The sequence below is a fragment of the Paenibacillus albidus genome, assembly GCF_014644435.1.
Taxonomy (GTDB): Bacteria; Bacillota; Bacilli; order Paenibacillales; family Paenibacillaceae; genus Paenibacillus_AQ; species Paenibacillus_AQ albidus.
In genome coordinates this window covers 57,672-173,014 of record NZ_BMKR01000002.1, presented here as the reverse complement: position 1 = coordinate 173,014, position 115,343 = coordinate 57,672, and the positions used below count along the sequence as shown (strand labels likewise).

Below are 115,343 nucleotides of genomic sequence, written 5' to 3'. Positions count from 1 at the left end.
TGGAGAATATATCATCCTGGAAGCCCGCTTTTCCTTAACTGCCGGGGACCCGGCAGCGATCAAAGCTTCGATGGATGAGCTGACTTTTCTGCGTGAGTCGAAGCAGCCGCTGGAATATCCTTCCTGCGGGAGTGTGTTCAAACGGCCGCCGGGGCGTTATGCAGGGCAGCTGATCCAGGAGAGCGGTCTGCAAGGCACACGGATTGGCGGAGCAGAGGTCTCCAGAAAACATGCCGGGTTCATCGTGAATGCGGACCACGCCACAGCCAGTGATTATATCGGTCTGATTCATCACGTGAGAGCGGCGGTCAAGGATAAATTCGGCATTGAGCTGGAGACGGAAGTTGAGATTATTGGTGAGGAGTAAACAAAGGGGCTGCTGCATTAACGATACGAACGAGATGATTAGGAGGAATATCTTCTTCTTAATCCAATGGCAAGCAAAGTTGGTCCAATGGTTCATTGAATGTACAAAGAAATCGCTCCTTTTGAAATGGGTGGGTGTTATCTCCATTTTACCAAAAGAGCGATTTCTTTTTTTTGCGTCAGCGTAGAGGACGGAACAACCCGCGGAAAAGCGTTAGCGGTCGCCTTTGTATCCGGATTTTGCCGCAAAAGCAAATAAATAAAATCTGGATACAACAGCGGTTGGAACAACGGTCCGTTCGCGTAGCGTCCTCACCAAACACTCACGTATATCCTACTCAAAAATAAGGCTCGTCATACTAATATGGATAGAACATAGGTTGCGCGATCTGTCTTGATCTCAAGCTTGTTGTCATTCTTAGCGTTTAACTCAAGCCCGCTGACGGCAATCTCATAGCTCGCTTGCGGCAGGGGGACAGACTCACCCCCATCATTCATTGTGCTGCCGCTGCCCCTTAGGATCAGTGCACTATCCAGATAATCGTCCAGAACATCCTCCGCATCCCGGTAATCTACAGCTTCCAGCTGGAAATGTACTTTGTCCACATCATCAAGCTCCTGCTTCTCAATCGCTATTGTGGCATTTACGTGGGTGTTAAGCCACTCGGAAAGCTCCTGTACCTTTTGTTTCATAGCAGATCCCATCCTTGTTTGCAGATTATAGCATTTAAGTTACCCTGTTCACTAAATTTGAATCCATTATATTAATTCATTCAGTTAATTATTAATGTTGTTTAACAATCCGAAAAGCTTGTCAGCATCCTCCTGCTCATGGTATAGTTCAATTCGCACGATAAGTAAGAAGAAGTCTGCACTTAAGCGGGTGCAGGAGAGGTTCGCAAACTCCCTCTATAAAAAACTAAGACCGCTTTTGAACACAGGATGTAGGAACTTTCGCGAAGGTAAACTTCCCGGACCTATTTTGCCTGTGCTGCGACAGACGGACACCGCCTTCACGAGGATGGTACGGCCGTTTTTCTTAGTAGAGCCCGGTTTTCGAAATCTCGTTCTTCTTTCCAGTTCCGACGGATGCCGAGGGAAAAGAGAGGGGTTTTTTGTCATGTCAGAAGGAAGATTGCCGGAGGAAATGCAAGCAGTGACGCTGCTGGGCAACCAAGGCACGAAGTACACGTTCAGTTATGATCCGGGAGTGCTGGAGGTATTCGACAACAAACATCCCGGCCGCGATTATTTTGTAAAATTCAATTGCCCGGAGTTCACCAGCCTGTGCCCGGTAACCGGACAACCGGATTTTGCCACATTGTACATTTCGTACATTCCGGAGCAGCGCATGGTGGAATCCAAGTCACTGAAGCTTTATCTGTTCAGCTTCCGCAATCATGGTGATTTCCACGAAGACTGTGTCAACATTATAATGAATGATCTGATCGCGCTGATGGACCCGCGTTACATTGAAGTCTGGGGCAAATTTACGCCGCGGGGCGGGATTTCGATTGATCCTTACTGCAACTGGGGGCGTCCGGGCACTAAATATGAGGCGATGGCCGAGCATAGGCTATTGAACCATGATCTGTATCCGGAGAAAGTAGACAACCGCTAACCTAATGGAGCAGAAGGAGAGAACAACCATGAACAAAAAAGCACTCGTCGTTTTCAGCGGCGGACAAGACAGCACAACCTGTCTCATCTGGGCGCTTCAGCAGTATGAAGAAGTTCAAGTGGTTACTTTTAACTATAACCAGCGACATGAAGCCGAGATCGAGGTGGCAACAGCAATAGCCAGGAAGTTTAATGTGAAGCAGCATATCCTGGACCTGGCTCTCTTGAATCAGCTGGCGCCCAATGCGTTGACGCGTGAGGAGATTGAGATTGCTTCCGGCGAGGGTGAGGAACTGCCCAGTACCTTTGTGGATGGCCGGAATCTGCTTTTTCTGTCCTTTGCCGCAATACTAGCCAAGCAGTTGGGGTATCACCATATCGTTACCGGTGTGTGCCAGACCGATTTCAGCGGGTATCCGGATTGCCGGGATGTATTCGTAAAATCCTTGAATGTCACACTGAACCTGTCCATGGATTACGAATTTGCGATTCACACTCCACTGATGTGGCTGGATAAAAAGGAAACCTGGAAAATGGCCGATGAGCTTGGCTATTTCGAGTATATCCGTGAGCATACCCTCACCTGCTATAACGGAATTATAGGCAGCGGCTGCGGTACCTGTCCGGCATGCGAGCTGCGCAGCAGAGGGCTGAAGCAATATGAGGCGGAGCGGAAGAAGGCAGAGTCGCTATGATGAATGAAGTTTCTGTATGCAAAATATTCACCTTTGATGCCGCACATCAGCTGATCGGGCACAAGGGCAAATGCAGTAATCTGCATGGACATACCTACAAGCTGGAGGTCGTGCTGAAGGGCAAACCCCTGGTTGCGGAAGGTCACTCCGACGAAGGATTTGTCATTGATTTCAGCGATATCAAAAGCAGTGTGCAGCAGAGCCTGATCGACCGTCTGGATCATGCTTTTCTGGCCATGGGCAATGAGCCTGTACTGGAGACTTTACGGAGTACGGGTTCCAAAGTCGCACTTTTGTCTTTCCGGACTACTGCCGAGAACCTGTCTTCTTATATCGCCCATGAGCTGAAATTGATGGGTCTGCCGCTGCATTCGGTCAAACTCTGGGAGACGCCAACCTCCTGGGCGGAGGTGCTGGCAGCAGAAGTTCCCGGGGAAGGTCCGGCTTACCGGCTGCATGGGGGTTGTGATTGTGAGTAAGATTCCAGTAATCGAAATGTTCGGTCCAACCATACAAGGCGAGGGCGCAGTCATTGGCGTCAAAACGATGTTCGTCCGTACCTACGGCTGTGATTACCGCTGCTCCTGGTGCGATTCCGCGTTTACCTGGGACGGCACAGCCAAAGACAAGGTTACGCTGCTGGAACCGGAAGCAATCCTGAACGGACTGCTGGAACTGGCCGGGAATAACTTCGACAATGTGACGATTTCCGGCGGGAATCCGGCTTTGATTGGCGAAGGCATGGCCGAACTGATAAATCTGCTTCATGCAAGGGGCATCCGGGCGGCGATTGAGACACAAGGCAGCCGGTGGCAGGACTGGTTCTGTGATGTGGATGTGCTGACGATCAGCCCCAAACCGCCAAGCTCGGGGATGGTGACGGATTGGGATATGCTGGATAACATCATAGATAGAATGCGGGACTCCGGGAGAGAGACCTGCAGCTTAAAAGTGGTGGTCTTCGACACTGTTGATTATCAATATGCGAAGCAGGTCCATCAAAGATATCCCTGGGTGCCGCTGTATCTCCAGCCGGGCAATGAGGACGTGACTGAAGAAGGAGATATTTCCGCGCGTCTGCTGGCACGGCTGGAATGGCTGTTCAACCTGGTGATCGCTGATCCTGGCATGAACCAGGTAAAGGTGCTGCCACAACTGCATGCCCTGATCTGGCACAATAAACGCGGCAAGTAAGTTTTTCGGATTGTATAGCAAGCTTCCAGATCAGGGAAGCTTGCTATTTGTGCGCCGCCATCTTCTGGTATAATTTGTATTATGGATACAAAGTTGAAACCAGGGGAGGGAAACATCTGATGTATATGGCAAAGGCTGCAATGAAACCCGTTAAGCGGTCACGTCTCCGGCTGTTTGCAGGCAAACGGTATTTCATCTGGAGAAGATATTTGAAATGGGTTGTGCAGCCGGGCAAAAGGGCGCTCACCCGGAAGACTGCAGATTTGCCGCATGTAGCGATGAACCATGCTACTCCGCTGCTGCGCAGTCTTCGCAATGTCGATATGGAACTACAGTATAACAAAATCGTCAATTTAAAGCTGGCGGTGGCCAAGCTGAACGGTTTGCTTATCAGGCCCGGTGAGACGTTCTCTTATTGGCGTATGATCGGGAAGCCGACCCGGCGCAAGGGATATTTGGACGGCATGGTGCTGCATTACGGCGGTTTCCACTCCGGTGTTGGCGGGGGGTTATGCCAGCTCTCCAATTTGATCTACTGGATGACACTGCATACACCGCTTACGGTCACAGAACGGCATCGCCACAGCTACGATGTTTTTCCCGATGAACAGCGGACCCAGCCTTTTGGCAGCGGAGCAACCTGCTCTTATAACTATTTGGATCTTCAGCTTTGCAATGAAACGGAGAACACCTACCAGCTGAAGCTGTGGCTGGATGACACCCATTTGCGTGGAGAGTGGAGGTGCGGGGAAGAGCAGCTCTACACGTATGAAGTTTACGAAAGCGATCATGTCATCAGTCTGGAGCCCTGGGGCGGTTATATCCGCAGCAACCAGATCAGCCGCAGAATCTTCTCGCGTACCGGTGAGCTTGCTGGAAATGAGTGGATCACAGGCAATCATGCATTGATGATGTATTCACCACTGTTGCATGAGTCTGCTCCGCAGGAGATCCCGGGGAATTGATCATGTAAGGCCTACGACACTCTTTTCAAGCGGAGAATGGATAATTGGAAAGGCATTAGGGTTATAACATAGTAAGGCGAGGTACCGCGAACCCTCTCCATCACTATTCTTCCAAAGGAGTGTTCTCATCATGAAAGCCGTAACCTATCAGGGAAAAAAGAAAGTGGAAGTCAAGGAAGTCGCCGATGCCAAGCTGCAAAAAAAAGATGATATTGTAGTCCGGATTACCTCAACGGCAATATGCGGCTCGGACCTGCATCTATTCAATGGCGAGGTTCCCGGAATGCACGACGATTACATTATTGGCCATGAACCCATGGGGATTGTCGAGGATGTCGGACCGGAAGTCACGAAGGTTAAGAAGGGGGACCGCGTGATTATCCCTTTTAATGTGGCCTGTGGCCAATGCTTTTTCTGCCAGCACGAGATGGAGAGTCAATGTGACCATGCCAATGATGCCAAAGACACCGGAGGCCTTTTGGGGTATTCCGACAGTTATGGAGGTTTTGCCGGAGGTCAAGCGGAGCTGCTGAGAGTGCCTTACGGTAATTTTGGACCTTTCGTAGTTCCGGAGGACGCGGAGATGGAGGATGAGAAGCTGCTCTTTTTGTCCGACATAGTGCCTACTGCCTGGTGGGGTGTGGAAAGCGGAGGCGTGAAAAAGGGAGATACCGTAATTGTGCTCGGCTGTGGTCCGGTTGGCCTGCTGACCCAGAAATTCGCCTGGATGAAAGGCGCTGCCCGGGTCATCGCTGTAGATCACGTTCCCTACCGGCTGGAGCATGCGAAGCAGACTAACAATGTCGAGATTTTTAATTTCGAGGAATATAATGAACTGGAGAAACACCTGAAGGAAATTACCCGCGGTGGAGCAGACGTAGTTATAGACTGTGTAGGACTCGATGCCAAAATGTCGGTAGTGGAAAAGGTGGAAACTACACTGAAGCTGCAGGGAGGTTCCCTCAGCGCCTTCAGAATTGCTTCCGAGGTTGTGCGCAAGTTCGGAACAATCCAGTTGGTAGGAGTCTATGGCCTAACCTATAATATGTTTCCTCTGGGCCATTTGTTTGAACGGAATGTCAGCTTGAAGATGGGACAGGCTCCAGTGATTCATTATATGCCTCAGTTGTACAAGATGATTAAAGAGAACCAATTCGATCCAACGGACATCATCACCCATCGTCTCCCCATCAGCAGAGCTGAGCATGGCTATAAAGTGTTTGGAGATAAAGAGGAAGGCTGTATTAAGGTTGTACTGAAGCCATAAGGTATGAAATTTTATGAAAAGAGCTGCAATTTTTCGTGGTCTGCGTTACATTAGCATAAGTGACTTTACCAGTGCTTGAAAGGATGCTTATGCAATGAATCGGAACAATCCACCCATACCGGTCCCGCTCCTGATGCTGGTCGGTATTGTGGCCATATCTTTTTCCTCCATCTTCATTAAATGGTCTGTTGCCCCGGTTTCTGTTCAAGGGATGTACCGTCTGCTGTTCACCTTTTTGCTGATGCTGCCGTTCGCACGCCCTTACAGCGGAGCAGCGGCAGCTCTGCGCCTGAGGGACTGGCTGCTGCTTTTTGCCTCGGGGACGATGCTTGCGCTTCATTTCCTGCTGTGGATGGGCTCGCTTACGTTTACTTCGGTAGCCAGCTCGACGATGATTATGGCCTTGCAGCCAGTGTTTATTATGGTGGGCGCCTATATCTGGTATAAGGAAAAGACCGCGGGGTCCGCCATTCTGGGCATGGGGATTGCTATATTGGGAGTGGTCTTTATTGGCTGGGGAGATGTAGGCCTCTCTGCCGATCATCTAAAAGGGGACCTGCTCTCCATAGGAGGCACAGTTGCAGTTGCCATACATATGCTGATTGGTCAAAAGCTGGTCGTGCGTATGCCTTCCTTCCTATACAGCCTGATGGTATTCTTTTCAGCGGTGATTGTTTTTGCTGTCTACAATCTGGCTGCGGGCATTCCGTTTTTTAATTATCCGGCAAGGGAGTGGGGGATATTCGTTCTGCTGGCGGTGGTCCCGACAGTGTTTGGACACATTCTCTTTAACTGGCTGCTGCAGTATGTGTCGGCGACAACGGTATCCATGAACATTCTGGGAGAGCCGGTGGGCGCCAGCCTGCTGGCCTTTCTGCTGCTTGGTGAGCAATTAAAAGCCTTGCAGTGGGCAGGAGGTCTCCTAGTGCTCTTTGGACTGGCCGTTTATGTATTTGCAGGGCGCAGGATTCACAATGATTTCATAGACAAAGGGGTAACAATTAATGAATGAACAACATCAGGCAGAGGACTCAGGTACCAGCGCGGGGCGAAGCGCAGAAGTGTTATGGAATGAGGATACCTACAGCGCCTGGACCGAAAGATTCGGAACACCCGCTGAGGCAGCAGCCAAGCTGATCAAAGATCCGGAAGCCAAGCTCTATCCGCTGATTTCTTATTTTGGGGATGTGAAGGATAAAAAAATCATGAACCTTATGGGCTCGAACGGGATGAAGGCCGTTGCCCTGGGGCTCTTGGGTGCAAGGGTTGCCGTAGCCGATTTCTCCGAGGCCAATGCCCGTTATGCAGCGGAGCTGGCGCAGGCGGCCGGCGTAAAGCTTACCTATATCGTTTCCGATGTGCTGCATCTGCCGGAAGCAACCGTTGACGGCTCCTACGACATTGTTTTTGCGGAGCTTGGCATTGTACATTATTTTACCGATCTTGCTCCGTTTATGGATACCGTATACAGGCTGCTGGCCCCCGGGGGGCAATTCGTGCTTCGTGATTTTCATCCGGTGACCACCAAGCTGATTACCTCGAAGGGGTCTACAGCCAAGGTGCGCAAGCACAAGGTGACCGGTGATTATTTCGACACATCACTGGAAGAAAAGCGGATTTCCTACTCCAAATACCTGCCGTCCGGCGCTGAACCGGCTGAGGCCAGCCAAAATGTTGTGTTCTGGCGCCGCTGGACATTAGGTGAAATCGTTACGGCAGCAGCTGCCAGCGGACTGGTCATTGGCAAGCTGGCCGAAGAACCTAATCTGTCTTCGGATGTGTATGACAAAGGTATACCGAAGACCTTCACTTTAACTGCGGCCAAAAAATAATACATACAAAACCGGCAGGTCCAAAGTATTTCTCATGGACCTGCCGGTTTTGTATAATTGCCGGATTATACCCGGCGCCTGTGAGGTTATAAATAAGCGGATTCAGTGAGGAGTTCGGCAAATGATTCCTGAACCGGGGAGAGTGTGTAATCTTTTCTCCAGGCCAGCACAAACCCGCTCCGTTCCGGAAGATGCCCCGGCAGTGAAGCGTAACACAATAGCCCTTGAATGACTTCCTGCTCTATTCCTGCCTTCGAAAATAACCCCACATAACCCCCTTCGCCGATCATTCTCTTGACAGCTTCAGGCGAGCTCAGCTCCGCCCGGTTCCACAGCCGGACATGGTTAAGCTGCGCCCAGGAATCGGCGGCTCCCCGCAAGCTTGAACCGGCACTGTGCTGAATCCACGGCTCACGGGCGAGCTGCTCGGGCGTTAAGCCCCGGACCCCTTCAAAATGGTGGCCCGGTGCAAAGATCAGGACCATCTCATCTTCCCCAATCTGCTGATAGGTAAAAGATTCGTCGGTCCCATCTATGTTGTGCAGCACCGCCAGCTGTGATTCCCGGGAGCGGAGCCGCTCACGCAGGACGGCGTCGGGCTGAACGCTCAGTTGTACATCAATGCCCGGATGCAGCTTCATGAATAAAGAGAGTATCTTTGGCAGAAAATAAGTTCCCGGCACGAACCCGGCTTCGAGCTCCAATTGTCCCTGTGCCGGGGAGGACAGCTGTTTCACACTGCGTTCTGCCTCGGCGGCAAGAGCGACGATTTTGACAGCGTATTGATGTAGCGCCCTGCCTGCATCCGTTAAGAGCACCCGGCCGCTCCGGTATTGAAATAAAGAGGTGCCGAGCTCATTCTCCAGGTTCTTCATGTGGAAAGAGACGGTAGGTTGTTTTACACCGAGTTCAGCGGCTACATCGGTTACTTTTTTATATTTTTCAATCAATACTACAATTTGCAGTTTCATAATATTCATGACGTTCCCCCACCGGAATTCTTAATTGTTTGTATTATTGTTTCTCTATTATAGATTATATCTATATTGATATACATTTTCTATTCATATTTTTATCTTTCTTTTTACATAAGTAGGGCGTTTATCTAACGAACGAGCCCTAGAATAGGAAGAGTCAGAGGGGCCAAAGCTCCACAAGGCAAGCACATGCGAAAGCTGAGGCTTGTAAAACATTTAGGAGGAGACAAACTATAATGCAATTTAGAAAATCCTGGATCATGACTTTGGCGTTAACAAGTGTACTCGCACTATCGGCTTGCGGAAGCAACAACGGGGGAAATAACGCACCGGCCAACGCTGGTGGCAATAATGCTGCTGCAACAAATGCACCTACAGAGACAAGCAGCGGTTCAGATTTGAGCGGTTCGATTCTGGCTTCGGGCTCCACGGCATTGCAGCCGCTGGTAGAGCAGGTAGCTGAGAAATTCATGGATAAGAATGCCGGTGTAGATATCCAGGTACAAGGCGGAGGAAGCGGAACGGGACTTACCCAGGTTGCTGAGAAGCAAGTGGATATCGGTAACTCCGACGTATTTGCCGAAGAGAAGCTGAAGGGTGACGATGCAGAAAAAGCCGCAGCACTGGTAGACCATCAAGTGGCAGTTGTGGCGATTGCAGCAGTAGCACATAAAGATGCTGGTGTAGACGGTCTGACCAAGCAGCAGCTCGTTGACATTTTCTCAGGTAAAGTAACCAACTGGAAAGAAGTTGGCGGTGCTGACCAAAAAATCCAAATTATCAACCGTCCGGGCAGCTCCGGCACACGCGCAACCTTTGAGAATTTCGCACTTGGCACCAAAACTGAAGACCTTCAAGGTTCGATTCAAGAAGACTCTTCCGGTACTGTAAAGAAAATGATCGGCGAAACTCCGGGAGCTATTGGTTACCTGGCGCTGTCTTACCTGGATGATTCGGTAAAAACACTGAGCTATGACGGCGTAGAGCCATCTGTAGACAATGTAATTTCCGGTAAATATCCGGTATGGGCTTATCAGCACATGTACACTAACGGCGAACCGAATGAAACGGTAAAAGCATTCCTTGATTACATCATGACAGAAGAAGTGCAAACCGCCGACGTTGTCGAACTGGGCTACATTCCAGCGCTCAACATGCAGGTTGCACGCGATGTAGAAGGAAATGTAACAAAGAAATAAATACCATTCCTATCCGGATATATTTCATTAGATTATCAAGTGATTAGAGGCGGAGACCATCTGCCTCTCTTTTCACTTTAGAAAGAGGGAGCAGCTTGAGGGTGAAATCAAAGAAATCACGTCTTGAAAAACATCATATTGAGGATTTGGTCGGACGTTCCTATATGGCTTTTTGTGTACTGCTATTGATCGTAATCATCATCTCAATGGTCTATTTTGTAGCGTCCAAAGGTCTGTCTACGTTTATTACCGGCGGGGTCAGTGTGGGCGAATTTTTCTTCGGCACGAAGTGGGCACCTGAAGCGGATACACCTTCCTTTGGGGCATTTCCGTTTATTTCCGGTTCCTTTCTGGTGACGCTGCTTGCTGCCTTGATCGCCAGTCCGCTCAGCATTTGTGCGGCACTGTTTATGACCGAAATCGTTCCCGGTTGGGGTAAAAAGCTGCTGCAGCCGGTAATAGAGCTGCTCGCAGGGATTCCATCGGTTGTGTATGGTTTTATCGGACTCAGTGTCATTGTTCCGTTTCTGCGTGACACATTTCCGGGCCAAGGCATCGGGGTAGCTGCAGGCGCGCTTGTGCTGTCGGTGATGATTCTTCCGACGATAACAAGCGTGGCTGCAGACGCGCTGGCTGCCTTGCCGCAAAACTTGAAAGAATCCTCCTTTGCGCTTGGCGCCACACGGTGGCAGACGATTTCGCGTGTCATCCTCCCGACAACCATGCCCTCCATCATGACAGGGGTCGTGCTGGGGATGGCCCGCGCCTTTGGTGAAGCACTTGCCGTACAGATGGTCATCGGAAATGCACCGTTTGTACCCAAATCCCTGTTTGAATCGGCTTCAACCCTGACGAGTGTAATTACGCTCAGCATGGGGAACACGACGATGGGCTCATCTTATAACAATGCGCTGTGGAGCATGGCCCTGGTTCTTATGCTGATGACCTTCGCATTCGTTGGGCTCGTAAGATTGCTTGAAAGGAGAAATAAAATTTGAAGCCGAGAACCGTTGACAAAATTGCCACCAGCCTTATCGTGTTTTTCGCCTTATTCATAGTAGCCATTCTTGTCGGCCTGCTTGGATATATCCTGTTCCGGGGGTTAAGCCATATCAGCTGGGATTTCCTGACCTCGGCGCCCCAAAAAATCCGCGCAGGCGGAGGGGTTGGACCCCAATTGTTCAACTCGCTGTTCCTGCTGGTGCTTACATTGATTATTACTGTGCCACTCGGCCTGGGTGCCGGTATCTTTATGGCTGAGTATGCCCGTCCCGGCAAGCTTACCGGATTCATTCGCCTAATCGTTGAGGTATTGTCGTCTTTTCCTTCGATTGTTGTCGGGTTGTTCGGCCTCTTGCTGATCGTTAACTATTTTGACCTTGGGTTCTCCATGATATCAGGTGCGCTCGCACTGACAGTCTTCAACCTGCCGCTGATGGTGCGGATTACGGAGCAGGCGTTCCGCTCTGTGCCCAAGCAGCAGAAGGAGGCAGGGTTCGCTCTGGGACTTTCCAAGTGGAAAATCGTGACCACCGTCCTGTTCCCTGTGGCGCTGCCGACGATCATTACCGGAACGATTCTCTCTGCCGGCCGGGTCTTCGGGGAAGCAGCGGCCCTGATGTTCACAGCGGGCATGAGCAGCCCGCGTCTGGATTTCACGAACTGGAATCCGCTTAGCCCTTCTTCTCCGCTTAACCCGTTCCGCCCGGCCGAGACGCTCGCTGTGCATATCTGGAAGGTGAACAGTGAAGGGCTTGCTCCCGATGCCGTAGAAATTGCTGCCGGTGCTTCAGCGGTGCTCGTGATCACAGTGCTGCTCTTTAACCTCGGTGCACGGTTCTTCGGCAGATTCATTTACCGTAAGCTGACCGCATCCAAAAGAATGAACTAATCAATAAAACGTAAAGAAACAGAACAATAGGAGGTTAAAGTGATGGGAGCGATAGCACCGGTACGCGAATCTTTTCAGACCGAGGACTTGAGCATTTTTTACGGAACGTATGAAGCGGTGAAAGGGATCAGCCTTCCTTTTGCCCAGAATACAGTGACGGCATTGATTGGCCCTTCGGGCTGCGGTAAATCCACCTTTCTGCGGTCCCTTAACCGGATGAATGATGAAATTTCCGGATCCACCACCAAAGGCAACATCTGGATCGACGGCATTGATATTAACGCACCGGGTACGGATGTCATCAAGCTGCGGCAAAAAATTGGCATGGTGTGGCAAAAGCCCAACCCGTTCTATAAATCCATCTACGACAATATTGCCTTCGGTCCCAAATATCACGGAATTAAGGGCAAAAAGGCGCTCGACGAGATCGTAGAGAGCAGCTTGCGCCGCGCAGCATTGTGGGACGAGGTGAAGGATCGTCTGAAGGATTCGGCGCTGGCCCTCTCCGGCGGACAACAGCAGCGGCTCTGCATCGCGCGGGCGCTGTCCGTCAATCCGCAGATTCTGCTGCTGGATGAGCCGGCTTCGGCGCTGGACCCCGTTTCTACAGGTAAAGTAGAAGAGCTCATCAAAGAGCTGAAGGAAGAACTGCGGATTGTCATTGTAACGCATAACATGCAGCAGGCGGCACGGATCTCCGACTATACGGCGTACTTTTATCTCGGAACACTTGTTGAATATGACAAGACCGAAAAAGTCTTCAGCAATCCCGAGAATCAGATGACACAAGAATATATAATGGGCCGGTTCGGCTGAAAGAAATGTCCCGGAAGTCTGAAAAAAGGCTGCCGGGACATTTTTTATGGAAGAGCTCTGCTGTGGACGGGTGAGGAGTTGAGAGGGTAGCGGAACTTTTGCAAAAAGAGAGCCCATACTGTACAATGAGTGATAATTATTCTCATTTATATACTAAAAACTCGTTGGAGGGATTTCTCATGAACCAGAATCAGATTCATTCTCCATCTGCCGGCATTTCCGCCGCCATTAAGGAACGGCGTTCCGTTAAGCTTTTTAGACAAGAACCACTGCCCAAAGGGTTGCTGGAAGAGCTGTTGAATGTGGCCGTGTGGGCACCGAACCATGGCCTGCGGGAGCCCTGGCGTTTTATCGCTTTTGAAGGCGAGGGGGCTAAATTTCTCGGCGAAGCGGCTTTTTCTTTTGTAAAACGTGCTGCAGCTGATCCCGACTTTGCTGTGAAACGCAAAGAGTACATCTCGAACATTCCCTTGACACTGATCGTGGTCATGCCGGAGGACCCTCGCCAGCGGGAATGGGATGAGGATTATGCCGCCGTATCAGCACTTGTCCAGAACTTCCAGCTTGCTGCATGGGAGAAAGGTGTCGGGACGATCTGGAAGACCGATCCTTACATCTATGCTCCGGAATTCCGGAGCAGGATAGGGGTTAAGCCGGGGGAGAAAATCGTAGCCATGGTCCATGCCGGGTATCCGGAGGCCATCCCTGCCAGCCGTCCGCGCACAGAGGCGTCCCGGCTGCTGACGGTCGTTGACCATTATCCGGAGAGCGGTACGCTGGAGTAACGGCCTGTCAGTCCGGAGTGAACGCTACGAGAGAGCCAGAAGCCGTTAGATCTATACTGGGCTTCTGGCTTTTTATCATGAATAATGAAATTACCTCTTGTTAAACTAATTGCATTAGTTTATATTATAACTAATAACATTAGTTTATGGGGGTTTACCTATGAGAGTAACACAAGAGGGATATTTAACGCAGCTAACCTGGATGCCGCGGCTGTTTCCTGTGAACTGCTATTTAGTGGAAGAAGAGAATGGGTTGACTCTAATCGATGCTGCCTTGCCCTTTTGTGTACAGGGAATTATGAAAGCAGCGGCTGATTTGGATAAGAACATTACCCGGATTGTATTGACGCATGCCCATGACGATCATGTGGGAGCACTGGACAGACTGCACAAGCTGCACCCTGAGGCGCAGGTATTCATCTCCAAGAGGGACGCAGCACTGCTTAAGGGAGACCGTTCCCTTCTACCCGGGGAGCCAGAGACCCCTATCAAAGGAGGTGTACCCTCCAAGATAACTACAAGGCCGGACATTCTGCTGCAGGAAGGGGATTACATAGGGTCATTGACGGCCCTGTATACGCCTGGGCATACGCCGGGCTCGATGTCTTTTATAGACCGGCGTACGGGGGCTGCCATAGTGGGGGATGCCTTTCAGACCTTTCGGGAGGTTGCCGTCGCGGGTACCCGGGTCAAGTGGTTTCCTTTTCCGGCCATGGCAACCTGGAACAAAGAATATGCGCTTCGCAGTGCCGGCAAGCTGCTGGATAGTGGACCGACTATACTTGCGGCCGGTCACGGTAACATGATCAAGGACCCGGTGAAGGTTATGCAAGAAGCCATTCGCAAGGCACAGATAACACTAGGACAGGAGAGATAAGATGTCACCAAGAGCCGGACTGGATACACAGACCCTGGTTATCGCCGCAGCGGAGCTGGCCGATGAACAAGGGATGGAAGAAGTGACTTTGGCCGCGCTGGCTGCGAAACTGGGCGTTAGGTCCCCGTCATTGTATAATCATATTAACGGGCTGCAGGGCCTTCGCACGCTCCTTGCCGTACATGGCCTGGAACAGCTGTATGCCACTATGTCTCTCGCCGCTGATGGTCTGAACGGTGATGAGGCTGTACAAGCCATGGGACAGGCTTATGTTGATTTTGCCAGGAAACGCCCAGGCTTATATGAGACTACGCTGCGGGCACCGGAACAGGAGCATACGGCGCTGGAAAGGGCAGGCGAACGTATACTGAAGCTAATCATTGATGTACTTGGCAGCTATAACCTGGGGGAAGAGGCGGAACTCCATGCCGTCCGTGGACTGCGGAGTATTTTGCATGGCTTTGCATCCCTGGAGCATAAAGGGGGCTTCGGGATGCCACTCGATGCAAACATCAGTTTGTCCCGCCTTATCCAGACTTATATTGCCGGAATCGAGAAGATGAAGGGAGCGGATTACACTGAATAACCAGCTTGAAGCAGGAAGCATCACTACGTATGAAGAAATGAAGGAAGTCTTAAAGCAATACGGTATCCTGCCGCTCGCCCCGCTTATTCCCGGGCATCCCGCTGTAAACGCGCTAACCAAAGCCGAGAACTGGCATACGGATACGGAGCTGGACCCTTGGGGCTGGCGGGTTAGATTTCCGGGGGAAGGCTTGGCTGGATACGGGAAGTTCATTAAGAAAAAAGCTGTGCTGGTATCCCGGGAGTGGCTCCCTGAGTTCGCAGCGGCAGCGGGAAGCCCTCGAAGTCTGGAGGAACGGTATAACGACGGTCTTTGCAGCCCGGAAGCATTGAAGCTGCTGCAGATTATCCGTGCGGATCAAGGGATTGAGACCCGTCAGCTGCGCACAGAGGCCGATATGAGGGCCAAGGAGCTAAAGGCGGTCTTTGATCGAGCCGTCACGGAGCTGCAGGGGACACTGGATATCGTCATATCGGGTGTAAAGGAACGGCATAACGCTGAGGGGGAAAAGAATGGCTGGAACAGCACTTCTTATGAGACCTTGGAGCATTGGCTTGGGGAGAATGGGATTGCTGCGTACAGCGGAAGCAGGGAGAAAGCCGTTGAAGGACTCAGATCCAGGATGGACGGGGTGTGGACCCCTGAGGCCATTGCCTGGATAACCAAAACCATGTCCTGGTAACAAGCATAGAACACACAAATAACGGCTAATCAATACCCGGAAGGCGGGTTTGGTTAGCCGTAAGCGTTTTCTATAAAGGTGATATACATGTTATACCTTATAACATCGGGCCCAGGTAAGCAGCCAGGAAGTACAGGAATCCGAACAACAGCATCACATAGGCAGTGTATTTAATGGCATTGGAGGCGACGATACTTTTGTCCGTAGGGCCCGCAGTATCAATCTGCTCTGCTTCCATTTGGTCAAAGTCTTTAGCTAATGGATCTCTCATCATGGTGGATCTCCTCCTTGTAAATACTTTTCTTAATTCTATTGTGACATAATTGTGAACTAAATTCAACAATATTGTGAAAATTAATTGAACAAAAATTGAACAAAATTTCAAATTTGGACTATTTGCCGTCCTAAAGCGCTATTGCAAACACAAAAAGAACCCGTCTCCCCCAGAATATACAGGAGAAACGGGTTGTTTGATTTATCTGCGGTGTAGTGCTGGCAGGATACTTAAGCCCAGTTTCCACCCCGGAAAATGGGTTCTGCCGTACCGTCGTCAGTAATGCCGTCGATATTCATCTCGGACGAGCCCATCATAAAATCAACATGGGTAAGGCTCTGGTTCATCCCGCGCTCCGCGAGCTGTTCTTTGGTCATCGTAATGCCCTCTTCCAAAGTAAAGGCATAGGCTGCGCCCAGTGCCAGATGGCACGAAGCATTCTCGTCATACAATGTCGTGAAATAGAGGATGCCGCTTTCCGAGATCGGGGACTGGTAAGGCACCAAAGCAACTTCGCCTATATAGGCAGAGCCTTCGTCCATCGCCAGGAGGGAGGCTAATGTTTCCTGTCCCTGCTCGGCGGTGAAGCCGGTCACTTTGCCGTTCTCAAGCGTAAGAGTGAAGCCATCAATGATATTTCCCCCATAGCTGAGCGGTTTTGTACTGCGGACTGTGCCGTTCACCCCTGTTTTGAGCGGGGCAGTAAAGACCTCTTCTGTCGGAATATTGGCCAGGAAAGGGATGCCGCGGCTGTTCACGGCACCTGCCTGGCACCAAATATGCCCTTCCGGCAATTCAATGGTCAGGTCGGTCCCCGGTGCGGTATAGTGCAGCTTGCGGTACCTTCTCTCGTTGAGCACAGCGCAGCGGGCTTTTAAGCCGTCCAGGTGCCGGTGCCAAGCTTCAATCGGGTCTTCCAGGTCAGCACGCACAGCCTTAAATATGGCATCCCACAACAGGTCAACCTGTTGTTCCTGCGGAGCCTCGGGGAAGACTTTGGCGGCCCAGGCCGGAGACGGGAAAGCAATGCCGCTCCAGCTGGCGTGGTTGCCCATGAGCAGCTCCCGGTAAGGGGCTAGTGTCTGCCCTGTGATGCGCTGGTTGTCGGTAATCCGTGCCGGCTCCACGCCGTTTAGCAAATCCGGGTTAGCGGAGATAATAGTCAGCACAGCGGCGCCATTCCGGGCCAAATCCTCCAGTTCATCCGCCTGCCATTTGGGCGGCATTAGAAATGAATCGGAGGGAGCCAAATCGTAGCGTGTCCGGGTTACGATCTCGTCCGTATAATTCACCTTGACCCATTTGGCGCCTTCCTCGTAGGCTTTGCGCACCACCAGGCGCACCAATTCTGCGGCCGCGATGTCCGCGTTCAGCACAAGCGTCTGGCCGGGCTGAATATTGACACCAATCTTTACCGCCAGCAATGCATAATTCTCCAGCTTTTGCTTGAAATCCAGCATAATTCTGCTCCTCCTGTTACAGCAAATTCAATGGTAATTCGGTTTAAAATGCCCAATTGCCATTGCGGAATACGGGCTCTACATTTCCATCTTCCGTAATTCCGTCAATATCCATGGCTGAAGAGCCGATCATGAAGTCCACATGGGTTACGCTGGAATTCAGACCATGCGCAATCTGCTGCTCCGCATTCATTTCTTTGCCGCCTTCCAGACAGAAGGCATAGGCCATGCCGATCGCCAGATGGTTGGAGGCATTCTCATCAAACAAGGTATTGTAATAGAGAATATTGGATTCGGAAATAGGGGATTGATGAGGAACCAGCGCTACCTCTCCCAGATATCTGGCGCCTTCATCCATGTTGATCAAATGCTCCAGCGCTTCCTGGCCTTTTTCGGCTTCAACCTTGATAATTCGTCCGTTCTCAAAGGTCAAAGTGAACCCGTCAATGATATTGCCGCCATGGCTAAGCGGTTTCGTACTGCGGACGGTACCATTGACACCGGTCTTAAGCGGGGCCGTGAATACTTCTTCGGTAGGCATATTGGCTACAAAAGAATGGCCTTTGGCGTTAATGCTGTCGCCTTGCGCCCATAAATGACCTTTGGGCAGCTCGATGGTCAGATCGGTTCCGGGAGCTATGTAATGCAGCTTCTTATATTTCTTGGCATTCAGCACATTTGCTTTGCTGTCCAGGTTGTTCAGATGCTCCTGCCAGGCGGCTACCGGATCTTCATGATCCAGGCGGACCGTATGGAAAATAGCTTCCCAAAGCTTGCCCATGCGTTCTTCTGCCGGGACGTCAGGAAACACTTTGTCTGCCCAAGGCTGGGAAGGGACGGCAACAATGCACCAGCTGAATTTGTCGGACATTTGATACTCCCGGTATTTGGTGAGTGCTGCCCCGCGTGTTTTCTGAAAATTAGAGATACGCTGCGGATCAATCCCCTTGAGGGCATCCGGATTGTCGGCAATCACGTGCAGGACCGCAGCACCGTTCTCGGCGAACTCGGTCATTTCCCCGGCGTACCAGGTAGGCGCCTTGGTGAATACCTCATCTGCGGCATGCTCAAATTGCTGGCGCGTAATAAACTCGTCACTCCAGTTGACCTTAACCAGACTTGCTCCGATTGCGTAGGCTTTTGCTGTAATCATGCGTACAAAGTCAGCCGCCAGAATCGGGGCATGAACCACCAGGATTTGTCCAGGCTGAACGTTAACGCCAATCTGTACGGCCAAATCGGCATATTTGCTTAAGGTTGCTTCAAAATCTGTCATTGTTTGTCCTCCATCTGCGATTTAATCTGAGACTTTCCAAGCGTTGTATTAAATTATTAACCGCCGGATGAAAAAAGTCAATTACAGGTACAAGGAGAGGAATTGGCAGCCCTATCAATGGTATACTGAGAAAGGCAGATGTTGAGATGAAAGGATGGAAAGGGCATGAAGATTGAAATTCAAAGCGCGGAAATGAAACGCCAGGAGGATCGAAGCTATATAGGCAGAACCGTATTCACACTGGAGAATCATAAATTCCCGTATGAGATTACCTTTTTCAGTAAAAGAGGTACGGAATGGGATTACAGTCTGAGTTTTGCCGGGGAGCCCGGGAGCGAGGAGCAGTTTCTTGAAACCGATGCTTTATTGGAGAATGATGATGAGATCTTCAATCAATTGCTGGATGCTTCACTGGATACCCAGGAAGAGCAGGAAGAATAGAGAACAAATACAACCGGCGGAGCAGGCTCCGCCGGTTGTTCATCTTGGCTGGCTGCAAGGCCAGATGTTTCAGGATGGAATCTGTTACTGCACTTTGTACATCAGCAAGCACGAATTTCTGACTGATGCGGTCTTATCCTATGGTAATGTTGCCCTCGGGATAACGGTACAATTCTTTGCTTTTCTTAGGTTTCAACGCGTAGGCTAGCGTGAGCGGACCTGTCCGGCCTACAAACATCAGGATGATGACCAGAACCTTGCCGATGGTCGTCAGCTCAGGGGTCAGGCCCATGGTAATGCCGGAAGTGCCGAAGGCCGATACGGACTCAAAAAGCACCGTCAGAAACTCTGCGCTTTCTGTGACAGAGAGAAGCATTGTAGCACCGACTATCAGCATCAGGGACAGCAAGGTCATTGTAATGGCCCTGTAGACGTTCTCTTTGGCGATCCGGTTGCGGAACAATACGGTCTCTTCCTTACCGCGCAATCTCCCGTACACGGCGGTTAACAGAAGGGCGAAGGTTGTGACCTTTATCCCTCCGCCCGTAGACCCCGGGGCTGCACCGATGAACATCAGCAGGATCATCAGGAATTGCGTGGATTCACGCAGCAAGGGGATCTCAATGGTAGTAATCCCTCCGGAACGCGGCGTAACTGCCTGGAGGAAGGACGCCAATATTTTCCCGCCTGGGGGCAAAGACTTGAGTGTGTGATTCAGCTCCAGCCAGAAAAAAACGACAGCTCCAAGCAGGATCAGCAATGTAGAAGTCCACAAGACCACCTTGGAGTGGAGGGTAAGCCGTTTGCGTCTGCGAAAATCCAGAACATCCGACAAGACAATAAACCCGATTCCGCCAAGGAATATAAGCAGGATTGAGGTGATGTTAACAATGGGATCGTTCACATAACGTGTTAAACCGCTGAACGGGCCATGGACATCGCCGAACAGATCAAACCCGGCATTGTTGAAGATGGAGATACTGTGAAAGACCCCGTAGTATATTGCTTGTCCAAGGGGCATGTCCTCTATAAACCGGAGGGCCAGCAGTACAGCGCCGCTAAGCTGGATAACCAGCGAATAGATCAGTACCCTGCGAATCAGCCGGACGATGCCCTGCATAGAACTCTGGTTCATGGATTCCTGCATGAGCAGCCGTTCTTTGAGGGAGATGCGTTTGTTCAGTACCAGTGTAATCAAGGTGGCCATAGTCACAAAGCCCAGTCCGCCGAACTGGAACAGCACAAGCAGCACGATTTGTCCAAAGGTGCTTAACCCGGTTCCGGTGTCAATAACCGCGAGTCCTGTAACACAGGTGGCCGAGGTTGCCATAAATAAAGCATCAATAAAGTCCAGTCTCTCGCCGGTCGATGCGGCTGGCAGACATAAGAGCAGGGTCCCGGCGAATATCAGCAGTACGAAACCGAGCGATAGAATTTTGGGCGGTGTCAGTTTTAGTCCGCCAAAGGATAGATTGGCCAATTGTGATTCTCCTGACGTCTGTTGTTGAATGCTGACAAGATTATAGCATAACTTCCTCAGGCTTCCCTAACTCTGGGGAGGAGATTGACATATTTTATCGAATTGGTACAGAGTAAGGCGTATTGACTTATCAGAGCAACTTCAAAGAGGAGGCTACTTACTGTGACAAGTCCGATTCTGAACCAGATTGGCGCCGTCTTCATCCCGGTGAGTGACATTGAACGTTCCAAGGAGTGGTATTGCCGCCTGCTCGGACTGCCGCTCGACGGCGAAGTACTGTTCGGGCATCTATATGTTGTACCGATGAAGGGACCGGGAATCGTACTGGACAGCAAGATTTTCACGGCGGAGTCTGTGCTGAAAATACCTGCTTTTCACCTGAATACCGAGGACATCGATGCTGCATATGATTTTGTGAAAGCAAGCGGGGCCGAGCTTCTGACCGATATCGAAAACGATCATTGGTTCAATTTCAAGGATCCGGACGGGAACGTTATTATGGTCTGCCGATCTTGAATTTGTATATACGAGGGGCAGGCTACCGAGCGGCACTAATGGATCATGCGGAGAAACAGGCTGCCGCCCGGGGAGTGCTCAAGGTAATGCTGTCAAGTGCGGCCGGGAGAGCGGAGGCCCAAGTCTTTTATGAGCGGCTGGATATGACGGAAATAGCAGTAAACTGTTTAAGAAGTATTTGTAATCAAGGGGATACAGGATAATGGTTAAATTAAGGAAGCTGGTCCCAGAGGACGCGGCTAAACTACTTGAACTGCAGCACCGTCTCGACAGAGAGTCAAAGTTCATGCTGCTTGAGCCGGATGAAAGGCACACGCAAGTTCGGCAGGTCGAAGAGATGATTCGTAGTTTCGCACATGCCGATACTTCCTTGTTAATCTGTGCAGAAGCGGAAGGGCAATTGGCAGGCTACTTGTCTGTACGAGGTGAAGATACTCGCCGCAACCGGCACAGTGCTTATATCGTGATAGGCATCTTGTCTGCTTATCAGGGGATGGGCATCGGGACAAGGCTGTTCCGGGAGATGGAGATATGGGCTGCGGAGAGCGGGATTGTGCGCCTGGAGCTGACAGTTATGACTCATAATGAGCAGGCAATTGCGCTCTATACCAAGAGCGGTTTTGAGATTGAAGGGACGAAGCGATGTTCACTTCTTATCGATGGACAGTGGGTGGATGAGTATTATATGAGCAAAATTATCCCTGATCCCTTTGCTGCCCCGTAATCGCTTAATCCAGAACCTTCGAAGCGCACACAAAGAAACGGCTGAACCGTCCCTGAGGACGCCAGCCGTCTTTGTGTCGTATATAAACTTATGATTCCGTCATTTCTGCCGAGTCCGCGATATCCGGCTGGTCGATCACAAGCTCAACCTTGCGGATCCGGTGCCTGTTCATTTCACGGATCGTAAGGGTCACGTGATTGAGAACCGTGCTTTTGCCGACCGCAGGCTCGTCCAGATGGCTGTATAACCAGCCGCCCACAGTTGTGACCTCCGCATCGTCGAAATCCAGACCTGTCAGCTGCTTGATCTCGAGAAGAGAGACCTTGCCGTCGAACAAATAATGGGTGTCACTTAGTTTTTCCACATTTTTGCGTTCGTCCGCATCGAATTCATCACGGATTTCACCAACGATTTCTTCCAGAATATCTTCAATGGTAATGAGACCGGAGGTCCCGCCGTATTCATCCAGCAGCAGGGCGATATGCACACGCTCCAACTGCATACGGGTAAGAAGTGTCTTTACCGGTGTGACTTCGGAAACGGTCAGTACAGGCTGAATCAAGCTTTTGAAATCAAAGTCAGGATTGTTGTCATACTTGAGAAAAAGCTGCTTTGTATTGATCATGCCGATAATGTTGTCTTTATTGCCTTCCGCTACAGGGAAACGTGTATATTGTTCCTTACGGATAATGCTGAGATTCTCCTGCAGGCTCATGTTGGTGAACAGACACACCATGTCTGTACGCGGAACCATGATCTCGCGTGCCAGCATTTCATCAAAGGCAAAGATCCGGTTCACGTAACCATACTCCGCTTTGTTGATTTTACCGCTCTCATAGCTCTCGGACAAAATCAGGCGAATTTCATCCTCACTGTGCGCATCTCCATGTTCGCTGGCGGGTTTCATGCCAAACATGCGTACCAGGAGATTGGCGGAACCGTTCATGATCCAAATCAAAGGGTACAAAATTCTGTAGAACCAAATAATCAGCGGTGACGTAATCTGACCGATTTTTTCCGGAATGTTTATAGCGGCCGTCTTTGGTGCAAGTTCACCGACAACGACGTGCAGGAATGTGGCAATGATAAATGCCAGTGCAAAAGCAAGAGGGTGAGTGATGCTTGGGCTGAGACTGGTCATATCGAACAACGGCAGCAGCATCTGCTCAAAAGCAGGTTCTGCCAAGGCCCCGATACCCAGAGCGGTGATTGTAATCCCAAGCTGGCAAGCGGACAAATAACCGTCAAGATTGGCGGCAACCCGCTGCACAGCCAAAGCATTTTTTTTCCCCTCAAGAACCATTTGGCTGATCTGACTTCCTCTCAATCTTACCAATGCAAATTCCGTAGCTACAAAAAAAGCGGTTAAAACAATCAAAATGGCCACCAACGTCAGACTAAGTCCTATACCCATATAATCTTTACCATCCCTTTCGTTCCTAAAATAGGTTATACTCATATTATGAGTTCTTAAGAACTTATTTTACGAACTTTTCACTTAAAAATCAAATGGTGGAGGTATACCAGACATGGAAGCTTTTTCACTAAGCCGAATTGAAATGTCCTGCCTTCTGCTTTCACTGACTGGACATTCGGACCGCAAACCGCTGCATATCCTGCAGGGAGCCTGGTCGAAGTACCATCAAATGGAGGTACAGGAGGGCAAGTCGCTACCGGCCTTTCTTTCAACTGATATCCCACCCATCCTGCAAAAAATAATCAAAGGCGGCAGCGTCAAAGGTTTATCACTCGGAGAAATTGCCTCGCTTGGCCAATTGATAGAGTATTCCACACTTTCCGTTACCGCTATGCAGAACTGGGTCAAACGCGATTTCAAAGAATACCTGGGTTCGCCCCGGGAAGGAAAGAAATATTCAATGAATCAGGCGGCGCTGCTGTTTATCATTGATGATCTTAAGGCGTCACTGGATTTCGAAAGCATCCGGCAGCTGTTTCATCTAATGTTCCTGAAGCCCGAACGCGACGACGACGACTTGATTGAGCCGGCCACGCTGTATTATGAATATGCCAGTTTATTTGAAGAGATTAAGCGTAATCCAGCTATGCAAGCCCGTGGCATGGAAGCTGTGGACCTCTCCAATGCAGCTTCCTGGAAGAACAGCCCGTTAATCGCATCTACGGAGAGAATTATCAACCGGCTGGCCCATCTCACAAGGACACAGCAGGAAGCTGTACGCAACATGCTGCTTATAGCGGCCATATCGGTGCAGACCAGTTATTTTCAGTCTCTCGCCAGACAATATTTTAATGCGGCGTTATTCCTTGATTTTTGACTCCTTCAATCTTAAAATGTGTAAGTAAAACCAGGCATTTGGACAAGATTAGACAATGAAAAGCGGAAGAGGGGTCCTTACAAGTGAATCAAATGACGCTCCTGCGTAATCCGAAAGAGCGCAAGCTGCTCTTCAGCGCAGGTCTAAGCTGGATGTTCGACGCAATGGACGTCGGGATGATTTCTTTTGTGGTTGCAGCTTTGGCCAAGGATTGGATGCTCGGGCCGGAGCAAATCGGCCTGTTGACCAGCATCAACTCGGTAGGCATGGCCGTTGGTGCCGCTGCCGCCGGCATACTGGCAGACCGGTTCGGACGCAAATCGGTGCTGCTGTGGACGCTGCTGATTTTTTCCGCGGCCAGCGGGCTGTCGGCGTTTGCGACCGGGTTTGCAGTCTTGTGTGTGCTGCGGTTCGTTGCCGGCTTCGGGCTGGGAGGCGAACTGCCTGTAGCTTCAACACTGGTGGCCGAAAGCATGCCTGCAAGTCAGCGTGGACGGGCAGTTGTATTGCTCGAGAGCTTCTGGGCGGTCGGCTGGATCCTGTCGGCTCTGATCGCCTTTTTTGTGATCCCGGATTACGGCTGGCGGATCGCCTTCGGGTTAGGCGCCGTACCTGCCCTGTATGCTCTTTACCTGCGCAGGGCCATTGACGACTCCCCGCGATTCGCGGAGATCAAACGGGCACCTGTCTCGTTAAGCAAGCGGATCGCGACGGTCTGGTCCTCCGAATACCGCCGGTCCACAATTATGCTGTGGATCTTGTGGTTTACGGTAGTTTTCTCCTATTATGGAATGTTTCTGTGGCTGCCAACGGTCATGGTGCTGAAGGGCTTCAGTCTGGTCAAAAGCTTCGAATATGTATTGATCATGACGCTGGCCCAGCTCCCCGGGTATTTCACAGCCGCTTATTTCATCGAGAAATTCGGCCGGAAGTTCGTACTGGTGATCTATCTGCTGCTGACTGCGGTCAGCGCGGCCTGGTTCGGTAATTCGACCACGGAAGGGATGCTGATGGCAGCGGGAATCTGCCTATCCTTCTTCAATCTTGGCGCTTGGGGCGGAATGTACGCCTATACACCTGAGCTGTATCCGACCTCAATCCGCTCTACCGGAGCGGGGCTTGCGACCTCTTTTGGACGGATTGGCGGTATTATTGCTCCCCTGCTGGTGGGTGTGCTTGTAGGACGTTCGGTTGGCATCGGCTCGATCTTTATGCTGTTTTTTGCAACGATTGTGGTCGGAGCACTGGCGGTGCTGTTTCTGGGCAAAGAAACCAAGGGGACTGAGCTGCTCTAAATCGTGAATCTGTTGCATTGACGTACTTGATGTTAATCTAGTAACAATGATAATATTATAGATACGAGACAGGCGGCTGGGCAGCACAATCAAGCAGGCAGACAAAACACCAAACGGTTCTTTCACGCATGTGAACAGGGCCGTTTCTTTTTGCTAAATAAGGAATGAACAGGTGTTCGGGGAGAGATGGCAGATGAGCAAGGAAGGGCGGCAGCCGCATTTCACGGAATTAATCTTTGAGAGCACGGAACAGAATGTAGCCATTCCTCCACGCGGGTCACAGGAGCAGCCGAAGCTCCCGGCGCCGGGGCAAACGCAGAGTGCGAAGCCGCCAAAAGCGGCGGGGGCAGCCCCGCAAGCCAATGTACAGCTGTCACTCTGGGACAGTGAGGAGCAGGAGCATGAGCCGGTGACCACCACCGAGGCGCAGTTCACCAAGCGGGCCAGGGAATTGGAAGACCGGAAAGAACCGGCTTCCTTATTTGTTCCTTTCAAAAGCTATTGGCCAAACTATGGACATATGACAGGTGTGCAGAGCAGGTGGTATTTCTATTGGCGGAATGAGGTGCGGCAGGGCAGATATCCGAAGACGGATCTGTCTTACATATTCCTGCATGTCTATGAATTGATTAATGGGGTCGGCTGGAAGGAACCGCTGGACGGTTATGGCCAGTTGAACCGCATATGGGAAGCTTACCGGGCCCAGTATAAACGTCTGGATCAATATTTGGGCGGCTGGATTGCGGATTTTTCTTTTGTGCACCACCTGGATATTCCGTTATCGGTCATTGTGGCCCGTTCGCGCGGCCTGGCCGGAGACTTGGCGGAGCTGGAGCTTATGCGCTGTCTGTCCTCCTGTCCTGAGGAGCTGACTTTTCCCGTGCTTACAGCGCTTTCCGATTATGATATCAGCAAGTCCAAATTCTATACAGGTGACGGAAAAGAGGCCTGCGAGCAGTATATTCCGCAGGTAGTGGCCCTTATTGACGCCTATGTCGCCCGCAAGCAAGGCTCTAAGCTGGTGGAGATGTTCCCTCCGGGACCTCCGGTGATGCGGGAACGGTATTTGTTCCGCAGCGCCGTCTATGACATCTCCCTGTACGGATATTCTGTTCTTGTACCGGTCGTGCGGATCAGCAAGTCCCAGCCGCTGCGCAGCCTCGTTACCCGTTTGTTCCGGTTGACCGAGAATAAGCTGCGTGAGCTGATGGGCTTCCGGGGCCGGCTTAAGGGAGTGAATGTGGATGCGGATATGGAAACACTGGTTACCCGTTTCCTGCAACGGGAATTCCGGAAGGCCGAGCAGGAGCAGAACGGGCCGGCAGTTGTTATCGACCAGGAGAAGCTTACCCGTCTGGAGCAGGATTCGGAGATTGTGCGCAGCATGCTTACGATAGACGATACACTCTTTTCTGACTCTGCGGACAACGGAGCGGAGCTGGAGATATCGGACTTGCCGGTGATAAAGAGGCAGAACCCTGATCAAAGCGAACCCGCAGTTAGACGGATGTCCGATGTTGCTGATGTTGGAGAGGTTCCCAGGGACATTGCGCCGGCGGCCCGATCTGCGGAGCCTTCGGGGCCTGTGCCGCCAGCCCTGTCTGCGGATCCAGGTACAGAATGGGAGCAGTTCATGAGCGGGCTTACTCCTCTGCAGAGGGAAGTTGTGTCTGCCCTGGCCCAGGGAGACGGGCTGGAGGGTATGGACAGATTGGCTGCGGCACACGGAACGATGCCGGAGCTGCTGATGGATGAGATTAATGAACTTGCTATGGACATACTCGGAGACCTTTTGATTGACGGGGAAGAGATCACCGAGGAATTTGTGCCTATGCTGTCAACTTTGAAGAGGTGAACGACGGAATGAGTGAACTAAGAATACCCAAACGAATGACAACGGCGCTGGTCAACTCGCTGACTGCGGGAGTGGTTCCGCGGATCGGGCTGGAGCATATTGCGGTGGGACGGCGGCCGGAAGTCGAAGCGATCCTGAGAGATATGGAGAACATCGCCGAAGGCGGAGCTGCTTTTAAGCTGATTACGGGTAAATTCGGCAGCGGCAAAAGCTTCCTGCTGCAAATCATCCGCAACTATGCGATGGACCGGGAATTCGTCGTGGCAGATGCCGATCTTTCGCCGGAGCGGAGGCTGGTCGGAACCAAAGGGCAAGGCCTGTCCACCTACCGTGAGCTGATGAGCCATCTCTCGACCCGGACGCGGCCGGATGGCGGCGCTCTGGAAGTGATTTTACAGAAATGGATCTTTACGCTGCAGCAGACGGTTATGCAGGAGAAGAATTATACCCCTGACCATCCGCAGCTGGGGGAAGAGGTGGAGAAACGGATCTATGCCGTGGCTTCGGAGATGCGGGGACTTGTGCATGGCTTTGATTTCGCCAAAGTGCTGGCCTCTTACTGGAATGGGCATAAGCTGGCCGAAGATGACTTGAAGCAAGATGCGCTGCGCTGGCTGCGCGGTGAATTTGCGACCCGTACAGAAGCGCGGAAGGCGCTTGGTGTAGGCGTCATTATCGACGACGATAACTGGTATGACTATATGAAGTTATGGGCGGAGTTCACTGCAGCGATCGGCTACAAAGGTCTGCTGCTGTTCATCGACGAAGGTGTGAATCTATATAAAATCACAAACAGCATCTCCCGGCAGAGCAACTATGAGAAGCTGCTGACGATGTTCAACGATACGATGCAGGGCAAAGCTGAACATCTGGGGATCTTTCTGGGGGGGACCCCGCAATTCGTGGAGGACGGACGCCGCGGGCTGTTCAGCTATGAAGCGCTCCGTTCCCGGCTGGTGGCCGGACGGTACGGCGCCGCGGGCGTGAACAACTATACCGGACCGATCATCGCACTGGACATGCTCTCCCACGAGGAAATTCTGGTGCTGCTCCAGAAGCTGCGGGACATTCATGCTTTGCACTATGGTTATACGGCGGCCTTGACACAGGAGCAGCTGGTGCATTTCATGGAGGAGGCCGTCGGCCGTCTGGGGGCGGATGAGCTGCTGACTGCGCGTGAAGTGGTACGTGACTTCATGGATCTGCTGCACACCTTGCATCAGCACCCGGAGATGTCGTTCGAGAAGCTGGTGGGGGAACGCACGACAACCAAAAACGAGGATAGCGGGGACAATGAATTGGACGGCTTCCTGGCGGAGTTTGAGCTATGAGCGACAATCCATTCTACCGGCTGGCACCGTTCATCAAGGAGTTCATCTATAAGAACCGCTGGGAGACGCTCCGCGAGGCCCAAGTGGATGCCTGCCGCATCCTGTTCGATACGCCGCATCATCTGTTGATAGCTTCCGGGACGGCTTCGGGCAAGACGGAGGCGGCTTTTTTTCCCGCGCTGACGGAGCTGTATGAACGTCCTTCCGGTTCTGTAGGCATTCTGTATATAGCTCCGCTGAAGGCACTGATTAACGACCAGTTTACGCGTCTGAACGATCTGCTGCGGGAAGGGCACATTCCGGTCTGGCATTGGCATGGTGATGTACCCCAGGCGGACAAGACCAGGCTGGTGCAGAATCCTTCCGGTGTTCTGCAGATTACTCCGGAATCTCTTGAAGGCCTGCTCATGAACCGCCCGAATGCCATTCCGGCGCTATTCCATGATCTGCGCTTCATCGTGGTCGATGAAGTGCATGCGTTCATGGGAGCTGACCGCGGCATTCAGGTGCTCAGCCAGCTGGCGCGGATCTCGCGGATGGCCGGCTGCTATCCGCGCCGAATCGGTCTGTCCGCTACGCTTAGCGACTACGATTCGGTCACGAAATGGCTGGCAGCGGGGACACGCGAGCGAGTGGAGGTGTCTGCTCCGCAAGGCGGGCGCAAGCTGCGCCTCAGCGTGGAGCATTTCTCCTTCCCGGATGCGCGGGATGAGGTGCAGGCCGAGGCGCTGGAGCGGGCCAAGCAGTCCTATCATGACTTTATCTACGATCATACCCATCTCAAAAAAGCGCTGATCTTCACCAACAGCCGCACGGATGCCGAGACGGCGATTCTGGAGATGCGGCGGATTGCCGCGAAGCGCAGCCAGCGGGACGTGTTCCACGTCCACCACGGCAGCATCTCCGCGATGCTGCGTGAGGAGACGGAGGCCGCGCTGCGGCAAGGCTCCGGTCCGGCGGTGGCGGCAGCGACCCTGACGCTGGAGCTGGGCATTGACCTGGGCGAGCTGGAGCGTGTGCTCCAGCTCGGGGCCCCGTACAGCTGCGCCAGCTTTGTGCAGCGGCTGGGACGCTCAGGGAGGCGCGGCGACGCAGCCTCCGAGATGATCTTCGTCACGCCCGAGGAAGAAGATGAGGAGGCGCAGCTGCCTGCCCGCATGCCATGGACATTGCTGCGGGCGATTGCGGTAATCGAGCTGTATGTACGCGAGAAATGGGTGGAGCCGCTTGTTGTGCGGCAGCTGCCGATCGGGCTTTTGTACCACCAGACGATGAGCATCCTTAAGAGCATGGGCGAGGCGGAGCCGGAGGAGCTACAGGAGGCCGTACTCAGTCTGCCGTCCTTCCAAGGCATCGAACCGGCCGACTATGAAGCGTTCATGACCTATATGCTGGGCATGGGCCAAATTGAACGGATGGATGAGGGCAGTCTGATTATCGGCATGGCTGGCGAGAAGATCGTCAATAACTTCCGTTTCTACGCGGTATTCAAGGACGATGAGGAGCATGTGGTCTACAACGGAACAGAGGAAATCGGTTCAATTACTACGGTTCCGCCGCCGGGATATTGTTTCACACTGGCCGGGAAGCTGTGGAAGGTGGAAGAGGTGGACAACCGCCACAAGGCTGTGTATGTGAAGACTTCACGCGGTAAGGTAGACACCTTATGGCTGGGAGCAGGGGGCGATGTGCACACCCGCATTATGAATAAGATCCGCGAGGTGCTGGGGGCAACGGCGCTGTATCCATACTTGGCTCCGAGCGCCGCCGCCCGCCTGGAACGGGCCCGCCGTCTGGCGAAGGAGAGCGGCCTCCTCCAGCGCTCCGTGCTGCCGGCGGGCGGGGATTCCATGTTCATTCTGCCTTGGGCCGGGAGCCGGCAGTTCCGTACGCTGGAGCGGCTGCTCAAGAACAATCTCAAAGGCCCGCTTGGTCTGCGCTCCATCGTGCCGATGGAACCGTATTATATGGTTGTAGCGGGGACAACCACTGCGGAAACGCTGGAGGCGGAGATTATCGCCGAAACTTCGGCTGCGGCTGACCCGTTGACCCTGCTGGCACCGGATGAAGCCCCCTATTTAGGCAAATACGATGAATTCATTCCGCATGAGCTGGTACGTAAGGCGTTTTCGCTGGACGGGCTGGATTTGCCCGGGCTGGTAGAAGTGCTTAAACAGTGGCGGCAGCCGGGATGACGGTAACATCTAGCCGGACTGCATTGGAGTCCGTCCAAACAAAACCTCCCGAATAGAGCAGATATGCTCATGTTCGGGAGGTCTTTTTCCGTTGTCGAGGGGGTTGTTGTGAAACAATCCTAGTACAGGGCTGTTTGATATGGATTAGCGTTCGTCACCAGCCTTCGATCTGTTCTAATGTATATCGTACCTCAGAATGGTTTAAACGAGGCTCAAATATCCATCATGATGTATTTTGTACATTCAAAGGATAGCCATAAGGCACTTTTCGGCGAATACAGCGATTCCTGCTGCACCAAATACACTGAAATCCTAAAACAAGCCTACTTTTGCCCATCCTGATGTATAAAGTGCACGCTAGCGAGCTCCGCCCTAGACTTACAACGTGCACGCTAGCGAGCTCCGCCCTAGACTTACAGCGTGCCTTCCGGGAGGTAGCTTTCGAATGCGCCAGCTAGTCCCACCTTTTAAAGGCTGATGCTGTCCTAGTAATTATACGCAGCGGCCATGACAAGGATAAAGATAATAATCAGTATGGCGTAGATCAGGGAGCCGACAATTCCGCAGACCAGACCGGCGATGGCCATCCCGCGCCCCTCTTCATAGGTTCTTCGTATTTCCTTAAGCGAGATTGCGGCCAGAATAATGGCGACGATTCCGAACAGAAAACCGATATAAGGGATTACGATTGATAAAATTCCTAGGACCATAGAGGCGATGGATTTGCCGTTAGTTCGCTGCGGAGGCGGCGGTGGCAGGTAATATTCATGATGTCCTTGGGGTGGTGGCGGGTAACTCATACTGTATATCCTCCTAATTGAATATGTACTTTGCTAGAACTTTGTTAAGCAATCGGGTTAGAAAAAACGCTATAAGTAGGTTCCTGCTCACTATAGTATAATATTTACAGCGTACAGATGCTATCTGTTTGTGAATGATTGCTTGTAATTCGTCCAGTGGCCAAGCGTAACACAACGTACAAGACCTATGGATTCAGCGAGCCGGATCGAAGGCAAGTTCGTCTCCAGAACATGATATCTCGGAAGGTTTCCTTGCTCCAGAACTTCTTGCAGGGCGGAGGAGACGACGCTTCGTGCGTAACCTTTTCCCCTGGCAGACTCTATTGTATATACCGCACCAATCTCCCAAATCTGTTCCTCGTTCTTAAAGGCGAGACAGGTGCTTACAGGCACTCCCGCCTCAAAGATGGACAGGGAAAAAGCGCCCTCCCTAAAGTAATCCCCCATCTCTTCCCAAGTGTAATGATTGCCTGCCCAGAGCGGAATAAGGCGTTCATCGGGAACATCACTGCGTACTGCTTGTTCATCTCTCAAGAACTGCGCTGCCTCTGTAGTAGTGTAAGAGAAGAAAACCCGGGCTTTGTGCAAATCGAAGTGGTTCGCTAAGGCTAACATGTACTGCTCATCTTGCAGTTTGAAGACTAGATGGCTAGGATAAGGGAGCAGTCTTAACAGGGCCGGAAAGAGCTTAGGGCTGCTGTAATCCATAAACACGATATAGTCCGCCTGCGGATAAGTGCGGTGATCATAGGAATAGGCGGCAGCCGGCAAGAGCAGCAAGATGCCCCAATTACCGTCCTCTTCGATCAAATGTGTTGTCATAGACGAATGAAAGGAGCTTAGCATTTTGAGCAGACTGACATTCTTGAGCGGATTCTCCCGCAGTTTCTCTTGGATTGTATCAATGGGGTTCATTCGGCGTTCCTCTATTCCTGATTAGTGGTTGTAGCTAAATAACAATTATACGGAAAGAAGGGAATACCCGTGTCAAAAATTATTTCAATCGTCGAAGTCGTGGCCTACAAGCATGCGTGGAAGGAGGAGTACCGGCAAATCAAAGAACATCTCCTCGCTCATGTGGGAGATCTCGTTCTTGCCTGCGAGCATGTAGGCAGCACATCGGTCGAGGGCTTGGCCGCCAAGCCGATTATTGATCTGGATCTCGTCATGGAGAGTTATGACCAGCTGCCAGAGATCATCTTGCGCTTGCAGCAGATTGGTTATGTCCATGAGGGGACTCTGGGGATCGAAGGACGGGAAGCGTTCCGCAGAGAGACAGCCGGCGCGTTCATGAACCATCATCTGTATGTCTGTCCGAAGGACGGCAAAGGTTACTTGGAGCATATCGCCTTCAGGGATTATCTCCGTGCGAACAGGGAAGCTTGCCGGCAGTACGGCGAGCTCAAACAACGCTTGGCGGAACAATACCGTACGGATCGCACGGCATATGGCGAAGCTAAGACTGCCTTTATTAATTCTATTCTGAACATGGATGATTTATCATGAGCCAGCAAAGAGGCGCTGGCATAATCCGCTGTTCACAACAACTCAGAGTCCTGCCGCAGCTTGCTGCGGTATTCGCTCGGCGCCATGCCGCTCCATTTGCGGAACTGTTTGGAGAAATACAGTGCATCATTAAAGCCGACGGAAGAGGACACCTGATCGATGGTCAGATACCCGCAGAGCAGCTCTTTGGCTTTTTCCATCCGCACTTTGAGCAGATACTGCTTGGGCGACATGCCGGTCCGTGCTTTGAATGCTTTGGACAAATGAGCCCGGTGATAACCAAGGGTGGAAGCCATATGATCGATGCTGATCTGTTGATGGAATTGCAGAGTGATCCAGCGGACGGCCCGGTCGATCTGGCGGTTGATCATCTCCGGGATTTCCCGGGGGAGCTCAGGCAACGTATGGAGGTTGGCCAGGCCGAAGTGATGCAGCAACAGACGCAGCCAGCCCGAGGCCTCAAGGCTTTCGAGCCGGGGGTAAGCAGATTGGCGGAAGGACAGGCGCAGCCGCTCATAGACCGTATACACCTCGCTTGTATTCTCTACATGGAGCACCGGATGCTCCAGAGTAATTCCGATACCCTCCAGCAGCGGCTGCACTGCCTCTCCTTGAAAGGCGACCCATACATAATGCCAGGGATGGTCGTGGTCCGCTTTATAGCTGAATAAAGTGCCTGGAAAAATGACGAACGTATCGCCTGCCTTGCAGGACTGGGTGACATTTCCGGTCTGAAACACTCCCTCACCATCCAGCACAGTATGGATCAGATAATAATCGTGTACCGAGGGGCCCATCTGATGGTCGGGATAAGGTTTTCCTTCGCCGCTGAAGAGCACGGCCAGCTCACGTTCTTCTGTAAACAGATTAAAGCCTGCAGCAATGTAATAATGCTCGGGATTCATGGCAACCTCCTTTACTCCTACCTAAATCTTACAACCCTCACTTATAAAATGCAACAAACGTCCATATATCTCTTGTATTTCTCCATACTCTTTGTGAGCGCTCTATTCTATAGTGAATATAGAAAGAAAAAGCGATTCCTCACTGTGAATACAGTGTTTATAGGCAATGGTCATACACATGTATTGTAGAGCCCCCAGATTCCAGTGAGCTTCACTCAACTAAAAGGAGGATTATTCGTTATGTCTAAAATTACATTTATCGGTGCAGGGAGTACTGTGTTTGCCAAAAACGTGCTGGGTGACTGTATGGCTACCCCGGCGCTGCAAGGGTTCGAGCTGGCCTTGTTTGATATTGACCTGCAGCGGCTCACTGATTCGGAGAACATGCTGAATAATATCAAACACAGCAGCGGCAGCACGTGTATCGTCAAGGCTTATACGGACCGCAAAGAAGCTCTGCGCGGAGCCAAATACGTAATCAACGCGATCCAGGTCGGCGGTTATGATCCTTGCACGATTACCGATTTTGAAATCCCGAAGAAATACGGTCTCCGGCAGACAATTGCCGATACAGTAGGGATCGGCGGGATCTTCCGCAACCTGCGGACCATTCCGGTGATGCTGGATTTCGCTGCGGATGTGCGGGAGGTATGCCCGGATGCGCTTTTTATGAATTATACGAATCCGATGGCGGTGCTTACAAATGTTATGAACACGTATGGGGGAATTCAGACAGTGGGTCTGTGCCACAGTGTGCAGCAATGTATTCCCGGATTGTTCGAACATCTCGGTATTGACCAGACGGGTGTGCAGGCTAAGATTGCCGGAATCAACCACATGGCCTGGCTGCTGGAGGTCACGAAGGACGGGCAAGATCTGTACCCTGAAATCAAGCGCCGTGCCCGCGAGAAACAGCAGGAACCACATGGTGACATGGTCCGCTATGAGATGATGCTGAAGTTCGGCTATTACATTACCGAGTCTTCCGAGCACAATGCGGAATATCATCCTTATTTCATCAAACGGAACTATCCCGAGCTGATCGAACGCTTCCAGATTCCGCTGGACGAGTATCCCCGCCGTTGCGTGGAGCAGATTGGCCGCTGGCAGGAGATGCGCGAGGAATTGGTGAACAATCAGGAGCTTAAGCATGAACGCTCGCACGAATATGCATCCCACATTATGGAGGCTATCGAGACCAATGTGCCGTTCAAGATCGGCGGCAACGTGATGAACACCGGACTGATTACCAATCTGCCAAAAGAAGCTTGCGTGGAGGTGCCTTGCCTGGTAGACCGCAGCGGTGTAACGCCAACCTTCGTGGGCGACCTGCCTCCGCAGTGTGCTGCGCTGAACCGTACGAACATCAATACTCAGCTGCTGACGATTGAAGCGGCCATCACGGGCAAAAAAGAACATATCTATCATGCGGCCATGCTTGACCCGCACACGGCTGCAGAGCTGTCGATGGATGATATCGTGAGTATGTGCGATGAGCTGATTGCCGCCCACGGTGACTGGCTGCCGCAGTATAAATAAGCTTGTATTAAAGAGGACAGGATACTTCTTTCCAAGGAGATCCTGTCTTTTTGCTGTGCCTGGAACTAAGGCTCTACGCTTGGGTAACTGGGAAGGTTTGTTGCTTGTATCAGAGCTAATTGACAATCCTGTTTATAGTGTATATATTACACATATACACTAAATACAATAGATACTGAAGGATGTGGGTGCCGGTTCATGAATATTTTGATATCAAGCACCTCTGGTGAGCCGATATATGCGCAGATTGCGGGCCAGGTCCGGCAGATGATTCTTCAAGGGGAATTAACCTCGGGCACACCGCTGCCTTCAATCCGCCTGCTGGCTAAAGAATTGCAGATCAGCGTGATTACAACCAAAAGGGCTTATGAGGAACTGGAACGGGAAGGGCTGATCAATTCGATTGTCGGCAAAGGGTCTTTTGTCTCGGGGGCGGACCAGGAGTTCATCCGTGAACAGCGCCTGCGGATCATGGAGAACAAGATGAAAGAAATCATCGAAGAAAGCCGGCTTTTGGGGATTGGTTTTGCCGAGATGTCGGACATGATGAAATTGATTTATGAGGAGGAATAAGGATGAATGAAGTCATTCAATTCAACCAGGTTTGTAAATCGTACGATCGTTTTGAGCTGAAGGATCTTACCTTCTCGATTAAAGAAGGGTACATTACAGGATTGATCGGGCCTAACGGTGCAGGCAAAACGACGCTGATTCAAATGTTGATGGGAATGATTTTTGCGGAACGGGGGGAGATCCGGATATTTGGCAGACCGAACAGCCCTGATGATCCCGGCTTCAAAGACAGAATCGGGTATGTCTCGGATGAGAATTATTTTTACGACCATCTTACCATTAAGCAGATGAAGCGGATGATCGCCCCTTTCTTTAGCGGTTGGGATGAGGAGGTATGCCGCAAGTATCTGGAGCTGTTCAGACTTTCCCCTGACAAGAAGATCAAGGACCTGTCCAAGGGGATGAAAATGAAATTCTCCCTTGCCATCGCATTGTCTCACGGAGCGGAGCTGCTGATTATGGATGAACCTACGGCTGGACTAGATCCTGTATTTCGCCGGGAACTGCTGGACCTGTTAAGCGGGCATATCCTGGATGAAAAGAAGTCCATTCTGTTCTCCACACACAACACCACGGATCTGGACCGGATAGCGGATTACATAGTGTTTTTAAATGAAGGCAAGCTCGTATTTAATGAGATGAAAGAGTCCTTGCCCGAGAAATATTTGCTGGTAAAAGGCGGAAAGGAACTGCTGGACCGGGACACCCGCGGCTGGTTCACCGGAATCCGGGAGACGGCGCACGGTTTTGAGGGACTGGTGTCCAACCGTACGGAGGGGGAACGGTATTTCAAAGATATCGCGCTTTGCGAGACACCTACGCTTGAAGAGATTATGTATTTCACCGTCAAAGGAAACACCATCCATGCCTGAGTATATTCTAATGTAAAGGGAGTGTTCTCATTGTATCCTTCATTACAATTGATTCGTAAGGATTTCATCCTGGTGCGCAAGTTCCTGTTGCTGCTGATTCCCTATTATATCTGGATGGCTTTTATGAATGATGGCACTTTTATCTTCGCGTCATTGCCACCCATGCTGCTGCTGATTAACTCCTGTACACTGGATGTTCAGCACATGAATCAAAGGTTCCTGATCAGCCTGCCTATATGCAGACAGCAGCTGGTTGCCTCCAAATATATATCCATGTTGCCGTTTGCCTTGCTGGGGTTTGGGATCACCGTGATTATGTATATGGCGGGGCTGTCGCTCGGACATCCATCAGTACCCCATTTTTGGAAGGAAATAGGGTTAGTTACCGCTGTTTTCCCGCTTCTGGGCGCCTTTTATTTACCGCTGTTTTTTTGGCTGGGCCAGAAGGGAGCGCAAATTGTAAATATCATCTTTATGCTGATTGCCATTCTGGGGTCAAGCTTGTCTGCTAAGCTGCTGGAGTGGTTTCCGTTCCTGTCGGAGTGGGCCGTTGACTTAAGCTCCAACCAAACGGTTCTGTATATGATAGGCGGCCTCGCTTACCTGTGCATCCTGTTTGGTTCCTATCTGATTTCACTGCGGATTTTTATTCGCAAAGACCTCTGATCATAGCCATTTGTCGGGATCTCTTCTTTCTTGTTATAATGTATAAGTTATATTGATTGAACCTGAAAATATAAGAAGATGGAAAAAGTGACGGAGGGGGATTTTGGAACTGGAGGAGCGGAAGTGACCGCCTTTGTCAGCAGATTTCAACCGTGAAGGGTGGTATAAGTCAAGAAATCTGAAGACAACAGCGGCCGGAAGTCCAAACATTCACCGTAGTCACGATCCAATCCCAATAAGAAAATTATAAGTTCAATCTATATAATATAGCGATACATGATATAAAATCCAACCGGCCGGGAAGAACCTCTTCCCGGCCTTATGAATACGGACAACTGGGAGGAAGACAGATGCCGGAGACCATCCTGGTTGTAGAGGATGAAGAAAAAATTGCCCGCTTGCTGCAGATCGAGCTGGAATGCGAAGGCTACAGCGTATTGATTGCGAATAACGGGCGGTCCGCCCTGGATATATACCAATCGGAAGTTGCCCTGGACTTGATTCTGCTGGATGTGATGATTCCCGGGATCAGCGGCATTGAGCTGCTGCGGAGGATTCGCCAGCATGATCCGCATACGGCCGTGCTGATGCTGACAGCCAAAAGCGCAGTGGAAGACAAGGTATCGGGACTTGATCTCGGAGCCAATGACTATATCACCAAACCCTTTCAGATCGAAGAGCTGCTGGCCCGGATTCGGGCTGCGCTGCGGCTGGCCGGCGCCCGCAAGAAGGAATCCGGGAATCAGAGCCTCACCGCAGGCAATCTTCAATTGAACGAAACGACCCGCGAGGTTGTCCGGGACGGACAATCCATCGAGCTCACTCCCCGTGAATTTGACCTGCTGGTCTATCTGCTGAAGAACAAACGCCAAGTGCTGAGCCGGGAGCAGATTACTGTTGCCGTCTGGGGATACGACTATCAGGGGGACACCAATGTGGTGGATGTCTATATCCGTTATGTCCGCAAAAAAATCGATCCCCAGCAGAAGGAACAGGAGCTGATTCATACGATTCGGGGCGTTGGATATGTCCTGAAGGACCAGCCATGAAGCTGCGCAGCAAGATACATCTATACTCCAGCGTTCTGTTTGCCCTGCTTCTTGTTCTCATGAGTCTGACGATCTATTATCTGTTCAGCCGGATGTCCTTAAACAGCCAGCTGGAGCAGACCCGGGCGGCCGGTGCCAAAATTGCCGCAGAGATGAAAAAGGCTGCGGGTAATGTGCCAGAATCAGATATGCTGCGCGCGTATGTGCCTGCGGCCGGCATGATCCGGCTGCTGGGTCAAGACGGCAGCGGTCCGGCTGCGGTGACATCAGCCTCTGAACAGGAGCTGAGCCGGGTGGCGGGGGTGTATTCCGCCTCCAGCCGCAGCGAAGTGATGAAGCTGGCCGGGGGCACCTATGCCTTTGTATCCATTCCTGTGGTTTGGCATGACGGAAAGGTTATGAATGTGCAGGTTACAGAGAATTTGGACAGCACGCTGAATATGCTCAGGGTATTGCGGCTGGTTCTGGCGGCGGTAACCCTGCTGGTGCTGCTGCCGCTTCTGATCTCCAGCCGGATCCTCGCAGGACTGATCATGCGCCCGATTGTAGAGATGACACTCACGATGCAGGATATCAAACAGAGCGGTAAATTCAGAAGGCTTGAGCTGGATGGCAGATCCAAAGATGAACTGGTGGAGATGGGACGCACCTTTAACGAAATGATTACTTTACTGGAGAGCAATTATGCCAAGCAGGAAAAGTTCGTCTCGGATGCTTCGCATGAGCTGAGAACGCCGTTGACTGTGATTGAGAGCTATGCAAGTCTGCTGAAAAGAAGAGGACTCGACCATCCCGAGGTATTTCTTGAATCGGTTGAAGCGATTGAATCGGAAGCGATCCGCATGAAAGAGCTGATGGAGCAGCTGTTGCTGCTAGCGGGTCCCAAGGAACAGTGGAATCTCGACATGGCTGTTATCAACCTGGCGGAAGTGGCTGAGAACTCGGCCAAAGCGTTCAGAAATGCCTACGGCAGAGAGGTTCGTGTTCACTCTGACAGGGCTATAAAGGGCTACAGCGATGAGGCGAAGCTTAGACAACTGATGTTTATTTTTTTGGACAATGCACGTAAATACAGTGATGAAGAGATTATAATCCGTCTGGAAATCTCCGGACGTGAAAGCTGTATCCGGATCACGGATCGGGGCATCGGCATCTCCAAGACGGAGCTCCCTAGAATATTTGACCGTTTCTACCGGGTGGATGAAGCAAGAGTACGGGAAGACGGCGGGGCCGGGTTGGGTCTTTCCCTGGCGGCAGAAATTGCAAAGGCCATTGGGGCAAGGATTGAACTGGAGAGCCTTGAAGGAACCGGAACCACCGTGAAGATATGGATTCCATCCGAAAGCAGGGAGAAGCGATGACAAAGAAAAGCACATCTATCCTGATCTTCTTCATTGTGCTTATTGTGCTGTTCTGTGCCGCATTTCTTCTGAAGCAGGTCAATAACCCAACCAAGCAGCTTTCCGAGCAAGAAGCCCGGCAAGCAGTACTGGACGAATATCCCGGCACTGTGCTCAGCATGGACCTTCAGGACGGCATATACCTGACCCGGCTGGAAACAAGCCAAGGGCTATACGAACTGAAGCTTGCGGCGGCCACCGGGGAGATCGCATCCATCGTTCAGCTGGAGTCAAGGGCAACAGCTGAACCATCGCCGGTCCCAACACCTGCCGGGACTGAACCTCCGGCTGTCCCGGCTACACCGTCTCCTTCAGCCTCACCGGCAACGCCGCCCGCCGCTTCAGCCCGGCCGCCTGCAGCAAGTACGGCACCCACGGCAAAGCAGTGGATTACTGAGAAGCAGGCTGTATATATTGCCCTTCAGGAGGTGACTGGTGAACTGGATGATGTGGACTTCGGGAACGGCCCGGCGGGATCCTATTATCTCATAGAGGTGAATCATTCAGATGGCCGCGAAGCGGTCGTGCAGGTGAATGCCGTTTCCGGAGTCGTGATGTCCATTACCTGGGAAAAGAAGGACGATGACGATAATTCATGACTGGTTAGGAATAACTTCTGTATATTCCTTCTCATCAAATTCTAATGTTCCACTCTCTTTCTTCTCATTTAATCCGGTTATAGTAGTAACAGAGAAGACAACAAAGAACATTAGGAGGCAACAATGATGAAGAGAAAATTATGGGGCGGGATTACCGCAGCAGCGATTCTGTTGGGAAGTGCAGGAACTCTGGGGATTGTTGAGGGAGCATCCGCAGCAGCGCAGACACCGGAAGCAAGTCAGGCGCGCATTGGTGTGGACAAGGCCAAGCAATTTGCATTAAAAGAAGTCCAGGGGCGTATTGAAAGTGTGGAACTGGAGACTAAAAACGGCAAAACCTATTATGAAGTGGAAATCGAGCAAGGCCAGCGTGACGTGGATGTTCTAATCGAGGCGTATACCGGGAAGACTCTGAGTGTACGGGCGGATGATGACCGGGACGACGATGAGGATGACCGTTATGAGCAATCTGTGACAGAGGCGAGTGCCCAGGATAAAGGCACAAAAATTACTGTAGCCGCTGCAAAGGTAACGGCCGTAAAAGCAGCCGGCGGCAAGGTGGTTGAGGTTGACCTGGACCGGGACAACGGCAAATTGAAATATGAGATTGAAGTGAGAAATGGCAATGTTTCCGCGGAAGTCGGCATTGATGCTTATACGGGCAAGGTACTGTATATTGATCGGGACAATGATGATAATGATGATTTTGATGGTGATGAAGTCGAGGATGATCGGGATGACAACGGTTGGGATGATTAATGAACCGCAAAAGGCGACTCTCTTTGTAGAGACGCCTTTTTGGGTTTGAACAAGTGTGCAGGGACGCAGACCTACCGGCGTTCCATAGCATCCACATAATCCTTAGCTTCTTTAAGTTTCAGGTCTTTAGCTTCCCTAAGCTCTTTGATGGCCTGAATTTTCTTTCCGTCTGCAAGAAGATAACGCAAGCGCTGTTCCAGATCCGGTGCAAGGGCTCTATCATCTACATAGATCGTTGCAGCGGCGTCCTGTTTGGATAAAGGGTAGGCTTCGGATCTGCCTTCAAGACGCGCTACATCCGAGCTTAGCTCATTGAGGCGGGCCTGCAGGCGGAAGACCTTAATCAGCAGAAGTACGGAGAAGATTAAAGCGATGATGGCGATAATTTCGGCCTTATTCATTGGTCACCCCTTCCTTTAGTAGATCCTTACTATAACATAATGTTTCCTCACAGGCCTTTATTCGCAATGATGCGGGAAAGGTCTATTTTGGCATAAAAGGACATATGTCCTTCCCTTAACCTTCCTCCATCGCCTTTAATATTAGAAGAGAGTTCAATGGAGGAGAGAATAGCATGAAAGGGATTATCTTTGCATTATTGGGCGGAGCCTGCATTACGCTGCAGGGGGTAGCCAATTCAAGAATTAGCCAGGATATTGGAACATGGCAGGCTGCAACGGTTACTCAGTTGACCGGATTTCTGATGGCGCTGCTGATTCTGCTGATTGTCCGGGACGGCAAGCACGGAGGGATCAAACAGGTGAAGCCCTTGTATCTCGCGGGCGGGGCATTCGGAGCCATCGTAATCTTCAGTGAGGTGACCGCGATCGGACAGATAGGGGTGACCTTTACGATTGGGACGCTGCTCATTGCCCAACTGGGTCTTACTTTTCTAACGGATATCAACGGATGGTTCGGGGTGGCAAAGCAAAAAATGAAGCTGCCCCAGTTCATCGGCATCGCTTTAATGGTAGCCGGTGTAGTTATATTGAAACTATAATGCGCGGAACAAGGGGGCAAAATATATGATTATCGGCATTTTATTATCGCTTCTGGCGGGCTCGCTGGTAGCGTTGCAGAATATTTTTAACAGTAAAGTAAACGAACGTACAGGGTCCTGGTCCACCACTACCCTTGTGCTCGGGATGGGATTCATCGCTTCATTGATGATGAGCCTGATCGTTGAAGGCAAAGATACATTTGCCTTGCAGCAGATGCAGCCCTGGTACTGGTTTAGTGGAATCATTGGCGTGGGTGTGGTCATCTGCCTGGTGCAGGCGCTGAAGCTGCTGGGACCTACCTTTGCCATTTCGATCGTCCTGATCTCCCAGCTGGGATTTGCGCTGCTGTGGGACTCTTTCGGATGGCTGGGCCTGACGAAGGTTCCTTTTACATTAAATCAGTTCATTGGCGTCCTGGTGATTATTGCGGGCATTCTTTGCTTTAAATTCGGTGGAGAACGGGTGAGCCGGAAAGCAGTCGCAAGCAAAACAGAACGTCTGGGTGCATAAGGAAAGGTGGAGAACAAAATGGCGGTAAGAATAGACAAAGTGGCCTGGCTTTATATTGCTGAGGGCAAGCTGCTTGGGGCTCGTTCCAAAGGAAAAGCGCTTTTTTATATTCCGGGAGGAAAAAGAGAGGCCGGTGAAACGGATGAACAAACGCTGGCAAGAGAGGTGGAGGAAGAGTTGTCGGTCCGCTTGCGGCCTGAAACCATTTCCCGGTTTGGTGTATTTGAAGCGGAGGCCGATGGCAAGGCGGCAGGGGTGAAGGTGGTCATGTCTTGTTATTTTGCCGATTTCGAAGGAGAACTCCGCCCCGCAGCTGAAATTGAGGAGTATCTCTGGTTGACCTATGCAGAGCGGGACCGGGTATCTGCCGTAAGTCAGCTTATATTTGATCAATTACATGAGCTGGGCCTGCTGTTGTAAGTGGGGGAGAGCAGATAAATATAATCAATCTGTTAAAAGAAAATAAAGGTGTAGACTGAGAAAATTATGTTTTAGACTAACGATGTGTCATTTAGCGGACGGGCAGTTTGAGGAATCGCAATATAGTCTTCAACTCAACAAAATTTATGATTGATCAACCCTTGACTTAGGAAATCATATTCAGTATAATTTCCAATAACTTGAATATTCAGAAAAAGGCTAAGACGAGAAAGAGTACCATGGCGATTTCTTTTTACAGAGAGCCCCGATTGCTGAAAAGGGGTAAAGAATAACCTTGGGAATATGGTCTCTGAGCTGCGCATCGAACCCTCATGTGGTTGTAGACTGCGCCGGAACCCGCACCCGTTACTGTGCTAGGGTATAAACGTGTACACACGCCGTACCTGAAGAGGTTAATGCCGCAAGGTATTAATAAAAATTGGGTGGTACCGCGTGAGAACAACTCTCGTCCCTTTGGGATGAGAGTTTTTTTGTTTGTCCAAAAAGGAGGATTCTTAATGGCAAATATTTTTATTGGCGGAGCTTGGCCTTATGCGAACGGTTCATTGCATCTGGGGCGTTTGGCAAGTTTATTACCAGGAGATGTGCTAGCTCGTTATTTCCGCTCGAAGGGAGAAAAGGTATTGTACGTATCAGGGAGTGATTGTCACGGCACACCTGTCGCAGTTCAAGCCATTCAAGAGGGTGTCACTCCAGGGGATATTGCAGATCGATTTCATCAGGAGTTTGCAGAGTGCTTTAAGCAGTTGGGGTTTACTTATGATTTGTACACGCGTACTGACCAGGAGTTTCATCATCGGGTAGTTAAAGAATTATTTTTGAGTTTATTGGCAAATGGACATTTGTACAAGAAAGAAATACAGCAGACCTATTGTGAAACAGATCAACGATTTTTACCGGATCGATACGTTGAGGGAATTTGCCCGGTTTGTGGGAACCGTGCCCGAGGTGATCAATGTGATCATTGTTCAACATTGTTAGATCCTGCAGAACTCTCAGACAAGACTTGTAAGATTTGTGGGAATCCCCCTACCCAGCGTACAACAGAGCATTATTACCTTGCGCTTTCTCGATTCCAAACTGAATTGACCGAATATGCAAAAACAGCTCAAGGATGGAAAGGTAATGCGGTACAGTCAACTGGACGTTACATAAAAGAAGGACTTCAAGATCGTGCTGTAACTAGGGACTTAACCTGGGGGGTAGATGTACCAGTTGAAGGGTTTGAAGATAAGAAAATATACGTTTGGATCGAAGCTGTCAGCGGCTACTTATCAGCAAGCAAGCAGTGGGCTGCAAAGACAGGGGGGAGCTGGGAAGCTTTCTGGTTGGAAGGGAAGGAGAAAATAACCGCTTATTATGTACATGGTAAAGATAATATACCTTTCCATACAGTGGTTTGGCCAGCGCTACTCCTAGGTGTGGGGGATCTACATTTGCCAGATCGAATTATATCATGTGAATATATGACCTTAGAAGGGAAAAAGTTTTCGACAAGTAGTAATTGGGCTGTGTGGGTACCGGACGTTATGAGTCGCTATCAACCGGACTCCATTCGTTATTTTTTAATAGCAAATGGGCCTGAAAACCGGGATACTGATTTTTCATGGAGGGAGTTCATTCATAGCCATAATGGGGAATTGCTTGGCGCATTTGGGAATTTTGTTAATCGTACATTGGCTTTTATCGACAAGTCTTTTGAGGGATGCGTTCCAGAAGGTAATCTCAGTGAAGAATGGAAGAGGACAATCGAGGATTTGTATCTTAAGTCTGGGGCTTTAATAGAAGAAGGTCATCTAAAGGAAGCCATTGAGCTGATTTTTACTTACGTTCGCCAAGCAAACAAGTTTTTTGATGAACAAAAGCCGTGGGTGCGGATTAAGGAAAACCGAGAAGCGTGTGGATATACACTGAATACATGTGTGCAAATTATAGTGAATCTGTCCAATTTATTGTCTCCGTTTATTCCCTTCTCCTGTGAAGAAATAGGAAAGTTCCTGACACTTGAACAACCGGTATGGAAGTTTACTTCAGTTCCAGCTAACCGAAAAATCCAGAACCTAAAATTATTGTTCGAGCGTATTGACATTAGTCAGATTGAAAAAGAAACAAGTTTATTGGAAAAACAAAAATTATAAATTATCATTGATAAACATGGGGGAGCAAACATGAGAAATAGAATTCTGATAATTGATGATGACCAAGAGTTGTGCAATTTGCTCAAAAAATGTGTCAGTAAAGAAAATATTGAGGCGGCAGTCTACCACTCCGGAGAAGAAGGGTTGGCGGCGCTGGCGGCTGCTGATGTTCAATTAATAGTCCTGGATGTCATGATGCCGGGCATCGACGGCTTCGACACGCTGGAAAAGATCAGGGAAGCCAGCGGCATTCCGGTGTTAATGCTGACCTCCAAATCGGAAAGCGGCGACAAAATACGCGGACTGCGTCTCGGGGCTGATGATTATTTGACCAAACCGTTTGATCTGGACGAATTCACTGCCCGTGTATTGTCTCTGATCCGCAGGTATACTACATTAAATGCGGTACCCGTAGATAAAGCGCTGGCGCTCGACTTTCAGGGACTATCCATCGATCTGGAGTCTTGCATCGTCACATCCAATGGACAGCAGATCGAGCTGCCGGCTAAAGAGTTCGAGGTTCTGCGGCTTCTTGCCGAGAATCAGGGGAGAATTCTAACAAAAAAACAAATTTATGAGCAGGTCTGGCAGGAACAATATGCTTACGATGATGCCAATATAATGGGATATATTAGCCGCCTGCGGAAGAAAATCGAACTTGATCCGGGCAATCCGGCCTATATCCAGACCGTCAAAGGGATGGGTTACCGCTTCAACCGTGGGGTGTAGCCATGGAGAACCTGTATCTGAAACCAGAATCAGCTGCCGCTCTGATCGTCATTGCATCGATTGCCTTGATTGCCGCATTGTTGTCGCTTAAGAAATTATATGATGTTAAAAAGCGGCTGCAGCATGTCTCCAGAGTTCTGGATGACATTGCTGCCGGTAATCCGAATAATAAAGTTCTTGCGAGCCCCAAGGACTTGACAGCAAACATCTGCTATCAGCTCAATGACATTGTCAGTCTGTACCAGCAGCAAATCATTACTCTGAAACAATCCGCAGAAGCCAATCAACAGTTGATGACCAGCCTGTCACATGATGTGAGAACGCCTTTGACTACGCTTATCGGCTATCTTGACGCGGCACATAAGGATATTGTTGTTGGCCCGGAACGGGAACAGTATATCGAAACCGCGCGCCTGAGAGCGCATGATCTGAAAGAATATGTTGATCAGTTATTTGAATGGTTTAAGCTGAATTCCAGTGAAGAAACCTTGGTGACTGAGAACGTGGAAGTGGCTGAACTCACCCGCAGTACCTTGATGGACTGGGTTCCTGTATTCGAGAATTCAGGTCTTGAATATGATATTGATACTCCTGAAGGACCCCTGTGGGTTCATTTGGATTCAGGCGCGTATTCCCGAATTCTTAATAATCTCGTGCAAAATGTGCTTATGCACAGTGAAGCTACCCATATTACCATCAGTGTCGTGGAGCAGAACTCCAAAATGCTGCTTCTGGTTGGCGATAATGGAAAGGGAATCGCCGGCCGGGATCTGCCTTATATTTTCGAGCGTCTCTACAAATGTGATAAATCACGTGCCCGGAAAGGCAGCGGGTTAGGGCTTTCGATTGTCCAGCAGCTGGTCACCAGATTGGGCGGAACGATTGCTGTGCAAAGTGATCCGAACCTGGAGACCAAATTCTTTGTCCAGTTTCCATTGATCTAATCCTGTAATCTAATCCTGAGACTCCGGATGCCCCCTTTCAAAACGAAGGGGGTGTTTCCCGTTTCTGGAACTCTAGGTTAACTCTAGGTTGCCTCTAGGTTGACTTCAGGTTGGGTTGCTATAATCAGGAACATACAGAATGAGGAGGAGTTATCCGATGAGCGAGTTCATTATTGAAACGAATAATTTGACCAAACAATATGGTGAACAGAAAAGTGTTGCCAATCTGAATCTTCATGTGAAGAAGGGGCGAATTTACGGGCTGCTGGGCCGGAATGGGGCGGGCAAAACAACCACGATGAAAATGCTGCTGAATCTGGTCCAGCCAACAAATGGGGAGGTATTTATTTTCGGCAAGAATATCCATACCCATGCCAGGGAGATTTTGCCGCGCATCGGCAGCATGGTGGAGTCGCCCGGTTTTTATCCGAATTTGACAGGGACAGAGAATCTGAGGATTTTTGCGGAACTGCGCGGAATCCCAAACCGGAGCGCCATGAAAACAACGCTGGAGCTTATGGGACTGCCCTATCGGGACAAGAAGCTGTTCGCCAAATATTCACTCGGAATGAAGCAGCGGCTGGCCATTGCCCTGGCTGTCATGCACGATCCGGAATTGCTGATCTTGGACGAGCCGATCAACGGACTTGATCCGATCGGCATTGCCGAAGTCCGTTCCTTTATCCGTGATCTGTGCGATGCCAGAGGAAAGACAGTGCTGCTCTCCAGTCATATCTTATCTGAAATCGCCTTATTGGCGGATGACATCGGGATTATCGACCATGGCGTACTGCTGGAGGAGGGAAGTCTGGAAGATCTGAAACGGAAAAACAGCAAATATGTCCATTTCATGGTATCCGATACGGCAGAGGTTGCCTGGCTGCTGGAGCGGAACTTCCATACAAGAAATTTCCAGATTGAAAATAACCATAGTCTTCGCCTGTACGATGTCGACCTGCCGCTGGCCGCGATAACACGATCTATTATGGAACAAGGTCTGGAGTTGACCGAAGTCCACAGCTGTGAAGATACGCTGGAGGATTACTTTAAAAAGGTCACTGGAGGTGCCGGGATTGCTTAGTCTCGTTCGCTGTGAATTTTTAAAGCTGAAGCGTAAAAAGTTTATTTTATTCGTCATCCTGGCAGCGTGTCTGTTCCCCATCCCGTTTACCCTGCTGGTTCTGAAAGGAAGTCTGGGCAGCATCGGCGCCTATGACGGGTTGTTTGGACTGATTATTACTTATGGCGCACCGTTAATGCTTCCTGTAATTATAGGAATCGTTGCGGCCATGTTATTTTTCATGGAGCGGGATAACGACACGCTTAAGAATCTGCGGACGATTCCCGTCTCTTCTGCCCGGATAGCAACTGCTAAACTTATTGTATTGTTCATTTTCGGATTTATTTTCTCAATGGCTTCTGTAGGCTCTTCGATGGTCAGCGGATTACTGGTGGGGGGGATCAACGATATATTTATCAAATTGGGAATCAGCGCACTCACGGGTCTGCTGTTAACTGCCGGGACGCTCCCTGTGATCATTGCAATCGTCTACTTCAATCGATCTTATGTGTTCTCGATTTTGGTTGTGGTTTTTTATGCTATTTTTAATTTCGGCATGACGATGTTAGGAATGACATCCACTTCCCCAGTGATGAGATTATTAGGAAATATATTGCCTGCTCCGATTATCTATCGCTGGCAGATGAACTTTTTTGTAACCCCGGAGGATTCATTTTATTCCATCATATCGCCATATATCCTGCCGCTGCCAGTGGTGGCGGTAACTATATGTATCATCGCATTGTTGTCCTACGCGGTAATTGTTCTGGTCTACAGAAAACGGGAAAGTTGAGGGATTTCGATGGAAAAAATAATAAAAACCGAACTGCTCAAGCTAAAACGCTATTCGATTCTGTGGGTTGGCGTTATGGCAATGGTATTAACCGTACTGTTAAGCTGGTTTGAGAATACTGCCACTGAAGGGGCAGCCAATACTTTTGTGAATTTTTCAAATTCCGTGATGTGGAACAGTCTCAGCTTGATATATCCGGCTACCATCACCTTGATCGCCGGTTATATCATTAACCGTGAACATACCGATGACACCTTGAAAAACATCCGGACGATTCCGGTTACATATCAAAAATTACTGGTTGGAAAACTGGCAGTGGTTGGCTTGCTGGCTGTATTCCTGGGCTTTGTAAGCTTTTTGTTGACCATGCTCGTCCATCTGATCAGCCAATTTTCAGGATTAACCGCCGGAGTGATGTTTAATACACTCCTGCAGATGATCGGAATTCATTTGTGTTTATATATAGCGGTTCTGCCGATTATCGTGTTTACAAGCCGGAAGCCGAATGGATTCATGCCTGGAGTAGGCTTTGCCTTTTTCTATGGTTTTGTGGGCATCTTTGCCTCCGGACATGGCTTTACCAATCTCTATCCCATCGCAGCGGGTCTTGGAGTCATCAACTATCAGGAAGATGGCAGCACTGTTTATAACCGTTTTCTTTGTTTTCTAATACTTCTGCTGATGTTGATTATTGCACTGGTGATGATCAGAACACTGAGAGAACCGTCCAAGGGTAGAAAAGTAGAAAAAAGACGCCGGCTAAGCTAGTAGGGGCTTTGCTTTCGGCGGTCTCTATTCATTCAGAACCATTATCTCCATAGGCCAAAAAGACAGGGGTTACCGGATAAAAATAAGTAACTATATAGAATGAACTGAAAAATGCAATAACAAGGTGAGAGTAACGGAGGGGAATTTTGGAACTGTAGGAGCGGGTAGCGTCCGCCCTAAAGCTTTCCATAGGAAAGCTCGCCTCGTAAGCATAAGCTGTCCCCAAATTTCCACTGCGAATAGCGGTAAAATCAAGGAATTCTTACGACAACAGCGGCAACCTAGGACTTAATCTTCTCAAGTCCATGGCTGCCGCTGTTTCTTTTATTGGGGCGGTCTAATACTAGTGAATGCGTTCAAGCGGGCTTTTGCTGATCAGTGACCGTAAATATCGACAATTGTGATATATCATGATATATTATTATGTATAATCTCGAAAATTAAAAATCAGGAGCTAATGTTGTCATGAATGAAACGACTTCTTCCAAGCCGATGTATGAGAAAATCTTTGATGAAGTGAAGGAGAGCATCGTTACTCAAGGCTACAAGCTGGGTGAACGGGTTCCCTCCGAGAAAGAACTGGCTGAAACCTATAAAGTAAGCCGGATTACCAGCAAAAAAGCACTGGAGATGCTTGCCGCCGAACGTTTGATTGTCCGGAAGCCGGGCCGGGGTTCGTTTGTCGCCGATCCGTCCGAGGACTCTCATGACCAGGAATCGACCGGTTCTACAGCGGGTTCCTCCACGATCAATTCCAAAGAAAAGACCATCGGTCTCATTATTACAGATTTCGGCAACAGCTATGGTACAGGTCTCATTTACGGGATGGAGCAGGCTTCACGGGATAATGACAGCTTTCTGGTGCTGCGCAGAACCTTTGGCATTCCGGAGAATGAGGAAGAGTCCATCCAGAAGCTGCTGAATCTGGGCGTGGACGGGCTGATTATTTTACCGGCTCAGGGCGAATATTTCAATGCAGAAATTCTGAAGCTGGTGATTGCCCGGTTTCCGCTGGTTCTGGTAGACCGCCATCTCAAAGGTGTGGCCGCAGCATCCATCAGCTCCGATAATATGAAAGCAGCGCTTGAAGGTACAGAGTATTTATTTGACCTAGGGCATACCCATATTTCGTTTCTGTCCCCGCCGCCGGTAGATACAACAGCGGTAGAGGACCGGATCGAGGGTTTCATTCAAGCACACGCCCAGCGGGGAATTATGGTCGATAAGGGGCTGTGGGTCAGTGACCTGACCTCTACGCTCCCCAAGTTCTTCAATCCGGATAATATCGAGCATGATCTTGAGCGGTTGGTGTCCCATCTAAAGAGCCATCCTTCGATAACCGCACTGTTTGCCATTGAGTACAATATTGCGCTGCTAGCCAAAACAGCGGTGGAGCGCCTGGGGCTGCGCATACCCGAGGATATTTCGATTATTTGTTTCGACAGTCCGCCGACGGATCTCGGGGGTGGCTATTCCTTTACGCATATGCGCCAGAATGAAGAGGAGATGGGACGGATTGCTGTAGAAAACGTGCTGAATATCATGAACGGCCAGCCTGTCCCCAACAAGGTGCTGCTGGACGCTCATCTGGTGCTTGGCCATTCTACCGGCCCTGTTGCTCCAGGCAAGTCACTTTAGCTTGAAAGGATGTCCTATGCAGCTGTTTCATGACTGCATGGGGCATTCTTTCGTTTTGTTATTGGAGTCTTAACATTCACCTGCACGCATTATAAGGAGGGCCAGCGTACCTGATTGGGACGAGGCTTGTTTAGACTGCACTTTGTGCAGCAGATTGGTAGAAAACCCGGCCAATTAGAGATTTTGCTGCATTTTGTGCATCAGAAAAAGCAGAAAACCCAGAAATCGTCTGTTTTCAAATTTTTTGATGTACGAAATACATCAGAATGAACTTTCGAGCGCTACCAGAGCGATTTGGCTGCACAAAATACACTGGACCGGCAGCACTCATTTAGCGAAAGGGAAACGCTTTCTACTTTTGGGGCGCCTTATTTATGTTGTCTTTTTTGCTGGACCTTTGCACGACTGTCGGCATCGAGATGATATATTATTTTTTTGGAAAATACACATTGACATATCAATAACATACTAATATACTAATTTTGAAAACGCTTATCATTAAACCAGGAAAGTGAGGGTACTTCAACTGAAAATTACAAGCGAAATACCGGATTCAATACAACAGCTGTCCGCCAAGGTGCGCGACAAGCTGAGGGATCGTCCGAAATTGTCCGACATGTTCGAGCGGTGTATGGCAAACACGTGGAACACCACCATCAAACGCAAACCGGATGGAACAACCTTTGTCATCACCGGCGATATCCCGGCCATGTGGCTGCGGGATTCTGCCGCCCAGGTCCGCCCCTTCCTGATCCCTGCCGCAGAAGACGAGGATATAGCGGACATGATAGAAGGACTGGTAGAGCGTCAATTTTCCTGTATTCAGCTTGACCCTTATGCCAATGCTTTCAATGAGGAAGCGGACGGGAAGGGGCATCAGCAGGATCTGACGAAGATGAGCCCGTGGATCTGGGAGCGGAAGTATGAAATTGATTCACTCTGTTACCCGATCCAGCTCAGCTATCTGCTGTGGAAAAACACCGGACGGACCACGCAGTTCAACGATTCTTTTCTACAGGGAGTAGGGCGTATCCTTGAAGTGTGGACCACAGAGCAGAATCATGAAAGCGATTCCAATTATTTGTTTCAGCGTCTTGACTGCCCGGCGACGGATACACTGGTCCGCGGCGGTAAGGGGAGTTTGACGGCATACACCGGAATGACCTGGTCCGGTTTTCGTCCGAGTGATGATGCCTGTGAATATGGCTACTTGGTTCCGGCCAATATGTTCGCTACAGTTGTTTTGGGTTATGTATGCGAAATTGCACGGGAGGTACTTTTCAATCCGGAACTGGAAGAAACGGCCGCCAATCTTGCCAAGCAGCTGGAGGAGGGAATCCGGCACTACGGTATTATGGATCACCCGGAATTCGGGCCTGTTTATGTCTATGAGACGGATGGGCAGGGGCATGTGAATATTATGGATGATGCCAATGTTCCCAGTCTGCTCTCCATCCCTTATCTGGGATACGCGGACGTAAATGATCCGGTGTATGCCAATACACGCAGGCTCATTCTGAGCCAGGCCAATCCTTACTTTTTCGAGGGCAGGGCTGCAGCAGGTATTGGCAGTCCCCACACCCCTAGCATGTACATCTGGCCCATTGCTCTTGCCGTCCAGGGGATGACCTCCACCAAACGCGAGGAGCAGGAATTCCTTTTGGACCTTCTGGAACAGACGGACGGGGGTACGGGCTTTATGCACGAAGCTTTCCATGTGGATCAGCCGGATGAATATACACGGCCATGGTTCTCCTGGGCCAATATGATGTTCTGTGAGTTCCTGCTGTTCTACTGCGGGATTCAGGTGAAACGAAGCTAGTCTTTTCTGATTCTCCAAAATTATGTTCTGGGGGGATAACAACATGAAAAAATGGTTGATTACATCGCTGTCGCTGGTGATGACCGCGGCTTTGGCATCGGGCTGCGGCGGAAGTTCGGGGAATGGCGATACAAGCCCGAACAGTGAAGCAGGCAGCGGAGGAACTACAGGGAAGAAGACAGAGCTCGTCTTTTGGGGAGATTGGGGCGGCGAAGGCCAGAAGCAGTTCCAAACCATGGTGGATGCTTTTAATCAATCGCAAGATAAAATCCATGTCAAATATGTGCTCCAGCAGGATATGATCACCAAGTTTCTGACTGCAGCCACCAGCGGAGGAGCTCCAGATGTGCTGTTCTGGGACCGCTGGCGTACTTCCCTTTATGCACCCAAAAATGTATTGCACCCTGTGGATGAATATCTGGCGCGTGACGGGATCACCAAAGATGATTTCTACAGCGAATCACTAAAAGAGCTTTCCTACAACGATAAATTATACGGGCTCCCGCTTACGGTAGATGCCCGTGCCCTTTTCTACAATAAAAAGCTGCTGGCTGAAGCCGGGCTTCAGCCGCCCAAGACCTGGGATGAGCTGGAGGCGGCAGCGGCGAAGCTGACCAAGTGGAATGGCGACAAGCTTGAGGTGGCGGGCTTCTCCATGGCGGATCTGGGACTGTTCAATATGTATCTGCAGCAGGCAGGCGGCACAATGCTCACGGAGGACGGCAAAACTAACTTCAACAATGAGCAGGGGAAGCAGGTGCTGGAGTTCTGGGAGCGGTTGATGAACAAAAACAAGGTATACAAGGTTGGTTTTGAGCTGGGTCTTGGTGAAGGCCAGGATGCTTTTGTAACCGGCAAAGTCGCGATGCTCTATTCGGGCCCGTGGATGCTCAGCACCTACAACAAATACGGTAAAGACCTGGAATACGGCATCGTTCCGCCTCCGGCCGGTCCGAACGGTGACAAAGCCAGTGTAATGGGCGGCTTCGGGCTGGTCATCCCGGAAGGCTCCAAACATCATGATGAAGCTTGGGAATTCATCAAATGGTGGACAGCCAACAAGGATAATGCCTTGCTGTGGGCTAAAACCAGTCTCAACCTGCCGGGGTTCAAGCCTTCTATGGAGGACCCGTTCTTTCAGGATGATCCCCAGTGGAAGCCGTTCCTGGATACGCTTGAATTCGCCAAGATCCGTCCCAGCCATCCGGGGTACTCCGTAATGGAGACCGACGCGTTGGCACCGAACCTTCAACTGCACCAGCAGAACAAACAGAGTATCGAAGAGACGCTGAAGAAAGCCCAGGAACAGGGAGACAAGATGCTCAAGGACAACGAGGTTGTGAAGTAACCGCTTCTTGGTGACAGGGAGGTTCGCCTCCTTGTCATCCTAGTACTTAGCCGGACAAAAGAGGGGGGAACTACATGGCTTCCATCAGAAAATTGGAGAAACACCAGGCGAAAATGGCTTATTTGTTCATTACGCCTACAGTGCTCCTGTTTGCCGTATTCACAGTCATTCCCGTAATCATGGCCTTATATTTAAGCTTTACCAATTACGATGTGCTGAGCAGAAACGACTGGATCGGTTTTGACAACTACCGGCGTTTGATCGAAGATGACCTGCTGTGGAAAACGTTCCGAAATGTATTTTTGTATGCCGTTATTTTTGTTCCGCTGAATATTCTAATCTCGCTCCTGCTGGCCACATTGTTGAACCGGGCGTGGCGCGGGGTCAAATGGTTCCGGACCTTGTATTACCTGCCTACACTTACCTCGGCGGTGGCTGCGGCTACCGTATGGATCTGGCTGCTGCATCCCGAATATGGCCTGGTAAACGGGCTGCTGTCCTACGTAGGAATTACCGGGCCGGCCTGGCTGTCCGAGACGCGGACGGCGATGCTGTCGATAGTGATGCTTACGCTGTGGCAATCGGTAGGCTCCAATATGATCATTTATTTGGCCGGCCTGCAGGGCGTCCCCGATTATCTGTATGAATCGGCGCGGCTGGACGGGGCGAACAAACTGGATTGCTTCCGGTATATTACCTGGCCGCAGCTGCGTCCGACTACTTTCCTGGTGAGCACGATGGCCATTATCGGGGCACTGCAGCTGTTCGACCAGGCATTTGTACTCACACAGGGCGGACCGGCCAATGTGACCAAGACACCGGTCTATCTGATCTATCAGCAGGGTTTCAATCAGCTGCAAATGGGCTATGCTTCGGCGCAGGCCTTTGTGCTTGCCGTGGCGATTCTGATCTTCTCGCTTATAAATATGCGGATCACCAAAGCGGAAGAGCCTATTGTATAGAGAGGCCTGATCAGGAAAAGGAGGTTCAACGGGAATGGGCGTTAATGGCGATTCCGCATTGAAGCGGGGCTTAAGCAAATCCATTTTTTATATAGGATGTACCCTTATTGCAATAGTAATGTTTCTGCCGTTCTACTGGAGTGTGCTCACCTCACTCAAACCCAATGATGAGATCTTTGCAATGCCGATCCGGTGGTTTCCGAGCCAGCTGAACTTTGAACATTACCGCAAGGCATTTACGACGGTACCGTTTGCCTTGTATTTCTGGAATTCACTGGTTCTGGCCGTCTCCGGCGTATTAGCCAATTTGTTTTTTGGCTCGCTCAGCGGGTATGCCTTTGCGAAGCTGAAGTTCAGGCTGAACAAACCGGTGTTCCGCGTGCTGCTGGCAGCCATGATGATTCCCGGGGTGGTAACCATGATCCCGACGGTGTTCGTCATGCGGCATCTTCCCCTCATCGGCGGCAATGATATCTTTGGCAGCGGCGGCAACGGCCTGATGAACTCCTTCTGGGGCATCATTCTGCCCGGTGCTTCGGGGACCTTCGCTGTGTTTTTTATGCGGCAATTTTTTCAGACGTTGCCCAGCGATATGCTGGAAATGGCACGGATTGAGGGCTGCGGTGAATTTATGATCTTTTGGCGGATTTATCTGCCGCTGACTAAACCGGCATTGGCTACGCTAAGTATCTTTACCTTTCAGGCAGGCTGGAACAGCTTTTTATGGCCTATGATCGTGCTGAATGATCCGGATAAGGCGACCATTCAGATGGGCCTGCAGGCGTTCTCCTATAACTTCCAGACCGATTATGGGCCGATGATGGCCGGTGCGCTGGTGGCGATTTTGCCGATTCTGGTATTGTTTTTGGCACTTCAGCGTTATTTTGTCCAGGGTATCGCGTTCAGCGGAATCAAAGGGTAAACGAAAATTGGCGCAGACCAGAACGAAAGAGAGGAAAGCAAATGGAGCAATTGGAGCTTGAACGATGGAAGGAACGAGCGGACGAGGCGCAGGAGGCGCTGGATTCAATGTTCTGGAATGAAGCGCTTGGGATGTACAACATAGAGACACCTTGTCCAGGCGGGGACTGCAACACTATATTTCATTACTGGTGGATGGCGCACGCCGTGGATGTCCTGGTGGATGGACTGCTGCGGACAACAAACAGCCGTTATTCGAAGCGTCTGGCCGCATTGCATGAAGGACTTCTTCGCCGCAACGGTGGCGTATGGCAAAACGGGCTTTATGATGATATGGAGTGGATGGCTCTGGCTTGGCTCCGTGCTTACCAGGCTACGGGTGAGGAACTTTACAAACAGACCACACTTGTACTGTGGAAGGATATCCGAACCGGCTGGAACAGCCACATGGGCGGCGGCATTGCCTGGCAGAAATCGCAGCTGGATTACAAGAACACCCCGGCCAATGCACCAGCCGTTATTCTTGCGGCACGCCTGTATCAGGCTTTTGGTGACACGCAGGATTTGGAATGGGCCCATAAGATTTACAACTGGCAAAAGGAGCATTTGGTAGACCCGAAGACGGGGTTTGTCTGGGATGGGATGAACCGTACCGGGGATGGGCAGATCGATACCGACTGGAAGTATACCTATAATCAGGGTGTTTATATAGGCGCAGCGATTGAACTGTACCGGATTACGCAGGATCCGGCCTATCTGGATGAAGCTGGGCGGACTTTTGAGGTAGCGGCCCGGGAGTTTGCAGTTCCGCCTGGGGGCACACTGCCGGATGAGGGGGCCGGGGATGCAGGCCTGTTCAAAGGAATTCTGGTCCGGTACGCAGGTGAATTGGCCGCAGCTCATGCGGAAAACGGGGAGGCGGCCGCTTTTCTCCACAAGAATGCGTCGGTCCTATGGGACAGGGGGAAATCGCCGGAGCAGGCATTGTTCGGAACAGACTGGACGAAGGCGCCCGGCGATATTATTCCGCTGAGCAGCCAGCTAAGTGCCCTCAAGCTACTGGAGCGGATGGCCGTATTGGACGCATGACCAGGAATAAGAGCACTCCAACCAATGAGAGGTGAACTTCATGGAACAACCGATTGAGGCAATGCCGGGAGAACCGTGGCATTCGCGTGCCGACTGGTTCCAGCGCTGTCTTTGGCGGAATTATTTTAACGAAGAGACCGGAATTATGAATCAGTGGTATCCCCGGGATTTCATCACCAAAGATGATAATTTCTACTATTGGTGGCAAGCCCATGTTATCGATGTTCTAGTGGATGCCTATGAACGAACTCAGGACCCGGTCTATGCAGAGCGAATCCGCAGCCTTAGCCGCAGCCTGCGGGCCTATAACGGCGGGACCTTCCTGCACAATTATTATGATGATATGGAATGGACGGCACTTGCCTTTCTGAGGGCTTACCTGGCAACAGGAGAAGAGGAATACAAAGAAGCCGTGCAGGAACTGTGGGCAGATATCCGAACGGCCTGGAATGATCACTACGGGGGAGGGATGGCCTGGAAGAAGGATCAGACCGATTACAAAAACACACCGGCGAATGCCCCAGCCGCCATACTGGCGGCCCGTTTATACGGGTTATTCCGGGAAGAGGAGGATCTGGAATGGGCGGTGCGCATTTACGCCTGGAACAAAAAACATCTGGTAGATCCTGCAACCGGGTTCGTGTGGGACGGGATCAACCGTCTTGGCGATGGCCGGATTGATTACGACTGGGAATTCACTTACTGTCAAGGGGTATTCCTGGGTGCGGGTCTGGAGTTGTACCGCGTGACAATGGAGCCGCAATACGCACAAGACGCCATCCGCACCGCAGAGGCCTGTTGCGCTCGCCTGTGTCACCCGGAATCCCTGATGCTCCCCGATGAAGGGATTGACGACACGGGGTTGTTTAAAGGCATTTTGATCCGCTACCTGGTACAGTTAGGGCAGCAATTTCCGGAGCAGCAGCGGGTTCGTGAGGTTATTCTGGCCAATGCCGCCTGCCTGTGGGAGCAGGGGATCGACGCTGAGTTGGGACTCTGCGGGCCCTCCTGGGAGCAACAGCCGGAAACACCGATCCAGCTCAGTATTCAGCTTAGCGGCCTGATGTTGCTTGAAGGGGCGGCAGCCCTCCATCTTTAAAAGGCTTTGGAAACGAATCCAGGGAGATGATTGTATGGGGGAAAAGTTAAGCAATCGGGTTGGCGTTGCGTTTCGGTATTTGCTGGCGTTACTAATCGCGCTGCCGCTGATGGGCGGCTTGTCCGCGCCCCGTGCTGCCGCTTTGGACAATGGACTCGCGCTGACGCCGCCGATGGGCTGGAACAGCTGGAATTTCTATGCCTGCAATGTGGATGAGGACAAAATCAAACAGGCCGCAGACTTATTGGTCAGCAGCGGCATGAAGGATGCCGGCTATAAATATGTCGTTATAGATGACTGCTGGCAGACGGGCCGGACTGCGGACGGAGAGATTATCGCCGATCCGGTTAAATTTCCGGGCGGAATGAAAGCGCTGGCGGATTATATTCACGGGAAGGGACTGTTGTTTGGACTTTATACCGATGCGGGTTATACCACCTGTGCCGGAAGACCGGGGATGTATGGTTACGAGGTGCAGGATGCGAATACCTTCGCTTCCTGGGACGTGGACTATGTCAAGGTAGACTGGTGCGACAACCGGGGGATGGACCCGGAGACGCGGTATACCATCATAAGGGATGCGCTGGAAAACTCAGGACGGGATATCTTGTACAGTATCTGCAACTGGGGAATCAACAAACCCTGGGTGTGGGGAGCCGATACGGGCAACCTGTGGAGAACGACAGACGACATCTTTGACTTCTGGCAAAGAGTTACCTGGATTATCGATCAGAATTATCCGCTGGCGAACTTCGCAGGACCGGGCAAGTGGAATGACCCCGATATGCTGATGGTCGGCAACTACGGCAACGGAGCGGTCTTCGGCGAGGGGATGACGGATACGGAATATCGTTCGCATTTCTCTATGTGGGCCATCATGGCGGCACCGCTTATTGCCGGGAACAACCTCTCCAACATGACAGCATTTACCCGGGAGACGCTGATGAATCCGGAAGTGATCGCCGTGGATCAGGACCCGCTTGGCAGACAGGGAGTGCTGGTCAGTGATGTGGATGGACGTCAAGTGTATTCCAAAATTCTGCAAACAACGGGAACGCGAGCCGTTGTGCTGTTTAACCGCTCAGAATCGCCCTCCACGATGAGTGTCAATTTTACGAGCCTCGGACTGGGTTCCTCTGTTGCTGTCAGGGATTTGTGGCAAAAAGCGGATCTCGGGACCTTTACCGGCAGTTATTCGGCAACTGTTCCGGCGCATGGAACGGTTATGCTGAAGCTGACCGGTACGGAAGCCGCCACCAGCCCGGTTGTTTCCGGTAAAACCTACCGCATCATTCCTAAATCAACCGGGTTGTCAGCAGCTGTGGAGGCTTCTTCCACCGCTAACGGAGCCAAGGTTCTACAATGGGATTATGGTATTGCGCAGAATGACAAATGGATCGTCAAAGCGACCAGCGGCGGATTCTACAAAATCATCAATGTGAAAAGCGGGAAAGCATTGGCTGTAGAGAATGGTTCTACCTCGGACGGAGCAAAGGTGCTGCAATGGGTATATGGCACAACGGGCAACGATCAGTGGCAGATCGAAGGGATTGGCCAGGGTTACTATAAAATCATCAACAAGCTTTCCGGCAAATCATTGAATGTAGCGGACAACTCACTCATCAGCGGCGGCGAATTCATTCAGTGGACTTACAGCCAGGCGGACAATATGACCTTTCAGCTTCTCGAAACCGACACCACCTACGAAGCGGAAGCAGCGGTGCTGCATTCCCTATCTACAGAATCGACACATTCCGGGTATACGGGAACCGGATACCTCTCCGGCTGGAATGCCGGCGGCAAATGGGTGGATTTCAATGTCATTACAGACACAGCCGGTGTGTATAATCTCACCTTCCGTTATTCGGGAGGAGCGGGCAGCGCAGGGCGTTATCTTTACGTAAACGGTACAGGAGTTGTCAATAACGCCGTTTTTAACGGAACAGGCAGCTGGAATTCTTATTCCACCGTAACCATTCCCAATGTTACCCTAAACAGCGGCAGCAATACGATATCCCTGATTTATGATGCCGGTAAAGGAAGCAATAACTGGCTGAATCTGGATCATCTGAAAGTGTCCAATTAAGTTAGTCGAGAGGGGAAATGACTGTGTTCACTTGGAAAAAAAGGATCTTAACGGCCTTCGCATGTTTGCTGACCCTGTCTCTGTTATACCCGGCTGCGAATCACAAAGCCCAGGCTTTTACCGAATCAGATGCGGATGCGGCCATGACGGCTTTGGTCAACGTGTTCTATGATCCGGCAGCCAAATACTTTTATGTCAACAGCGATCATCAAATTCATCCGGAACATGCACATGGACCTGACGGCGGCCTGTATACCGATTTCTGGTGGGAAGCGCAGCTCTGGGAGACGGTGATGGATGCCTATGAACGTACCGGGAGCCCGGCTTACCGAACAATGATCGACGATGTGTACGCAGGCTTTAACGCCAAATATCCCGATATGATGGCCAACCCGTTCAATGACGACCTGGGCTGGTGGGCGCTGGCCTGTTTGAGGGCCTATGAATTGACGGGGACGACAGAATATCTAAACCGGGGAACTTTCCTGTTCAACGAGATCTATGCGGAATGGGATACCAGTTACGGGGGAGGGATCTGGTGGAGAAGCGACGCCCACACCCCGGGCCAGGCCAATGCCCAGAAAAATATGGCGACCAACGCCCCCATGATCATGACTGCGGTCAAGCTTCGCGATGCCTACAATGATCTTGCCTATCTGACCAAGGCCACCCAGATATATAATTGGACGAAGTCGACGCTGGTTAATGGCAGCAAGATTAACGATCATATTGAGGGTGCCGGCAGCGGGATTATCAAAGACTGGGATTTCACCTATAATTACGGGACCTTTCTGGGGGCGGCTGTATCCCTCTATGAAGCAACCGGAACCGCTTCGTATCTGACGGATGCCAATTCTGCGGCCGAATACGTGGTCAACAAAATGGTATCCGCTCAAACGATCATGTACGAAGGCGAAAATGATGCGGCAGGTTTTAAAATGATCTTCCTCCGCAATCTGAACCGTTTACGCGAGAAAGGCGGGCAAGCGCAGTATTTAAGCTTTCTCCAGCAAAATGCAACCCAGGCCTGGAATCATCGCCGCACCAGCGACAATATCATCGGCAGCGACTGGCTTCGCCCCACAGGCTCCGGCTATGTGCAAAGTCTTGCCGCAGCTGCGGGCGTATCTATTCTGCAGCTTGTGCCGGCGGATGGCTATAGTGGATATATTGCCGGCAACGGTGCCTATGAAGCGGAGAATGCACGCCGTACGCTGATAGGCGGGGGCGGGATGATTAACGAGAGCACCAATGCCGGCTTTACCGGAAGAGGGTATGTGGGGGGGTGGAATACAGACGGAACCTCAATTGATTTCTATGTGAATCAGAATACAGCCGGGACGAGAACGGTAACTTTTCGTTATGCTGCCGCAGCCGGGAATGCCTCCCGTTACGTGAAAGTAAACGGCGTTGTTGTGGCTTCCAACCTGGTGTTTGGTTCCACTTCCGGCTGGAGCTCCTATGGAACCGTAACGGTTGCGGTCCCGCTGAATGCAGGCTCCAATACGATTCGGCTTGGCTTCGACAGCTCGCTCGGGAGTTCCAATTATCTGAATGTTGATTTGCTGAGCGGATTGTGAGCTTAAGTGAAATTACCAAGACCTAAATTTAAGGAAATCGAATAACATAGGGGCTGTCCCATAAGTCATGAAATGGCTGCTTGGGATGGCCCGGTTGTTGTTAGTAGGATCGATTTTGGAACTTCCTGAAGATGCAGGACGTGTGGTTTACACCATACAGGAACAAGATAACTTACGGTTAGTGGAGAAGGAAATCTTCGACGCCCTTTTGCAACCGCAAAAAGGCAGCGAGTAAAGGGCTGATTGTTTACTAAAGGGCAGTACCGCTCAACGTGGATCGAAAATAGGAAATAAAAACAGAATAAATTCTCTTTTTCAAAAGGCTGTTACCCTTTATCCTTTTACTAAGACGGTTATTCGATAACTAATTTTGATCATTTGGTGTTGTGAGAGTGACTATTATATCTTTATTCTCCATCATCATGACGTTGTGAGGTGTCCGAATGTTAGAGCAAGTATTACTTGTATCTGTATTCACTTTTATTATTCATCTTACTGAGACGCTTACATATTCTCTTCGTTTAGCAGGGGTACGTATAGGGAAATTGGCGGTTGCCTTGTCTTTATCGGGGATAATACTGCTCATTTCAAGAACAGCTAATATGGTACAGGCACCACTTACCGGCAAAATTCTTCACTTCGCAAAACATAATGAAGACTACATTCTAGTTGATCAGTTTCGGATTATTATCGGTGCTGCTACCTTAGGGACATTTACAGCTTTATTACTGTTCCCATCAGCTGTATTACTCTCTTCGAGGGTAATATCTCATTTAGAAGTGGCAGGATCTATACCACAAATGATTCGTTCTTCGGTTTCTTTTCAAAAGATAAATAATGCACGATATCATTTGCGCTTCCCCAAATTATCGATGCTGTCGCGGTTGAGGATTGGAGGCATACCCAAAAGGCTCGTGGTTCTGAATTGTTTGGTAACCGCAATCTATACAATCGGGGTGTTAGCTGCGCTGCTTGCTTCAACATTAACAACAGAATATTCGATTGCCGCATCACAATCTTCTGGTCTAATAAACGGACTGGCGACTATTTTACTCACCATACTCATTGATCCGCAAATTGGTTTAATTACTGATAAAGTTCTTAGAGGAGAAAAAGAGGTTTCTGCACTTAGTAAGGTTTTTGGATTATTGATGGTTTCTCGACTAATTGGAACTGTTCTTGCACAGGTATTACTGGAGCCAGCTGCTTATTGGATTAAATGGATGGTATCGGTTCTATAATGAAAAGACTAAAGCTACCCGGTTAGGAGATAACATCATTGAAACCAATAATACAACTTCTGCATTTTGGCTATCATCAGGCGATGAGTTGCATATTTCCTGTTGCGATCTTCGGGACTTTAGCTCTTTCTAGTGTAATAGAGGTGCCTTTCATTTACCGCTATGATGCCATTCTTTTTATACTGCTTACAGTGCAGTACCTCATGTACCGCAGCGGATTAGAGACACGTGATGAGATTAAAGTGATCTGTGTATTTCACTGTATTGGTTTGTTGCTGGAAATATACAAGGTAAGGATGGGTTCATGGTCATACCCTGAGCCGGGGTTTACGAAGGTACTCGGTGTACCGCTCTATAGCGGATTTATGTATGCAAGTGTCGCAAGCTTTATGTGTCAGATATGGCGTAGACTGAGGATGGATATGACCGGCTGGCCGGGGCTTGCTTCTGCGGGATTACTGGGAGGATCCATCTATCTGAACTTTTTTACACATCATTTTATTCCTGATTTTCGCTGGTGGCTGACGGCGCTTGTGCTCATTGTCTTTTGGAGAACATGGATCATATACCGGGTACGGGACATTACTTATCGAATGCCCTTGACACTGGCTTTTTTCATAGTAGGTTTTTTCATCTGGTTAGCCGAGAATATAGCTACCTTTTTTAATGCCTGGAAATATCCTGATCAGTACCAAACCTGGCAACTGGTTAGTTTTAGTAAGATCAGTTCGTGGTTCCTTCTGGTAATCATTAGCGTCATTATTGTTGCCCAGCTTAAACATGTTAAGGCTGGCCGGAACACGGATTAAACATCATCATGAAAAAAGTGAGGGAGGAAGAGTTTGATGTTATAAAGATAGATACACCAAACCACTATTCACTTGGGAAAACGTTAAAAGAAATGGTGGGTTTAGGTAATACCTACGTGCTTTTTGAGTAGTAAAGGAGATGATATTTTCTGTGACCCAATTCTACTATATAGCTGCAAGCCGTGAGCTTCCGACAGGTTCTTTCGGACAGAAGAAAACAGTAATGACGCTGCTTCAATACGTGACAGAAGTGAATCCCTCCGCAAAGGATCAGCTCCCTATGCAAATACTGCTGGAAAAATATCCAGAGGGTGACGGGCTTATTGAGGTCTACGAGACGGAAGAAGATGCAGCCGGATTATATATAACCGGGCCCATCCTTGATCAAGATTCCTCGCGTGTTTTCCGTCATCCATTGGTGTACCAAGTGAGCCCTGAAAACGGTTCGTTTATGATTAATGAAGAAATTAGTCAAACGCACCCCACATCCTACCAGACCAGCAAAAAGTGTCTAACCGAGTTGTTCAATTACCTGAATCGTAATGTGGAGTTGGGAGAAGAGTTAGAGCTTTATTCAAGTTGGGCCCACGGTAGGGAACGATTCACGGATACACCCAAAAAAGAGTTGGATCTTGTGCTTCAGCTATCAACATTTCACTTGGGGGGTGAGTTCGAGTGGAAGGATCGTCAGTTTATTCGAGTGAGAAAGTGAGCCGGGATAAAGTGCAAATCATTACTGATCCTATATGCTTGCACACCGGGGAGAACTCGCAGGCCAACTTTCATTGAAACGGAGCGCTTCCATCCTGCGTAATATCAGACAGAAACAAAAAAACAAGTTGTATCATGATCATGCTGGAGGAGGAAAACGGAACATGTCTATGTTTAAAAAGGTAATGGCCAGTGTCGGCATCGGCTCGGCTACAGTAGACACTCGCCTGGAAGATGCCAGGGCAGTGGCTGGAGGTAAGCTGCACGGGCTGGTGGCTATTCGTGGAGGCCAGGTAGAGCAGCAGATTGATGCAATTTATCTTTATTTGAACACTCAATACGAGAAAGAGGAAAATGACAGAAAGGTAAAACGCGAAGCGGAAATTACCCGGTTCGAGGTTACCAAGGGGATTCTGCTGAAAGCCGGTGAGGTGCGGGAAATCCCGTTCACAATTACCCTTCCGGAACGTACACCTGTTTCGTACCGTTCGACACCGGTATGGCTGAAGACGGGACTGGATATTAAGATGGCGCTGGATCCGGGGGATCAGGATTATCTGGAAATTCTGCCGAACGACAATATGAATACTGTATTAGGAGCGCTGGATGAACTGGGCTTCAGGTTGCGTGAAGTGACGAATGAGCATGCTCCGCGTCTGGGCAAAGGTTTGCCTTTTGTGCAAGAGTTTGAATATGTGCCAACCCGTGAGTTTCGGGGGGCACTTGATGAGCTTGAAGTGATGTTTTTTCCGCAGGGTGACGATCTGGAGTTAGTGATGCAGGTAGACCGCAAAGCCCGCGGACTTCGCGGAGCTTTTGCCGAAGCGATGGGAACGGATGAAAGCCTTATCCGTGTTAACTTGACTGGAAATGAGCTTCGCCGCGGCGTAGATGTTGTGTCCAGACAATTGCATTCGATCATCTCCCGTTATAGCTGATTGAAGGCGTGCAATAAAGAAGAAGCGTTCTCTCGCCCGGTAGAGAACGCTTCTTTTTTTGTTGTCTGTTTGTCTGGCTTGAATAACTTAGAACCGGCTTTGCTGATCCGGTTCCGTAAGCCGTACTTCGGTAAATTGAACCGTACTTCCGTTGCCATGCGGAGATTGAGCTACGATTCCTGCCCGGCCTCCGCCGGGAATGGACATGCCAAAATAGCGAATCAGCTTCCAGGCCTCACCGTCTTCCGAATAATAGAAGGAAACGCAGTTCTCCGATTTGCTTATTCTCAGATAAGGCTGCTCCACACGGACCTCTTCTGAGTTGCAATCATCCGATATTCCATCTTTGGTCACCACCGAGACAATAGTCGGAGCCTCACCATTATATTCAAAACACAGCTTGCACCAATTCCGCTCATCCTTCATTAGCATCAGGCAGCCGGAATCATATTGTTTCTGCATGTCCACAGTCAGCCGTGCGGTCAATTCGAAAGAATCCTGCACTGCCGTATGCAAAAAAGGAGCCGTTGCCTTGATATGCTTTCCGGCCGGATCATTGAAGAAATCCGCCCCGATTGGCGCTTCAATCACGATTCCATCTCCATCTGTAAATTTCCAGTCGGGCGGCTCATTCATCCAAATCAGCTGTTCTCTTGTTTCCTGGTTCAACATCCTAATCATTTTATATCCTCCTTAGGAAAATGTTTCAATTTTTAATGTTCGACATATTGTAAAAAGAATCCTGTTTATTTTTCCGGAAATTCGGCAGTTATAGATGGAAATATCTGTTGACCTGCTCTTAGGAGTATGATATATTTTGTTCGTTCCTTAATAGTAATGATTACTATTATCATTTCAAAAGTGCCCAGCCGACATTCCAATCCATAGGATAGAGGGAGTTGTGATGAGTCAGGAGATCGATTTTGTAAAATTTAATCCAACACAAAATATGACCATTCTTGTATTCACCAAACATCCAGCCGAAGAGTACATACCTATCGCTTCAAAGATTATGTCTTATAACAACGTATATGCTGAACAAGTCGGCTTTATTGAACCTGCCGGTCACCATTCCGCCGATGCCGCATTAAGAATGGCCGGAGGCGAGTTTTGCGGAAACGCCTGTATGGCTCTGGCCGCTTTTCTAGCTGCTGAAAAAGGTGCAACCGAGGTGGTGTTGGAGGTCTCGGGAACAGATCAATTGGTGCGGTGCCAGGTGAAGCCAGACGGTGATGATTATCTTTGCCAAATCAATATGCCGTTGCCGAAGCAGATCGAACAGAAATCCATCCACTTCGAAGGCAACGATCTCGATATTGTTATCGTGAGATATGAAGATTCTATTCACATCGTGATCGAGGTGGATCACTTTGACCGCAAAGTGAGAGAACAAGCACAGCTTCTGGCCAAACTCCTTGGAGTGACTTTAGGTTCCCAGCTGATTGGAGTCCTGTTATATAAATCCAGTACAGAGGAGCTGGTACCGCTAATTTATGTTCCGCATCTGGACAGCATGATCTGGGAACGGGGGTGTGGTTCAGGGACTGCCTCCTTGGGCGCATATAGAGCCTGGCAAATCAAAGGAGAGTTTGAGGCCCCGATCCGGCAGCCTGGCGGAACGATTCATGTGGCCGCCCATTGTATTCAGGAAAAGCTGGCAGCTCTGAGAATTGAAGGAACCGTCGGTATCGTGGCGCAGGGCAAAGCTTTTATTTGAGAACGAGGGAGGGGAAGCGCAGTGGATTTTCAAGTTGCTTTAAGTCATTATCTGGCAACCTTTGTTGAACTCGCAAGGAAATATGATCAGACCCCACGCCATTGCTCTGAGCTTGAGCAGGTCATTGATGATTATTCAAAGTTTGTTACAAACGCAGACAACAAGCTTGCATGGGAGCGGATGGCACCGGAAAGTTCCCGGGCACTAAATCCGATAGTGGTTGAATTAAGAAAACTGTCGTCCCTGTGCGTGGCGATTATGGAGAAATATCGTGCTTTGAAGCTGCAGAGCGGGGCAATCGAAACAGCCGATTACTTCAGAAATATAGAGGCGTGTATTGATAAGGAATTCGGCAGCTTCCAAATCACGTCGGACTCCAAACTGTTATTGATCGGCTCGGGATCCTTCCCCATGACCCCATTATTGATTGCGAAGCGAACCGGAGCTGAGGTTGTAGGTATAGATATTGATGAGGAGGCTATCGCTCTTGGATTGATGGTTGTGGAGAAGCTGGGAGCCGGACTGAACATCCGCTTGGAACAGACACGGGTGGAGGAGCTGGATATTGTGCGCGACTTGACCCATATCATTTTCAGCTCAACGGTTGCCCAAAAATATGATCTGCTCGAACAGTTATATCCTTTGACGAATAAGGACATTGTAGTGTCCATGAGATATGGCGACGGACTCAAGTCTCTGTTTAATTATCCAATGAGGGAGGTTGGTTCCCGAACCTGGAGTTTGGTCGATAACATTCTGCGTCCGCATGATTTGTTTGACATAGCCTTGTACAAGAAAGCAGCAATATAGCTGACGGGTTAGATCAAAGGAGGCTGTTTATGAATCATTTCCAACGTATTTTACTTCTGGGAACCGGTCCTGCGTCTGTTCAGCTGGCGGTAACCTTCAAAAAGCATCTGAAGTGCCAGCTGGGCATTGCCGGGAGAAAATCGGTCCGCTCTGCTGATTTTTTTTGCTCACTTGAGCAAAATGAGGGCTTGATCCATGCCAGCATTCAAAATGAGCAGCATCGCGTTATGGCAGGAGCGTGCAGGATAGATCAGGTTTTTCAGGGGTATGAAACGATAGAAGGGAATTGGGATACTCTGATTTTTGCGGTTACGACAGATGCCTATATTGAGGTCTTGCAGCAGATCAATGACAAGCTTCTACAGAACGTGAACTGTATGGTGCTGATTTCTCCGACTTTCGGGTCGGGTAGCCTGGTCCGCCATTATATGCGCAGTGTGAATCCGGCTGTAGAAGTCATCAGCTTCTCTACCTATTACGGTGATACGAGGTGGATGCACGGCAGGGTGTCCAACCATGTCATTACAACAGGGGTCAAAAATAAGATCTGCCTTGGCTCCACACATCCCTCTTCCGGTCATCTGAACAGGTTAAACGAGGTTATGAAACATTCAGGTATTGCTCTGAACGTGATGGAATCACCCTTTGAGGCAGAGACCAGAAATATTTCGCTTTATGTTCATCCGCCATTGTTTATGAACGATTACGCATTAAGTGCAATTTTTGAAGAGACGGACATCCCGAGATATGTATACAAACTGTACCCCGAGGGTCCCATTACACAAGAGGTAATCCGCGATATGCTGGCTCAATGGAATGAAATTATGGATATTACAGATAAGTTAAGTATACAACGGTTGAACCTGCTTCAATTCATGACGGATGATAATTATCCGGTGCGGCCCGAAAGCTTGTCACGGCAGGACATCGAAAGCTTCAGTCAGCTGGAGAGGATTCACCAGGAGTATTTGCTATATATAAGGTATACCTCTCTACTCATTGACCCTTTTTCACAGCCGGATCAGGAGGGGAAGTATTTTGACTTTTCAGCGGTTCCGATCCGGGCCATGTTCATCAACAATGAAGGCTGCCTGGATATTCCCAGGATGCCCAAGGAGGATTATTACCGCATAAAAATGATCCAGGGCATTGCCAAATACTTGGAAGTGGATTGCCCCACCCTTGATAAATTTGCTCAAACCTATGAGAACAAAATTAAAGCCGTTGCCCGGCTCAACGAAGGCAAGTTATTGTCTGATGCGTTCACGGTTCAAAGTTTTGAGGAACATTTGAGCAGGGTATGCAGTGAGATTGAAAGAATCCGGGTGTAATGAAGTTATAGATTCAGGAGGGAATATTGTGAATAAAAGAGTTGCAAATGTATTGGTGTTTATGTTGTCTATCATGCTTCTGGCGGGTTGTGGTCAAACCCCTGGGACTGGTCAGACGGATACCGGTTCAGCCAAAAATGAGGTCAAATCTGAACTCATCTATGCTTCCGCCAAAGATATCAATGATATGAATCCCCATTTGTACACAGGGTCTATGCCCGCTCAAGGAATGGTGTATGAATCACTGGTGGAGAACACCGTAGACGGGATCAAACCTTTGCTTGCCGAATCCTGGGACATTGCCGGGGATGGAAAGACTTATACCTTTCATTTAAGAAAAGGCGTGAAATTCCACGATGGAGAGCCTTTTAATGCAGAAGCGGTGGTACAAAATATAACCGCCGTGCAAAGCAATGCCGAAAAACACAGCTGGATCAAGTTATCCGCCAAAATTAAAAGTGTAGAGGCCGTAGATGAATATACCGTCAAATTAACTTTATCCGAACCCTATTACCTGGCTTTGGTTGAATTGTCCATGACCAGACCTTATGTCTTCCTGTCTCCAAAAGATTTCAAGGATGGGAGAACCAAAGATGGCGTGAACGGATACCACGGCACAGGTCCGTATAAGCTTACGGAGCATAAGGTTGATCAATATGCTACCTTTACAGCAAATGAAGATTATTGGGGCGGAGCACCTTCCATCCGGCAAATCACCGCAAAGGTGCTGCCTGCAGGGGAAACCACTTTATTGGCTTTGCAAAAAGGAGAAGTTAATTTTGTGTTTACCGATGATCGCGGTGCGGACAGCATTGATGTTGCAGCAATGAGACAGCTGGTGGATTCAGGTGATTATCAGCTGGTCCGAAGTGCAGCCATGAATACCAAAATGATCGTGGCCAACAGCAGCAAAGCGGACAGTCCGGCCAGTGAGACCGCAGTTCGTGAAGCCTTTTGGCATGCCATTGACCGGGAAACGATCAGCAGTGTAATTTCTGATGGCACGGAGACCGCTGCGTTTGCCCTGTTCTCATCCAATGTCAATTATGCGAATGTCAGCTTGAAGGAACGGGCTTATGATGTGGGGAAGGCGGGCGATTTGCTGGAAAGCGCAGGCTGGAAACCCGGGAATGACGGTGGGATCAGATCCAAGGGAGGCAAACCGCTGTCGATGAAATTGTATTATGACAGTAATTCCTCTTCCCAGAAAATCCAGGCCGAATTCATTCAGGATGCGGTGAAAGAGGTTGGTATGCAGCTGGAGATTATAGGTGAAGAATCCGCTTCTATTGCCAACCGGAGAGCAACCGGAGATTATGATCTGCTGTTCAATCAGACCTGGGGACTTGCCTATGATCCGCAGAGTACCATCACTGCCTTCACCAGCGAATCTGCTTATAAACATACGACAAGCGGAATTGCGCAAAAAGAAGAACTTTACAGCAAGATTAACGATGTAATGGTATCCACGGATGAAGAGTCACGAAAGGTGCTGTACGCCGACATCATGCGTATTGTCCATGACGAAGCCGTGTTTATTCCCCTGACAAACGGGAGTGTCACGGTGATTGCTCCAAAAAATCTGCAAGGAGTTTCATTCAAACAAACTCAATATGAGCTGCCGTTTGAACAAATGAAATTTTGATCTAAAAGGAGATTGTATGGGGCTCTACATGGTTAAAAAATTAATTCTCTCGATTCCATTGTTGTTCGTCATTTCGTTTCTGACCTTTATCCTAATCAACCTGTCTCCCATGGACCCGGCAGAAGTGGTATTGCGGGCGCAAGAGGTTCCGCAAATCACTGAGGAATTAATTGCACAGACACGGGAAGCACTGGGGCTGAACAAACCATTTTTGAATCAATATACCGATTGGCTGCTGGCCTGTCTGCAGTTGGACTTTGGAGACTCCTACGTTACCGGGGAATCAGTGTGGTCATTAATAGGTCCGGCATTTCTGAATACCTTGAAGCTCACTCTGGTCTCCTCTGCGGCTATTATTGTCCTGTCCATCGTATTGGGTGTTAACTGTGCCCTGCGGGAAGGTACATTGGTGGATCAGTCGATAAGAGGAATGTCCTTTCTGCTGACAGCCTTGCCGTCTTACTGGCTTGCCTCAATTATGATCTGGTATTTCTCAGTCAAACTGGATCTGCTGCCTACAAGCGGGATGGAGTCATATGCCAGTTATATTCTCCCGGTTACCGTTATATCCGTGGGATACATCGGGATATATTTCCGGAATGTCAGAAGCTCCATGCTGAACCAATTGAATGAAGACTATGTGCTGTACGGAAGAGCCAGCGGCTTGAGCGAGAAGAAGATCACGCTCCATATTTTACGGAATTCGCTGCAGGTTGCCGTCTCTATATTCTGTATGTCGATTCCCATTATACTCGGCAGCACCGTAGTCATTGAGAATGTGTTTGCGTGGCCCGGTCTCGGAAGGCTGAGTGTCAAATCCATCTTGAGCAGAGATTTTCCGATTATCCAGGCGTATGTGCTGATATTGGCTGTGGCTTTTGTGCTGTTCAATACCGTGTCAGATATTATCAATGCTGCACTCAACCCCAAATTGAGAAAGGAGTTCTGATGAGAATCGTTCACAATCTAAGTAAAGACAAGCTGGCCAGCCTGTCTTTGATTATTGCCGTTGCAATCATCCTGGTAGGCATATGTGCACCCGTATTTGCGCCACATGATCCAAACGAAGTGAATATGAAGCTGCGGTATGCGGGCCCCTCATGGGAATACTTGCTGGGCAATGATCATTTGGGAAGAAGTGTATTATCCCGTTTGATTTATGGCATTCGTCCCAGTATGTTGTGGGTATTAGTAGCACTCGGGATATCTGTGGGGATTGGAAGTGTTGCCGGTTTTATAGCAGGATATTTCAAGGGTAAAGCAGACACCGTGATTATGAGACTTTGCGATGTCATGCTTTCCTTTCCGGGATATGTGATGACCTTGGCGGTTGTTGGCATCCTGGGTGCGGGTCTGACAAACATTATGATTGCTTTTGTAGTCATGAAATGGGCCTGGTTTGCCCGGGTGATCCGCACCTCTGTGATGCAGTATTCTGAGATGGACTATGTGAAGTTTGCCCAAGCTTGCGGAATCAGCCATTTCAAAATTATAACCAAACATATCATACCCGTAACCTTATCCGACATCGCGGTCATTGCCAGCGGTTCGATGTGTTCGATGATTCTGCAAATATCGGGACTTTCCTTTTTGGGACTGGGTATACAGGCTCCAAATGCCGAGTGGGGAATGATGCTGAATGAAGCGAGAGGGGTTATGTTCACCCGGCCTGAGCTTATGCTGGCCCCCGGTCTGGCGATTGTTATTGTAGTATCGGCTTTTAACTTTTTGGCTGATGGACTTCAGGTCGCGCTCGACCCCCAATTAAGAACCTCGTCAAAAAAGCTTCGGACAAATGAGGTGGAGAAATCAACTTATGAATATGCTGGAGGTTAGGCATTTAAAGGTATGGGATCAAAAAAGCCATAACGTAATTATCCATAACAGCAGCTTTCAACTGAAAGCGGGACAATGCCTCGCGATTGTAGGGGAGAGCGGAAGCGGGAAATCTGTCACCTGCAGATCCTTGATGAGATTGAATAAACCCGGGATTCAGCAATCCGGGGAGATTGTATTTAAAGGAGAATACCTGAATCAACTCTCGGACAAAGAAATGCGCAAGCGAAGAGGGCGGAATATTGGCATGATTCTGCAAAACGGGATGCGTGCCTTTGATCCTTCTTCCGTGGTGGGCGTTCATTGCAAAGAGACACTCCGTGAACATTTTGGCTGGAGCAAAAGTGAGATTGAAGAGAAAATGACCAAAGCCATGGAACGGGTTTTGCTGAAACATCCTATGGAGCTGTTGAATAAATACCCTTACCAGCTATCGGGTGGAATGCTGCAGCGTTTGATGATTGCCCTGGCACTCGTACTTTCACCCGACATCATTATCGCGGATGAACCAACAACGGCGCTGGATACCATCTCACAGTTTGAGGTGGTGGAGCAATTGATGGGCTTGCGGGAGAGTACAGGCTGTTCCATGCTGTTTGTTTCGCACGACCTGGGGGTAGTCCAAAAGATAGCCGATGAAGTTTTGGTTATGCGGCACGGTGAGATTGTCGAAAGCGGAACGACTCAAGCCGTATTTTCCGAAGCGCAGCATCCCTATACCCGGTATTTGGTATCTACCCGAAGGGAGCTGGGCGCTAATTTCAATATGATGATGCAGGAGGATAACATGTGCTGAAAGTCGAGGGGATTGTAAAATCCTATAAAACAGGCGGTTTCTTCGCCAAGGAAAGGCAAAACATCTTAAGAAATATCAGCTTTGAATGCGGAAGCGGCGAATGTCTGGGCATCATCGGAGAAAGCGGAAGCGGTAAATCAACGCTGGGGCGCCTGGTGTTGGGCATTGAAAAGCCGGATCGGGGCACGGTACGGTTGAACGGGGAAAATGTGCTTCACAGAACAGTTAGATTAGGCCATCTTAGCGCCGTGTTCCAGGATTATACCTCTTCTATTAATCCATATTTTACGGTGGAAGAGGCTATTCTGGAGCCTATAACGGCTCAGCGGAAATCCCGGGCAGAAGACCGGAGCAAAGTGGAGCTTTTATTGAATCAGGTAGGATTGAATCCTTCATATATGAGCAAACATGCACATGAGTTATCGGGGGGAGAGGCTCAACGGGTGTGCATTGCAAGAGCAATATCAACGGAACCTGAGTGTATCGTGCTGGACGAAGCGGTGAGCTCCTTGGATGTATCGGTACAAATTCAAGTGCTGAAGCTGTTGAAAGAATTAAAGGAACTGTACAACATGAGTTATATCTTCATCACGCATGATCTGCAGGCAGCAGCCTATATCTGTGACAGGATCATTATTTTCAGGGATGGGCAGATCGAAGAAACGGTTGAGGCACAGCGGCTCAAAGACGTCCAGTCACCTTATGCCCGAAAATTATTGAATTCGTTAATTACGTTCTAATCAAGCGGGGGGAGAGAAGTTGTGGGTTTAGCGATGTCTTGGCCTTTTTTGCGTTTGTATATGCTCGCTTTATTGTACTTTAGCGCCAATGCCATTCTGAATGTAATCATCCCGCTGCGGGGGGAATCACTTGGAGCCAGCAGTACAACCATTGGTTTGATGATGGGAGCGTACATGTTCACAACGATGTTTTTCCGGCCCTGGGCAGGCCATATCGTACACAAGCAAGGGCCGATTAAAGTGCTGCGTCTGATCCTGGTGATCAACGGCTTTGCACTTATCCTGTATACGATTACCGGGCTATGGGGTTATGTGGCCGCCCGGATGTTACAAGGGGTCTGTACCGCATTTTTCTCCATGGCCCTGCAGATCGGCATTATTGACGCCTTGCCGGAGAAGGAGCGTTCCCAGGGAATCTCGTTCTATTCCTTGTTCACTTATATTCCCGGCATCGTCGGCCCTGTTCTGGCGCTGGGTCTGTGGCAGACAGGGGGCATGGATTCCTTTAGCGTCCTTATGGTAAGTGTGGCGATCGTAACCTGCCTGTTTGGCTATAGTGTCAAAATGGAAGAACGGAAGGAGCACCCGGTTCCGGACAATGCCGGACACAGCACCAGGCTGTTTCACTCGCTGGCCCAACTGGTCAAGAATCCGTTTCTGTGTAAAAGCAGTATATTGATGTTGACTGCTTCTATTGTGTTTGGAGCGGTCACAGCTTTCGTCCCATTGTATGCTCATCAGTTAAAGCACGGCAATGCGGGGATTTATCTGGCCATACAGGCGGCGGTTGTTGTGCTCACGCGTCTGGGTCTGAGTAAAAAAATACCGTCAGACGGGAAATGGCGTTCTTCCTTAATGATGGGGACGATGCTGCTCCTGGCCATGGCAGCGGGTTGTGTAAGCTTTTCCATAACAGGAGGGGCAACATTTTTTTATTTAGGCGCCATTCAAATGGGAATCGCTCAGGCTGTGCTGTATCCAACGCTGACGACCTATTTATCCTTTGTCCTGCCACCTTCGGACCGGAATGTGTTAATCGGCTTATTTATAGCCATGGCTGATTTGGGCGTTTCGTTAGGCGGGATGATTATGGGACCGGTCGCTGATTTTACCTCCTACTCTTTTATGTATATGATTTGTGGGCTCCTAAGTCTACTGATGATCTACGTTGCCTATGACCGGCGTAAAATGGTGAAAAAGACTATATAGATTGAGGCGCTACCTCAAAATAAGCTATTGACAGACTTGCGGACCGGAGAGACGTTATTTCGCGAAATCAGCTCATTTTTCTGGTCAAACGGACTCAGGATCCGCTAAATGATCCATTGCCCCCCATTTTGGGCTAGAGATCATACAATAAGAGCACCTGTGTCCGTATAAAAGGACAACACCCTTCGTTGCCTCAAATAAGAGCACCTGAGTCCGCTTCCTTGCACAGCCGGTCCCGGTGACGAGTGGTTGCCGGGCCCAAGTCAACCGCTGATTATGGACTTGAGCTGCCGGCCGTCTCATACCTAGAAACGCTATATATGCATAAGACAGGCCCGTCTGCGCAATATAAGAGGGAACGTGCAGTGAAACCAGGCTGCAGAAGGAGGGGACACCATGGAACATACGTCCAAGCCCGATAAAAACTTGATAAACACCGTCAAAGATCTGGAGCAGGCGCCTGTCAACAGTCATCAGGCCCAGCAGATGGAGCAAAAGGAAAATGACCGCCGCAAAAAAATGATCGGCCGTAACGCCAAATTCAAGGAAAATGAACACAACACTTATAAGTAAGCTAAAAACACTAGAAACCAGCCAGCTCCTGCTTTCCGGAGACAGGCTGGTTTTGTTTTTTTGTCACCCGGGTATAAGCTGTACTGGGTTTGTCTCGACCTGAAACGGTTAATGAAAACTAATTGACTCCATGCTGAGCATCAGGAAGCAATAACCGGAAGGGGGAGCTCAGAATGTGGAGCCGTATCAGAAAAAGGTTGTATGACACTCAGGAGCCTGCGTTGCCGCTGGCTATCTTCCGAATCGGCTATACACTTATCCTTGGCCTGGAAGTTGTCCAGCTGATGATTTTCCGGGATTTGATCTTTCAGAAGGACAGCCTTGCTGCAAGGTACGACGTCTTTCTAACGCTGCTGTTTGTGGTTTGGCTTGCAGCCCAAAGTCTGACGGATTACGCAACATATTGGGCGGTCCGCAATCCCAATCAGCTGGACAGAGGTCGCGGCGTCATTGAAATTCAGAAGAAGCCCATCACTGTGGCGCTGGACCGTTTCCGCAAAAATCAGCTTAAGGACAACATCCGGCAGCAGTGGCAGACCATTGGACATATTCGGAATGAGGATAAAGAACTGAAGCTGAAGCTGTCCCCGGCGTCCCGGAGAAGCCTAAGACCTGGGGCGAAGCAGCGGGGGAGTGAAGCCCGAAGTATCAGATTATATATGCACTTAAACGGTAGGATTCATGAATTAGATAAGGAGGGCAGCCTATGAAATGGAAAGGCAGAAGAAGCAGCACAAATGTTGAAGACCGCAGAGGCCGGGGAGGCAAGACGATCGTCGGCGGTGGAATCGGCGGAATACTCATCCTCCTGATTGTGACACTGCTTGGCGGGAATCCGGGGGATCTGCTGAATAGCGTAACAGGAACAGAACCCTCAACCAATACCTCATACACCGAGGCCGCCGAGGAGAAAGAGCTGGCGGAATTTGTATCCGTAGTGCTGGCCGATACTGAAGAGGTCTGGTCGGAGCTCTTCGCCCGGCAGAATAAAACATATGAGAACCCGACACTTGTGCTCTATACTGACAGTGTGCAGTCAGCCTGCGGTGTTGCCGGATCAGCGGTCGGGCCGTTCTATTGCCCTGGAGACCAGAAGCTCTACATCGATCTAAGCTTTTATGATGAGCTTCAGCGGGAGTTCCAGGCTCCCGGCGACTTTGCCATGGCTTATGTGATCGCGCATGAAGTCGGCCATCATGTGCAGACACTGCTGGGAACAACGGAGCAGCTTGCAGCCATGCGGCAGAAGCTTGGTGAAACCGAATATAACAAATACCAGGTCCGGTTTGAACTGCAGGCCGATTATCTGGCAGGCGTATGGGCCAATCATGCCCAAGGGATGAACCTGCTCGAAGAAGGAGATCTGGATGAAGCTTTGACCGCTGCAAGTGCGGTAGGAGATGATACTATACAAAAGAGAGCGCAAGGATATGTTGTTCCTGACAGCTTCACTCACGGCACCTCCGAGCAGCGGAAAAGCTGGTTCTATAAGGGCTTCCAATCCGGAACGATTGAAGGCGGAGATAGTTTAGCGGGGGGAGTCTGTAAAACCATTTCCCGCATCCATCAGCAGGCTGCTGCCATGTTTTATTGGCAGCAGCCTGCTTCGTATTTTACTGATACCTATTTTTAGGGCGGCACATGTGACCATTTCACTTCCTGCTCTGTCTAATTAAAGACAAGAAAAACAAATGAATGAAAAAGGAGGTGTTAATCCATGAATCTGGAGCAGGAAGTTCTCAAAGCCAAAGAAGGGGATCGCGAAGCTTTTATCCGCTTGATGAAGAGCACGGAAACTGCACTGCATAATACAGCCCGGGCAATGGTCAAAAGAGATGAAGATATTGCCGATGTCCTGCAGGAAACCATCCTGAAAGCCTACAAATCGCTGCACCTGCTGCGCGAGCCTGGATTTTTCCGTACCTGGATCTTCCGCATCCTGATTAATGAATGCCACACCGTTCTCAAAAAAGCTTCCCGCAGTATTGCGGTAGCCGAACTGCCAACAGTGCCGGCAAGCAGTCACGATTATGACAATGTGGATTTGCGCATGGCTGTGGACCGTCTGGAGGACCAACAGCGCATCGCCATTGTACTGTACTATTTTCAGGATATGACACTCAAACAGGTGGCAGAAACTTTGGACATCTCGGAAAGTGCGGCCAAAACCCGGCTGTACCGGGCCCGTAAAACATTGCTTGAGGAACTCAGACCCCAAACTGAAAGGGAAGATGCCCTATGAATCACTTTGAACTTGAAAAACAACTAAAAGCAGTAAAAGCAAACGAAAAACCAATGTCAGACAAGGTGCGCACCCGACTGGATCAAACATATGATATGCTTCCATCGATGGAAACTCAGGCCAAGCCAAACCCGGTTCGTTCCTGGAAACGCCGTACCGCGTCCATCTCCGCTGCTGCGGCTATCCTTGGGGTATGCGTATTCGCCTCTGGTTTCGTCTCCCCGGCGATGGCGGATTCCATCAAACAAATTCCGCTTATTGGCAGCCTGTTCAGCAGCATGGAGGTGGATCTCGGACTTAAGAATGCAGCCACTCAAGGGATGACCCGTCAGGCCAACAGTACTGTATCCTATAAAGATGTGAAGCTTGAGGTTAAGGAAACGGTATTTGACGGCAGCCGGGCAGTGTACGCCCTGGAGGTGACGGCACCCAATCTTAAAGATGGCAAATATGACAACGGACAGGAGAAAATCAAGCTTAGCAATGCTATTGAAGATATTCGGTTCGATGTGATAGGACATACCTCCAGCGATCCGGAGTCCCCTCTGAATCAATCGGTCCAATACAACGGGGCTGGAGACAAACACCCGAACACCCTCATTATAGAGAAGAACTTCACCACATTTGACCGGGAATCAGCTGTCGATCTCCCCGATTCCATCGTAGGCGAAATGCTGATCACGCTTCAAGGGATGGATCAACCGTTTAAGCTTGAAGTGCCGTTTACCAAGTCTGGCCGTAATCTTGTTCATCTGCAGCCTGAAGCTGCTGCAACCTCAGGTGATCTTACGCTCACGATTAACAATCTGGACATTACGCCGCTTACTACCCATGTGACCTACACTTTGCACCAGAAGTCCGAAAGCACACTAACCGAAGCGCAGCAGAGGGACCTGGCTTACACGAACCTGGCTTTATACGACGACCAGGGGAATCTGCTGGACAGCTTTAATGGCATTGGCCGAATCGACGGCAACACGCTCAGTAAAAGCAACAGCTACGCCTCGGTCATTAACCGGCCGGAATACTTAATCATTAAGGCATTCCACAACAATGACGGCGATTTCCCGTCTAAGATTAAAGATAAACAATTCATCAAAGGGCTGGTGTTCAAAATAGACCTCCCTGCAGCGACAGAATAATCGTTTAATTGCGAGCAGCGATTCTCCCGATTTGTGAGAATCGCTGCTCGCTGTTTGTACTCCTCTTACTCGACTAACAAAGGCTGAATCCCCAGCATCTGAAGACCTAACTGTACATGAACCTGTCCGCGGTTCTCTGTCAAATATAAGGCGTAAGCCTTCATCGCCGGCGGTCTGAATGCACAGCGAAGCTCAAAGAGCTCCTGCCGATCCAGATAAGGCTGCGCAATGTAGCGCGGCAGAAATCCAAAATTGAATCCGCGCAGAAGAATGGACAACATGATCGTGGAATGATCGGTCTGCAGGGGAGGGACATATCCGGCTCCAACTATGGATGAGAACCACTCGGGGAAAGGATAATCCCAGGCAAGGTGACAATAATCAGGGTGAAAGAAATCCGTTCTATCTATAACGGTTTCTTTGGGATGGGCAGAAACAAGCAGCATTTCATCTTCAAACAGTGGAACGCCGGTAATCTTGGGATGATCGGGCGGCTCATGTTTGATCGCAATTTGCACGACGCCATCCAGCAGGAGATCACGGATCATGTAACTGGAATCAATATAGCTTAGAAATTTCACGGCTACACGGGGATGCGCCTGCCGGAAGGAGAGGATATGCTCCAGGTAGCGGTAATGCCAGACAGAGCCTGGCCCGCTCAGGACAATGTAATTCTCCATTTCTTCCGCAAGGGTGATCTTGCTCTCTTCGAACAAACGCAGCATCCTCTGGGCATAAGGAAGAAAAGCAAGACCCGCCGGAGTCAAGCTGACGTTTCGTTTATCACGGATAAATAAGGCTTTGCCTGTTGTCTGCTCCAGCGCTTTGATCCTGGCTGTCACTGCAGACTGTGAAATATGCAGATACTCCGCGGCCCGCGTGAAATTCAGAATTTCACTGACAGCGAGAAAAGCCTCCAATTGCGATAAGTCCATTACGCACCTCTGTCATTCGGTTTATTGATGATTGTAATGCATAAAATTCGTTATACAAATGATATCCTTTCCGTTATGATTTCGCTAGAGCAGAGGAAACAATATATGCGCTGGAGGGAAACGTATGGATGAATGTGTAAACATCGAGCAATTGCAAACTATCGAAGCTAGTGTGGATGAGCTTTCGGCTCTTTTAATTGAAGTCGTAGCGGATGGGGCATCGGTCGGATTTCTGCCGCCTTTAAGTCACACGGAAGCACATGCTTACTGGCAGAATGTACTGTCACCGGAAGTGATATTGTTTGTTGCCACCCATAACGGCACTATTGCCGGGACGGTGCAATTGCAATTATGTACAAAGCCAAACGGCCAGCACCGTGCTGAGATTGCCAAGTTAATGACACATCCCGGTTACCGGCGCAAGGGAATTGCCCGTTTATTGATGCAACACGCGGAAGAACGGGCGAAACAGGAAGGGATCACCCTGCTAGTTCTGGATACAAGAGACGGCGATCCATCAAACGCGTTATATGCGGCGCTGGGTTACGTGAAGGCCGGGCAAATTCCCTGCTATGCAAAATCTGCAAACGGTGATCTGCAGGCTACGAATTTCTATTATAAAATCTGTGAGGATAACTAGCCCTGCTAGACCCACAGGCCCGTCTCCCATCTCATAGATATGCCCCCCAAAATTCTGTACAATGAGGAATATACAGAATTTTGAAAGTGGAGAAACTGGGGGACTAGGAATGGAAAGAAGATGCAAATTAGGACTCGTGTTAGGTATTGCTGCCTGGTCGCTATTGGTGGCTGGCTGTTCAGCTATTGAGGATACGTCCTCTATTGATCGATCTGAGCCGCAAAAAGTACAGAAGGAGCTTGTCAGAGACTATATTTTCAAAGACAGCGACACCACCTTGTTAACCGAAGCAAATGTCAGCAATCTGGATGGCAGACTGCTTGAGTTGGCCCGAAATGAAATATTTGCCCGGCACGGGCTTGTTTTTAAGCGAAAGGATTTGCAGAGCTTCTTTGAAGCCAAAAGCTGGTACAAGCCTGATCCGAATTACGGCGGCAGCTTGACCGTACAGGAGAAGAAGAATATTGCACTTATTCAGAAGGTGGAACAGCTAAGTGCTCACAACAGGCTTGAACAGATATGGGAAGAAGATTACCATGTGCTGGAGTATCCGTCCGATATGGATCATTATAAACGCAAGGATGCATGGGTCGACCTGGATGGAGACGGTACAGCCGAGCAGATCCAAATGTCTGTCCATGAAATCAGCGAAGATGATATTGAATGGCAGCTCACCGTGAATCAGCAGCACATTTCCGGATCCATGAGGTATCCCACAGAGTATTTCCAAATCGTGGATGCAGATATCAATGATTCTTATTTTGAGATTGCCATAGAGAATTACGGGGAAGATGCTGCCCGCTGGACAGAATACTACTACTATAATGGCCATAGCATTGTCCCCATGGGGGAAATAGACGGGATAACCGGAAATAAGGAAGCGATGAATGGAAAAGGTGGCGTTAACGCATCGATCCAAGCTTATACTCTTCAATCCTGGTATTATCTTGAGGAGTTTCATTTGGACAAAGATCATCTGTGGCAAAGAACCCCTAAAGCATTCTACGCTATGGAGCCGCCTACCCCCTGGATTGCCAAAGTACGTGTCCCTCTCTACAAATCTCCCGGCTCTAAGGATATTGTAAAGTGGGTGGAGCCGGGAGAGAAGGTCTTTTTTCTTGGTGGAGATCCTGAGAAAACCGGGAAACTGCGAACTGAAGAGGGGTCAACAGGATGGATTTGGGTCCAGGAAGGCCTGCTCTCGGGCACATCCCAAGATATTAATGATTGTTTTGACGGACGTTTATTGTATGGATAATCATCTGACCTTTGACTCTTCGCAAGGCCCACAGGCCCTGGAATCCGTTCGACTATGTTAAAATAAGTCTATCGCTTGGATCAGGAAGAGGTGGACGGACATTAATATGGAGAACAACAGATTTAAGACGTTAGGCGCTTACCTTAAATCACGCAGAGAGCGGCTTCAGCCCGACCAAGCCGGTCTAGGGGGTTCCTATGGACAACGAAGAACGCCCGGACTTCGCAGGGAGGAAGTGGCGATTCTGGCAGGGGTCAGCGCTACTTACTATACTTGGCTGGAGCAAGGAAGAGAAGTGAACGCTTCACGGGAGGTCATGGAGAATATAGCGGTAGCTCTTCAACTAACGCCTGATGAGAAGACTCATCTGATGCAGCTATGGAATCCGCATGAGCCCGTAACCGTTCCCTTTCAGGACAGAAGGCTGAAACCCCATTGGCAGCCTATTATTAATCAGCTCACGGATCCTTCGTTTATCACGAATGAGCGCTCTGAGGTTCTAGCCTGGAATCCAGCCGCCGCTGCAATCCTCGCGGACTTTGCAGTATGGCCGGCCGATGAACGGATCATGATCCGTATCCTGTTCACCAGCCCGGAGCTTCGGGGACGGATACGTAACTGGGAAGAATTCGCGAGACACTCCGTTGCGGTATTCCGTACCTATTATGACAAGCATCCCGGGGACCCCTGGTTCAGTGAGCTGGTTCAGCAGCTCTGTGCGGAAAGTGGTGAGTTCGCAGCCATTTGGAAGCTGCATCAAATTCAGATCAAAAAAGTAACCCGGCTTATGGTGCAAGCTCCCGGAACAGACGACATTCTTTCTTTTGATATCCGTTCCTTGATGAGTCTGGATGATCAGCCGGATCTGCATATTTGTGTATACACGCCAGTGTTGGTAGATAACAGCAAAGCAATATAATCAAAAGTACCAGGTGGCCGGCGGCTGCCTGGTACTTTTGTTACTAGCATAAACATACTGAGGTAGCCTGGCAATGAGTGAACTAGAATAAGAAAGTACAATCAATTATCTACTAAGGAGGCAACAATCTGTATGAGTAATACTACCTTACAAACAAGAAAATTGGGGCGCGAAGGATTGGAAGTCTCAGCGGTTGGTCTGGGCACAATGATGATTCCGGATAACGAAGAGTCGGTTCGCACCATTCAGGGAGCCTTGGATTTGGGTGTAACCATGTTTGATACAGCAGATCTTTACGGTGAGGAGTATCTGCTTCACCGGTTCGGCGGCAATGAGCGGCTGGTAGGACGGGCACTGAAGGGACGGCGTGATAAGGCTATCATTGCGACCAAATTCGGGGTTACGCATACTCAAGGGCCTAAAGGGGACCCTGCTTATATCAAGAAATCGGTCGATGCCAGCCTGTACCAGCTTGGGACTGACTACATTGATCTATATTATCAGCATCGCCCGGACCCATCCACACCGATAGAAGAAACGGTAGGAACCTTGGCGGAGCTGGTCAAAGAAGGGAAAATCCGTTATATCGGGCTCTCTGAAGCACCGGCGGATCAGATTCGCCGCGCGCATGCAGTCCATCCGATTACCGCCGTCGAAACGGAATACTCTCTGTGGAGCAGAGAACTGGAAGACGAAATATTGCCGGTGCTGAAAGAACTGGGAATCGGCCTTGTGCCCTACAGCCCGCTGGGCAGAGGATTCCTGACTGGACAGATCAAGAAATTTGAGGATCTGCCGCCGGATGACTACCGCCGGTTTTATCCGCGTTTCCAGGGGGAGAATTTCATCAAAAATCTGGAGGTCGTCACTTTGATCGAAGAAATGGCCGCCGAAAAAGGCTGCACTCCCGCACAGTTGGGACTCGCCTGGCTGCTGGCGCAGGGCGACTTCATTGTTCCGATTCCAGGAACCAAACGGCTGGAACGGGTAGCGGAGAATTTTGGCGCTTTGCAGGTTCATCTGACGGCAGAGGATCTGGCCCAAATCGAACGAATCTCGCCAAAAGGCATTGCTGCCGGTTCACGTTTTCCGGTTAAGTCGCAGATATAAATTGCTCAATCTTATGGACAGTCGCCTCAATATCAGGGTCCGAGTTATCAATCAGGGCCACACCTGTTTCCGGAAGCGGCCACTGCAGCTTACGGCGGCGGAGTGAATTGCGAAATTCAGCCCAATGTTTTATTTTCCAGTCATCCAAAGGGGAGTGCCGGCTATTAATCCGTGTGCGGTACAGTTCTTCATCCGCCAGCTCCACCCACACAACCTTGACCTCAACTTCCTGCAAGGAACGTCCTATACGTAACAATTCGCTGCCGATCCAATCCGGATCGGCAGCTTCTTTGGTAAATGGACCAACTACGAATACATCTGCATTCAGGCCGATATTATCAAGCGCAGCATCCATAGTTATCCGGTAACCCAGATCACGGCAGAGCTTCTTATACTCGGCGGAATCTCTGTCCGAGGGGTCCAGTCCATGCAAGATCATTATCGCCTCGGCTGCCGGACGCAGCAGAATGTCCATATCCAATACAACTGCTTTGCGGCGGGAAGCGACCGCTTTGGCAAGCGTTGTTTTGCCTGCTCCAGCTGGGCCGAGAAAAAATACAAGTTTGTTCATCTTAATCTCTCCTACAACCATTGATTTCACTTCAGTACTAATATATTCCCATACCTGATCCTATCTGTGCAAATGGAGCTCTGCAAACCGTCCTCTCTTCCGTTGGAATCACGTTCAATATTTGATAGAATAACGCCATAAGATTAGGAGAGAGGGAAACTCATGAAGTTCATTGGACTGGATATTGGAACTACAACCCTAACCGGTGTGGTGTATGACCTGGAGCACAAATCTGTTTCGCACATGATTTCGGAAGAGAACAGCTTCGTCAGACCCAAGAGCAGTCCGGATTGGGAAAGACTGCAGGATCCGCAAACGATCTTAGATCAGGCAGAAGGAATGCTGGATCAACTGATGAAGTGGGAACCGGACGTGCGCGGAATCGGCCTGACTGGGCAAATGCACGGAATTGTATACACGGACCGCGAAGGCAAACATGTCAGTCCACTTTATACCTGGCAGGATGGTAGAGGGAATCTGGCGTTGGAACCTACCTGCTCCTATGCAGAGTGGCTGAGCGAACAGACCGGTTATGAAGTGGCTTCGGGTTACGGGTTAGCAACCCACTTCTATAACCTGCGTCACCATCTTGTACCACCAGAAGCAGCCAGCTTGTGCACAATTGCGGATTATGTGGCCATGAGGCTGTGCGGCGTAAATAAACCATTGATTGACGCAACCCAGGCAGCAGGGATCGGTTGCTACAGCTTCGCCTTAAATAATTTCGACAAGGAGACCCTTGCCGGAGCAGGTCTACAGCCGCAATATTTGCCTCAAGTAGTGCCAAGCGGGACTATAATCGGTCAGACGCGCACCGGACTATCGGTCTGCACCTCACTGGGAGACAATCAATCCAGTTTTCTCGGAAGTGTGCCACAGCCGCAGAATTCGCTGCTTCTGAACATAGGGACAGGAAGCCAGGTGTCGGCGCTTCTGCCGGAGGCATGCCCCCGAATAGAAGGAATGGAAGCAAGACCCTTTCCCGGTGGCGGCATCCTGATGGTTGGCGCGGCTCTGAGCGGAGGCAAATCCTACGCGCTGCTGGAGAGTTTTTTTAGGCAAGTGATTGAGGCTTATACGGGCGACGAAGCGGGCGACATCTATCCTCTGATGAATCAGCTTCTCGTTAATGAACAGAGCGGCGGCCGCGGATTGACTGTGAATCCACAGTTTCTCGGATCGCGTCAGAATCCGGGTGCCCGCGGCAGTATTGAGGGCATCACGCCGGAGAACTTTACTCCCGGAAATCTGACGCATTCGTTTCTTCAGGGAATGCTTGATGAATTACTCGTTTTCTATATGAAATTGCAGCAACAGCAGACGGCTCAACCTTTCCAGTATTTAATCGGGTCCGGCAACGCGCTGCGTACCAATCCTGTACTATGTGCGAAGGCGCAAACCGTATTCGGGCTGCCGATGAGACTTAGCGCGGCACCGGAAGAAGCGGCCGCCGGAGCGGCGTTGTGTGCAGCTGTGGGATCAGGCGCAATCGGCAGCTTCCAGGAAGCGGCGGCGTTCGTGGCCACGGTGCAAGCACCGGAAGAAGCAGATTCATCGAAGGACGGACTGGCGACAGACAGCTCCTATTCGGCTGCAAACGAAGGGGCAGGGGAAGATTCCGATGAAGAGCAGCTGCAAATAACCGCTGAGAAACGGAATGAATTGATAGTACGTTATGGTCTGAGTGTACTGCAGACTCCTGCGAGACCTATTCTGATGGTCCAGCCCGGGCACTCTATCGGTCCTTTGCGGCTGGGCATGACGCGGGAAGAGATGGAGCTGGCTGCCCGGGAGGTTCAGGTCTATTTCCGTGTGGAGTACGATGGGGAAGGGAAGGCTTCTTTTATCGAAATCGCTAATCCGGATGCCCCCTGGACCTGCCTTTACAGGGAAACAGATCTGTTCCGCACAAAAGCGGCGAAGTTGGTGGAAATTCTGGATCAGCAATCCGCGTATGAACGGAATCCCGAGGAGGTGGGCTGTACTTACAGGTTTCCCCGTCTTGGACTTACACTGTGGAGGTCCATTAATCTGACCGAAGAAGACTTTCTAAAGGAGGAGTACTGGAATATGCCCCCTGATATTCAGGAGGATGAACGCCGATATCTTTATTTCGAATCGGTGTCTATTTTCTCTGTTGCAACGGATTAGAATATAGAATACGGGAAATCGCAACATCCCTGCAGACAAGTCTTTTCCCGCAGGGATGTTTTGGTTTCTTCCATTTGGAGTTTGACGTAGCCAGTCCTGAGTCGTAAGCGTCAAACTTTTCCCGCCTGAGTCATTCGGCAGCATATTAAAGGGCTTACATCATAAGCTTAAATAAAAATCCATAGATAACAGAAATGCCAATAAGTGAAGAATCATGTTAGCTCCAACAATCTTATGTAACTTTTGTTGACACTTATATGAGATTATTTTAGGATGAACATAAGAAAATTGCGTTAACTTACAGCAGGATACAGTAGGTTCACTTCAATTTCATGCAGTTCAACCTGTCTAGGGAGTGAGTATAATGGTGCAGTCACGCGCTCAGAATATCCTCAGAGAGAAAGTTATTTTTTCCAGGCAATATCCGATCTTCCTCAGTGATACGATCGGTGTGACCTCACACTATCAAAGGCTGCATGCCCACGACGCTCTGGAAATCAACATGATTAAATCCGGTACAGGCTACTACATGATCAACGGGGAACGATATGACTTCTGCGAGGGAGACATTCTCCTGATTAACTCCAATGATCTGCACTGTGCCTACGAAACCGAGAACCTGGTCATGCAGGTCATCACGGTCGATGCCTCCTGGTTTCTGGGGACACTGCGTTATGATCCCGATATTTTGGCGCCTTTTAAAGAAATGGGCCTCTACTTCAGCAATCTGCTGGACCGCAATAATGAACGGATGGTGCTGCTGCGCTCACTGCTTCTGCAAATGCAGGAGGAGCATGAAGCGGAGCGCCCGTCTTATACTTCCATGGTGTACACCCTTCTGATGCAGTTCCTCGTGAATGTTAACCGTTATTTCCGCATGGATACTTTAAAAGAGAACAAAACCACCATCACCACACCTCAGCTTGAAAAGATCTGGCATGTCACCCGAATCATGGAGGAGCAGTTCGATTATCCATGGAGTCTGGAGGAATTGTCTGCGCTTGTCTATTTGAGTCCTTCCCGATTCAGCGACATTTTTCGGCGCACTGTCGGAATGTCCCCTCTTATGTACTTGATTCACCTTCGGCTGGAGAATGCCTATACCCTACTACAGACGACCGACCGCAAAATCCTGGATATCGCGATGGAATGCGGCTTCCGCACCTTGTCCAATTTCAATCGGCTGTTCAAACGCCATATCGGAACCGAGCCGCGTAATATTCGCAGCAAGCCCGGTTTATGTGACAGTAAGATAGTGTTAGTCTTCGAGAGATTAGGCGGAGCAGTGAAAACTCAAATAGAGTAGTATTGAGTCAGGTAATATAACAATATAGGTTATAAGCACTAACAAGAAGTATGTGGAAGAGGAGGTTAAAATGCAGAAGATCGCCTATCATACTGAAATGAAAAAAGAGCCCCGCAGGCCAAGGTTATTTATGCGATTCGTCCGGCAGTGGGATCTTCAGCTGATGGTGCTGCCGGCGCTGTTCTTCATCTTCGTGTTCAGTTACATTCCCATGTATGGCGTACTGATGGCTTTTCAGGACTACAACCTGTTTAAAGGATTCTCCGCCAGCCCTTGGGTCGGGCTCAAGCATTTTGAGATGTTCTTCAATGCCCCCGAATTCTGGACCATTATGAGGAATACGATTGTCATCAGTCTGCTGAAGCTGCTGATTGGGTTTCCGGCACCGGTGCTGCTTGCGCTGATGCTGAACGAAGTGCGCAGCAAGGTATTCAAAAAAACCGTGCAGACCATCAGCTATCTGCCGCATTTTCTGTCCTGGGTCATTGTCTCCGGTTTCGTCATGTCCATGCTCTCGACAGAGAACGGGAGTGTGAATATGCTCCTGGGTCAATTAAATCTGATCGAAGATCCCGTTAACTTTCTTTCTCTTCCCAAGTATTTCTGGACCATCCTTGTTACAACGGGCGTTTGGAAAGAAATCGGCTTTTCTTCCATTGTCTATCTGGCGGCCATAGCCGGCATCGATCCGCATATGCACGAGGCGGCATCGATGGACGGTGCAGGCAAGCTCAGACAAATGTTTACGATTACGCTGCCCTCTATTCTGCCTGTTATTATCGTCTTTTTGATTCTCGCCGTCGGCAATTTGCTCAGTGCGGGTTTTGAGGACATCCTGTTGATCGGCTCCAATCCGGTGTTGCGTGATGTCAGTGATGTCATTGATACGTATGTATACCGCATTGGTATACAGAATAACCGTTATTCTTATGCTACGGCAGCCGGACTCTTCAAATCGCTGATCGGGGTGTTCCTGCTGGTAGGCGCGAACTATGCCGCACGTAAATCCGGCAACAGCCTATGGTAGGGCACAAAGGAGGGGGTTGCAGATGAAGCTGTCAGCCGGCGACAGACTGCTTGTGATATTTATCTATTTTTTATTGGCGATATTAGCCTTCCTGTCGTTTTATCCATTCTGGAATGCAGCTGTTATTTCGTTTAACAACGGAACTGACACAATGAGGGGCGGAATCACTTTTTGGCCGAGAAAATTTTCTCTGGAGAATTACAGTGTGGTCTTTGAAGACAGCCGTCTGATTAACGGCTTTGTCATCTCTGTCCTGCGCACCGTGATCGGAACGTTGGCCTCTATCGCAGCAACTGCAATCTTTGCTTACGGCATGAGCAAGTCGGAGCTGATTGGCCGCAAGCCTTATATGGTGTTCTGCATCATCACTATGTATTTCAGCGGCGGACTGATTCCGACCTTCCTGCTGATCCGTGAGCTGGGCATGTTCAACTCCTTCTGGGTCATGATCATCCCGGGATTGATCAGTGTATGGAACATGATTATCTTCCGGACCTTCTTCAAGGGAATCCCGGCGGGTCTGGAAGAATCGGCAAGGATCGACGGCTGTTCCAACTGGGGGGTGCTGATGAGGATAGTGTTTCCACTGTCGGGACCGGTTGTGGCTACGTTGTCCCTGTTCACAGCCGTCTATCACTGGAATGACTGGTTCACACCCAGCATCTATATCAGCAACACCGATTTGATGCCGATCCAAACCAAGCTGCAGCAAATCCTTAATTCCAACATCATGGCCGAACAAATGGCACAGCTCGACGCGGCAGCTCAGGGACGGATGAACAAGATGCGTGCGGTCACCACCAAGTCCCTGTCCATGGCTACGATGATGGTGGCTACTATCCCGATTTTATGTGTATATCCTTTTCTGCAAAAGTACTTTGTGAAAGGCGTCATGGTTGGTTCATTGAAAGAATAGGGATCTCAAAGGGGGAAACTTGCGATGAAATTAGGCAAAAAGAGAACAGCTTCCATAGCTGCCGTACTCGGTCTTATGATTGGATTAACAGGCTGTATGGGCGGGAATGAAACAGCCACGAACACGAAAGAACCGGGTAATGCAGCCGGAAAATCTGAAACGTCTACCAACACTGCCGGAGGCGGAGCTTACGTTCTGGGTGAACAGCCGCTGGAGTTTTCCTTTTACGGCCACTATGACTGGTATACCATGCCTAACTGGGGCGAGGATCTGTCCTCCAAGTGGATCAAGGAGAATAAAAAAGTCAATATTGTGCCTATCAGCTCCGGAGGGAACGCCAAGCAAAAACTCAGCACGATGATTGTCTCCGGTGAACTGCCGGATGTGATCTGGACGGAGCGGGGCGCAGATGTAGAACAATTAAGAGCTGCTGGAGCGATCGTACCCTTTGATGACTATTTGGACAAATATCCGAATCTGAAGAAGTGGGCCGGCGAAGAGACACTGAATATGCTGCGTTCCTCGGACGGCAAGCTGTACCAGTTCCCTAACTGGTATACGACTCAGCCTAACGGCAACACCGGATATTTGGTCAACAAAAAAATATACAACGAACTCGGCACCCCCTCCCTTGAGACAACAGATGATCTGCACGCCTACTTAAAGCTGGTCAAGGAGAAATACCCGGATGTCATTCCGCTGGAGGTGGGACAGGGTGCGGAAGGCATTGACGTACTGTCATCGGCTTTTGCCGAGAATCGTCCGTATGTCTACAGTGCCCTGAGCATGATGGCCATTCCGACCGGCAGTGAAATGACCTCGGTATTTAAAGATGAGGCGTTCCGGGAATCGCTTGTATACGCCAATCAACTGTACCGGGATAAATTAATCAGCCAGGATGCCTTCACTCAAACCCTTGAGCAGGTGGAACAGAAGATCATTACAGGCAAAACGGCCGTTTATGCTGCCTCCAGCCCGACAGAATACGGGGCAATCGGCAATGCACTATTGAAAGAGGAGGACCCGGAGGCCGGTTACATCATGGTCTGGCCTGTTCATAAGCAAGGGCTGGATAAAAACAAGATTTTCCCCGGGGCGTACAACCAGCTGGGCTGGAACGTCAGTGTAATCACTTCTGCGGCCAAAGATCCGGAAGCTATCTTCGCTTTCCTGGATTGGTTCACTGGACCCGAAGGACAGCGGATTATTATGTGGGGACCTGAAGGCAAGTACTGGAACGGCACGGACGAAGAAGAAGCCCCACTGTTCACAGAAGCCTTTACGACCGATACGAAGGGCCGCGACGAGCTGATGAATGCAACCGTCAATCTGCAGTGGAGCGGCAACACGGTCTACGTAGACAATTCCAAAATGAAGTTCGAATCTACGCTGCCGGAAGACAAGAAAAGCTGGGAAACGAAGTGGCAGTCGGAGATCACCTGGAGAACACAATATGACACAACCGAGTTCGTCAATCTTGCTCCGGCAGGAGACTCGCAGGAAGGCATTATTTCTCAAAGTGTAAGTGAAATCTACGAAAAAGCCAGAGCACAAGCCGTGCTTAACGCGGCCAGCAAGGAAGAAGTATTAGCCGTCCTTGATCAGGCTGAAGCGGATGCGCAGCAGGTAGGCTACAGTGAATTACTCAAGTTCAAAACAGTGAAATGGCAGGAGAACCTGAGCAAATTGAAGTAAGAATAGATCTTAGATGAATCTAAACTAACTGTGGTGCCGGACCCGGGAGAAACAAAGAGCAATACGGGTCCGGTATAACAAACGGGAGCGGGAGACCTTGAACTATTATTTGGGTGTTGATGGCGGAGGCAGTAAAACTTTGGCCGTTATATCCGACGCGACCGGCCATATTATGGGTCGCGGCAGTAGTGGATGCGGCAACCATCAGGCGGGTGCGGCTACAGCTGAAACCAATATCCGGCAGGCGGTAGAAGACGCTTTGATTCAGGCCGGTTTGACCAAAGAGAACATTACCTATTCCTTGTTTGGGCTGGCAGGGGCCGACAGGGAGGCGGACTTTCAAATCCTGCGGCCGATGATTGCCAGGCTTGGCCTGGAACGTCATGATATCGTATGCGATACCGTTATTGGTTTGCGGGCCGGAACACGGCAGCCCTCCGGAGTGGTGGTCATCTGCGGTACAGGAACCAACTGCTATGGCATCAACGGCAGAGGCCAAGAGCTGCAGGTTGGCGGGTTCGGATACACGTTTGGTGATTTTGGCGGAGGTTCCGATCTGGCAATTGAGGCTTTCCGCTCAGTTATCCGGGCTTGGGAAGGCCGCGAGGAGCCGACACGGCTGGCGCAGGCCATCCTCGAGCAGTTGGGTTATGCCTCGGAAGAAGTTATGTTTCATCATTTTCTGGATAATGGACTGCGGGTGCCCCATGACATCGCCAAGCTGTTATTCCAAGTAGCCGAGCACGACGAGATAGCCCGGGGGATATTAAGCCGGCAGGGGCGGGAGCTGGGGATTGCCGCCAGCGCTGTTATCCGCAAATTGGGCATGGAGCAGGATCATTTTGATCTGGTCATGGCGGGAAGCATTCTGACCCGTGGAGAAAGCCGTTATGTTGTGCCTTTTATTGAAGCCGAAGTCAGACTTGCGGCACCGGACTGCCAGCTGAAGATGCTGACTCAAGAGCCGGTGGCCGGAGCATTACTGATGGCTATGGAAAAAAGCGGCCATCCCGTGGAAGAAGTTATCTATGCCCAATTTCATAATACACTATCCGTAAAGGCGGCGAATGTTATATGAATCAACAATTGAAAGTGGCGGTGATCGGAGGGGGCTCCTCCTACACCCCTGAGCTGATTGAAGGATTTATTCTCAATTATCCGACCTTTCCTATAAGCGAAATTGTATTGGTTGATATTGAAGAGGGCTTGCGCAAGCTGACCATAGTCGGCCAGCTTGCGGAGCGGATGATTGCCAAATCAGGCCTGCCCATTAAGCTGAGTCTTACGCTTGATAGACGTTCTGCCCTGAAGGGAGCAAGCTTTGTCTCCACTCAAATGCGTGTAGGGAGACTTGAAGCGCGTGGCTGGGATGAGACAATTCCGCTGAAATATGGCATGATTGGACAGGAGACAACCGGGCCTGGAGGGATGATGAAAGCGCTTCGCACTATTCCCGTCCTGCTGGATGTAGCCAAAGATATGGAAGAGCTGTGCCCGGATGCCTGGCTGCTCAATTTCACGAATCCTGCCGGTATGGTCACTGAGGCGATCCACAAGCATTCGCGGATCAAGTCAATCGGCCTGTGCAACTCGCCGATTGGCGCCTACAAATGGCTCTCGGAACTGTATCAGGTGCCGGCAGAGCGGATTTACTGTGAATTCGCCGGTCTTAACCACTTGCACTGGATCACCACGATCACTATTGACGGCGAATCGAAGCTGCCTGAATTACTGGCGAACCGTGATGGCTATTCGGCGCGTAATGTTCCGCAGTACGATTGGAACGCCACTTTGCTTTCTTCACTGGGAGCGATTCCTTCTTACTATCTGAAATATTTCTATCTGCACCGCGAAATTCTGGCCGAGCAGCAGGCTGCGGCAGCCAAAGGGGAAACGCGTGCTGCAACGGTGCAGCAGCTTGAAGACGAGTTGTTCGAGCTGTACAAGGACGAGAATCTGGCAGAAAAGCCCAAGCAGCTGGAACAACGCGGTGGTGCTTATTATTCGGAAGCGGCCGTCAAGCTGATGAACTCACTTTATAACAATTCAGGGGATATTCAGACACTAAATGTCCCGAACGGTGGAATCCTGGATTTCCTGCCGGACGATGCCTGTATCGAAGTGAACTGCAAGGTGTACAGCCAAGGCCTTGAAACGATGCCGGTTGCCGTAGTTCCTCAGGCCGTCAAAGGCTTAATTCATGCGGTCAAGACCTATGAGGCCCTGGCTATCGAAGCTGCGGTAAGCGGAAGCCGGGACATGGCTCTCCTGGCTCTAGCCCATCACCCGCTTGTGCCTTCCGCCAATGATGCAGAGGCTATGCTTGATGAAATGCTAGAACGGAACAAAGCTTATCTCCCCAGGTTTTTTCAACATGCCGGGAAATAAATTACGATGAACAGCTGTCTGAGCTTGCCGCTGCGTGAATCATGCAGCAGGCAAGCTTGATGTTTGTTCACCGGCAGTTGCATCATTCATAAAGGAGCTGAAATGGGTATGGTTGAAGCGTTTGACATTAACGAACGTATCCGGCGGAAAGTCGGGCAGATGTTTATGTGCGGATTTATGGATACGGCTCCCAATGGGGATATTTTGAAGCTGACCCGGGAGTATCATATCGGCGGCATTATTTATTTCCGGCGCAACATAGGCACTGCTGAAGAGGTATATAAATGTTCAGCTGCTCTGCAGCAGGCGGCCGGCGAACCTTTGCTGATCGCCATTGATCAGGAAGGCGGAATGGTGGCCAGAATCGAGGAGGGCGTAACCCTGATGCCCGGCAATATGGCCCTCGGTGCCACACGCAATACTGCGGGGGTCCGGCAGGCTGCATATATCTGCGGAACAGAGCTTCGCCATTTGGGAATTAACATGAATTTTGCGCCATGCGTAGATGTGAATAATAACCCGGCCAATCCCGTCATTGGCGTACGTTCTTACGGGGAATCGCCTACACTCGTAGGTGAGATGGGGACTGCGGCAGTAGAAGGCTACCAGGAAGCAGGCGTGGCGGCAACGATCAAGCATTTCCCCGGCCATGGCGATACGGATACCGATTCGCACCTGGCACTGCCAATCATTGGGCATAACCGGCAACGGCTGGAGGAAGTGGAGCTGCTGCCGTTCCGGCAGATCATCGAATCGGGTGTAGATGCCGTCATGACGGCACATGTTATTTTTCCTGCCTATGAGGAAGAGGCGATTCCCGCAACTTTGTCCTCCAACATTATTGGTGGTTTGCTGCGCAAGGAGTTGTCTTTTGACGGAGTAATCGTAACGGACTGCCTGGAAATGAACGCGATTTCGCAGACGGTTGGCGTTGGCCCGGGCGCTGTGCAAGCCGTAAAAGCAGGGGCCGATCTGATTCTGGTCAGTCATACGTACAACTGGCAGGTTGAAGCTATGGAAGCCGTCATCGAAGCTGTTCTGCAAGGTGAAATCCCTGAAGAGAGAATCGATGAATCGGTTCAGCGGCTGGTACAACTGAAGGAAAGACGGGGAATCACAAGAGCAGCACCGAAACCTTTTGCAGCATTGCAGGGTGAGCTGGCTTCGAGAACCTCCATGGACGTTGCGCAGGCTTTGAGCGAGCAAAGTATCACACTGCTGTGCGATGATGGGCAGCTGCCGCTGACAGCCGATGAACCCGTCTATGTGGTATGGCCGGAAGTGCGGACTAATCATGAGGTCATTGAAGCTCTCCATGAGGAGGTGACCCTGGGCAAGGCGCTCGAATTGTATATACGGGAGGTGAATGAGCAGGTGATTGATGTCGACCCTTCCGAAGCAGAAATCATGCAGGTCTTGGAGGAAAGCAAATCATTCTCCCAAGTCGTTGCCGTGACCTATAATGCAGACTTTTCGCCGGGACAACGCCGTATTTTGCAGGGGCTGACGGCACGGAGCGGAATCAAGCTGATCGTTGTGTCTGTACGCAATCCGTATGATTATACCGCCGTATCTGGTATTCGCACCTGCCTTGCATGTTATGAGAACAAACCGCTGGCCATGCGCGCAGCCGCCAAAGTGCTTGCCGGGCTAAATGCTGCCCCAGGAATTCTGCCGGTAACAGTAGGCGGATTGACTTTGACTACATAAAGATCGGAGAGCGTGTACCCCGAGAATCAGGAAGTAAGCGGGTTTATCGCTGGACCCGTATTGACAATGATTTTGGAGTTAGGCTATACTGGCTGTAATCTTATAGAAGAATATACGTTGAAAGAGCGCAGTAGCAGCTTTGTCCCTGTTACAGAAAGTCAGGGGTTGATGGAACCTGACACACACAAGGTCTGCGAAATACACTCTGGAGTATCTTGGGTAATGCCAAGCGGAAGTAAGCGAACGATAACTCGCTGTAAAGTGGCATGAACTGCAGGCAAGCTGCACATGCAAGCTGGGTGGTAACACGGTTTATTCAATCGTCCCTATGTCTACAATAGACAAGGGGCGATTTTTTGTTGTTAACCTTTGTACTGGACCCAGGCAGCGGCTCTTCCGATTTCAACGTGAATCCTTAGGGAATTAATTTTATTTATACAAAAGGGGCGGTATGACTTTGAACATTATTGATGAACTCGAGTGGCGCGATGCCATTAACCAGCAGACGGATGCGGAGGGCTTGCGGGAATTAACGAACACTAAGGCGGTTTCATTGTATTGCGGAGTAGACCCGACAGGGGACAGTATGCATATTGGCCATTTGATTCCGTTCATGGTGCTGAAGCGATTCCAGTTGGCCGGACACCGTCCGGTAATTCTGATTGGCGGTGCTACTGGAACGATTGGTGATCCCAGCGGACGGCAGACCGAACGCTCCTTGCAGACAATGGAGCAGGTGCAGGAGAACGTAAATGCCCTGACGGCTCAGATGAAGAAACTGTTCATGACCGATGGCGACAATCAGGTGCGTATGGTTAACAACTATGACTGGACCCATAAAATCAATGTAATTGAATTTCTGCGGGACTACGGGAAAAATTTCAGCATCAACACGATGCTCTCCAAAGACGTCGTATCCAGCAGGCTGGACAGCGGTATTTCGTTCACCGAATTCTCCTACCAGATTCTGCAGTCCCTGGATTACCTGCATCTGTTCCAGCATGAAGATGTTCAGCTGCAAATCGGCGGCTCCGACCAGTGGGGGAATATCACAAGCGGGCTGGACCTTATCCGCAAAAAAGAAGGCCCGGAAGCCAAGGCCTTCGGCCTGACGATTCCGCTGATGCTGAAAGCCGACGGCACCAAGTTCGGCAAAACCGCCGGTGGCGCGATCTGGCTTGATCCTAAGCAGACAACACCGTTTGAGTTCTACCAATTCTGGGCCAATACCGACGACCGTGACGTAGTTAAATACCTCAAATACTTCACTTTCCTGGATAAAGCGGCAATTGATGAGCTGGCGGAAAAAGTGCAGTCTGAACCCCATAAACGTGAAGCTCAAAAAGCGTTGGCCGAGGAAATGACCAGATTTGTTCATAGCGAAGAGCTGCTGGAGCAGGCGAAGCGGATTACGGCGGCCTTATTCAGCGGAGACATCCGTTCGCTGACTGCAGACGAAATTGAGGAAGGTTTCAAGGAAATGCCAACCTATACTGCGGACAAAGGAACAAAAAATATTGTGGAATGGCTTGTAGATCTTGGCATTGAACCATCCAAGCGTCAAGCGCGCGAAGATATTACCAAAGGAGCAATCTCGATGAACGGCGAACGCGTGAGCGGGATTGAGCTGGAGGTAACCGCTGAACATGCGATTGGCGGACGGTTCATTATTATCCGCAAAGGCAAGAAAAACTACAGTCTGGTGAAACTGACGTAAGTAATTACTGGAGTGGGATAATATCAATAATAATTGAATGATTGTTCCTGAATGAACCGCTGATCCCCGGAGATCAGCGGTTCATTTATTTGTATGGCTTCATGTTCCCGCCCATCATCTTGGAAACGCCTACCCTTTCCGTAGAAATACATCTTATAGCGTGGGCGGCTCTTTCTTTATAATGAGGGTGTATTGCATGGAAAGGAGGAAGGTATGCTATCCCGTGATCGCTTGCAAGGTGAGATTTTCACAGATCTATCGTATCTACTCATTCTTAAGGAGGAAGATAATGCGCAACAAATATGTCGTATGGTCACTAGTCGTATCCATGCTGATCACAAGCCTGTTCCTGGCCGGCGGACCTTTAGTTTCCGTTTCTGCGGCCGGCGGACCTAACCTGACCCTGGGGAAAATCGTAACGGCAAGCGGCCAATCTCAAACTTACAGTCCGGACAACGTGAAGGACAGTAATCAAGGAACGTACTGGGAAAGCACGAACAACACGTTTCCGCAATGGATTCAAGTGGATCTGGGCGCAACTACAAGCATTGACCAAATCGTGTTGAAGCTGCCCACAGAAGACTGGGACATGCGGTTCCAAACGATGGCTGTTCAAGGCAGCACAAATGGATCGGTGTTCACGGATATTGTCGCCTCCACCGCTTATGTTTTCAATCCTTCAGTTGACAGCAACACAGTTACAATCAACTTTGCTGCAGCCAGCACACGTTATGTTCGTCTTCATGTAACGAGCAATACGGGTTGGCCGGCCGCACAGTTGGCCGAATTTGAGATTTACGGCGGGGGTGGCGGTCCGACGCCGACTGCGACGCCATCTCCATCACCAACAGCAACAGGGACCCCTGCACCGACTTCTACAACCACACCGGCTCCTACACCTATGCAATCTTCAACGCCTATGCCGACTGCGACGGCAATGCCAACAGTAACGCCGGCGTCCACACCTTCCGCGGGGGCCAATCTTGCTATCGGCAAGACCATTACCGTCTCCTCAAGCACTCAAACCTTCATAGCTGCAAATGCGAACGACAATGACACGGGCACTTACTGGGAAGGTAATGGCAATCCAAGTACGCTGACGCTTGATCTCGGAGCGAACCACAATATTACGTCTGTTGTGCTGAAGCTGAACCCATCCTCTGAATGGGGGAAACGCACGCAAACCATACAAGTGCTCGGCCACAACCAGAACACAACGGCCTTCAGCAATCTGGTTTCAGCGCAGACATACACGTTTGATCCTGCTGCAGGAAACGTTGTGACGATTCCGGTTACGGCTACGGTTAAACGACTGCAGTTGAACATTACAGCCAATACCGGAGCTCCGGCTGGACAAATTGCTGAATTCCAAGTATTTGGCACACCCGCACCGAACCCTGATCTGACGATAACAGGAATGTCCTGGTCACCGTCTTCACCGGTTGAGAACAGTGTCATTGCGCTGAACGCAACCGTTAAGAACAACGGCAGCGCCGACTCTGCGGCAACTTCGGTCAACTTCTACCTGAACAACGAGCTGGTTGGCTCCGCTCCTGTCGGGTTGCTTACAGCAGGGACTTCAACAACGGTATCGCTGAATGCCGGTACTATAACCGCCGCTACGTACTCGGTCAGTTCAAAGGTGGATGAGAACAACGAGATCATCGAACAGAATGACACCAACGAATTCCACATCTCTCGTTGTCGCTCCCGTTACAAGCTCCGACCTGGTAGGAACGGTATCTTGGACACCGAATAATCCTATTGCCAATAATCCGGTAGCTTTTACGGTAAACCTTAAAAATCAAGGAACCCTAGCTTCTGCCAGCGGTGCTCATGGAATTACGCTTGTTCTTAAGAATTCTGGCGGTTCAACGATTCAAACCTACAATGGATCGTACAATGGCTCATTGACTGCGGGTGCATCCGTCAATGTCAGTATCCCGGGAACATGGACAGCCGTAAACGGCAATTACACTATAACTACAACCATCGCTGCAGATGCCAATGAAATAACGGCCAAGCAAGCAAACAACATAAGTACAACAAGCCTGGTAGTGTATTCAGCCCGCGGTGCGAGCATGCCCTATAGCCGGTACGATACCGAAAATGCTACACGCGCCGGGGGTGCGACTCTGAAGTCCGCACCGACATTCGATCAATCCCTGATTGCATCGGAAGCCTCCGGCCAGAGTTATGTGGCACTGCCTTCGAACGGCTCCAATCTGGAGTGGACTGTAAGGGAAGGAGAAGGCGGGGCAGGAGTAACGATGAGATTTACCATGCCCGACTCGGCAGATGGGATGGGACTTACCGGTTCCCTTGATGTTTACGTAAATGGTGTCAAAGCCAAGACAGTCCCGCTCACCTCTTACTACAACTGGCAATATTTCTCGGGTGATATGCCCGGAGATGCGTCCAGTGCAGGGCGTCCGCTTTTCCGTTTTGACGAAGTGCACTGGAAGCTGGATACACCGCTTCAACCCGGCGACAAGGTCCGTATCCAGAAAAACAACGGGGACAGTCTGGAATATGGCGTTGATTTTATCGAAATCGAGCCTGTTCCTGCCGCCATCGCCCGCCCGGCTAGTTCGGTATCTGTCTTAGACTTCGGTGCAACTCCGAACGACGGACAGGATGACCTGACAGCCTTTGAAGCGGCCGTAAATGCCGCCGTAGCCAGCGGAAAGACCCTTTATATTCCAGAGGGGACATTTCACCTCGGTGATATGTGGGAAATTGGCTCTGCCAGTAATATGATCAACAACATAACCATCACGGGAGCCGGTATATGGCATACCCATCTCCAGTTTACCAACCCCAATGCGGCAGGCGGCGGGATCTCGCTGCGTATCTCAGGCCAGCTTGATTTCAGCAATATCTATCTAAATTCTAATTTGCGGTCGCGGTATGGCCAAAATGCGATTTATAAAGGTTTTATGGACAACTTCGGTACCAATTCCAAAATACATGATGTCTGGGTTGAACACTTTGAATGTGGTTTCTGGGTAGGGGATTATGCCCATATTCCGGCCATCTCTGCCAAGGGGCTGGTAATTGAAAACAGCCGTATCCGGAATAACCTTGCGGATGGTGTCAACTTCGCTCAGGGAACCAGCCATTCGACCGTTCGCAATAGCAGTGTACGCAATAATGGTGATGATGGTCTGGCAGTATGGACGAGTAATGTCAACGGTGCACCTGCAGGTGTGAACAATACGTTCTCCTATAACACCATCGAGAATAATTGGCGTGCAGCAGCCATTGCATTTTTTGGTGGAGGCGGGCACAAGGCAACCCACAATTTAATCGTAGACACTGTGGGCGGCTCCGGTCTCAGAATGAACACCGTGTTCCCCGGATACCACTTCCAGAACAATACAGACATCCTGTTTTCGGATACGACGATTATTAACAGCGGTACCAGTAAAGACCTATACAATGGGGAACGCGGAGCAATCGATCTGGAAGCTTCCAGCGACCCTATCCGAAACGTTACCTTTACCAATATCGATATTATCAACACCCAACGCAATGCGATCCAGTTCGGATACGGCGGCGGATTCGAAAATATCGTTTTTAACAACATTAACATTAATGGCACCGGTCTGGACGGGGTAACAACCTCACGGTTCTCGGGCCCCCATCAGGGTGCTGCTATCTATACCTATACCGGTAATGGTTCTGCAACATTCAATAACTTAACGACCAGCAATATCGCGAATCCAAATCTGTATTATATTCAGAGTGGTTTCGGGCTGATTATTCAGTAAAGTCATAACCGCATATAGCCCCGCTATCATTGTATTTTAAGCGGCGATCTGCTGCCGGTATTTCTACCGGCGCCAGGTCGCTTTTGTTTTTCCGGAAGCGTTCGGAGAGGTCTCTAGATTTTGCAAAAACAATTGTATAAGTTATTCTCCTAAAATGGGATTGAATTGCTGTTGTAGAGAGAATGTTCTTTTGGTGAAATTATACAGGGTTGTGAGTGACGCTATTTGGTTAAAAATGGGGGGTTACAAAATGTAACGGTTGCCAGCGGGCCTATTTCCCGTTTTTTCGTAGGCAGAGAGGCTGTTTCGTCCAAATAAGAAAGCGCACGCAACCGTTAGCGTAGCAATGTTCCAAACAGGTCGCTCGTTCGAGGCTAACCCGTTGGTCAAGCACCGATTTCTAGGTTGAGCCGGAAAATGAACGCACGATTGCAAAATTTGAAATAGAGCGAGTTTATTGGGCAGAATGCCATGTGGATTGGGGAATTATTACCGACCATGATTTGCCTGATATTCTGATCAGGAATATTGAGTGGGTACACAAAGAGTATGACAATGACGATGTTTCTGAATTAGGCGTTTTCGTTATTCAAAATCTACAGAAGATACTTTCCGAGCGTTTAAGTTCTGGAGAAAACATAGCAAGAGGTTGCTCCATTTGCGATGAACAACTCGGATTAGAGATAGGAACGTCATTAGCTCTGTTTCGTCACTTTATAACCCGGAAAATGTGGTCTGTAAATATGAGTGAAAGAATTATCCCATCGCATCCTGCAAAGGCATGGCAAAAAGCGGCTCTCACTAGATTACCGCCCCATTCTTGGCAGTTCCACTTACGAGAGTTTTGGTCCAGGTTCCAGATTTCAAATTGATGCTACTGTAGCAGATGTATATTTGGTCAGCGAATATCGTCGGGAATGGATTATTGGGAGACCTATTATCTACATTGTGATAGACGTGTTTAGTCGATATATTGCGGGGATTTACAACGGTCTCGAAGGACCAAGCTGGATTGGTGCGATGATGGCATTAGCAAATACCACAACAGATAAAGTGAATTTCTGTGCTCAATATGGTATTAATATTGATCCAGAGGACTGGCTGAGCAGCCATTTGCCGCAAAAATTAACAGCTGACCGTGGAGAACTTGAAGGAACCAGTGTCAAAAGAAAATAAAGTTCTAGACTGAGAAAATAAAGTATTAGATTGACAATGCTTCATTAAGCTAACGGGCAGGTGCGACAAGTTCTGCTATAAGCGTCTTACAGCGTGAAATGCAGGAGATTACTTGAACTAATCTTAACTTTACAACCGAGGATGGGAATGACGGAACCATGTTTCCTGAAACCATCCCGCCAATACTCCTGCGTGGAAGACCGCTCAAAGATGGTGTCATGCCGTTAGGTCCTACCTGAAAGACCGCCTGAAACTTGAGATTTCGCCGGACAAATCACAGATCGTCAATCTGCGAAAAAGGGAATCCGAATTCCTGGGTTTCACCATTAGGGCCAATAAAAGGGTAACAACCGAGTCGCACATACCGGGATAAAAACCGGTAAAAAGCAGAAACTCAAGGCCGAAGCCAAGAAGTGCATCCAAGCGCTACGAGCTTTACCGACTGCTCAAAATGCGATCCGCTTCAATAGTTTTGTGTTAGGAATCCATAACTACTTCAGTCGGGCAACACATGTCAGTGTCGAATTCTCACGCCTAGCCTACGATCTGCGTGCTTTCATGTACAATCGTCTCAAATCGGTTGGGAAATACGAACATCCTGCAAACCCACCGCCAACATACAAGGAATTTTACAGCACAGGGTTCAGAACGTTCAAGGTTGCGAATGTATATCTCTTCCCCTTAGCCAACGTGAAAACGGTGAACACCCTGAACACCCTGAACACCCTGAACTTTAGTCAAGAACTCACCCCTTTTACGGTAGCAGGCAGGGAAGGAATAACACGCAAGCTCCGCCCGGATGTCAAACAACAGCTATCTCTGTTATTGAAATCCAACCTCCCGAACCGAAGCATCGAATATATGGATAACCGAATCAGTCGATATAGCATGAAACTAGGAAAATGCGAAATTACGGAAATGTACTTGTTCGCTTCCGATGTTCACTGCCATCACTACGTTCCGCTGCATCTTGGCGGCAGCGACAAATTCAGTAATTTGCGCATTCTCCATAAAGATGTGCACAAATTAATCCATTGTGTGAACAGAGAGACGATTGACGTACTTCTAAATAAGCTTGGACTAACCGAGCCTATGATGGATAAGATCAACCAATACCGCAACAGATGCGAATTGGAACCAATCTGACAATCCCATTTCCAGAAGTAACGAGGAACTTATGAACGAGACTTTTCGTTAGATGGAGCGCGGAGTGCTTTGGAAACTGGCACGCTCCGTGCGGAGCTGGGGAAAAGCTGGCGATTACATCAAAGGCTTACCTATTGCTACTTTAATGAAATTTTCTAATTAATTACCATTCACAATTCCAGCAAAAAATATCCTGACCCAATAACCCAATGTCGAGTCAGGATATCATTTCCTTAAAGCGAGCCGATCACCTCGGCGATGCCCTGTTTTTTCACCCGTTTCAACGGGGCGATGACGGAAACTGCCGCTGCTGCCAGGACGAGCAGGAGAATGAGGCCGATCTGCAGGTACGGAATCTCCCAGATAATCTGGAACCGGGAGAGCTGGCTTTCAATCAGTGTCTTTTGCAAGGCGGTGCCGAGCAGGCAGCCGACGATCCCGCCGGTCAGGCTGTAGGCAGCGGCTTCGGCCAGCACCATCCGGCTGAGCTGGGCGCCGGACATGCCTACCGCCCGCATGACGCCCAAATATTTGGTTTTGGCGGCGATGCTGGTGTTCATGGTGTTGATGATGTTCAGCACGCTGATCAAGCCGATGACTCCTACAAATCCGTAAATAAACACGGCCATCGTAAAAAAGGTCTGATCCAGCTCAGCGTTTCGCTGGCGATAGTCATGAAAAGTAGTGCCGCTGTCCAGCATCGCTTTGATTTCATTCACAGCCTGCTCCTGGCCGGACTTCTTCAACTGGATATCAATCACCTGGTAGGCCCTTTTTCCGGTCAGCTCGCGGAACAGCTTTTCGGTCGTAATGAAACTGGTCAATGTTTTTTCCTTGTTGTTGAAAGGGAGCGAGCGCACAATTCCCAGCACGGTCATTTCCTTTAAGCCGGCCCTGGTCTCAATGGTTACTTTGTCGCCGAGTTTTAAGCTGGTCGTATCCGCTCTGCGGCCCCTGTAATGAAGGGCTACCGCAATAATTCCGTTCTGGGCGTTAAGCTGTTCCTCCGACAGTTCGCCTTCCAGCAATTCCTCCTTGGCCCAATCCAGCTGCGCCTGATCGTAGGAAATCAGCCAGGACTTCTCAGGCGGAACAAAACGTCCGTCCGCTGTAACATCGACCCCGCCCATTTCCTTCTTATAGGCTTCACTCAGCTTTGAGGCGTCAAAACTGGCGGCAACATCACCATACATTCTCCCGTATACTTTTTTCATGCCGTCCAGCTGTTGCAGCTTGTCGTACAGCGCGCCGTCCAGATCGCCCTGCTTGGCGACCAGCGAAATGTCGGGTGTGTACGGTTTGGTCGTTTTCAGGGAAGAATGAAGGAAATCAACAAAGACCTGGAATCCCATGAACATAACGATGCTGACCGCGATGGAGCAGACCATCAGGATAAGGGTTTTCTTTTTGGCGGCAACATTGCCAATGCCCATTGCAATCTCCGCCTTGAACAGTTTGGTCAACCAACCTCTTTTTCTGCGGGCGGAAATTTTCAGGTCATTGCTGCCCGTTACAGCACGGACTGGAGCGACGCGGGCGGCTTTGCGGGCAGGCAGCAGAACGGCTGAGAACACGGTCAGGAACCCGACAGCGACGCCAGTGGCGATGCCAATAACGCTGAATGTGAACAACGGAATATCGGCGAACAGACCGGCATTGTAATATTTCAGGATGGCCGAACAGCCCAAAGTGAGCAGCATTCCGGCGAGCACTCCGATGGGAATGGCCCTGACGGTAATGGCCAGCCCTTCCCGTCTGACCAGCTTTCTGATCTGGGCTGGAGAAGCGCCGATACATCTCAGGAGGCCGAACTGCCGTATCCGCTCCATCACCGAGATGTTGAACGCATTGTAGATCATCATGACTCCGGCGATCAGGACGATGCAGAATAAAATACCGCCGGTCACGTAAAGCTGTGTTGCCGCCCCGCCCTTACTCTGACCGATCGCGGCCAGGAGACGGTTGTTGCGGCCGATTCTGCCTTTGTCGATTCCGAGTGTCTCGGCGATGTTTTTTTCTGCAGCAGCAATATTGACCCGGTTTTTGAATTCGATCACGTACAACTCACTAGTAAGAAGGCTTTTTTTCAGCTTATCCGCTGCCGCCATAGACATAAAGATGCCCGGATTGCCGCTCGCCTTCATATTGCCGAAATCTTTGCATATTCCGCTTACGGTGAAATTCCGCACGATCTTGTCGGAAAAAGCGATGTTGACCGTCCCGTTCAGCTTGGTATTCAGGTACAGCTTGTCTGCTGCCCACTGTTCAATCATGATTTCGTTGTCCCCGGTCGGGTAGCGGCCTTCAACCAGAGTGATGTTCATATTTTTGGCAAAAGAGGGGTCTATCGCACTTGCCGCGCCGTTTATTTCGTTCGCCTTCACTTGTCCGAAGTCCAGCCATCTTCCGGCGTTGTTGACATCCTTGCGGCTGGCCAGCATATTGATTTCTTGTTCGGAAGGCTGGATAATCGCAATGTGGTAGTTGCCGCGATCATGGATGATCTGGGTTTTGGAAAATTGCAGGAATACCTCCAGCATGGAGAAAATACCAGTCACGAGTGCAACAGCAATGGCCACGCTAGTGATGGTGAGGCGGGTCTTCTTCCGGTGGGCGGCAAGATACCTGGAGGCCAGGCCCAGGTAATGGCCGATCATCGGTCGCCTCCAAGCTCGGTTACGACTCCGTCCTCTACACCGAGCACACGGTCGGCAAAGGTGGCGTAATTGGAATTATGGGTGATCATAATCAAGGTCTGGCGATATTTGGCAACGGACAGCCGCAGCAGATTCATGACTTCGGCGCTGTTTTTGCTGTCAAGGTTGCCCGTTGGCTCATCGGCCAGAATGAACACCGGCTTAGTGGCCAGCGCCCGTCCGATGGCTACCCGCTGCTGCTGGCCGCCGGACAGCTGGTTCGGCAGATGATGCCTGCGCTCCGTCAGCCCGAGAATATCAAGCAGCTCGCCAATATGCCGTTTATCCGGCTTCTGATAATCGAGCAGCAGCGGCAGAGCAATATTTTCCTCCACGTTCAATTCCGGTACCAGATTGTAGGCCTGAAAAATAAATCCGATGTTGCGTCTGCGGAACACCGACAATTCATTTTCATTCATCGCATAAATATCGCGGCCATCCAGAAGCACCTTGCCGGATGTCGGTACATCCAGCGCGCCGAGCAGATTCAGCAGTGTGCTTTTGCCTGAACCGGACGGCCCGACAATCGAAACAAATTCTCCTTTGGCTACGGTAAAGGAAGCTTCCTTCAGGGCATCCACCCTGGTCTCGCCTTTGCCGTAGGTTTTGCATAACCGTTCGGTTACCAGTATATCCAACATCAACACCTCATTCGCTTGATTTAATGAGATGATAGCATGGCTGCCTTACACCCCGGTGAACGGCGGCTTACAGAATTGTAAGCTTGGGGAAAACGATGCGAAAAATCGTTCCTTTGCTGAGCTTACTTTCTACGGTAATGGTGCCTCCGTGTTTTTCCACAATCGACCTGGACAACGTCAGCCCGATGCCGGCGCCTTGCTTGTCTTTGGAGAATCGGCTCCGGTAAAAGCGCTTGAAGACGGAATGAATATCCTCGGGATGAATGCCCGCTCCGTTGTCGGTGATCGTGATTCCGGTAAATAGCGGGGTCTCATCGCCGGCGATCTCCAGCTTGTCCCCGGCTTCCGTATGATCCAGCGCATTTTTGACAATATTGCTGACCGCCTCGAGCAGCCATTCCTTGTCGCAGTTCAGCCGGATGTCCCCACGGCAGGTGAGAACCACCGTCTTGCCTTCCAGCTCCGCGCGGGTGCGGAAGCCCTGCATTGCCGCCTCCAGCACCGCCCGCAGCGGCTGTTCAGCCTGCTCCAGTGCGATCGCGCCCGCGTCGAGCCTGGCCAGCTTCAGCAGGCTCTGGATCAAATGCTCCATGCGCAGCAGTTCGCGCCGGCTTTTTGAAGTAAACTTGTCCACGACATCGTTTCCGGTTCGTTCATCCTGAATGATCTCGCCATACATCAGCAGCGCGGCCAGCGGGGTTTTGAGCTGATGTGAGATGTCGGAAATGATGTCGCGCAGAAACTCCTTGTTCTGTCTTTCCCTGCTGATATGGGCGGTCAGGGAGGTGGCCAGCATATTGATGGATGTAAACAGCCGGGAGAAGCTCCCTTCGGCCTGATCGTCCAGCCGCAGCTTGACATCGCCTTCCATAAAGCCGATGAGCGCGGCATTGGCCCGTTTCAGCATGGCGTTCTGCCGCAGAATAAACAGCAGCAGGACGGTAAGAAGCGCCAGCCCGAAACAGACGGACAGGGCGAGTAGCAGCAGCGCGTACTTCTGCTGAAAGCCGGCTACTTCGGGCAGCAGGCTGATTGGAGTGTCGCCGTTATAGGCGGCGCCATTCAGCAGCCGCTGCCCGGCTGCGGCCTGTTCCCCGGTTTTGGAGGCGGTGAATAGGGCGGCGATGCGGTGCGGCGGGAGGCCGCTCTCGGTCAAATAGCCGGCCAATTCGTAATCGTGGGTGAGCATGCGCTGCTTGTAATCGTCGGCCATAAGCTTTACGGTCAATTGCCCGGCAAGCAGCGCGCCGAGCAGGATGGCCGCGATGGCAGCAAACAGCAGCTTTATATTTTTGCCGACCATGATCCCCATCAATTGTTCCCTCATTTCGTCACATTCCATTTGTAGCCCAGACCGCGTGCGGTAAGGAGAAACTGCGGGTTCTCCGGGTCGTCTTCGGTTTTGCTGCGCAGCCGCCGCACATAGACGGACAATGTGTTGTCGTCGATAAAGCTGCCGTTATTGTCCCATAGCTTGTCCAGCAGCATTTCTCTGGGCAGCACCGCATTCGGATGCTGCATCAGCAGGCACAGCAGCCGGTATTCCGCAGGAGTCAGCTCGATTTCGCGGTCATCCTTGAACACGCGGGTTTCCAGCAGCCTGACCGTCACGCCGTTGGACTGCAGCACCGTCTGCTGTGTATGGCTTAGGCCGGACCGGCGCAGCAGAGCGTTGATCCGCGAGATCAGCTCGTTCAGCTTAAACGGCTTGGTAATGTAATCGTCGCCGCCGATATCCAGGCCCATGACCACGTTGACCTCCTCGTCGGATGCGGTCAGGAAGATGATGGGCACGGCGGAGGACTGCCGCACTTTTTTGCATATATCAAAACCGCTGCCGTCAGGCAGGGTCAAATCCAGCAGGAGCAGATCGTGGCATTGCCGCTCTATGATCGGAAGAGCTTCCTTTACGGTTCTGGCGATATCGACATGAAACCCGCTTTTTTGCAGGGAAAACTCCAGTCCGTCAATCAGGCTCAAATCATCCTCCACCAGCAAAATAGAATTCATTGCAGTCTACCTCTCTTTCTCTGTGGCTTGTCATTTCATAGACTTTCCATCCATATTATCATGCTGCCGTCTGCCCCAAAAATCAACCGGATAAGCTGAAATTGAAAAGCTGCAAAAATGGGAAAAGTAAACAGTGAGAGTCCGAACCTGCCGCACAATCGCAAAAAAACAACTTTAATCATATAATATTTAATTTGTTTGTGCCAGAACAACCAATTCTGGTAGGTTGCGAATGATTGTCGAGACTTTTCTTAATTAAGCAGGCGGTGAGTCGGATGTAAAGTACTCTAGAATTGACTGATCATGAAATTACACTCATACAAACTTTACTGGGCAATTTCACATAATCAAAAAATGTAGGGGGAGCTGAATGAAGACAAAGCGCGAGCATTTGGAGGCCTGTTTGACCTCTATTCGTGAGCAGAATGCTGTTAACGGTGCATTTTTAATCGCAGATCAAGGAGAAGTGTTGCTGAAGCAGACGATTGGACTGGCGGACTTTCGAAACGGTCGAATGCTTACGGCGGAAGGGAACTACGAAGCCGTCAATTACCATCGGTTTGCCGACGACATGCTGATCACTGTGAGTGGACACTCTAGCAAACGAGGATGGGCGGAACTGGCACTGCAGCGGCTGCACGAACAATTGAAACCACTGGGTGTTGAACTCAACCTGGAGAAAACCCGAATGGTAAATGCCTTGAAAGGCGATGCCTTCACTTTTCTGGGGTTTGACCTACGGAGAGTTCAGAACAGAAGTAAATCCGGGTACTTCATCCTCATGACACCGAAAAAGAAAGCCTGTATAGCAGTCAAAGCACGAATCCGTGAAGTCATTCAAAACGGAGGTGCGAAACCAGCCAAGGACATCGTAAAGCAACTGAATGGGATATTGGCTGGATCGTATTATGAGATCAACCAGAAAGAACTGGTTGATCTCATAATACGAACGGGCAAGTTAACGTGGAAACATTTTTCTCATACTTCAGTTCCATGTTATGGTAATATAAGGTTGGATTTATGAAAAGTGTACTAGGGAGTGTAAGCGAAATGGATGAAGAACCGTTCATCTTTCTAGCGTGTATAATATGTTTTATTGTTAAGAATGGATGAATGTAAATAGTACATATGAATGTAAATAGTACATATGGAGGTAATTAAGTTTGAAAACTCACTACTATCTCAGTTGGTTTAATGATTTTTTTCCAGAGAAGCTGGTCAAATGGATGCATGAGGATATAAAGGACAGAAAATCGCTTGTTATGATTAGCGCTCAACCGTCTGGTTATAAAGGTGAGCATGTTAACATTGATGATGTTTTTGAAAGGACATGGTTAAATCAGGCTAACATTATTTTTGATGAATATCATTTAATTGATTACCGCATGCAGAAGGAAGATGCCCAGCGATTCATTCAAAACACTTCTGTCATCTTTTTATGCGGTGGAGATCCTGTTTTGCAGAACGATTTTTTGGCTGAATATGAATTATCGGATGTTATTAAGAACAGCAATGCCGTTATAATGGGTGCCAGCGCTGGTGCGATAAACATGGCTGCAAAATGGTTATGTTTGAAAAACACTGGCTATGAAGTTGAAACAAGTACTATTTATGATGGTATAGGCTTTGATCATTTTGCCTATGAATCTCATTCTAAACGCGACTACGCCACGTTTGTTCAAGGCTACCTGTTCCCCTTGTCTGAGGAGATTGATGTTTATGCGGCAGAACAGGAGAGCGCTATGCGTGTAAAGGACGGCAAAATAGACATAATGGGTCATGTATATTTAATTTCCCACTCAAAGATTCAGAAATTGGTTGAGACGCTCTAATTAGGGTGAGTGCTTACAGCGAATCATCTCAGGTTTCCTCTCTATGATTGGAATACTGTTTTTAAACAGATGCAATCTTAATATCCCGAACACTTATTGTTGAGCAGAAATGATAAATTTTTTAGACCGCCTTCAATGGCGGTCTTTCTATGCTCGGCGGTTGCTAGCTGCTCATTATATTGAACTAACGGAGAACGTTAGTTGAACGACAACAGCGGCAGTCTAAGACTTTATTTTTCAAGTCTTGTTCTGTCGCTGCTTCTTTTTAATGGATTAGTCTAAAACTTATTTTTCAAAAGCTGACGATTCTTCAATTCAAAAACCGCGTTAAATCAACGACTCCAGTCTAATACTTTATTTTCACCGAACACCTCCAGCTAATCTCTTGTAATTTACAAGCCGATGTTTTATATTGACATAAGGGTAGGTCAATAATAAAAGAGGTGAACCGACGAGATGACTCCACGCACGAAGGAACAAAACGAAGATATCCGGCTACGGCGTCTGGCGCAAATCCGTAAAGCCGCTGCCGATGTTTTTTTGAATAAAGGGCCTTTACTGGAAATCCGCGATGTGGCCGCGCAGGCGGGACTCGGCTATGGCACGGTGTACCATTATTACAGCAATAAGGGCGATTTGCTCTACGATCTGCTATGGGACGCGTTGGAGCGGGCCGGGGGATGGCTGGAGGCCCCGCTAGAGGTTCCGCTGAAGGTCCCGTTGCAGGCTCTGCTGGAGGTCCCGCGTGCTTCGGCTTCGGGGGAGGCGCCGGCAGGCGGGCATTTCGGCTTGGCTGCTGCGGCGGACACTGGGAACTCGGCTGCCGCAGATTCCCGAAGCCGAAGCCGCGAAACGGCCGCTGCCGCAGAGCTTGGCCCCGTCGCCGCCGCCGGCGTCCGGCTGCTGCAGCTTTGGGCGGAGGACCACGCCCTGTACCTGCTGCATAAGCAGGCCGGTGAGGGCTTTGCCTCGCTGCCTGAAGCGCGCTCGACCCCGCTCTCGGCCGCCTTTCGCCGGGAGGTGCTCGCGCCGCTTGCCGCGCTGCTGGAAACCGGGCATGCGGCGGACGGGGCTGCCGCTTCCGGCGGAAACGCGGCGGAGCCGCCGTATCGGCTACAGCACGCGGAAATGCTGCTGGCCGCCTTGGTCGGCTGCGCCTCGCTTTCGCTTCGCCGTGGAAAGCTGCACGAGGAGGCCAGGGATATCGCCCGGTTTTTAAAATTATAGAATGGATAAGGAGCGAATAAACACAAGATGATCATTATAAAATCACCTAGGGAAATCGAAGAGATGAAGCCGGCGAGCCAAATCATTGCGGACTGCTACCGCGAAGTGGCCAAACTGATCGAGCCTGGGATCACCACCCTGGAAATCAATGACTTTGTTTCCAGACACATCACCAAGCTGGGCGGCAAGCAGTTTACGAAAGGGTACAACGGTTTCCCCGCCGAAACCTGCACTTCGGTCAACGATGTGGTGGCCCATGGCATTCCTTCGAACCGGGCACTTATGGACGGCGACTTGCTGAAGCTCGACATCGTTGTGGAATACGGCGGATGGTTCGGTGATTCGTGCTACTGCTATGCGGTGGGGAATATCCGGCCGGAGGCGCAAAAATTAATGAAGGTGGCAAAGGAATGCTTGGATCTGGGGATCGCCCGGGCACTCCCCGGCGGCCGGCTTGGCGACATAACGTCGGCGATTCAACAGCATGCGGAAGCGAACGGGTTTTCAGTCGTACGCGATCTGCTGGCGCACGGGATCGGGCGGAGCCTGCACGAGGAGCCGAGCTACGAGCATATCGGCGTAGCCGGCAAAGGCATTCGGTTAAAGGAAGGCATGGTGTTTACGATTGAACCGATGGTCAACGAAGGTACGTTCCGTATCACGACCGACGACGATCAGTGGACGGCGAGAACGGCCGACGGCAAGTTGTCGGCGCAATATGAGCATACGATCGCAGTCACGCTGGACGGACCGCTGATTTTAACTGCCCAGTAAGATTAGAGGCGAACGGACGGAAATGCGTCATTTTAGGAAATAAGCCGCCAACCCGGCCTGCTTGGCCTGCGGAAAGTTCGTAATCCGAAACGCCGAAGCCGTTGTAACCGCCTACCAATTCGGCAATGGATTAACCAATCTGATTTCTCCGACAGGTGGTGTACTGTTGGCGGGTCTGGCAATTGCCCGAATCAACTTTGGACAATGGTTGAAGGTTATACTTAAACTATTTCCAATCCTGTGGCTGGTTGCTGCCATCTTTGCCGCCATCTCCTCAACTGTAGGAATATAATACAATTTTCAACACAACAACAGCGGTGTTCCAATAGCCACGGGAAGGCTGCCGGTACACCGCTGTTATTTTCCATTTCCTGCACCTGAAGTTCTTAAGCCCCCGGTTTCTTGGAATTCATTACATTGCCGCGAACCATATCCCCCCACTGATGCTGTTTGCCCCTTACCCCTTGAATCAAGCCGATAAAACGCCAGGCTGTCATCAGCGGACGGAACCAGAAGGCCTCTGACAAGGCGTAAAGAAACAACCGCAATAAATCCGTAACCTTGTTGTAGCGGCCAAAACACCATTGTTCAAACAAGACTGCACCGACGGAAAGGAACGAACCATATATGACCATCAGCAGAAACAAAGCGAAACTGATTTCCAGATTAACCGTTTGGAACAACATCCCCAATATAACGGACAGAATTCCAAGCAGCTCAATCACAGGACCCAGCAGCTCAACAAATACAAAATAGGGCATGGCGACCATACCAATTCGGCCGTAGCGCGGATTCAGGAGCATTATTTTGTGTTTCCACAAGCTTTCAAAAAGCCCGCGGTGCCAGCGGGTTCGTTGCCGGTGCAGCACTTTAAGACTTTCGGGAGCTTCCGTCCAGCAGACAGGATCGGTCACGTACACAATACGCGCTTTGCTTTTTTTCTCCTGAATGCTCCTGTGCAGCCTGACAATAAGCTCCATATCTTCTCCGATCGTACCCGGTTCATAACCCCCTGCTTCAATGACCCAGTCTTTTTTGAATACACCAAATGCTCCTGAAACAATCAGCAGCAGATTGAACCGGCTGAGGCCTACCCGTCCCATTAGAAAAGCGCGCAAATATTCAATCACCTGCATAATGACCAGTGGTTTGCGTGAGAGAAATACATTGTCGCTGCTAAGATAACCGCTATCCACATAGCTGCCATTGGCAATGCCGACACTGCCTCCGGTGGCCACAATTTCTTCTCCGGGAAGGGCGTCCATGACAGGCTTCATCACTTTAATGAAAGCATCGGTATCCAGCACGGTGTCTCCGTCAAGCGAAGCAAAATACGGATATTGGCAGACATTGATGCCGACATTTAGCGCATCTGCTTTCCCCCCGTTTTCCTTGTCGACCAGAATCAGGTTGTGATGCTGCAACGAACGGTAGATCCCCCGGATCGGCTTGGTTTCCCTGCCCAGACCCGACCACTGCACCTTGCTCTTGATCT

At 50.0% G+C, this 115,343-nt stretch carries 108 protein-coding genes, 4 pseudogenes, 1 riboswitch and 2 other annotated features (2 of these 115 cut by a window edge); of the genes and pseudogenes, 93 read left to right on the top strand and 19 right to left on the bottom strand.

The window, feature by feature from the left end; genetic code table 11:
* Positions 1 to 367: the end of a UDP-N-acetylmuramate dehydrogenase gene (murB, locus tag IEY53_RS02540; protein ID WP_189022033.1), read on the top strand. 545 nt of this gene lie to the left of the window's left edge; only the last 367 of its 912 coding nucleotides appear in the window; its start codon lies off the left edge, out of view; its stop codon occupies positions 365 to 367.
* Between the two features lie 353 nt (positions 368 to 720).
* Here the strand turns inward: murB and ymzB are convergent, their stop codons facing one another.
* Complete coding sequence (gene ymzB, locus IEY53_RS02535; RefSeq protein ID WP_189022032.1) at positions 721 to 1,059, bottom strand: protein YmzB; 339 nt, start codon at positions 1,057 to 1,059, stop codon at positions 721 to 723.
* Positions 1,060 to 1,251: 192 nt separating this feature from the next.
* Positions 1,252 to 1,295, top strand: a riboswitch (PreQ1 riboswitch).
* A 191-nt stretch (positions 1,296 to 1,486) separates the two neighbouring features.
* On the opposite strand from ymzB, the gene queF reads away from it, so the two are divergent.
* The 8 genes from queF to IEY53_RS02495 all read left to right on the top strand — a co-directional run bounded on the left by queF (position 1,487) and on the right by IEY53_RS02495 (position 7,939).
* A complete protein-coding gene (queF, locus tag IEY53_RS02530; protein WP_189022031.1) occupies positions 1,487 to 1,987 on the top strand; it encodes a preQ(1) synthase in 501 nt (166 codons plus the stop codon).
* Between the two features lie 28 nt (positions 1,988 to 2,015).
* Complete coding sequence (gene queC, locus IEY53_RS02525) at positions 2,016 to 2,681, top strand: 7-cyano-7-deazaguanine synthase QueC (RefSeq protein ID WP_189022030.1); 666 nt, start codon at positions 2,016 to 2,018, stop codon at positions 2,679 to 2,681.
* Positions 2,681 to 3,160, top strand: a complete 480-nt coding sequence (locus tag IEY53_RS02520) for a 6-pyruvoyl trahydropterin synthase family protein (protein WP_229695932.1) — start codon at positions 2,681 to 2,683, stop codon at positions 3,158 to 3,160. Before queC ends, IEY53_RS02520 begins: the two co-directional genes overlap by 1 nt.
* Entirely contained in the window at positions 3,153 to 3,875 is a 723-nt protein-coding gene (gene queE / locus IEY53_RS02515) for a 7-carboxy-7-deazaguanine synthase QueE (RefSeq protein ID WP_229695931.1), read from the top strand. Before IEY53_RS02520 ends, queE begins: the two co-directional genes overlap by 8 nt.
* A gap of 125 nt (positions 3,876 to 4,000) precedes the next feature.
* Entirely contained in the window at positions 4,001 to 4,840 is an 840-nt protein-coding gene (locus tag IEY53_RS02510; RefSeq protein WP_229695947.1) for a VanW family protein, read from the top strand.
* A gap of 130 nt (positions 4,841 to 4,970) precedes the next feature.
* Positions 4,971 to 6,107 carry a zinc-dependent alcohol dehydrogenase gene (locus IEY53_RS02505; protein WP_189022027.1) on the top strand — a complete coding sequence of 379 codons (1,137 nt, stop codon included), beginning with the start codon at positions 4,971 to 4,973 and terminating at the stop codon, positions 6,105 to 6,107.
* Positions 6,108 to 6,201: 94 nt separating this feature from the next.
* Entirely contained in the window at positions 6,202 to 7,119 is a 918-nt protein-coding gene (locus IEY53_RS02500) for a DMT family transporter (RefSeq protein ID WP_189022026.1), read from the top strand.
* Positions 7,112 to 7,939 (top strand): class I SAM-dependent methyltransferase, encoded by an 828-nt coding sequence (locus IEY53_RS02495; protein ID WP_189022025.1) that lies wholly within the window; start codon positions 7,112 to 7,114, stop codon positions 7,937 to 7,939. The genes IEY53_RS02500 and IEY53_RS02495 overlap by 8 nt, the downstream gene beginning before the upstream one ends.
* Positions 7,940 to 8,025: 86 nt before the next feature.
* Here the strand turns inward: IEY53_RS02495 and IEY53_RS02490 are convergent, their stop codons facing one another.
* Positions 8,026 to 8,919, bottom strand: coding sequence for a LysR substrate-binding domain-containing protein (locus tag IEY53_RS02490; protein WP_189022024.1), 894 nt, complete (start codon positions 8,917 to 8,919; stop codon positions 8,026 to 8,028).
* 233 nt (positions 8,920 to 9,152) lie between these two features.
* Here IEY53_RS02490 and IEY53_RS02485 point away from each other — a divergent pair, with 233 nt between their 5' ends.
* The 8 genes from IEY53_RS02485 to IEY53_RS02450 all read left to right on the top strand — a co-directional run bounded on the left by IEY53_RS02485 (position 9,153) and on the right by IEY53_RS02450 (position 15,752).
* Positions 9,153 to 10,115 carry a phosphate ABC transporter substrate-binding protein gene (locus tag IEY53_RS02485; RefSeq protein WP_189022023.1) on the top strand — a complete coding sequence of 321 codons (963 nt, stop codon included), beginning with the start codon at positions 9,153 to 9,155 and terminating at the stop codon, positions 10,113 to 10,115.
* Positions 10,116 to 10,210: 95 nt separating this feature from the next.
* Complete coding sequence (gene pstC / locus IEY53_RS02480; protein ID WP_229695930.1) at positions 10,211 to 11,113, top strand: phosphate ABC transporter permease subunit PstC; 903 nt, start codon at positions 10,211 to 10,213, stop codon at positions 11,111 to 11,113.
* A complete protein-coding gene (pstA, locus tag IEY53_RS02475; protein WP_189022022.1) occupies positions 11,110 to 12,006 on the top strand; it encodes a phosphate ABC transporter permease PstA in 897 nt (298 codons plus the stop codon). The genes pstC and pstA overlap by 4 nt, the downstream gene beginning before the upstream one ends.
* A gap of 42 nt (positions 12,007 to 12,048) precedes the next feature.
* The gene (gene pstB / locus IEY53_RS02470; RefSeq protein ID WP_189022021.1) at positions 12,049 to 12,822 is read left to right on the top strand and encodes a phosphate ABC transporter ATP-binding protein PstB; all 774 of its coding nucleotides are present in this window, start codon (positions 12,049 to 12,051) and stop codon (positions 12,820 to 12,822) included.
* A gap of 179 nt (positions 12,823 to 13,001) precedes the next feature.
* Positions 13,002 to 13,607: a nitroreductase family protein gene (locus tag IEY53_RS02465; RefSeq protein WP_189022020.1), complete on the top strand. Its 606-nt coding sequence runs from the start codon at positions 13,002 to 13,004 to the stop codon at positions 13,605 to 13,607.
* Positions 13,608 to 13,767: 160 nt separating this feature from the next.
* Positions 13,768 to 14,484: an MBL fold metallo-hydrolase gene (locus IEY53_RS02460; protein WP_189022019.1), complete on the top strand. Its 717-nt coding sequence runs from the start codon at positions 13,768 to 13,770 to the stop codon at positions 14,482 to 14,484.
* A 1-nt stretch (position 14,485) separates the two neighbouring features.
* Positions 14,486 to 15,070, top strand: coding sequence for a TetR/AcrR family transcriptional regulator (locus IEY53_RS02455; protein WP_189022018.1), 585 nt, complete (start codon positions 14,486 to 14,488; stop codon positions 15,068 to 15,070).
* Positions 15,057 to 15,752 carry an AlkZ-related protein gene (locus tag IEY53_RS02450; protein WP_444544124.1) on the top strand — a complete coding sequence of 232 codons (696 nt, stop codon included), beginning with the start codon at positions 15,057 to 15,059 and terminating at the stop codon, positions 15,750 to 15,752. The genes IEY53_RS02455 and IEY53_RS02450 overlap by 14 nt, the downstream gene beginning before the upstream one ends.
* 97 nt (positions 15,753 to 15,849) lie before the next feature.
* Here IEY53_RS02450 and IEY53_RS02445 read toward each other — a convergent pair whose 3' ends face one another.
* The 3 genes from IEY53_RS02445 to IEY53_RS02435 all read right to left on the bottom strand — a co-directional run bounded on the left by IEY53_RS02445 (position 15,850) and on the right by IEY53_RS02435 (position 18,762).
* Positions 15,850 to 16,023, bottom strand: coding sequence for a hypothetical protein (locus IEY53_RS02445; RefSeq protein WP_189022226.1), 174 nt, complete (start codon positions 16,021 to 16,023; stop codon positions 15,850 to 15,852).
* 233 nt (positions 16,024 to 16,256) lie between these two features.
* On the bottom strand, positions 16,257 to 17,486 hold the full coding sequence (locus IEY53_RS02440) for an aminopeptidase (RefSeq protein ID WP_189022017.1): 1,230 nt from the start codon (positions 17,484 to 17,486) through the stop codon (positions 16,257 to 16,259).
* Between the two features lie 43 nt (positions 17,487 to 17,529).
* A complete protein-coding gene (locus IEY53_RS02435; protein ID WP_189022016.1) occupies positions 17,530 to 18,762 on the bottom strand; it encodes an aminopeptidase in 1,233 nt (410 codons plus the stop codon).
* 165 nt (positions 18,763 to 18,927) lie between these two features.
* On the opposite strand from IEY53_RS02435, the gene IEY53_RS02430 reads away from it, so the two are divergent.
* Positions 18,928 to 19,203: a hypothetical protein gene (locus tag IEY53_RS02430; protein ID WP_189022015.1), complete on the top strand. Its 276-nt coding sequence runs from the start codon at positions 18,928 to 18,930 to the stop codon at positions 19,201 to 19,203.
* A 133-nt stretch (positions 19,204 to 19,336) separates the two neighbouring features.
* Here the strand turns inward: IEY53_RS02430 and IEY53_RS02425 are convergent, their stop codons facing one another.
* The gene (locus IEY53_RS02425) at positions 19,337 to 20,683 is read right to left on the bottom strand and encodes a TrkH family potassium uptake protein (protein WP_189022014.1); all 1,347 of its coding nucleotides are present in this window, start codon (positions 20,681 to 20,683) and stop codon (positions 19,337 to 19,339) included.
* A 162-nt stretch (positions 20,684 to 20,845) separates the two neighbouring features.
* On the opposite strand from IEY53_RS02425, the gene IEY53_RS02420 reads away from it, so the two are divergent.
* Complete coding sequence (locus IEY53_RS02420; RefSeq protein ID WP_189022013.1) at positions 20,846 to 21,199, top strand: VOC family protein; 354 nt, start codon at positions 20,846 to 20,848, stop codon at positions 21,197 to 21,199.
* 202 nt (positions 21,200 to 21,401) lie between these two features.
* Positions 21,402 to 21,923 (top strand): GNAT family N-acetyltransferase, encoded by a 522-nt coding sequence (locus tag IEY53_RS02415; RefSeq protein WP_189022012.1) that lies wholly within the window; start codon positions 21,402 to 21,404, stop codon positions 21,921 to 21,923.
* A gap of 88 nt (positions 21,924 to 22,011) precedes the next feature.
* Here IEY53_RS02415 and IEY53_RS02410 read toward each other — a convergent pair whose 3' ends face one another.
* On the bottom strand, positions 22,012 to 23,337 hold the full coding sequence (locus IEY53_RS02410; protein ID WP_189022011.1) for a hemolysin family protein: 1,326 nt from the start codon (positions 23,335 to 23,337) through the stop codon (positions 22,012 to 22,014).
* A 115-nt stretch (positions 23,338 to 23,452) separates the two neighbouring features.
* Here IEY53_RS02410 and IEY53_RS02405 point away from each other — a divergent pair, with 115 nt between their 5' ends.
* The 5 genes from IEY53_RS02405 (at position 23,453) to IEY53_RS02385 (ending at position 30,893) form a co-directional block, all read left to right on the top strand.
* Positions 23,453 to 24,217: a DUF1836 domain-containing protein gene (locus IEY53_RS02405; RefSeq protein WP_189022010.1), complete on the top strand. Its 765-nt coding sequence runs from the start codon at positions 23,453 to 23,455 to the stop codon at positions 24,215 to 24,217.
* A 92-nt stretch (positions 24,218 to 24,309) separates the two neighbouring features.
* On the top strand, positions 24,310 to 25,512 hold the full coding sequence (locus IEY53_RS02400) for an MFS transporter (RefSeq protein ID WP_189022202.1): 1,203 nt from the start codon (positions 24,310 to 24,312) through the stop codon (positions 25,510 to 25,512).
* 193 nt (positions 25,513 to 25,705) lie between these two features.
* A complete protein-coding gene (locus IEY53_RS02395) occupies positions 25,706 to 27,367 on the top strand; it encodes a TerB N-terminal domain-containing protein (protein ID WP_189022009.1) in 1,662 nt (553 codons plus the stop codon).
* Positions 27,368 to 27,375: 8 nt separating this feature from the next.
* Positions 27,376 to 28,698, top strand: coding sequence for an ATP-binding protein (locus tag IEY53_RS02390; RefSeq protein ID WP_189022008.1), 1,323 nt, complete (start codon positions 27,376 to 27,378; stop codon positions 28,696 to 28,698).
* Complete coding sequence (locus IEY53_RS02385) at positions 28,695 to 30,893, top strand: DEAD/DEAH box helicase (RefSeq protein ID WP_189022007.1); 2,199 nt, start codon at positions 28,695 to 28,697, stop codon at positions 30,891 to 30,893. Before IEY53_RS02390 ends, IEY53_RS02385 begins: the two co-directional genes overlap by 4 nt.
* Positions 30,894 to 31,378: 485 nt before the next feature.
* Here the strand turns inward: IEY53_RS02385 and IEY53_RS02380 are convergent, their stop codons facing one another.
* Both IEY53_RS02380 and IEY53_RS02375 read right to left on the bottom strand, forming a co-directional pair.
* Positions 31,379 to 31,693 (bottom strand): DUF4190 domain-containing protein, encoded by a 315-nt coding sequence (locus IEY53_RS02380; RefSeq protein WP_189022006.1) that lies wholly within the window; start codon positions 31,691 to 31,693, stop codon positions 31,379 to 31,381.
* Positions 31,694 to 31,813: 120 nt separating this feature from the next.
* Positions 31,814 to 32,608 carry a GNAT family N-acetyltransferase gene (locus IEY53_RS02375; protein WP_189022005.1) on the bottom strand — a complete coding sequence of 265 codons (795 nt, stop codon included), beginning with the start codon at positions 32,606 to 32,608 and terminating at the stop codon, positions 31,814 to 31,816.
* A gap of 69 nt (positions 32,609 to 32,677) precedes the next feature.
* On the opposite strand from IEY53_RS02375, the gene IEY53_RS02370 reads away from it, so the two are divergent.
* Positions 32,678 to 33,199 carry a GrpB family protein gene (locus IEY53_RS02370; protein ID WP_189022004.1) on the top strand — a complete coding sequence of 174 codons (522 nt, stop codon included), beginning with the start codon at positions 32,678 to 32,680 and terminating at the stop codon, positions 33,197 to 33,199.
* 32 nt (positions 33,200 to 33,231) lie between these two features.
* On the opposite strand, the gene IEY53_RS02365 is transcribed toward IEY53_RS02370, so the two are convergent.
* Entirely contained in the window at positions 33,232 to 34,104 is an 873-nt protein-coding gene (locus tag IEY53_RS02365) for an AraC family transcriptional regulator (protein ID WP_189022003.1), read from the bottom strand.
* Positions 34,105 to 34,344: 240 nt separating this feature from the next.
* Here IEY53_RS02365 and IEY53_RS02360 point away from each other — a divergent pair, with 240 nt between their 5' ends.
* From IEY53_RS02360 to IEY53_RS02325, 8 genes are all read left to right on the top strand, one after another.
* Positions 34,345 to 35,643 carry an alpha-glucosidase/alpha-galactosidase gene (locus tag IEY53_RS02360; protein ID WP_189022002.1) on the top strand — a complete coding sequence of 433 codons (1,299 nt, stop codon included), beginning with the start codon at positions 34,345 to 34,347 and terminating at the stop codon, positions 35,641 to 35,643.
* 198 nt (positions 35,644 to 35,841) lie between these two features.
* Complete coding sequence (locus IEY53_RS02355) at positions 35,842 to 36,216, top strand: GntR family transcriptional regulator (RefSeq protein ID WP_189022001.1); 375 nt, start codon at positions 35,842 to 35,844, stop codon at positions 36,214 to 36,216.
* A gap of 2 nt (positions 36,217 to 36,218) precedes the next feature.
* On the top strand, positions 36,219 to 37,088 hold the full coding sequence (locus IEY53_RS02350; protein WP_189022000.1) for an ABC transporter ATP-binding protein: 870 nt from the start codon (positions 36,219 to 36,221) through the stop codon (positions 37,086 to 37,088).
* Between the two features lie 30 nt (positions 37,089 to 37,118).
* A complete protein-coding gene (locus IEY53_RS02345; RefSeq protein ID WP_189021999.1) occupies positions 37,119 to 37,754 on the top strand; it encodes an ABC-2 transporter permease in 636 nt (211 codons plus the stop codon).
* 350 nt (positions 37,755 to 38,104) lie between these two features.
* Entirely contained in the window at positions 38,105 to 38,803 is a 699-nt protein-coding gene (locus IEY53_RS02340; protein WP_189021998.1) for a response regulator transcription factor, read from the top strand.
* Positions 38,800 to 40,164: a sensor histidine kinase gene (locus IEY53_RS02335; RefSeq protein ID WP_189021997.1), complete on the top strand. Its 1,365-nt coding sequence runs from the start codon at positions 38,800 to 38,802 to the stop codon at positions 40,162 to 40,164. The genes IEY53_RS02340 and IEY53_RS02335 overlap by 4 nt, the downstream gene beginning before the upstream one ends.
* A complete protein-coding gene (locus IEY53_RS02330) occupies positions 40,161 to 40,802 on the top strand; it encodes a PepSY domain-containing protein (protein WP_189021996.1) in 642 nt (213 codons plus the stop codon). The genes IEY53_RS02335 and IEY53_RS02330 overlap by 4 nt, the downstream gene beginning before the upstream one ends.
* Before the next feature lie 126 nt (positions 40,803 to 40,928).
* Entirely contained in the window at positions 40,929 to 41,561 is a 633-nt protein-coding gene (locus IEY53_RS02325) for a PepSY domain-containing protein (RefSeq protein ID WP_189021995.1), read from the top strand.
* 71 nt (positions 41,562 to 41,632) lie between these two features.
* Here IEY53_RS02325 and IEY53_RS02320 read toward each other — a convergent pair whose 3' ends face one another.
* A complete protein-coding gene (locus IEY53_RS02320; protein ID WP_189021994.1) occupies positions 41,633 to 41,962 on the bottom strand; it encodes a ribosomal protein L7/L12 in 330 nt (109 codons plus the stop codon).
* 173 nt (positions 41,963 to 42,135) lie between these two features.
* On the opposite strand from IEY53_RS02320, the gene IEY53_RS02315 reads away from it, so the two are divergent.
* The 23 genes from IEY53_RS02315 (at position 42,136) to IEY53_RS02205 (ending at position 66,189) form a co-directional block, all read left to right on the top strand.
* On the top strand, positions 42,136 to 42,561 hold the full coding sequence (locus tag IEY53_RS02315; RefSeq protein WP_189021993.1) for a DMT family transporter: 426 nt from the start codon (positions 42,136 to 42,138) through the stop codon (positions 42,559 to 42,561).
* Positions 42,562 to 42,586: 25 nt separating this feature from the next.
* The gene (locus IEY53_RS02310) at positions 42,587 to 43,072 is read left to right on the top strand and encodes a DMT family transporter (protein ID WP_189021992.1); all 486 of its coding nucleotides are present in this window, start codon (positions 42,587 to 42,589) and stop codon (positions 43,070 to 43,072) included.
* A gap of 18 nt (positions 43,073 to 43,090) precedes the next feature.
* Complete coding sequence (locus tag IEY53_RS02305) at positions 43,091 to 43,492, top strand: NUDIX hydrolase (protein WP_189021991.1); 402 nt, start codon at positions 43,091 to 43,093, stop codon at positions 43,490 to 43,492.
* A gap of 212 nt (positions 43,493 to 43,704) precedes the next feature.
* Positions 43,705 to 43,969: a binding site (T-box leader), on the top strand.
* 41 nt (positions 43,970 to 44,010) lie between these two features.
* The gene (gene metG, locus IEY53_RS02300) at positions 44,011 to 45,651 is read left to right on the top strand and encodes a methionine--tRNA ligase (RefSeq protein WP_189021990.1); all 1,641 of its coding nucleotides are present in this window, start codon (positions 44,011 to 44,013) and stop codon (positions 45,649 to 45,651) included.
* Between the two features lie 30 nt (positions 45,652 to 45,681).
* Complete coding sequence (locus IEY53_RS02295) at positions 45,682 to 46,380, top strand: response regulator transcription factor (RefSeq protein ID WP_189021989.1); 699 nt, start codon at positions 45,682 to 45,684, stop codon at positions 46,378 to 46,380.
* Positions 46,381 to 46,382: 2 nt separating this feature from the next.
* Positions 46,383 to 47,324, top strand: a complete 942-nt coding sequence (locus IEY53_RS02290; RefSeq protein WP_189021988.1) for a sensor histidine kinase — start codon at positions 46,383 to 46,385, stop codon at positions 47,322 to 47,324.
* Between the two features lie 157 nt (positions 47,325 to 47,481).
* Entirely contained in the window at positions 47,482 to 48,405 is a 924-nt protein-coding gene (locus IEY53_RS02285) for an ABC transporter ATP-binding protein (RefSeq protein WP_189021987.1), read from the top strand.
* Positions 48,398 to 49,177 (top strand): ABC transporter permease, encoded by a 780-nt coding sequence (locus IEY53_RS02280; protein ID WP_189021986.1) that lies wholly within the window; start codon positions 48,398 to 48,400, stop codon positions 49,175 to 49,177. Before IEY53_RS02285 ends, IEY53_RS02280 begins: the two co-directional genes overlap by 8 nt.
* A gap of 9 nt (positions 49,178 to 49,186) precedes the next feature.
* A complete protein-coding gene (locus IEY53_RS02275) occupies positions 49,187 to 49,945 on the top strand; it encodes an ABC transporter permease (RefSeq protein WP_189021985.1) in 759 nt (252 codons plus the stop codon).
* Between the two features lie 465 nt (positions 49,946 to 50,410).
* Positions 50,411 to 51,583: a GntR family transcriptional regulator gene (locus IEY53_RS02270; RefSeq protein ID WP_189021984.1), complete on the top strand. Its 1,173-nt coding sequence runs from the start codon at positions 50,411 to 50,413 to the stop codon at positions 51,581 to 51,583.
* Between the two features lie 511 nt (positions 51,584 to 52,094).
* Entirely contained in the window at positions 52,095 to 53,405 is a 1,311-nt protein-coding gene (locus IEY53_RS02265; protein WP_268240744.1) for a glycoside hydrolase family 125 protein, read from the top strand.
* Positions 53,406 to 53,448: 43 nt separating this feature from the next.
* Positions 53,449 to 54,753, top strand: a complete 1,305-nt coding sequence (locus tag IEY53_RS02260) for an ABC transporter substrate-binding protein (RefSeq protein WP_189021983.1) — start codon at positions 53,449 to 53,451, stop codon at positions 54,751 to 54,753.
* A 74-nt stretch (positions 54,754 to 54,827) separates the two neighbouring features.
* The gene (locus IEY53_RS02255; RefSeq protein WP_189021982.1) at positions 54,828 to 55,715 is read left to right on the top strand and encodes a carbohydrate ABC transporter permease; all 888 of its coding nucleotides are present in this window, start codon (positions 54,828 to 54,830) and stop codon (positions 55,713 to 55,715) included.
* Between the two features lie 34 nt (positions 55,716 to 55,749).
* Positions 55,750 to 56,637: a carbohydrate ABC transporter permease gene (locus tag IEY53_RS02250; protein WP_189021981.1), complete on the top strand. Its 888-nt coding sequence runs from the start codon at positions 55,750 to 55,752 to the stop codon at positions 56,635 to 56,637.
* Between the two features lie 41 nt (positions 56,638 to 56,678).
* The gene (locus IEY53_RS02245) at positions 56,679 to 57,725 is read left to right on the top strand and encodes a glycoside hydrolase family 76 protein (RefSeq protein WP_189021980.1); all 1,047 of its coding nucleotides are present in this window, start codon (positions 56,679 to 56,681) and stop codon (positions 57,723 to 57,725) included.
* Positions 57,726 to 57,765: 40 nt separating this feature from the next.
* A complete protein-coding gene (locus tag IEY53_RS02240) occupies positions 57,766 to 58,824 on the top strand; it encodes a glycoside hydrolase family 76 protein (protein ID WP_229695928.1) in 1,059 nt (352 codons plus the stop codon).
* Positions 58,825 to 58,858: 34 nt separating this feature from the next.
* Complete coding sequence (locus IEY53_RS02235) at positions 58,859 to 60,910, top strand: RICIN domain-containing protein (protein WP_189021979.1); 2,052 nt, start codon at positions 58,859 to 58,861, stop codon at positions 60,908 to 60,910.
* A 23-nt stretch (positions 60,911 to 60,933) separates the two neighbouring features.
* Complete coding sequence (locus IEY53_RS02230) at positions 60,934 to 62,490, top strand: glycoside hydrolase family 76 protein (RefSeq protein WP_189021978.1); 1,557 nt, start codon at positions 60,934 to 60,936, stop codon at positions 62,488 to 62,490.
* A gap of 67 nt (positions 62,491 to 62,557) precedes the next feature.
* Positions 62,558 to 62,725, top strand: coding sequence for a hypothetical protein (locus IEY53_RS02225; protein WP_189021977.1), 168 nt, complete (start codon positions 62,558 to 62,560; stop codon positions 62,723 to 62,725).
* Positions 62,726 to 62,933: 208 nt separating this feature from the next.
* Positions 62,934 to 63,731 carry a lipid II flippase Amj family protein gene (locus IEY53_RS02220; RefSeq protein ID WP_189021976.1) on the top strand — a complete coding sequence of 266 codons (798 nt, stop codon included), beginning with the start codon at positions 62,934 to 62,936 and terminating at the stop codon, positions 63,729 to 63,731.
* A 38-nt stretch (positions 63,732 to 63,769) separates the two neighbouring features.
* On the top strand, positions 63,770 to 64,540 hold the full coding sequence (locus IEY53_RS02215; RefSeq protein WP_189021975.1) for a DUF817 domain-containing protein: 771 nt from the start codon (positions 63,770 to 63,772) through the stop codon (positions 64,538 to 64,540).
* Between the two features lie 151 nt (positions 64,541 to 64,691).
* Positions 64,692 to 65,252: a hypothetical protein gene (locus tag IEY53_RS02210; protein ID WP_189021974.1), complete on the top strand. Its 561-nt coding sequence runs from the start codon at positions 64,692 to 64,694 to the stop codon at positions 65,250 to 65,252.
* A 163-nt stretch (positions 65,253 to 65,415) separates the two neighbouring features.
* Positions 65,416 to 66,189: a sporulation protein gene (locus IEY53_RS02205; RefSeq protein WP_189021973.1), complete on the top strand. Its 774-nt coding sequence runs from the start codon at positions 65,416 to 65,418 to the stop codon at positions 66,187 to 66,189.
* A gap of 87 nt (positions 66,190 to 66,276) precedes the next feature.
* Here the strand turns inward: IEY53_RS02205 and IEY53_RS02200 are convergent, their stop codons facing one another.
* Positions 66,277 to 66,870, bottom strand: coding sequence for a DUF1349 domain-containing protein (locus tag IEY53_RS02200; RefSeq protein ID WP_189021972.1), 594 nt, complete (start codon positions 66,868 to 66,870; stop codon positions 66,277 to 66,279).
* A 223-nt stretch (positions 66,871 to 67,093) separates the two neighbouring features.
* Between IEY53_RS02200 and IEY53_RS02195 the strand changes: the two genes are divergently transcribed.
* The 14 genes and pseudogenes from IEY53_RS02195 to IEY53_RS02130 all read left to right on the top strand — a co-directional run bounded on the left by IEY53_RS02195 (position 67,094) and on the right by IEY53_RS02130 (position 80,230).
* On the top strand, positions 67,094 to 67,906 hold the full coding sequence (locus tag IEY53_RS02195; RefSeq protein WP_189021971.1) for a histidine racemase CntK family protein: 813 nt from the start codon (positions 67,094 to 67,096) through the stop codon (positions 67,904 to 67,906).
* A gap of 21 nt (positions 67,907 to 67,927) precedes the next feature.
* On the top strand, positions 67,928 to 68,716 hold the full coding sequence (locus tag IEY53_RS02190; protein ID WP_189021970.1) for a class I SAM-dependent methyltransferase: 789 nt from the start codon (positions 67,928 to 67,930) through the stop codon (positions 68,714 to 68,716).
* A 29-nt stretch (positions 68,717 to 68,745) separates the two neighbouring features.
* A complete protein-coding gene (locus IEY53_RS02185; protein ID WP_189021969.1) occupies positions 68,746 to 70,047 on the top strand; it encodes an opine metallophore biosynthesis dehydrogenase in 1,302 nt (433 codons plus the stop codon).
* Positions 70,048 to 70,072: 25 nt separating this feature from the next.
* Positions 70,073 to 71,692, top strand: coding sequence for a staphylopine-dependent metal ABC transporter substrate-binding lipoprotein (gene cntA, locus IEY53_RS02180; protein ID WP_444544123.1), 1,620 nt, complete (start codon positions 70,073 to 70,075; stop codon positions 71,690 to 71,692).
* A gap of 16 nt (positions 71,693 to 71,708) precedes the next feature.
* Positions 71,709 to 72,641 (top strand): nickel/cobalt ABC transporter permease, encoded by a 933-nt coding sequence (gene opp1B, locus IEY53_RS02175; protein WP_189021968.1) that lies wholly within the window; start codon positions 71,709 to 71,711, stop codon positions 72,639 to 72,641.
* On the top strand, positions 72,641 to 73,528 hold the full coding sequence (cntC, locus tag IEY53_RS02170; RefSeq protein WP_189021967.1) for a staphylopine uptake ABC transporter permease subunit CntC: 888 nt from the start codon (positions 72,641 to 72,643) through the stop codon (positions 73,526 to 73,528). Before opp1B ends, cntC begins: the two co-directional genes overlap by 1 nt.
* Positions 73,509 to 74,324, top strand: coding sequence for a staphylopine uptake ABC transporter ATP-binding protein CntD (gene cntD / locus IEY53_RS02165; RefSeq protein WP_189021966.1), 816 nt, complete (start codon positions 73,509 to 73,511; stop codon positions 74,322 to 74,324). The genes cntC and cntD overlap by 20 nt, the downstream gene beginning before the upstream one ends.
* Positions 74,318 to 75,064, top strand: a complete 747-nt coding sequence (locus IEY53_RS02160) for an ABC transporter ATP-binding protein (protein WP_189021965.1) — start codon at positions 74,318 to 74,320, stop codon at positions 75,062 to 75,064. Before cntD ends, IEY53_RS02160 begins: the two co-directional genes overlap by 7 nt.
* Positions 75,065 to 75,085: 21 nt before the next feature.
* Complete coding sequence (gene cntE, locus IEY53_RS02155) at positions 75,086 to 76,273, top strand: staphylopine family metallophore export MFS transporter CntE (RefSeq protein ID WP_189021964.1); 1,188 nt, start codon at positions 75,086 to 75,088, stop codon at positions 76,271 to 76,273.
* 396 nt (positions 76,274 to 76,669) lie between these two features.
* Positions 76,670 to 76,846, top strand: a complete 177-nt coding sequence (locus IEY53_RS02150) for a hypothetical protein (RefSeq protein WP_189021963.1) — start codon at positions 76,670 to 76,672, stop codon at positions 76,844 to 76,846.
* 173 nt (positions 76,847 to 77,019) lie between these two features.
* Entirely contained in the window at positions 77,020 to 77,556 is a 537-nt protein-coding gene (locus tag IEY53_RS02145; RefSeq protein WP_189021962.1) for a hypothetical protein, read from the top strand.
* Positions 77,553 to 78,380, top strand: a pseudogene (gene ypfJ, locus IEY53_RS02140) (KPN_02809 family neutral zinc metallopeptidase); the annotation flags it as partial. The gene IEY53_RS02145 and the pseudogene ypfJ, both read left to right, overlap by 4 nt.
* Positions 78,381 to 78,563: 183 nt before the next feature.
* Entirely contained in the window at positions 78,564 to 79,088 is a 525-nt protein-coding gene (locus IEY53_RS02135; protein WP_229695927.1) for a sigma-70 family RNA polymerase sigma factor, read from the top strand.
* 53 nt (positions 79,089 to 79,141) lie between these two features.
* On the top strand, positions 79,142 to 80,230 hold the full coding sequence (locus IEY53_RS02130) for a DUF4179 domain-containing protein (RefSeq protein ID WP_189021960.1): 1,089 nt from the start codon (positions 79,142 to 79,144) through the stop codon (positions 80,228 to 80,230).
* 65 nt (positions 80,231 to 80,295) lie between these two features.
* Here the strand turns inward: IEY53_RS02130 and IEY53_RS02125 are convergent, their stop codons facing one another.
* Positions 80,296 to 81,165 (bottom strand): LysR family transcriptional regulator, encoded by an 870-nt coding sequence (locus IEY53_RS02125; RefSeq protein ID WP_189021959.1) that lies wholly within the window; start codon positions 81,163 to 81,165, stop codon positions 80,296 to 80,298.
* 124 nt (positions 81,166 to 81,289) lie between these two features.
* Here IEY53_RS02125 and IEY53_RS02120 point away from each other — a divergent pair, with 124 nt between their 5' ends.
* From IEY53_RS02120 to IEY53_RS02105, 4 genes are all read left to right on the top strand, one after another.
* Positions 81,290 to 81,805, top strand: coding sequence for a GNAT family N-acetyltransferase (locus IEY53_RS02120; RefSeq protein WP_189021958.1), 516 nt, complete (start codon positions 81,290 to 81,292; stop codon positions 81,803 to 81,805).
* A 109-nt stretch (positions 81,806 to 81,914) separates the two neighbouring features.
* Positions 81,915 to 83,063: a YARHG domain-containing protein gene (locus tag IEY53_RS02115; protein ID WP_189021957.1), complete on the top strand. Its 1,149-nt coding sequence runs from the start codon at positions 81,915 to 81,917 to the stop codon at positions 83,061 to 83,063.
* 106 nt (positions 83,064 to 83,169) lie between these two features.
* Positions 83,170 to 83,982 (top strand): helix-turn-helix transcriptional regulator, encoded by an 813-nt coding sequence (locus IEY53_RS02110; RefSeq protein ID WP_189021956.1) that lies wholly within the window; start codon positions 83,170 to 83,172, stop codon positions 83,980 to 83,982.
* Between the two features lie 132 nt (positions 83,983 to 84,114).
* Complete coding sequence (locus IEY53_RS02105; RefSeq protein WP_189021955.1) at positions 84,115 to 85,092, top strand: aldo/keto reductase; 978 nt, start codon at positions 84,115 to 84,117, stop codon at positions 85,090 to 85,092.
* Here the strand turns inward: IEY53_RS02105 and IEY53_RS02100 are convergent.
* The gene (locus IEY53_RS02100; protein ID WP_229695926.1) at positions 85,076 to 85,663 is read right to left on the bottom strand and encodes a P-loop nucleotide/nucleoside kinase family protein; all 588 of its coding nucleotides are present in this window, start codon (positions 85,661 to 85,663) and stop codon (positions 85,076 to 85,078) included. The two genes, IEY53_RS02105 and IEY53_RS02100, sit on opposite strands and share 17 nt — an antisense overlap.
* A gap of 162 nt (positions 85,664 to 85,825) precedes the next feature.
* Between IEY53_RS02100 and IEY53_RS02095 the strand changes: the two genes are divergently transcribed.
* The 13 genes and pseudogenes from IEY53_RS02095 (at position 85,826) to IEY53_RS35845 (ending at position 104,668) form a co-directional block, all read left to right on the top strand.
* Positions 85,826 to 87,814: a sedoheptulokinase gene (locus IEY53_RS02095; protein WP_189021954.1), complete on the top strand. Its 1,989-nt coding sequence runs from the start codon at positions 85,826 to 85,828 to the stop codon at positions 87,812 to 87,814.
* Positions 87,815 to 88,178: 364 nt separating this feature from the next.
* The gene (locus tag IEY53_RS02090) at positions 88,179 to 89,120 is read left to right on the top strand and encodes an AraC family transcriptional regulator (protein WP_189021953.1); all 942 of its coding nucleotides are present in this window, start codon (positions 88,179 to 88,181) and stop codon (positions 89,118 to 89,120) included.
* Between the two features lie 97 nt (positions 89,121 to 89,217).
* The gene (locus tag IEY53_RS02085) at positions 89,218 to 90,147 is read left to right on the top strand and encodes an ABC transporter permease (protein WP_373293784.1); all 930 of its coding nucleotides are present in this window, start codon (positions 89,218 to 89,220) and stop codon (positions 90,145 to 90,147) included.
* Positions 90,148 to 90,169: 22 nt separating this feature from the next.
* Positions 90,170 to 91,063: a carbohydrate ABC transporter permease gene (locus IEY53_RS02080; RefSeq protein ID WP_189021951.1), complete on the top strand. Its 894-nt coding sequence runs from the start codon at positions 90,170 to 90,172 to the stop codon at positions 91,061 to 91,063.
* A gap of 24 nt (positions 91,064 to 91,087) precedes the next feature.
* Entirely contained in the window at positions 91,088 to 92,758 is a 1,671-nt protein-coding gene (locus IEY53_RS02075) for an extracellular solute-binding protein (RefSeq protein WP_189021950.1), read from the top strand.
* A gap of 97 nt (positions 92,759 to 92,855) precedes the next feature.
* Positions 92,856 to 93,836, top strand: coding sequence for an N-acetylglucosamine kinase (locus IEY53_RS02070; RefSeq protein WP_189021949.1), 981 nt, complete (start codon positions 92,856 to 92,858; stop codon positions 93,834 to 93,836).
* The gene (locus tag IEY53_RS02065; protein ID WP_189021948.1) at positions 93,833 to 95,146 is read left to right on the top strand and encodes a 6-phospho-beta-glucosidase; all 1,314 of its coding nucleotides are present in this window, start codon (positions 93,833 to 93,835) and stop codon (positions 95,144 to 95,146) included. The genes IEY53_RS02070 and IEY53_RS02065 overlap by 4 nt, the downstream gene beginning before the upstream one ends.
* 108 nt (positions 95,147 to 95,254) lie before the next feature.
* Positions 95,255 to 96,856, top strand: coding sequence for a beta-N-acetylhexosaminidase (gene nagZ, locus IEY53_RS02060; protein ID WP_189021947.1), 1,602 nt, complete (start codon positions 95,255 to 95,257; stop codon positions 96,854 to 96,856).
* A gap of 108 nt (positions 96,857 to 96,964) precedes the next feature.
* Positions 96,965 to 97,187: a binding site (T-box leader), on the top strand.
* Between the two features lie 126 nt (positions 97,188 to 97,313).
* Entirely contained in the window at positions 97,314 to 98,573 is a 1,260-nt protein-coding gene (tyrS, locus tag IEY53_RS02055; protein ID WP_189021946.1) for a tyrosine--tRNA ligase, read from the top strand.
* Positions 98,574 to 98,862: 289 nt separating this feature from the next.
* Positions 98,863 to 102,346 (top strand): annotated as a pseudogene (locus IEY53_RS35990) (discoidin domain-containing protein).
* Positions 102,347 to 102,819: 473 nt separating this feature from the next.
* Positions 102,820 to 103,080: pseudogene (locus tag IEY53_RS34890) on the top strand (TnsA endonuclease C-terminal domain-containing protein); the annotation flags it as partial.
* Positions 103,081 to 103,093: 13 nt separating this feature from the next.
* On the top strand, positions 103,094 to 103,522 hold the full coding sequence (locus IEY53_RS02040) for a TnsB C-terminal domain-containing protein (protein ID WP_229695953.1): 429 nt from the start codon (positions 103,094 to 103,096) through the stop codon (positions 103,520 to 103,522).
* 888 nt (positions 103,523 to 104,410) lie between these two features.
* Positions 104,411 to 104,668: an HNH endonuclease signature motif containing protein gene (locus tag IEY53_RS35845; protein WP_308424200.1), complete on the top strand. Its 258-nt coding sequence runs from the start codon at positions 104,411 to 104,413 to the stop codon at positions 104,666 to 104,668.
* Between the two features lie 233 nt (positions 104,669 to 104,901).
* On the opposite strand, the gene IEY53_RS02030 is transcribed toward IEY53_RS35845, so the two are convergent.
* From IEY53_RS02030 to IEY53_RS02015, 4 genes are all read right to left on the bottom strand, one after another.
* Complete coding sequence (locus tag IEY53_RS02030; RefSeq protein WP_229695923.1) at positions 104,902 to 107,325, bottom strand: ABC transporter permease; 2,424 nt, start codon at positions 107,323 to 107,325, stop codon at positions 104,902 to 104,904.
* Positions 107,322 to 108,002 (bottom strand): ABC transporter ATP-binding protein, encoded by a 681-nt coding sequence (locus tag IEY53_RS02025; protein ID WP_189021944.1) that lies wholly within the window; start codon positions 108,000 to 108,002, stop codon positions 107,322 to 107,324. Before IEY53_RS02025 ends, IEY53_RS02030 begins: the two co-directional genes overlap by 4 nt.
* Positions 108,003 to 108,072: 70 nt before the next feature.
* Positions 108,073 to 109,332, bottom strand: a complete 1,260-nt coding sequence (locus IEY53_RS02020) for a sensor histidine kinase (protein WP_229695922.1) — start codon at positions 109,330 to 109,332, stop codon at positions 108,073 to 108,075.
* A complete protein-coding gene (locus tag IEY53_RS02015; RefSeq protein ID WP_189021943.1) occupies positions 109,329 to 110,015 on the bottom strand; it encodes a response regulator transcription factor in 687 nt (228 codons plus the stop codon). The genes IEY53_RS02020 and IEY53_RS02015 overlap by 4 nt, the downstream gene beginning before the upstream one ends.
* Before the next feature lie 485 nt (positions 110,016 to 110,500).
* Here IEY53_RS02015 and IEY53_RS02010 point away from each other — a divergent pair.
* The 5 genes and pseudogenes from IEY53_RS02010 to IEY53_RS01990 all read left to right on the top strand — a co-directional run.
* Positions 110,501 to 111,039, top strand: a pseudogene (locus IEY53_RS02010) (reverse transcriptase domain-containing protein); the annotation flags it as partial.
* 139 nt (positions 111,040 to 111,178) lie between these two features.
* Positions 111,179 to 111,847: a Type 1 glutamine amidotransferase-like domain-containing protein gene (locus IEY53_RS02005; protein WP_189021941.1), complete on the top strand. Its 669-nt coding sequence runs from the start codon at positions 111,179 to 111,181 to the stop codon at positions 111,845 to 111,847.
* Positions 111,848 to 112,303: 456 nt separating this feature from the next.
* Positions 112,304 to 113,074, top strand: coding sequence for a TetR/AcrR family transcriptional regulator (locus IEY53_RS02000; protein ID WP_189021940.1), 771 nt, complete (start codon positions 112,304 to 112,306; stop codon positions 113,072 to 113,074).
* A gap of 27 nt (positions 113,075 to 113,101) precedes the next feature.
* Complete coding sequence (gene map / locus IEY53_RS01995; protein ID WP_189021939.1) at positions 113,102 to 113,848, top strand: type I methionyl aminopeptidase; 747 nt, start codon at positions 113,102 to 113,104, stop codon at positions 113,846 to 113,848.
* Positions 113,849 to 113,909: 61 nt separating this feature from the next.
* A complete protein-coding gene (locus tag IEY53_RS01990) occupies positions 113,910 to 114,140 on the top strand; it encodes a hypothetical protein (protein ID WP_229695921.1) in 231 nt (76 codons plus the stop codon).
* A 94-nt stretch (positions 114,141 to 114,234) separates the two neighbouring features.
* Here IEY53_RS01990 and IEY53_RS01985 read toward each other — a convergent pair whose 3' ends face one another.
* On the bottom strand, positions 114,235 to 115,343 hold the 3' portion of the coding sequence (locus tag IEY53_RS01985; RefSeq protein WP_373293783.1) for a glycosyltransferase family 2 protein. The gene runs 268 nt beyond the window's last position; 1,109 of the gene's 1,377 nt are visible here — the last part of the coding sequence; its start codon lies beyond the right edge, outside the window; it ends in the stop codon at positions 114,235 to 114,237.

What these genes read in the sequence shown, in the direction of transcription:
- ymzB (WP_189022032.1), bottom strand. Translation starts at nt 1,059, where the DNA reads ATGAAACAAAAGGTACAGGAGCTTTCCGAGTGGCTTAACACCCACGTA.
- queF (WP_189022031.1), top strand. Translation starts at nt 1,487, where the DNA reads ATGTCAGAAGGAAGATTGCCGGAGGAAATGCAAGCAGTGACGCTGCTG.
- queC (WP_189022030.1), top strand. Translation starts at nt 2,016, where the DNA reads ATGAACAAAAAAGCACTCGTCGTTTTCAGCGGCGGACAAGACAGCACA.
- IEY53_RS02520 (WP_229695932.1), top strand. Translation starts at nt 2,681, where the DNA reads ATGAATGAAGTTTCTGTATGCAAAATATTCACCTTTGATGCCGCACAT.
- IEY53_RS02510 (WP_229695947.1), top strand. Translation starts at nt 4,001, where the DNA reads ATGGCAAAGGCTGCAATGAAACCCGTTAAGCGGTCACGTCTCCGGCTG.
- IEY53_RS02505 (WP_189022027.1), top strand. Translation starts at nt 4,971, where the DNA reads ATGAAAGCCGTAACCTATCAGGGAAAAAAGAAAGTGGAAGTCAAGGAA.
- IEY53_RS02500 (WP_189022026.1), top strand. Translation starts at nt 6,202, where the DNA reads ATGAATCGGAACAATCCACCCATACCGGTCCCGCTCCTGATGCTGGTC.
- IEY53_RS02495 (WP_189022025.1), top strand. Translation starts at nt 7,112, where the DNA reads ATGAATGAACAACATCAGGCAGAGGACTCAGGTACCAGCGCGGGGCGA.
- IEY53_RS02490 (WP_189022024.1), bottom strand. Translation starts at nt 8,919, where the DNA reads ATGAATATTATGAAACTGCAAATTGTAGTATTGATTGAAAAATATAAA.
- IEY53_RS02485 (WP_189022023.1), top strand. Translation starts at nt 9,153, where the DNA reads ATGCAATTTAGAAAATCCTGGATCATGACTTTGGCGTTAACAAGTGTA.
- pstB (WP_189022021.1), top strand. Translation starts at nt 12,049, where the DNA reads ATGGGAGCGATAGCACCGGTACGCGAATCTTTTCAGACCGAGGACTTG.
- IEY53_RS02465 (WP_189022020.1), top strand. Translation starts at nt 13,002, where the DNA reads ATGAACCAGAATCAGATTCATTCTCCATCTGCCGGCATTTCCGCCGCC.
- IEY53_RS02460 (WP_189022019.1), top strand. Translation starts at nt 13,768, where the DNA reads ATGAGAGTAACACAAGAGGGATATTTAACGCAGCTAACCTGGATGCCG.
- IEY53_RS02455 (WP_189022018.1), top strand. Translation starts at nt 14,486, where the DNA reads ATGTCACCAAGAGCCGGACTGGATACACAGACCCTGGTTATCGCCGCA.
- IEY53_RS02445 (WP_189022226.1), bottom strand. Translation starts at nt 16,023, where the DNA reads ATGAGAGATCCATTAGCTAAAGACTTTGACCAAATGGAAGCAGAGCAG.
- IEY53_RS02440 (WP_189022017.1), bottom strand. Translation starts at nt 17,486, where the DNA reads ATGCTGGATTTCAAGCAAAAGCTGGAGAATTATGCATTGCTGGCGGTA.
- IEY53_RS02435 (WP_189022016.1), bottom strand. Translation starts at nt 18,762, where the DNA reads ATGACAGATTTTGAAGCAACCTTAAGCAAATATGCCGATTTGGCCGTA.
- IEY53_RS02430 (WP_189022015.1), top strand. Translation starts at nt 18,928, where the DNA reads ATGAAGATTGAAATTCAAAGCGCGGAAATGAAACGCCAGGAGGATCGA.
- IEY53_RS02415 (WP_189022012.1), top strand. Translation starts at nt 21,402, where the DNA reads ATGGTTAAATTAAGGAAGCTGGTCCCAGAGGACGCGGCTAAACTACTT.
- IEY53_RS02410 (WP_189022011.1), bottom strand. Translation starts at nt 23,337, where the DNA reads ATGGGTATAGGACTTAGTCTGACGTTGGTGGCCATTTTGATTGTTTTA.
- IEY53_RS02405 (WP_189022010.1), top strand. Translation starts at nt 23,453, where the DNA reads ATGGAAGCTTTTTCACTAAGCCGAATTGAAATGTCCTGCCTTCTGCTT.
- IEY53_RS02400 (WP_189022202.1), top strand. Translation starts at nt 24,310, where the DNA reads ATGACGCTCCTGCGTAATCCGAAAGAGCGCAAGCTGCTCTTCAGCGCA.
- IEY53_RS02395 (WP_189022009.1), top strand. Translation starts at nt 25,706, where the DNA reads ATGAGCAAGGAAGGGCGGCAGCCGCATTTCACGGAATTAATCTTTGAG.
- IEY53_RS02390 (WP_189022008.1), top strand. Translation starts at nt 27,376, where the DNA reads ATGAGTGAACTAAGAATACCCAAACGAATGACAACGGCGCTGGTCAAC.
- IEY53_RS02385 (WP_189022007.1), top strand. Translation starts at nt 28,695, where the DNA reads ATGAGCGACAATCCATTCTACCGGCTGGCACCGTTCATCAAGGAGTTC.
- IEY53_RS02380 (WP_189022006.1), bottom strand. Translation starts at nt 31,693, where the DNA reads ATGAGTTACCCGCCACCACCCCAAGGACATCATGAATATTACCTGCCA.
- IEY53_RS02375 (WP_189022005.1), bottom strand. Translation starts at nt 32,608, where the DNA reads ATGAACCCCATTGATACAATCCAAGAGAAACTGCGGGAGAATCCGCTC.
- IEY53_RS02365 (WP_189022003.1), bottom strand. Translation starts at nt 34,104, where the DNA reads ATGAATCCCGAGCATTATTACATTGCTGCAGGCTTTAATCTGTTTACA.
- IEY53_RS02360 (WP_189022002.1), top strand. Translation starts at nt 34,345, where the DNA reads ATGTCTAAAATTACATTTATCGGTGCAGGGAGTACTGTGTTTGCCAAA.
- IEY53_RS02355 (WP_189022001.1), top strand. Translation starts at nt 35,842, where the DNA reads ATGAATATTTTGATATCAAGCACCTCTGGTGAGCCGATATATGCGCAG.
- IEY53_RS02350 (WP_189022000.1), top strand. Translation starts at nt 36,219, where the DNA reads ATGAATGAAGTCATTCAATTCAACCAGGTTTGTAAATCGTACGATCGT.
- IEY53_RS02340 (WP_189021998.1), top strand. Translation starts at nt 38,105, where the DNA reads ATGCCGGAGACCATCCTGGTTGTAGAGGATGAAGAAAAAATTGCCCGC.
- IEY53_RS02335 (WP_189021997.1), top strand. Translation starts at nt 38,800, where the DNA reads ATGAAGCTGCGCAGCAAGATACATCTATACTCCAGCGTTCTGTTTGCC.
- IEY53_RS02330 (WP_189021996.1), top strand. Translation starts at nt 40,161, where the DNA reads ATGACAAAGAAAAGCACATCTATCCTGATCTTCTTCATTGTGCTTATT.
- IEY53_RS02325 (WP_189021995.1), top strand. Translation starts at nt 40,929, where the DNA reads ATGAAGAGAAAATTATGGGGCGGGATTACCGCAGCAGCGATTCTGTTG.
- IEY53_RS02320 (WP_189021994.1), bottom strand. Translation starts at nt 41,962, where the DNA reads ATGAATAAGGCCGAAATTATCGCCATCATCGCTTTAATCTTCTCCGTA.
- IEY53_RS02315 (WP_189021993.1), top strand. Translation starts at nt 42,136, where the DNA reads ATGAAAGGGATTATCTTTGCATTATTGGGCGGAGCCTGCATTACGCTG.
- IEY53_RS02310 (WP_189021992.1), top strand. Translation starts at nt 42,587, where the DNA reads ATGATTATCGGCATTTTATTATCGCTTCTGGCGGGCTCGCTGGTAGCG.
- IEY53_RS02305 (WP_189021991.1), top strand. Translation starts at nt 43,091, where the DNA reads ATGGCGGTAAGAATAGACAAAGTGGCCTGGCTTTATATTGCTGAGGGC.
- metG (WP_189021990.1), top strand. Translation starts at nt 44,011, where the DNA reads ATGGCAAATATTTTTATTGGCGGAGCTTGGCCTTATGCGAACGGTTCA.
- IEY53_RS02295 (WP_189021989.1), top strand. Translation starts at nt 45,682, where the DNA reads ATGAGAAATAGAATTCTGATAATTGATGATGACCAAGAGTTGTGCAAT.
- IEY53_RS02290 (WP_189021988.1), top strand. Translation starts at nt 46,383, where the DNA reads ATGGAGAACCTGTATCTGAAACCAGAATCAGCTGCCGCTCTGATCGTC.
- IEY53_RS02285 (WP_189021987.1), top strand. Translation starts at nt 47,482, where the DNA reads ATGAGCGAGTTCATTATTGAAACGAATAATTTGACCAAACAATATGGT.
- IEY53_RS02275 (WP_189021985.1), top strand. Translation starts at nt 49,187, where the DNA reads ATGGAAAAAATAATAAAAACCGAACTGCTCAAGCTAAAACGCTATTCG.
- IEY53_RS02270 (WP_189021984.1), top strand. Translation starts at nt 50,411, where the DNA reads ATGAATGAAACGACTTCTTCCAAGCCGATGTATGAGAAAATCTTTGAT.
- IEY53_RS02260 (WP_189021983.1), top strand. Translation starts at nt 53,449, where the DNA reads ATGAAAAAATGGTTGATTACATCGCTGTCGCTGGTGATGACCGCGGCT.
- IEY53_RS02255 (WP_189021982.1), top strand. Translation starts at nt 54,828, where the DNA reads ATGGCTTCCATCAGAAAATTGGAGAAACACCAGGCGAAAATGGCTTAT.
- IEY53_RS02250 (WP_189021981.1), top strand. Translation starts at nt 55,750, where the DNA reads ATGGGCGTTAATGGCGATTCCGCATTGAAGCGGGGCTTAAGCAAATCC.
- IEY53_RS02245 (WP_189021980.1), top strand. Translation starts at nt 56,679, where the DNA reads ATGGAGCAATTGGAGCTTGAACGATGGAAGGAACGAGCGGACGAGGCG.
- IEY53_RS02240 (WP_229695928.1), top strand. Translation starts at nt 57,766, where the DNA reads ATGGAACAACCGATTGAGGCAATGCCGGGAGAACCGTGGCATTCGCGT.
- IEY53_RS02235 (WP_189021979.1), top strand. Translation starts at nt 58,859, where the DNA reads ATGGGGGAAAAGTTAAGCAATCGGGTTGGCGTTGCGTTTCGGTATTTG.
- IEY53_RS02225 (WP_189021977.1), top strand. Translation starts at nt 62,558, where the DNA reads ATGAAATGGCTGCTTGGGATGGCCCGGTTGTTGTTAGTAGGATCGATT.
- IEY53_RS02220 (WP_189021976.1), top strand. Translation starts at nt 62,934, where the DNA reads ATGTTAGAGCAAGTATTACTTGTATCTGTATTCACTTTTATTATTCAT.
- IEY53_RS02205 (WP_189021973.1), top strand. Translation starts at nt 65,416, where the DNA reads ATGTCTATGTTTAAAAAGGTAATGGCCAGTGTCGGCATCGGCTCGGCT.
- IEY53_RS02200 (WP_189021972.1), bottom strand. Translation starts at nt 66,870, where the DNA reads ATGATTAGGATGTTGAACCAGGAAACAAGAGAACAGCTGATTTGGATG.
- IEY53_RS02195 (WP_189021971.1), top strand. Translation starts at nt 67,094, where the DNA reads ATGAGTCAGGAGATCGATTTTGTAAAATTTAATCCAACACAAAATATG.
- IEY53_RS02185 (WP_189021969.1), top strand. Translation starts at nt 68,746, where the DNA reads ATGAATCATTTCCAACGTATTTTACTTCTGGGAACCGGTCCTGCGTCT.
- opp1B (WP_189021968.1), top strand. Translation starts at nt 71,709, where the DNA reads ATGGGGCTCTACATGGTTAAAAAATTAATTCTCTCGATTCCATTGTTG.
- cntC (WP_189021967.1), top strand. Translation starts at nt 72,641, where the DNA reads ATGAGAATCGTTCACAATCTAAGTAAAGACAAGCTGGCCAGCCTGTCT.
- cntD (WP_189021966.1), top strand. Translation starts at nt 73,509, where the DNA reads ATGAATATGCTGGAGGTTAGGCATTTAAAGGTATGGGATCAAAAAAGC.
- IEY53_RS02150 (WP_189021963.1), top strand. Translation starts at nt 76,670, where the DNA reads ATGGAACATACGTCCAAGCCCGATAAAAACTTGATAAACACCGTCAAA.
- IEY53_RS02145 (WP_189021962.1), top strand. Translation starts at nt 77,020, where the DNA reads ATGTGGAGCCGTATCAGAAAAAGGTTGTATGACACTCAGGAGCCTGCG.
- IEY53_RS02135 (WP_229695927.1), top strand. Translation starts at nt 78,564, where the DNA reads ATGAATCTGGAGCAGGAAGTTCTCAAAGCCAAAGAAGGGGATCGCGAA.
- IEY53_RS02130 (WP_189021960.1), top strand. Translation starts at nt 79,142, where the DNA reads ATGTCAGACAAGGTGCGCACCCGACTGGATCAAACATATGATATGCTT.
- IEY53_RS02125 (WP_189021959.1), bottom strand. Translation starts at nt 81,165, where the DNA reads ATGGACTTATCGCAATTGGAGGCTTTTCTCGCTGTCAGTGAAATTCTG.
- IEY53_RS02120 (WP_189021958.1), top strand. Translation starts at nt 81,290, where the DNA reads ATGGATGAATGTGTAAACATCGAGCAATTGCAAACTATCGAAGCTAGT.
- IEY53_RS02115 (WP_189021957.1), top strand. Translation starts at nt 81,915, where the DNA reads ATGGAAAGAAGATGCAAATTAGGACTCGTGTTAGGTATTGCTGCCTGG.
- IEY53_RS02110 (WP_189021956.1), top strand. Translation starts at nt 83,170, where the DNA reads ATGGAGAACAACAGATTTAAGACGTTAGGCGCTTACCTTAAATCACGC.
- IEY53_RS02105 (WP_189021955.1), top strand. Translation starts at nt 84,115, where the DNA reads ATGAGTAATACTACCTTACAAACAAGAAAATTGGGGCGCGAAGGATTG.
- IEY53_RS02100 (WP_229695926.1), bottom strand. Translation starts at nt 85,663, where the DNA reads ATGAACAAACTTGTATTTTTTCTCGGCCCAGCTGGAGCAGGCAAAACA.
- IEY53_RS02095 (WP_189021954.1), top strand. Translation starts at nt 85,826, where the DNA reads ATGAAGTTCATTGGACTGGATATTGGAACTACAACCCTAACCGGTGTG.
- IEY53_RS02090 (WP_189021953.1), top strand. Translation starts at nt 88,179, where the DNA reads ATGGTGCAGTCACGCGCTCAGAATATCCTCAGAGAGAAAGTTATTTTT.
- IEY53_RS02085 (WP_373293784.1), top strand. Translation starts at nt 89,218, where the DNA reads ATGAAAAAAGAGCCCCGCAGGCCAAGGTTATTTATGCGATTCGTCCGG.
- IEY53_RS02080 (WP_189021951.1), top strand. Translation starts at nt 90,170, where the DNA reads ATGAAGCTGTCAGCCGGCGACAGACTGCTTGTGATATTTATCTATTTT.
- IEY53_RS02075 (WP_189021950.1), top strand. Translation starts at nt 91,088, where the DNA reads ATGAAATTAGGCAAAAAGAGAACAGCTTCCATAGCTGCCGTACTCGGT.
- IEY53_RS02065 (WP_189021948.1), top strand. Translation starts at nt 93,833, where the DNA reads ATGAATCAACAATTGAAAGTGGCGGTGATCGGAGGGGGCTCCTCCTAC.
- nagZ (WP_189021947.1), top strand. Translation starts at nt 95,255, where the DNA reads ATGGTTGAAGCGTTTGACATTAACGAACGTATCCGGCGGAAAGTCGGG.
- IEY53_RS35845 (WP_308424200.1), top strand. Translation starts at nt 104,411, where the DNA reads ATGAAACTAGGAAAATGCGAAATTACGGAAATGTACTTGTTCGCTTCC.
- IEY53_RS02030 (WP_229695923.1), bottom strand. Translation starts at nt 107,325, where the DNA reads ATGATCGGCCATTACCTGGGCCTGGCCTCCAGGTATCTTGCCGCCCAC.
- IEY53_RS02020 (WP_229695922.1), bottom strand. Translation starts at nt 109,332, where the DNA reads ATGAGGGAACAATTGATGGGGATCATGGTCGGCAAAAATATAAAGCTG.
- IEY53_RS02015 (WP_189021943.1), bottom strand. Translation starts at nt 110,015, where the DNA reads ATGAATTCTATTTTGCTGGTGGAGGATGATTTGAGCCTGATTGACGGA.
- IEY53_RS02000 (WP_189021940.1), top strand. Translation starts at nt 112,304, where the DNA reads ATGACTCCACGCACGAAGGAACAAAACGAAGATATCCGGCTACGGCGT.
- map (WP_189021939.1), top strand. Translation starts at nt 113,102, where the DNA reads ATGATCATTATAAAATCACCTAGGGAAATCGAAGAGATGAAGCCGGCG.